Annotated in this window: 102 protein-coding genes, 5 tRNA genes and 1 pseudogene; 62 read left to right on the forward strand and 46 right to left on the reverse strand. The window is 62.0% G+C overall.

The window, feature by feature from the left end:
• Positions 1-532 precede the first annotated feature (532 nt).
• The 3 genes from V7787_RS15005 to V7787_RS15015 form a co-directional block, all read right to left on the reverse strand.
• Positions 533-886 (reverse strand): hypothetical protein, encoded by a 354-nt coding sequence (locus V7787_RS15005; protein WP_064491737.1) that lies wholly within the window; start codon positions 884-886, stop codon positions 533-535.
• A 512-nt stretch (positions 887-1398) separates the two neighbouring features.
• Entirely contained in the window at positions 1399-2649 is a 1251-nt protein-coding gene (locus V7787_RS15010) for a ribonucleotide-diphosphate reductase subunit beta (protein ID WP_003254823.1), read from the reverse strand.
• A 711-nt stretch (positions 2650-3360) separates the two neighbouring features.
• Positions 3361-6240 carry a ribonucleoside-diphosphate reductase subunit alpha gene (locus V7787_RS15015; RefSeq protein ID WP_104886579.1) on the reverse strand — a complete coding sequence of 960 codons (2880 nt, stop codon included), beginning with the start codon at positions 6238-6240 and terminating at the stop codon, positions 3361-3363.
• A gap of 1073 nt (positions 6241-7313) precedes the next feature.
• Here V7787_RS15015 and V7787_RS15020 point away from each other — a divergent pair.
• Entirely contained in the window at positions 7314-8012 is a 699-nt protein-coding gene (locus tag V7787_RS15020; protein ID WP_019438844.1) for a response regulator transcription factor, read from the forward strand.
• Positions 8009-9616: an ATP-binding protein gene (locus V7787_RS15025; RefSeq protein WP_064491550.1), complete on the forward strand. Its 1608-nt coding sequence runs from the start codon at positions 8009-8011 to the stop codon at positions 9614-9616. The genes V7787_RS15020 and V7787_RS15025 overlap by 4 nt, the downstream gene beginning before the upstream one ends.
• Before the next feature lie 3 nt (positions 9617-9619).
• Here the strand turns inward: V7787_RS15025 and V7787_RS15030 are convergent, their stop codons facing one another.
• On the reverse strand, positions 9620-10321 hold the full coding sequence (locus V7787_RS15030; protein WP_064491549.1) for a 4'-phosphopantetheinyl transferase family protein: 702 nt from the start codon (positions 10319-10321) through the stop codon (positions 9620-9622).
• Between the two features lie 247 nt (positions 10322-10568).
• Positions 10569-11360, reverse strand: coding sequence for a dienelactone hydrolase family protein (locus V7787_RS15035; RefSeq protein ID WP_060538947.1), 792 nt, complete (start codon positions 11358-11360; stop codon positions 10569-10571).
• 129 nt (positions 11361-11489) lie between these two features.
• On the opposite strand from V7787_RS15035, the gene V7787_RS15040 reads away from it, so the two are divergent.
• From V7787_RS15040 to V7787_RS15055, 4 genes are all read left to right on the forward strand, one after another.
• Complete coding sequence (locus tag V7787_RS15040; protein ID WP_010952338.1) at positions 11490-12095, forward strand: outer membrane beta-barrel protein; 606 nt, start codon at positions 11490-11492, stop codon at positions 12093-12095.
• A 196-nt stretch (positions 12096-12291) separates the two neighbouring features.
• The gene (locus V7787_RS15045; protein WP_020189835.1) at positions 12292-12969 is read left to right on the forward strand and encodes a response regulator; all 678 of its coding nucleotides are present in this window, start codon (positions 12292-12294) and stop codon (positions 12967-12969) included.
• Entirely contained in the window at positions 12966-14312 is a 1347-nt protein-coding gene (locus V7787_RS15050; RefSeq protein WP_064491548.1) for an ATP-binding protein, read from the forward strand. The genes V7787_RS15045 and V7787_RS15050 overlap by 4 nt, the downstream gene beginning before the upstream one ends.
• A gap of 351 nt (positions 14313-14663) precedes the next feature.
• Complete coding sequence (locus tag V7787_RS15055; protein WP_336088575.1) at positions 14664-15986, forward strand: dicarboxylate/amino acid:cation symporter; 1323 nt, start codon at positions 14664-14666, stop codon at positions 15984-15986.
• A 152-nt stretch (positions 15987-16138) separates the two neighbouring features.
• On the opposite strand, the gene tsaA is transcribed toward V7787_RS15055, so the two are convergent.
• From tsaA to V7787_RS15075, 4 genes are all read right to left on the reverse strand, one after another.
• On the reverse strand, positions 16139-16831 hold the full coding sequence (tsaA, locus tag V7787_RS15060) for a tRNA (N6-threonylcarbamoyladenosine(37)-N6)-methyltransferase TrmO (protein ID WP_129933766.1): 693 nt from the start codon (positions 16829-16831) through the stop codon (positions 16139-16141).
• A 6-nt stretch (positions 16832-16837) separates the two neighbouring features.
• Positions 16838-17299, reverse strand: a complete 462-nt coding sequence (locus V7787_RS15065) for a DUF1456 family protein (RefSeq protein WP_010952343.1) — start codon at positions 17297-17299, stop codon at positions 16838-16840.
• Between the two features lie 49 nt (positions 17300-17348).
• On the reverse strand, positions 17349-18059 hold the full coding sequence (locus V7787_RS15070) for an rRNA pseudouridine synthase (protein WP_010952344.1): 711 nt from the start codon (positions 18057-18059) through the stop codon (positions 17349-17351).
• A gap of 119 nt (positions 18060-18178) precedes the next feature.
• Positions 18179-18634 (reverse strand): GNAT family N-acetyltransferase, encoded by a 456-nt coding sequence (locus V7787_RS15075; protein WP_336088576.1) that lies wholly within the window; start codon positions 18632-18634, stop codon positions 18179-18181.
• Positions 18635-18928: 294 nt separating this feature from the next.
• Here V7787_RS15075 and V7787_RS15080 point away from each other — a divergent pair, with 294 nt between their 5' ends.
• The 4 genes from V7787_RS15080 to V7787_RS15095 all read left to right on the forward strand — a co-directional run bounded on the left by V7787_RS15080 (position 18929) and on the right by V7787_RS15095 (position 23084).
• Entirely contained in the window at positions 18929-19483 is a 555-nt protein-coding gene (locus V7787_RS15080; protein WP_336088577.1) for a hypothetical protein, read from the forward strand.
• Between the two features lie 191 nt (positions 19484-19674).
• Complete coding sequence (locus tag V7787_RS15085) at positions 19675-20520, forward strand: DUF6502 family protein (RefSeq protein WP_104886575.1); 846 nt, start codon at positions 19675-19677, stop codon at positions 20518-20520.
• A complete protein-coding gene (locus V7787_RS15090) occupies positions 20517-22280 on the forward strand; it encodes a DUF5666 domain-containing protein (protein ID WP_336088578.1) in 1764 nt (587 codons plus the stop codon). The genes V7787_RS15085 and V7787_RS15090 overlap by 4 nt, the downstream gene beginning before the upstream one ends.
• Before the next feature lie 54 nt (positions 22281-22334).
• A complete protein-coding gene (locus V7787_RS15095) occupies positions 22335-23084 on the forward strand; it encodes a hypothetical protein (protein ID WP_336088579.1) in 750 nt (249 codons plus the stop codon).
• Positions 23085-23155: 71 nt separating this feature from the next.
• Here the strand turns inward: V7787_RS15095 and rimO are convergent, their stop codons facing one another.
• The 3 genes from rimO to V7787_RS15110 all read right to left on the reverse strand — a co-directional run bounded on the left by rimO (position 23156) and on the right by V7787_RS15110 (position 25289).
• A complete protein-coding gene (gene rimO / locus V7787_RS15100) occupies positions 23156-24487 on the reverse strand; it encodes a 30S ribosomal protein S12 methylthiotransferase RimO (protein ID WP_129933765.1) in 1332 nt (443 codons plus the stop codon).
• Positions 24488-24687: 200 nt separating this feature from the next.
• Entirely contained in the window at positions 24688-24975 is a 288-nt protein-coding gene (locus tag V7787_RS15105; RefSeq protein WP_049587986.1) for a helix-turn-helix domain-containing protein, read from the reverse strand.
• Positions 24975-25289, reverse strand: coding sequence for a hypothetical protein (locus V7787_RS15110; protein ID WP_049587984.1), 315 nt, complete (start codon positions 25287-25289; stop codon positions 24975-24977). The genes V7787_RS15105 and V7787_RS15110 overlap by 1 nt, the downstream gene beginning before the upstream one ends.
• 448 nt (positions 25290-25737) lie before the next feature.
• Here V7787_RS15110 and V7787_RS15115 point away from each other — a divergent pair, with 448 nt between their 5' ends.
• Entirely contained in the window at positions 25738-27648 is a 1911-nt protein-coding gene (locus tag V7787_RS15115) for a potassium transporter Kup (RefSeq protein WP_064492881.1), read from the forward strand.
• Positions 27649-27696: 48 nt separating this feature from the next.
• Here the strand turns inward: V7787_RS15115 and V7787_RS15120 are convergent, their stop codons facing one another.
• The 5 genes from V7787_RS15120 to V7787_RS15140 form a co-directional block, all read right to left on the reverse strand.
• The gene (locus tag V7787_RS15120; RefSeq protein ID WP_064492882.1) at positions 27697-28989 is read right to left on the reverse strand and encodes a virulence factor family protein; all 1293 of its coding nucleotides are present in this window, start codon (positions 28987-28989) and stop codon (positions 27697-27699) included.
• Positions 28989-31631, reverse strand: a complete 2643-nt coding sequence (gene mprF / locus V7787_RS15125) for a bifunctional lysylphosphatidylglycerol flippase/synthetase MprF (RefSeq protein ID WP_064492883.1) — start codon at positions 31629-31631, stop codon at positions 28989-28991. Before mprF ends, V7787_RS15120 begins: the two co-directional genes overlap by 1 nt.
• A 261-nt stretch (positions 31632-31892) precedes the next feature.
• Positions 31893-31969: transfer RNA gene (locus tag V7787_RS15130), tRNA-Met, on the reverse strand.
• A gap of 134 nt (positions 31970-32103) precedes the next feature.
• Positions 32104-32180, reverse strand: a tRNA-Met gene (locus V7787_RS15135).
• Between the two features lie 134 nt (positions 32181-32314).
• Positions 32315-32391: transfer RNA gene (locus V7787_RS15140), tRNA-Met, on the reverse strand.
• Between the two features lie 221 nt (positions 32392-32612).
• On the opposite strand from V7787_RS15140, the gene dinB reads away from it, so the two are divergent.
• Positions 32613-33671: a DNA polymerase IV gene (dinB, locus tag V7787_RS15145; protein ID WP_165366994.1), complete on the forward strand. Its 1059-nt coding sequence runs from the start codon at positions 32613-32615 to the stop codon at positions 33669-33671.
• A 26-nt stretch (positions 33672-33697) separates the two neighbouring features.
• On the opposite strand, the gene V7787_RS15150 is transcribed toward dinB, so the two are convergent.
• The 3 genes from V7787_RS15150 to V7787_RS15160 all read right to left on the reverse strand — a co-directional run bounded on the left by V7787_RS15150 (position 33698) and on the right by V7787_RS15160 (position 37813).
• Positions 33698-34651, reverse strand: coding sequence for a hypothetical protein (locus V7787_RS15150; RefSeq protein WP_014589989.1), 954 nt, complete (start codon positions 34649-34651; stop codon positions 33698-33700).
• Between the two features lie 20 nt (positions 34652-34671).
• Positions 34672-36387, reverse strand: a complete 1716-nt coding sequence (locus V7787_RS15155; protein ID WP_014589990.1) for a proline--tRNA ligase — start codon at positions 36385-36387, stop codon at positions 34672-34674.
• A 160-nt stretch (positions 36388-36547) separates the two neighbouring features.
• Positions 36548-37813, reverse strand: a complete 1266-nt coding sequence (locus V7787_RS15160; protein WP_104886571.1) for an OprD family porin — start codon at positions 37811-37813, stop codon at positions 36548-36550.
• A 692-nt stretch (positions 37814-38505) separates the two neighbouring features.
• Between V7787_RS15160 and V7787_RS15165 the strand changes: the two genes are divergently transcribed.
• Both V7787_RS15165 and V7787_RS15170 read left to right on the forward strand, forming a co-directional pair.
• Entirely contained in the window at positions 38506-38925 is a 420-nt protein-coding gene (locus V7787_RS15165) for an HIT family protein (protein WP_014589992.1), read from the forward strand.
• A gap of 1 nt (position 38926) precedes the next feature.
• Positions 38927-39133 (forward strand): SlyX family protein, encoded by a 207-nt coding sequence (locus V7787_RS15170; protein WP_010952361.1) that lies wholly within the window; start codon positions 38927-38929, stop codon positions 39131-39133.
• A gap of 121 nt (positions 39134-39254) precedes the next feature.
• Here the strand turns inward: V7787_RS15170 and V7787_RS15175 are convergent, their stop codons facing one another.
• Complete coding sequence (locus V7787_RS15175; protein ID WP_336088580.1) at positions 39255-39848, reverse strand: cold-shock protein; 594 nt, start codon at positions 39846-39848, stop codon at positions 39255-39257.
• 281 nt (positions 39849-40129) lie between these two features.
• On the opposite strand from V7787_RS15175, the gene V7787_RS15180 reads away from it, so the two are divergent.
• From V7787_RS15180 to V7787_RS15265, 18 genes are all read left to right on the forward strand, one after another.
• Positions 40130-40603 (forward strand): Dps family protein, encoded by a 474-nt coding sequence (locus V7787_RS15180; protein WP_010952363.1) that lies wholly within the window; start codon positions 40130-40132, stop codon positions 40601-40603.
• Between the two features lie 211 nt (positions 40604-40814).
• The gene (locus tag V7787_RS15185; protein ID WP_064492886.1) at positions 40815-41144 is read left to right on the forward strand and encodes a ribbon-helix-helix domain-containing protein; all 330 of its coding nucleotides are present in this window, start codon (positions 40815-40817) and stop codon (positions 41142-41144) included.
• 94 nt (positions 41145-41238) lie between these two features.
• Entirely contained in the window at positions 41239-41460 is a 222-nt protein-coding gene (locus V7787_RS15190) for an FmdB family zinc ribbon protein (protein WP_010952365.1), read from the forward strand.
• A gap of 93 nt (positions 41461-41553) precedes the next feature.
• Positions 41554-43329: an aspartate--tRNA ligase gene (gene aspS / locus V7787_RS15195; protein ID WP_004575741.1), complete on the forward strand. Its 1776-nt coding sequence runs from the start codon at positions 41554-41556 to the stop codon at positions 43327-43329.
• Positions 43330-43443: 114 nt separating this feature from the next.
• Entirely contained in the window at positions 43444-44190 is a 747-nt protein-coding gene (locus V7787_RS15200) for a YebC/PmpR family DNA-binding transcriptional regulator (RefSeq protein WP_003254770.1), read from the forward strand.
• Between the two features lie 185 nt (positions 44191-44375).
• A complete protein-coding gene (ruvC, locus tag V7787_RS15205; RefSeq protein WP_003254769.1) occupies positions 44376-44900 on the forward strand; it encodes a crossover junction endodeoxyribonuclease RuvC in 525 nt (174 codons plus the stop codon).
• A 109-nt stretch (positions 44901-45009) separates the two neighbouring features.
• Positions 45010-45627 carry a Holliday junction branch migration protein RuvA gene (gene ruvA, locus V7787_RS15210; protein WP_003254768.1) on the forward strand — a complete coding sequence of 206 codons (618 nt, stop codon included), beginning with the start codon at positions 45010-45012 and terminating at the stop codon, positions 45625-45627.
• The gene (gene ruvB, locus V7787_RS15215; protein WP_003254766.1) at positions 45624-46670 is read left to right on the forward strand and encodes a Holliday junction branch migration DNA helicase RuvB; all 1047 of its coding nucleotides are present in this window, start codon (positions 45624-45626) and stop codon (positions 46668-46670) included. Before ruvA ends, ruvB begins: the two co-directional genes overlap by 4 nt.
• A 125-nt stretch (positions 46671-46795) precedes the next feature.
• On the forward strand, positions 46796-47248 hold the full coding sequence (ybgC, locus tag V7787_RS15220) for a tol-pal system-associated acyl-CoA thioesterase (protein ID WP_003254764.1): 453 nt from the start codon (positions 46796-46798) through the stop codon (positions 47246-47248).
• A gap of 2 nt (positions 47249-47250) precedes the next feature.
• Positions 47251-47946 (forward strand): protein TolQ, encoded by a 696-nt coding sequence (gene tolQ / locus V7787_RS15225; protein ID WP_010952367.1) that lies wholly within the window; start codon positions 47251-47253, stop codon positions 47944-47946.
• Positions 47947-47960: 14 nt separating this feature from the next.
• Positions 47961-48413 carry a protein TolR gene (gene tolR / locus V7787_RS15230; protein WP_003254760.1) on the forward strand — a complete coding sequence of 151 codons (453 nt, stop codon included), beginning with the start codon at positions 47961-47963 and terminating at the stop codon, positions 48411-48413.
• A complete protein-coding gene (gene tolA, locus V7787_RS15235; protein ID WP_010952368.1) occupies positions 48413-49531 on the forward strand; it encodes a cell envelope integrity protein TolA in 1119 nt (372 codons plus the stop codon). Before tolR ends, tolA begins: the two co-directional genes overlap by 1 nt.
• A gap of 26 nt (positions 49532-49557) precedes the next feature.
• The gene (tolB, locus tag V7787_RS15240; RefSeq protein WP_012051477.1) at positions 49558-50829 is read left to right on the forward strand and encodes a Tol-Pal system beta propeller repeat protein TolB; all 1272 of its coding nucleotides are present in this window, start codon (positions 49558-49560) and stop codon (positions 50827-50829) included.
• 54 nt (positions 50830-50883) lie between these two features.
• On the forward strand, positions 50884-51384 hold the full coding sequence (pal, locus tag V7787_RS15245; RefSeq protein WP_003254755.1) for a peptidoglycan-associated lipoprotein Pal: 501 nt from the start codon (positions 50884-50886) through the stop codon (positions 51382-51384).
• A gap of 6 nt (positions 51385-51390) precedes the next feature.
• A complete protein-coding gene (ybgF, locus tag V7787_RS15250) occupies positions 51391-52197 on the forward strand; it encodes a tol-pal system protein YbgF (protein ID WP_003254754.1) in 807 nt (268 codons plus the stop codon).
• Positions 52198-52365: 168 nt separating this feature from the next.
• Positions 52366-53013, forward strand: coding sequence for a 7-carboxy-7-deazaguanine synthase QueE (gene queE, locus V7787_RS15255; RefSeq protein ID WP_003254753.1), 648 nt, complete (start codon positions 52366-52368; stop codon positions 53011-53013).
• Positions 53013-53705 carry a 7-cyano-7-deazaguanine synthase QueC gene (queC, locus tag V7787_RS15260; protein ID WP_076403786.1) on the forward strand — a complete coding sequence of 231 codons (693 nt, stop codon included), beginning with the start codon at positions 53013-53015 and terminating at the stop codon, positions 53703-53705. Before queE ends, queC begins: the two co-directional genes overlap by 1 nt.
• A gap of 60 nt (positions 53706-53765) precedes the next feature.
• Positions 53766-53841, forward strand: a tRNA-Lys gene (locus V7787_RS15265).
• A gap of 92 nt (positions 53842-53933) precedes the next feature.
• Here the strand turns inward: V7787_RS15265 and V7787_RS15270 are convergent.
• The 4 genes and pseudogenes from V7787_RS15270 to V7787_RS15280 all read right to left on the reverse strand — a co-directional run bounded on the left by V7787_RS15270 (position 53934) and on the right by V7787_RS15280 (position 58520).
• Entirely contained in the window at positions 53934-54893 is a 960-nt protein-coding gene (locus V7787_RS15270) for a cation diffusion facilitator family transporter (RefSeq protein ID WP_010952370.1), read from the reverse strand.
• A 141-nt stretch (positions 54894-55034) separates the two neighbouring features.
• Complete coding sequence (locus V7787_RS53095) at positions 55035-55790, reverse strand: methyl-accepting chemotaxis protein (protein WP_371920531.1); 756 nt, start codon at positions 55788-55790, stop codon at positions 55035-55037.
• A 102-nt stretch (positions 55791-55892) separates the two neighbouring features.
• Positions 55893-57101 (reverse strand): annotated as a pseudogene (gene mcpU / locus V7787_RS53100) (methyl-accepting chemotaxis protein McpU); the annotation flags it as partial.
• Positions 57102-57167: 66 nt separating this feature from the next.
• Entirely contained in the window at positions 57168-58520 is a 1353-nt protein-coding gene (locus V7787_RS15280; protein WP_010952372.1) for an APC family permease, read from the reverse strand.
• A gap of 446 nt (positions 58521-58966) precedes the next feature.
• Between V7787_RS15280 and V7787_RS15285 the strand changes: the two genes are divergently transcribed.
• Positions 58967-60475, forward strand: coding sequence for a YdgA family protein (locus V7787_RS15285; RefSeq protein WP_064492891.1), 1509 nt, complete (start codon positions 58967-58969; stop codon positions 60473-60475).
• A gap of 274 nt (positions 60476-60749) precedes the next feature.
• On the forward strand, positions 60750-61808 hold the full coding sequence (gene nadA / locus V7787_RS15290) for a quinolinate synthase NadA (protein WP_003254747.1): 1059 nt from the start codon (positions 60750-60752) through the stop codon (positions 61806-61808).
• A gap of 46 nt (positions 61809-61854) precedes the next feature.
• Here nadA and V7787_RS15295 read toward each other — a convergent pair whose 3' ends face one another.
• The gene (locus V7787_RS15295; RefSeq protein ID WP_064492888.1) at positions 61855-63291 is read right to left on the reverse strand and encodes a M48 family metalloprotease; all 1437 of its coding nucleotides are present in this window, start codon (positions 63289-63291) and stop codon (positions 61855-61857) included.
• Between the two features lie 122 nt (positions 63292-63413).
• Here V7787_RS15295 and V7787_RS15300 point away from each other — a divergent pair, with 122 nt between their 5' ends.
• Both V7787_RS15300 and V7787_RS15305 read left to right on the forward strand, forming a co-directional pair.
• Positions 63414-63653 (forward strand): sulfurtransferase TusA family protein, encoded by a 240-nt coding sequence (locus tag V7787_RS15300; protein WP_003254745.1) that lies wholly within the window; start codon positions 63414-63416, stop codon positions 63651-63653.
• A gap of 20 nt (positions 63654-63673) precedes the next feature.
• On the forward strand, positions 63674-64744 hold the full coding sequence (locus V7787_RS15305) for an AI-2E family transporter (protein ID WP_336088581.1): 1071 nt from the start codon (positions 63674-63676) through the stop codon (positions 64742-64744).
• A gap of 117 nt (positions 64745-64861) precedes the next feature.
• Here the strand turns inward: V7787_RS15305 and V7787_RS15310 are convergent, their stop codons facing one another.
• Positions 64862-65335, reverse strand: coding sequence for a peroxiredoxin (locus V7787_RS15310; protein WP_003254742.1), 474 nt, complete (start codon positions 65333-65335; stop codon positions 64862-64864).
• 11 nt (positions 65336-65346) lie between these two features.
• Complete coding sequence (locus V7787_RS15315) at positions 65347-65907, reverse strand: glycine cleavage system protein R (protein ID WP_003254741.1); 561 nt, start codon at positions 65905-65907, stop codon at positions 65347-65349.
• A 259-nt stretch (positions 65908-66166) separates the two neighbouring features.
• Between V7787_RS15315 and dapA the strand changes: the two genes are divergently transcribed.
• The 5 genes from dapA (at position 66167) to V7787_RS15340 (ending at position 69871) form a co-directional block, all read left to right on the forward strand.
• Entirely contained in the window at positions 66167-67054 is an 888-nt protein-coding gene (gene dapA / locus V7787_RS15320) for a 4-hydroxy-tetrahydrodipicolinate synthase (protein ID WP_003254739.1), read from the forward strand.
• 15 nt (positions 67055-67069) lie between these two features.
• Positions 67070-68191, forward strand: coding sequence for an outer membrane protein assembly factor BamC (gene bamC, locus V7787_RS15325; RefSeq protein ID WP_064492889.1), 1122 nt, complete (start codon positions 67070-67072; stop codon positions 68189-68191).
• Positions 68192-68950 carry an MBL fold metallo-hydrolase gene (locus V7787_RS15330; protein ID WP_014590006.1) on the forward strand — a complete coding sequence of 253 codons (759 nt, stop codon included), beginning with the start codon at positions 68192-68194 and terminating at the stop codon, positions 68948-68950.
• Between the two features lie 30 nt (positions 68951-68980).
• Entirely contained in the window at positions 68981-69691 is a 711-nt protein-coding gene (gene purC, locus V7787_RS15335) for a phosphoribosylaminoimidazolesuccinocarboxamide synthase (RefSeq protein ID WP_003254733.1), read from the forward strand.
• A 90-nt stretch (positions 69692-69781) separates the two neighbouring features.
• Positions 69782-69871 (forward strand) — tRNA-Ser (locus V7787_RS15340).
• 53 nt (positions 69872-69924) lie between these two features.
• On the opposite strand, the gene V7787_RS15345 is transcribed toward V7787_RS15340, so the two are convergent.
• On the reverse strand, positions 69925-70197 hold the full coding sequence (locus V7787_RS15345; protein WP_012051485.1) for a DUF3077 domain-containing protein: 273 nt from the start codon (positions 70195-70197) through the stop codon (positions 69925-69927).
• A 136-nt stretch (positions 70198-70333) separates the two neighbouring features.
• Positions 70334-70597, reverse strand: a complete 264-nt coding sequence (locus tag V7787_RS15350; RefSeq protein WP_108190684.1) for a hypothetical protein — start codon at positions 70595-70597, stop codon at positions 70334-70336.
• A gap of 640 nt (positions 70598-71237) precedes the next feature.
• On the opposite strand from V7787_RS15350, the gene V7787_RS15355 reads away from it, so the two are divergent.
• The 3 genes from V7787_RS15355 to V7787_RS15365 are packed head-to-tail and all read left to right on the forward strand — an operon-like array spanning position 71238 to position 75230.
• Entirely contained in the window at positions 71238-72098 is an 861-nt protein-coding gene (locus V7787_RS15355; RefSeq protein ID WP_336088582.1) for an SH3 domain-containing protein, read from the forward strand.
• 8 nt (positions 72099-72106) lie between these two features.
• Entirely contained in the window at positions 72107-74011 is a 1905-nt protein-coding gene (locus tag V7787_RS15360) for a hypothetical protein (RefSeq protein WP_336088583.1), read from the forward strand.
• A 10-nt stretch (positions 74012-74021) separates the two neighbouring features.
• Entirely contained in the window at positions 74022-75230 is a 1209-nt protein-coding gene (locus V7787_RS15365; protein WP_104886566.1) for a hypothetical protein, read from the forward strand.
• Positions 75231-75330: 100 nt separating this feature from the next.
• Here the strand turns inward: V7787_RS15365 and V7787_RS15370 are convergent, their stop codons facing one another.
• Positions 75331-75948, reverse strand: a complete 618-nt coding sequence (locus V7787_RS15370; protein WP_049587971.1) for a LysE family transporter — start codon at positions 75946-75948, stop codon at positions 75331-75333.
• 190 nt (positions 75949-76138) lie between these two features.
• Here V7787_RS15370 and V7787_RS15375 point away from each other — a divergent pair, with 190 nt between their 5' ends.
• A complete protein-coding gene (locus tag V7787_RS15375) occupies positions 76139-76330 on the forward strand; it encodes a YhfL family protein (RefSeq protein ID WP_003254720.1) in 192 nt (63 codons plus the stop codon).
• A 327-nt stretch (positions 76331-76657) separates the two neighbouring features.
• Positions 76658-78295: a malate dehydrogenase (quinone) gene (gene mqo / locus V7787_RS15380; protein ID WP_064491365.1), complete on the forward strand. Its 1638-nt coding sequence runs from the start codon at positions 76658-76660 to the stop codon at positions 78293-78295.
• A 132-nt stretch (positions 78296-78427) separates the two neighbouring features.
• Here mqo and V7787_RS15385 read toward each other — a convergent pair whose 3' ends face one another.
• Entirely contained in the window at positions 78428-78763 is a 336-nt protein-coding gene (locus V7787_RS15385) for an ArsR/SmtB family transcription factor (protein WP_020193084.1), read from the reverse strand.
• Between the two features lie 49 nt (positions 78764-78812).
• On the opposite strand from V7787_RS15385, the gene xenA reads away from it, so the two are divergent.
• Complete coding sequence (xenA, locus tag V7787_RS15390) at positions 78813-79904, forward strand: xenobiotic reductase XenA (protein WP_014755670.1); 1092 nt, start codon at positions 78813-78815, stop codon at positions 79902-79904.
• 123 nt (positions 79905-80027) lie between these two features.
• Here xenA and V7787_RS15395 read toward each other — a convergent pair whose 3' ends face one another.
• The 5 genes from V7787_RS15395 to V7787_RS15415 form a co-directional block, all read right to left on the reverse strand.
• Positions 80028-81275 (reverse strand): NAD(P)/FAD-dependent oxidoreductase, encoded by a 1248-nt coding sequence (locus V7787_RS15395; protein ID WP_064491364.1) that lies wholly within the window; start codon positions 81273-81275, stop codon positions 80028-80030.
• Between the two features lie 2 nt (positions 81276-81277).
• Positions 81278-82855, reverse strand: coding sequence for an aldehyde dehydrogenase (NADP(+)) (locus V7787_RS15400; protein WP_064491363.1), 1578 nt, complete (start codon positions 82853-82855; stop codon positions 81278-81280).
• A gap of 152 nt (positions 82856-83007) precedes the next feature.
• Positions 83008-83955, reverse strand: a complete 948-nt coding sequence (locus tag V7787_RS15405) for a dihydrodipicolinate synthase family protein (RefSeq protein ID WP_064491362.1) — start codon at positions 83953-83955, stop codon at positions 83008-83010.
• A gap of 42 nt (positions 83956-83997) precedes the next feature.
• The gene (locus tag V7787_RS15410) at positions 83998-84924 is read right to left on the reverse strand and encodes a 4-hydroxyproline epimerase (protein ID WP_064491361.1); all 927 of its coding nucleotides are present in this window, start codon (positions 84922-84924) and stop codon (positions 83998-84000) included.
• A gap of 23 nt (positions 84925-84947) precedes the next feature.
• Positions 84948-86561, reverse strand: coding sequence for an APC family permease (locus tag V7787_RS15415; RefSeq protein ID WP_064491360.1), 1614 nt, complete (start codon positions 86559-86561; stop codon positions 84948-84950).
• 378 nt (positions 86562-86939) lie between these two features.
• Between V7787_RS15415 and V7787_RS15420 the strand changes: the two genes are divergently transcribed.
• Complete coding sequence (locus V7787_RS15420) at positions 86940-87722, forward strand: AraC family transcriptional regulator (RefSeq protein WP_064491359.1); 783 nt, start codon at positions 86940-86942, stop codon at positions 87720-87722.
• Here the strand turns inward: V7787_RS15420 and V7787_RS15425 are convergent.
• On the reverse strand, positions 87710-88597 hold the full coding sequence (locus V7787_RS15425; RefSeq protein WP_003254701.1) for a LysR family transcriptional regulator: 888 nt from the start codon (positions 88595-88597) through the stop codon (positions 87710-87712). The two genes, V7787_RS15420 and V7787_RS15425, sit on opposite strands and share 13 nt — an antisense overlap.
• Positions 88598-88738: 141 nt before the next feature.
• On the opposite strand from V7787_RS15425, the gene moaB reads away from it, so the two are divergent.
• Positions 88739-89257: a molybdenum cofactor biosynthesis protein B gene (moaB, locus tag V7787_RS15430; protein WP_003254698.1), complete on the forward strand. Its 519-nt coding sequence runs from the start codon at positions 88739-88741 to the stop codon at positions 89255-89257.
• A 46-nt stretch (positions 89258-89303) separates the two neighbouring features.
• Here the strand turns inward: moaB and V7787_RS15435 are convergent, their stop codons facing one another.
• Both V7787_RS15435 and moaA read right to left on the reverse strand, forming a co-directional pair.
• Complete coding sequence (locus V7787_RS15435; protein WP_064491358.1) at positions 89304-90203, reverse strand: bestrophin family protein; 900 nt, start codon at positions 90201-90203, stop codon at positions 89304-89306.
• A gap of 20 nt (positions 90204-90223) precedes the next feature.
• Complete coding sequence (moaA, locus tag V7787_RS15440; protein WP_081273166.1) at positions 90224-91228, reverse strand: GTP 3',8-cyclase MoaA; 1005 nt, start codon at positions 91226-91228, stop codon at positions 90224-90226.
• A gap of 222 nt (positions 91229-91450) precedes the next feature.
• Between moaA and V7787_RS15445 the strand changes: the two genes are divergently transcribed.
• Complete coding sequence (locus tag V7787_RS15445) at positions 91451-93781, forward strand: FdhF/YdeP family oxidoreductase (RefSeq protein WP_064491357.1); 2331 nt, start codon at positions 91451-91453, stop codon at positions 93779-93781.
• Positions 93782-93890: 109 nt separating this feature from the next.
• Here the strand turns inward: V7787_RS15445 and V7787_RS15450 are convergent, their stop codons facing one another.
• Positions 93891-94352 (reverse strand): Lrp/AsnC family transcriptional regulator, encoded by a 462-nt coding sequence (locus V7787_RS15450; protein ID WP_336088584.1) that lies wholly within the window; start codon positions 94350-94352, stop codon positions 93891-93893.
• A gap of 92 nt (positions 94353-94444) precedes the next feature.
• Between V7787_RS15450 and V7787_RS15455 the strand changes: the two genes are divergently transcribed.
• On the forward strand, positions 94445-95626 hold the full coding sequence (locus V7787_RS15455; RefSeq protein WP_064491356.1) for a trans-sulfuration enzyme family protein: 1182 nt from the start codon (positions 94445-94447) through the stop codon (positions 95624-95626).
• A gap of 566 nt (positions 95627-96192) precedes the next feature.
• On the opposite strand, the gene V7787_RS15460 is transcribed toward V7787_RS15455, so the two are convergent.
• The gene (locus V7787_RS15460) at positions 96193-96429 is read right to left on the reverse strand and encodes a YdcH family protein (protein WP_064491842.1); all 237 of its coding nucleotides are present in this window, start codon (positions 96427-96429) and stop codon (positions 96193-96195) included.
• A gap of 250 nt (positions 96430-96679) precedes the next feature.
• Here V7787_RS15460 and V7787_RS15465 point away from each other — a divergent pair, with 250 nt between their 5' ends.
• From V7787_RS15465 to V7787_RS15480, 4 genes are all read left to right on the forward strand, one after another.
• Positions 96680-98317 (forward strand): phosphoethanolamine transferase, encoded by a 1638-nt coding sequence (locus V7787_RS15465; protein ID WP_064491841.1) that lies wholly within the window; start codon positions 96680-96682, stop codon positions 98315-98317.
• Between the two features lie 178 nt (positions 98318-98495).
• A complete protein-coding gene (rnd, locus tag V7787_RS15470) occupies positions 98496-99629 on the forward strand; it encodes a ribonuclease D (protein ID WP_064491840.1) in 1134 nt (377 codons plus the stop codon).
• The gene (locus V7787_RS15475) at positions 99626-99919 is read left to right on the forward strand and encodes a YcgL domain-containing protein (RefSeq protein ID WP_010955258.1); all 294 of its coding nucleotides are present in this window, start codon (positions 99626-99628) and stop codon (positions 99917-99919) included. The genes rnd and V7787_RS15475 overlap by 4 nt, the downstream gene beginning before the upstream one ends.
• 2 nt (positions 99920-99921) lie before the next feature.
• Positions 99922-100854, forward strand: a complete 933-nt coding sequence (locus V7787_RS15480) for a D-2-hydroxyacid dehydrogenase (protein WP_064491839.1) — start codon at positions 99922-99924, stop codon at positions 100852-100854.
• Positions 100855-100968: 114 nt separating this feature from the next.
• Here the strand turns inward: V7787_RS15480 and V7787_RS15485 are convergent, their stop codons facing one another.
• A complete protein-coding gene (locus V7787_RS15485) occupies positions 100969-101562 on the reverse strand; it encodes a nitroreductase family protein (protein ID WP_064491838.1) in 594 nt (197 codons plus the stop codon).
• Between the two features lie 145 nt (positions 101563-101707).
• Here V7787_RS15485 and V7787_RS15490 point away from each other — a divergent pair, with 145 nt between their 5' ends.
• From V7787_RS15490 to V7787_RS15500, 3 genes are read left to right on the forward strand one after another with little or no spacing between them, the layout of a single operon-like run.
• Entirely contained in the window at positions 101708-102157 is a 450-nt protein-coding gene (locus tag V7787_RS15490) for a YcgN family cysteine cluster protein (protein WP_014590031.1), read from the forward strand.
• Positions 102158-102198: 41 nt separating this feature from the next.
• Entirely contained in the window at positions 102199-103407 is a 1209-nt protein-coding gene (locus V7787_RS15495; protein WP_064491837.1) for a hypothetical protein, read from the forward strand.
• Between the two features lie 2 nt (positions 103408-103409).
• Positions 103410-103628, forward strand: coding sequence for an aldehyde dehydrogenase family protein (locus V7787_RS15500; RefSeq protein WP_121161120.1), 219 nt, complete (start codon positions 103410-103412; stop codon positions 103626-103628).
• Between the two features lie 64 nt (positions 103629-103692).
• On the opposite strand, the gene V7787_RS15505 is transcribed toward V7787_RS15500, so the two are convergent.
• Positions 103693-104163: an RNA methyltransferase gene (locus V7787_RS15505; RefSeq protein WP_010955253.1), complete on the reverse strand. Its 471-nt coding sequence runs from the start codon at positions 104161-104163 to the stop codon at positions 103693-103695.
• A 71-nt stretch (positions 104164-104234) separates the two neighbouring features.
• Positions 104235-104606 carry a YajD family HNH nuclease gene (locus V7787_RS15510; protein WP_003254676.1) on the reverse strand — a complete coding sequence of 124 codons (372 nt, stop codon included), beginning with the start codon at positions 104604-104606 and terminating at the stop codon, positions 104235-104237.
• 132 nt (positions 104607-104738) lie between these two features.
• Between V7787_RS15510 and V7787_RS15515 the strand changes: the two genes are divergently transcribed.
• Entirely contained in the window at positions 104739-105017 is a 279-nt protein-coding gene (locus V7787_RS15515) for a hypothetical protein (protein ID WP_064491836.1), read from the forward strand.
• A gap of 179 nt (positions 105018-105196) precedes the next feature.
• On the opposite strand, the gene V7787_RS15520 is transcribed toward V7787_RS15515, so the two are convergent.
• A complete protein-coding gene (locus V7787_RS15520) occupies positions 105197-107239 on the reverse strand; it encodes a S9 family peptidase (protein WP_064491835.1) in 2043 nt (680 codons plus the stop codon).
• Positions 107240-107418: 179 nt separating this feature from the next.
• Here V7787_RS15520 and V7787_RS15525 point away from each other — a divergent pair, with 179 nt between their 5' ends.
• The 3 genes from V7787_RS15525 to V7787_RS15535 are packed head-to-tail and all read left to right on the forward strand — an operon-like array spanning position 107419 to position 109235.
• A complete protein-coding gene (locus tag V7787_RS15525) occupies positions 107419-107916 on the forward strand; it encodes a hypothetical protein (protein ID WP_064491834.1) in 498 nt (165 codons plus the stop codon).
• A gap of 14 nt (positions 107917-107930) precedes the next feature.
• The gene (locus V7787_RS15530; protein WP_003254671.1) at positions 107931-108704 is read left to right on the forward strand and encodes a class II glutamine amidotransferase; all 774 of its coding nucleotides are present in this window, start codon (positions 107931-107933) and stop codon (positions 108702-108704) included.
• A 9-nt stretch (positions 108705-108713) separates the two neighbouring features.
• Positions 108714-109235 carry a DUF2937 family protein gene (locus V7787_RS15535; protein ID WP_003254669.1) on the forward strand — a complete coding sequence of 174 codons (522 nt, stop codon included), beginning with the start codon at positions 108714-108716 and terminating at the stop codon, positions 109233-109235.
• The last annotated feature ends 28 nt before the right edge of the window (positions 109236-109263 follow it).

Here is a 109263-nt window from a genome sequence, read left to right on the forward strand (position 1 = left end):
GCTCAGCCTGCCGAGTTCGTGGGCGCAGAACCAGGCTTGGGATTCGAGCCAGAGGGTGTGGAGAGGGCGGTTGTGGCGGATGAAGAGAGAGGGTTTTTGAAGGTCAGTCATGGCTGGCCTCCGTGGTCCTTTGAGCATGGCACAGGCGAGACGCATGTGCGAAAAGCCTGTAACTATCGGATTTGACGGGCATTTCCATTACCTCTACGTGATTACAGCTTTCTTAGGGCTGGGTGTCGGGAGCTAAGAAATCCCACGTAGCGGACCGGACGTATTCCCCTTGCGGGTCTTGTATTAGTCCGCTCCCGACATAACACGTTTTCTGCGCGCAGGATTAAACCACAGGCAAAAAAAAGCCGCATCTGTCGGGGCGGATTGACCGCTACGTGAGGCGTTTCTTAGGCGCCGATAAAAAAGGTAATTCCATCAGGCGAAGCCGTCAAACAAAAAAGCTGTAGTCCATGTCTGAAATTGTCTCATCGATACCTATTTTTCGGTTTGGTTTTGATCGCTTCGATAGCAGTGGATAAGCTTAGGACTCAGTTTCTAAATTTGAACTGGATGAGCGCTCAATCAACGTCCCTGATTTTCCATAGGTGACAAATTCAAAGTTTGCGGTTCCAATCGCCTTGATTTCTGTTTTTGCTCGCTTGTCAAGATCTTGCTTGACTAGGGAGTTTACTTTTTCAATCTCGGCTTCAGTCTCGTCTATCGTTTTTCTTAAGGCTTCAAAAGCACTGCCTAAAACAGGAATTTTCCCCAGTTCTACCCATAGATAGTTGTTCAAGAAACTGGTTAAGAACGCCCAGGCACCGTTGACTGAAAAGTAGGAGCCGCTGCTGCATTTCTTAATTGTAGATATGACCTTTGCGAGAGCCTCAATCATACTGAGGCTGTCAACATCCCCGCTATCCTTTATGCTTTCCAGTATTTTTACTATTTCTGAGAATAGCTCGGGCAGTCTGCTTTATTTTCTGTAAAGTTCGAAGACACCGTCGAAGTCTATAGCTGAGCTTTTGTTGTCGTTAATGTTCCAAGTGTGTTCATTGAGAGAAGGAAGTTTCGGGATTAAGCTTTGTAGTAGTACAGAGCTTCTCCAATTCGGTCCTAACTGGCCACTGATATAGTGTATTATGCTATGTAACCAGTTTGGTACATCAGTAGAGGGAATTACGAGCTTCAGGTTTTCGGCCGCGGAAAGTGCTTCTTGAGCGGCTTTCTTTTTGGTGCCTAAATCCTCGCTTGCCAATGCTTTAAGGAGGTGGGCTACCTTGCTTTTAAGTTCATTGTGCCTTTCATTGAGTAGCTTTAAAAATAGATCGATCATGCTGTTCGACAATTTTGGCCTCGATTTATTTTCTCAACAAAAAAGGCTGCCTTTCGGCAGCCCTTTGGAGATCAGTCCCAGCTCAACGCCCCACCCGTCTGATACTCAATCACCCGCGTCTCAAAGAAGTTCTTCTCCTTCTTCAAGTCCATGATCTCGCTCATCCAAGGGAACGGGTTGGTAGTCCCCGGATATTCTTCTTTCAGACCAATCTGGGTCAAACGACGGTTGGCGATGAACTTGAGGTAATCCTCCATCATCGCTGCGTTCATGCCCAATACGCCGCGTGGCATGGTGTCTCGGGCGTATTCGATCTCCAGCTGGGTCCCTTGCAGGATCATCTGGGTCGCTTCTTCCTTCATCGCCGCATCCCACAGGTGCGGGTTTTCGATCTTGATCTGGTTGATCACGTCGATACCGAAGTTCAGGTGCATCGACTCGTCACGCAGGATGTACTGGAACTGCTCGGCAACGCCAGTCATCTTGTTGCGGCGGCCCATGGACAGGATCTGGGTGAAGCCGCAGTAGAAGAAGATGCCTTCCAGGACGCAGTAGTAGGCGATCAGGTTGCGCAGCAGCTCTTTGTCGGTTTCGACGGTGCCGGTGTTGAATTCCGGGTCGGAGATGGCGCGGGTGTACTTCAGGCCCCAGGCGGCTTTCTTGGCGACCGACGGGATCTCGTGGTACATGTTGAAGATCTCGCCTTCATCCATGCCCAGCGACTCGATGCAGTACTGGTAGGCGTGGGTGTGGATCGCCTCTTCGAAGGCCTGGCGCAGGATGTACTGGCGGCATTCCGGGTTGGTGATCAGGCGGTACACGGCCAGGGCCAGGTTGTTGGCAACCAGCGAGTCGGCAGTGGAGAAGAAGCCGAGGTTGCGCATGACGATGCGGCGCTCGTCTTCGGTCAGGCCGTCCTGGCTCTTCCACAGGGCGATGTCGGCGGTCATGTTGACCTCTTGCGGCATCCAGTGGTTGGCGCAGCCGTCCAGGTACTTCTGCCAGGCCCAGTCGTACTTGAACGGTACCAGCTGGTTGAGGTCGGCGCGGCAGTTGATCATGCGCTTTTCATCTACTGCAACGCGGGCCGAGGAGCCTTCCAGCTCGGCCAGGCCTTCGGCAACGTCAAGGGCGTCGAGGGCAGCCTTGGCACGTTTGACGGCTTCGGAGTCAGAAGCGGTGGCCGCACGGGCCTCCAAGGCGGCGGCACCACCGGCGCTGTCGAGCTTGTCGAGAGTGGCGGCGGCAGCGGCCTGCGCAGGGGTGTTGCCTTTGGCGGCTACTTCGCCGTCTTCTTTGTCGAATTCGTCCCAGCTCAGCATGGTTTGGCTCCTGCTTGAGGGTCGCCCAGAGGCAACCGGTTGGATTTTAAGAATGTGATGCCTGACGCAAGGCCGTAATGGCGAATGGGCAGCTCGAGAGGCTGACTCTCGTTTACATCTGAATGTGTTCTGGCTTGTACCTGGCCAGGCCTCTGGGAGGGGCCAGGACAATTGAATAGGTGCTCTTTTCAGAGGGCGCAAAGTATACCGGAATTCACCTTCGATCGGGGCGCGTGTCTTGCCGGCGAGGGTAACTTTTTTGACCGGTTTGGCGTGCGTCCGTTCACGAAACGGGTGGCTTCTTCTACGGGGGGAGAGTGTAGCGCCAACCTATATGTTGTGCCAGTTTAAATTTGAAGGCACATCATATGGTGTTTCTGAGGGCTGTATTGGCGGAATCGGCCTCACCGCGGGCTTGCCGGCGATGAGGCCAGCCACCACTAGCTACGGTGGGTGTACAGCGTTTCGACAATGTGTGTCTTGGGGTGCTTGCGTGCCTGTTCCACTGAGGTGAAACGGCCGGTTTCTGCGTTGCGACCAATCTTGCGAGATGCCAGTTTTTTCCGCGCCATGGGCTTACATCCTTTTTTGAGAGGTCCTGTTCTTTTACCGAGCTGCGTGAACAGTGGGCAAAGGGCAAGGTTTCTCTGAGGCGCGGATACAAAAATGCCGCGCGGGGCACCCGTAGGCACCCCGCACGGCATTCAGGCCTTACTGGCAGGCTTCGCAGTCAGGCTCGTCGATCGCGCAGGCCTTCGGCACTGGCGCTGGGCCGGCTGCCTGGACCGGGGCGCTGTCGCCACCGCTGGAAACGGCGTTGAGCTTGCCGGTGTTGATGGTCGACTTCTCGGTGCTGGTGGCGGCCAGGGCACGGAGGTAGTAGGTGGTTTTCAGGCCACGGTACCAGGCCATGCGGTAGGTCACGTCCAGCTTCTTGCCCGAGGCGCCGGCGATGTACAGGTTCAGAGACTGCGCCTGGTCGATCCACTTCTGGCGACGGGAAGCAGCGTCGACAATCCACTTGGTCTCGACTTCGAACGCAGTGGCGTACAGGTCTTTCAGCTCTTGCGGGATACGCTCGATCTGCTGTACCGAACCGTCGTAGTACTTCAGGTCGTTGATCATGACCGAGTCCCACAGGTCGCGGGCCTTGAGGTCGCGAACCAGGTACGGGTTGATCACGGTGAATTCGCCCGACAGGTTCGATTTCACGTACAGGTTCTGGTAGGTAGGCTCGATCGACTGCGACACGCCGGTGATGTTGGCGATGGTCGCGGTTGGCGCGATGGCCATGATGTTCGAGTTACGAATACCTTTCTGCACGCGGGCACGTACCGGCGCCCAGTCCAGGGTTTCTTCCAGGTTGACGTCGATGTACTTCTGGCCACGGGCCTCGATCAGGATCTGTTGCGAATCCAGCGGCAGGATGCCCTTGGACCACAGCGAACCCTGGAAGGTCTCGTAGGCGCCGCGTTCATCGGCCAGGTCGCAAGAAGCCTGGATGGCGTAGTAGCTGACCGCTTCCATCGACTTGTCGGCAAACTCGACGGCAGCATCGGAGCCGTAAGGAATGTGCTGCAGGTACAGCGCATCCTGGAAGCCCATGATGCCCAGGCCGACCGGACGGTGCTTGAAGTTCGAGTTACGCGCTTGCGGCACCGAGTAGTAGTTGATGTCGATCACGTTGTCGAGCATGCGCACAGCGGTGTTCACGGTGCGTTGCAGCTTGGTGGTGTCCAGCTTGCCATCGACGATGTGGTTCGGCAGGTTGATCGAGCCCAGGTTGCAGACTGCGATCTCGTCCTTGTTGGTGTTCAGGGTGATCTCGGTGCACAGGTTCGAGCTGTGGACCACGCCCACGTGCTGCTGCGGCGAACGCAGGTTGCACGGGTCCTTGAAGGTCAGCCATGGGTGGCCGGTCTCGAACAGCATCGACAGCATCTTGCGCCACAGGTCTTTGGCCTGGATGGTCTTGAACACCTTGATCTTGTTGTACTCGGTCAGGGCTTCGTAGTACTCGTAGCGCTCTTCGAAGGCCTTGCCGGTCAGGTCGTGCAGGTCTGGCACTTCCGAAGGCGAGAACAGGGTCCACTTGCCGTCATCGAAGACACGCTTCATGAACAGGTCAGGAATCCAGTTGGCGGTGTTCATGTCGTGGGTACGACGGCGGTCATCACCGGTGTTCTTGCGCAGCTCGATGAACTCTTCGATGTCCAGGTGCCAGGTTTCCAGGTAGGCACATACAGCGCCTTTGCGCTTGCCACCCTGGTTCACGGCAACGGCGGTGTCGTTGACCACTTTCAGGAACGGGACGACGCCCTGGGATTTACCGTTGGTGCCCTTGATGTACGAGCCCAGTGCACGGACCGGGGTCCAGTCGTTGCCCAGGCCGCCAGCGAATTTCGACAGCATGGCGTTGTCGTGGATCGCGTGGTAGATGCCCGACAGGTCGTCCGGCACGGTGGTCAGGTAGCAGCTGGACAGCTGCGGGCGCAGGGTGCCGGCGTTGAACAGGGTCGGGGTCGAGGCCATGTAGTCGAACGACGACAACAGGTTGTAGAACTCGATCGCACGGGCTTCCTTGTCTTTTTCTTCCAGCGCCAGGCCCATGGCCACACGCATGAAGAACACCTGCGGCAGCTCGAAGCGCACGCCATCCTTGTGGATGAAGTAGCGGTCGTACAGGGTCTGCAGGCCCAGGTAGGTGAACTGCTGGTCGCGCTCGTGGTTGATCGCCTTGCCCAGTTTTTCCAGGTCGAAGTCGGCCAGGGCCGGGTTCAGCAGCTCGAACTCGATACCTTTGGCGACGTAGGCCGGCAGGGCCTTGGCGTAAAGGTCAGCCATCTCGTGGTGGGTGGCGCTGTCGGCTACATTCAGGAAGCCCAGGCCTTCGGCGCGCAGGGTGTCCATCAGCAGGCGGGCGGTAACGAACGAGTAGTTCGGCTCGCGCTCCACTAGGGTACGGGCGGTCATCACCAGGGCGGTGTTGACGTCCTTGATGGCCACGCCGTCGTACAGGTTCTTCAGGGTTTCGCGCTGGATCAGGTCGCCATCGACTTCGGCCAGGCCTTCGCAGGCTTCGCTGATGATGGTGTTCAGGCGGGCCATGTCGAGCGGCGCTAGGCTGCCGTCAGCCAGGGTGATGCGGATGCTCGGGTGCGGCTCGACCACGGCGTCGGTGTTGGCGCGGGTGGCACGCTCCTTGGCGCGCTGGTCACGGTAGATCACGTAGTCGCGGGCGACTTTCTGCTCGCCGGCGCGCATCAGGGCCAGTTCGACCTGGTCCTGGATTTCTTCGATGTGGATGGTGCCACCCGATGGCATGCGACGCTTGAACGTGGCGGTAACCTGCTCGGTCAGGCGCGCAACGGTGTCGTGGATGCGCGACGAAGCGGCGGCAGTGCCGCCTTCAACTGCGAGGAACGCCTTGGTGATGGCCACGGTGATCTTGTCGTCGGTGTAAGGGACGACAGTGCCGTTGCGCTTGATCACACGCAGTTGGCCAGGGGCGGTGGCGGCCAGATCCGGGTTGGAATCGGCGGCCTGCGGCACCTTGGCCTGCGGGTTCTCGCGAGTTGTGTCGGTTTGCATGGGTGGGTGTCTCCACAATTTCTATATTGTTCAGGCGCCCTGGGGCGCCCACCGTTCCGTCCACTTGCTCGATGGCCTCGCGGGGATGCGTAATGCATGCGCATCCGCCCGCACGGGCGTACCGACTTCGGGACAGACTCAGGAATAAGGGGCAATGGCTTGCCGCTCCCTGGCCGAAGTCAAAGGTTCTGGGCGATGCCCAAAATCTGTTGCTGATGGATGCCAGGCCTGGCCTGCAACACCCATGCCCGAACAAGGCCCTGGAAGGGCTTGCCTCGGTCGCCTCCGCAGGAGCGGTTTGGCTGCTGAAATCACTTCAAGTTCCGCCCGGAAAATCGCTTGATCTTGCGGGTTGACTTTTGTGTGTGATTTTGCACGAACCCCTATATCTAGTGGTTCGCTGCGATCGGGATACAAGATAATGCGGTATTGGGGGCTTTGCAAGGCAATCGCCTGTGGATAACGTGTGCGTACTTTGTGAGTGAATGGTGGGTATTCGCTGTAGGCCTTGTGCCAAGTGGTTTGCAGTATTTTTCTGCTTCGTGACGCCCTTGGGCAGTTTTTTTCGGGCGCGAACCCTATCACAAGAAACGGTTCAGTCGAGGGGGCGGTAGGGGCATGCCTGAAGATCCTGGTTCCCCCGCGCGCGGTCGCCTGTAGGAGCGGGTTTACCCGCGAGAGGGCCGAGCCTGCTGGCCAATTTCCACCCGCCGTTCACCGTTGCCGCCGCTACCGTATTCGCGGGTAAACCCGCTCCTACGCCTGATCGAGGGTGGACACATGTCGGTGGTTGGGCACAGGCCGCCGTGTAGGAGCGGGTTCACCCGCGAAAGGGCCGGCCCTGCTGGCCAATCTTCACCCGCCGTTCACCGTTGCCGCCGCCACCGTATTCGCGGGTAAACCCGCTCCTACCACGGTGGTGGGCACACATCGGGGGTTGGACACAGGTCGTTGTAGCGAGCTTCGCTCGCGATGCGCCGTGCGGGCGGCGCTCGATCTCGCAGGCCCCACCCATCTACAGTCATACTCTCAGCTGCCCTGACACGATCCCAAGAACAAACAAGGCCAAAGTCATGGACCAAACCCTACCCCGCATCCTCATTGTCGAAGACGACCAGCGCCTGGCCGAGCTGACCGCCGAGTACCTGCAGGCCAACGGCTTCGAGGTCAGCGTGGAGGGTGATGGTGCCCGCGCCGCCCGGCGCATCATCGACAGCCAGCCCGACCTGGTCATCCTCGACCTGATGCTGCCCGGCGAGGACGGCCTGAGCATCTGCCGCCGGGTGCGCAGCCAGTACCAGGGGCCGATCCTCATGCTCACCGCGCGCAGCGATGAACTCGACCAGGTCCAGGGCCTGGACCTGGGCGCCGATGACTACGTCTGCAAACCCGTGCGCCCACGCTTGCTGCTGGCGCGTATCCAGGCCCTGCTGCGCCGCAGCGAAACCGTGGACAGCAAGCGCCAGGACCTGGCCTTCGGTGCGCTGCGTATCGACAACCGCCTGCGTGAGGCGCACCTGGGCGAGCAGTTGATCGAGCTGACCGGCGCCGAATTCGACCTGCTCTGGCTGTTGGCCAGCAACGCTGGCCGGGTGCTGACCCGTGAACAGATCTTCACCGCACTGCGTGGCGTGGGCTACGACGGCCAGGACCGCTCCATCGATATCCGCATCTCGAAAATCCGCCCCAAGATCGGCGATGACCCGCTTCAGCCGCGGTTGATCAAGACCCTGCGCAGCAAAGGCTACCTGTTCGTGGGCGAGGCGCCATGAACAATTCGATCTTCCTGCGCATCTACGGCGGCATGCTGGCCGTGCTGGTGCTGGTGGCCCTGCTTGGCGTGCTCAGCCTGCACCTGGTCAACGAAGTGCGCGCTGCCCAGCACCGCGAGGGCCTGGCCCAGGGCACTTTCAGCCTGATGGCCGACAACCTGGCAATGCAGAATGAAACCCAACGCAAGCGTTCGCTGCTGATCTGGGAACGCCTGCTTGGCGTGCCGTTGGCGCTGCAGCCGATGAGCGCACGCAGCCTTGACGGTGGCCAGCGGGCGCGCCTGTACCGTGGCCTGGTGGTGGTCGAGAAGATTGGCCCGCATGCGGCGCAAGTGCTACGCAAGGTGGGCCAGGAAGACCTGATGCTGGTCGCGCAGATCAAACAGATCAGCGAGCAGTTGGCGCGGGCCACCCTCTATCTATTGGCCGACGAATTGGTGCGCTACCCGGTAGCCGAACAGCAGCAGCGTCTGGCACAGATCAAGCAGGAAAAAGGCTTCGGCTTTGGCGTTGCCTTGCAACGTATCGAGCGGGTCAGCCTGGACGATGACCAGCGGCGCCGGGTGGAGGAGGGCGACACGGTGATGGCGCTGGGCAAGGATGGTGACTCGATCCGGGTGTTCGCCGGGCTGACGGGCTCGCCATGGGTACTGGAAATCGGCCCGCTGTACCAGCTCAACCCTTACCCGCCGCAGTTGCTGATCCTGATTGCCTTCCTGGGGCTGTGCCTGATCGGCCTGGTGGTCTACCTGCTGGTGCGTCAGCTGGAACGTCGTGTGTCGGGCCTGGAGATTGCTGCCACGCGCATCGCCCAGGGCAGCCTGGATACCCGCGTGCCGGCCGGCGACGCCGACTCGGTAGGGCGCCTGGCGGCTGCCTTCAATGGCATGGCCGAGCACCTGCAGCGCTCGCTGACCATGCAGCGTGAGCTGGTGCGAGCGGTGTCCCACGAGCTGCGCACGCCGGTGGCGCGCCTGCGCTTTGGCCTGGAGATGATCGAAAGCGCCACGACTGAACAGGTGCGGGCTAAGCATCTGGCGGGCATGGACGGGGATATTCAGGACCTCGACAAGCTGGTCGATGAGATGCTGACCTACGCCCGCCTGGAGCAGGGCGCACCGGCCTTGAAGTTCCAGCGGGTCGATCTGGATGCCTTGCTCGATCGGGTGATCGAAGAGCTGGCACCTTTGCGTGCCGAGGTGCGGGTGGTGCGCGGCGACTGCCAGGGCGCGGATGCCGAAGGCGCCTGGGTCGAGGCCGAGCCGCGCTACTTGCACCGGGCCCTGCAGAACCTTGTCGGCAATGCCATGCGCCATGCCGAGAGCGAAGTGCGCCTGAGCTATCAGCTGGGCCAGCAACGTTGCCGCATCGATGTGGAGGATGACGGCCCGGGGATCCCCGAGGGCTTCTGGGACCGCATTTTCACGCCCTTCACCCGCCTCGATGACAGCCGCACCCGTGCCTCGGGCGGGCATGGCCTGGGCCTGTCGATCGTACGGCGGATCATCTACTGGCACGCGGGCCGGGCCACGGTGGGCCGCAGCGAGGCGTTGGGCGGTGCCTGCTTCAGCCTGAACTGGCCAAGGCAGCAGGCACCGCTGTAAAGGTCAGACGCTGACCAGGCTCAGCAGGTGGCCGTCCTGCAGGCAGAACTGGCCTTGCAGCTCTGCGCCTTGCTGCCACTGCGGTGACAGGTCGGTGAGCAGGCGCAAGCGCGCCAGCCCTTCCGCGGACCAGTCGAGCACTTCTGCGTGTTCGAAGTAGAAGCGTTGGCGAGTCAGTGGGTACAGGGTCTTGAACAAGCTTTCCTTCAGCGAGAACGTCAGGGTGACCGTAAGCCCAAGCTGGCGGCGGTCAAGGCGTTCGAGCTCTGCCGGGAGAAGGATTTCACCCATCAGCCGCTCGGCGCGCTCGTCATCCAGCAAGGCTTCCTGATCCAGGCCCAGACCTTGGCAGCTGTTTTCGCCGGCGACCACCGCAGCGGCCCAGCCCTTGCCGTGTGTGATCGAGCCATGAATACCGGCGGGCCAGATGGGCGAGCGGTCTTCGTGGGTGCCGGGCACGTAGTCGCGACCGTCCAGGTGCTGGAGCGCGGCGCGGGCACATACGCGACCGGCCAGGTACTCGGCCTGGCGCTTGGCGACCGAGCGCTGCAGGCTGGCGCTGGGCACGATACCGGCGCGCTGGAAGTCGTCGGTTGCCAGGTGGGCAGGGTCGAAGGCGCAACTGACCAGCACCGCGCCGGGGAGTGGGCGGGGCAGGGGCCAGTGGTGCCGGAGCGGGGCGCAGCAGGCGGGAAGTGTGTTCATGGCGGCTATTGTGCCAGCTGTGCAGGCGCTAAGGGAGGTGGCGTGGCAGGATGACTTACCGCAGCCATGACAACATGGCGCAGATCAAAGCGTGATTGGTGTGGGAGCGGGTTTACCCGCGAAGAATACACCGCGGTGGATGGCACGGGCTTCGCCCGTGTTCGCGGGCAAGCCCGCTCCCACACAGATCGCGCCAGCTTTTAGAAATTGAGCAAGACAGTTGCTCCTCCAACGATTGCACAATCTTTTATTTGAACACCTTCTTGAAGAACGCCTGCATATCCGCCCAGGAACGCTCGTCCGCTGCCTTGTTATAGCCAATGTCCGGCCCACCATGTTCACCATGGCTCAGCCGATCGGCATCGGGGTTGGTGAACCCGTGCTTGGCCCCTTCAATACTGACGAACTGGTAGTTGACCTTGGCCGCATCCATCTCGGCCTTGAACGCCTCTACCTGTTGTGGGCTGACCATGCTGTCCGCTGCACCATGCTCGACCAGGATATCGGCCCGCACTACGCCAGGTTTTGCCGGGGTCTGGGTGGCCAGTGCGCCATGGAAACTCACCACGCCATCGAGCTTTTCTCCCCGGCGTGCGGCATCGAGCACCACCTTGCCGCCAAAACAGTAGCCGACAGCGCCCAGTTGATGCTTGTTCACATTCGGCTGCTTTTTCAACAACTCCAGGCCCGCGTCGAAGCGCGCTGCTGCCGCAGCCGGGTCCTTCATCGCTGCGGCCATGAATGCCTGGGCATCCTGCGGATGTTCGGTGTGTTTGCCATCGCCGTACATGTCGATGGCCAGTGCCTTGTAGCCCAGGGCGGCGAGATCTCTCGCACGACGCTTGGCATAGTCGTTCAGGCCCCACCATTCATGCACCACAACGATGCCTGGGCGTTTGCCGTCCAGCGCGTCATCGTAGGCGTAGTAGCCGACGAGGCGGTTGCCATCGTCGTCCTGATACGGAATTTCACGGGTCACTACCGCCGCTTGGGCGAGGGCGGCGCTGCACATCAGGGTCAGGGCCAGCAGGGCTCGCATGTTCACAACTCCTTGTTTTGCTATCGGTTCGTTCAGCCGGGGTTCAGCCAGGGTTCAGTCGCGGTTCAGGGTGCCCTGATTACTCTAGCTTCCAGACCGAAACAGCGCACCCAACTGGAGTACCCAGCCATGAAAACCTTCAATACCCTGCTTGCCGCCATGGCCGTCTGTGCCGCTGGCATCACCACCGCCCAGGCCGCGGACGACAACTTCGCCAGCCTCACCTACGGCCAGACCAGCGACAAAGTCCGCAAGTCCGGCCTGCTGCAACGCAACACCGACCACCTCAACGCCGATGGTATCATCGGCAAGGACGATACCTGGGGTGTGCGTCTGGGCAAGATCAACGACCAGGGCCGCTACTACATGACCTATGACAACGTCTCTGGCGACCACAGTGGCCTGAAGTTGCGCCAGGAGAACCTGCTTGGCAGCTACGACTTGTTCCTGCCGGTGGGCGATACCACCAAGCTGTTCGGTGGTGGCAGCCTGGGTGTGACCAAGCTGACCCAGGACTCGCCAGGCGCCAGCCGGGACACTGACTACGGTTATGCCTACGGCTTGCAGGCCGGTGTGATCCAGGACATCACCGACAAGGCCTCGGTCGAACTGGGCTACCGTTACCTGCGCACCAATGCCGCGACCGAGGTGGGCGCACATGGCGGGCCGAAGGACGGCACCCTGCGTCTGACCAGCAGCGCCCAGACCTACCTGGCGGCTTCATACAAGTTCTGACGGACGAGCCGCGTTATCCTGTACTGGCCTCTTCGCGGGCACGCCCGCTCCCACAGGTGCTGCACAAACCTCAGAACCTGTGCAGTGCCTTTGGTTTCTGCAGGTGCTACACAGCTTTCAGAGACTGTGCGATTACTGTGGGAGCGGGCGTGCCCGCGAAAGGGCCGGTACAGGCAATACACATAAGGAGCTGCACATGAAACTGCTGGTGGTCGAGGACGAAGCCCTGCTTCGCCATCACCTCTACACCCGCTTGGGCGAAAGCGGCCATGTGGTCGAGGCGGTCGCTGATGCCGAAGAGGCGCTGTACCAGGCCGAGCAGTACCATTTCGACCTTGCCATCATCGATCTGGGCCTGCCCGGTATCAGCGGCCTGGAGCTGATCACGCGGCTGCGCAGCCAGGACAAGACCTTCCCCATTCTCATCCTCACAGCCCGTGGCAACTGGCAAGACAAGGTCGAGGGCCTGGCCGCCGGTGCCGACGACTACCTGGTCAAGCCGTTCCAGTTCGAGGAGCTTGAAGCACGGCTCAATGCCCTGTTGCGCCGCTCCAGTGGTTTCACCCAGTCGACCATCGCCGCTGGCCCCTTGGTGCTTGACCTCAACCGCAAGCAGGCCACCCTCGACGAACAAGCTTTGCCCCTGACCGCCTACGAATACCGCATCCTCGAATACCTCATGCGCCATCACCAGCAGGTGGTGGCCAAGGATCGCCTGATGGAGCAGTTGTACCCAGGAGACGAAGAGCGCGACCCCAATGTCATCGAAGTGCTGGTTGGCCGCCTGCGCCGCAAGCTTGAAGGCGAGCGCGGCTTCAAACCCATCGACACGGTGCGCGGCCTGGGCTACCTGTTCACCGAGCGCTGCCGATGATCCGCTCGCTGCGGGTGCGCCTGATGCTGGCCGCCGCAGTGTTGGCGCTGCTGTTCATGCTGGCGCTGCTGCCGGCCTTGCAGAAGGCCTTCAGCCTGGCTCTGCAGGAATCGATCGAGCAGCGTCTGGCCTCGGATGTGACCACGCTGATTTCCGCTGCGCGTATCGAGCATGGCCAGCTGCAGATGCCGACGCTGCTGCCGGACGAGCGCTACAACCTGCCCTACACAGGCCTGCTCGGTTATATCTTTGACCGCGACGGCAAACTGGTCTGGCAGTCGCGTGCCACCGCCGACCGGCACATCAACTACCAGCCGCGCTATGACGGGCGCGGCAACGAGTTCGACCGCATTCACCAGTCCGATGGCGAAGAGTTCTTCGTGTACGACGTCGAGATAAAGCTGCTGGGCGGGCAGAGCGCCGCCTACAGCATTGTCGCTCTGCAGCCCGTGAGCGAGTACAAGGCCACCCTCAATGGCCTGCGCGAAAAGCTCTACCTGGGGTTCGGCGCTGCATTGCTGGCGCTCATGGTGTTGTTGTGGGCAGGCCTGACCTGGGGGCTGCGCTCGTTGCGACGCCTCAGCCACGAACTGGATGAAGTGGAATCCGGTGCACGTGACGGCCTGAGCGGCGAGCACCCACGCGAGTTGCTGCGCCTGACCCGCTCGCTCAACCGTCTGTTGCGCAGTGAGCGTGAGCAGCGCACGCGCTACCGTGATTCGCTGGACGACCTGGCGCACAGCCTGAAGACGCCGCTGGCGGTGTTGCAGGGTGTGGGTGAAAGCTTGCAGCAACGCAGCGGCGAGCGCGAGCAGGCGCGGGTGCTGCAAAGCCAGATCGAGCGCATGAGCCAGCAGATCGACTACCAGCTGCAACGCGCCAGCCTGCGCAAGAGTGGCCTGGTCCGCCACAGCGTATTGCTGCGGCCGATGCTCGACAGCCTGTGCAGCACCTTGGCCAAGGTTTACCGGGAAAAACGTGTGGACGTGGTGCTGGAGTTGCCGGACGCGGCGCAGGTACCGATGGAGCAGGGCGCATTGTTGGAAATGCTCGGCAACCTGCTGGAGAACGCCTACCGGCTGAGCCTGGGCCAAGTGCGGGTGAGCCTGGTGAAGGCGCCGGGGTATCTGACCTTGTGCATCGAGGACGACGGGCCGGGCGTGCCCGTCGACCAGCGTGAACGCATTCTGGAGCGTGGGGAGCGGCTGGACAGCCAGCACCCGGGGCAGGGCATCGGCTTGGCAGTGGTCAAGGATATCGTCGACAGCTATGACGCCGAGCTGAGCCTTGGCGATTCGCCGCTGGGGGGCGCTGCGTTCAGGATCACCTTCCACCTGGATTGATTCGTAGCCTGTACCAGCCCGTTCGCAGGTCAATCCGCGAATGGGCCGGCACAGGCAATCCACAAAGGGCGGATTTCCGCCATTCCTCCTTGTACAAATTCCGCCATCGGGCGGAAATCCGCCAATCCGTCCCGGGAGTATCGCCCTGTCGTTGGGCATTTATCCCCAGCAAATACGGACCTTGCACCCTTCATGGGCATTTTGGCACCACCCTTGCTATTGATCCTCGCAGAGGCCTGCCCAGGCAACTCGAACACAACGACAAATCCCTCCAAGTGCAGGAGGGTTAGCGATTCAGGTGCCCCCATCACCCTGGGAAGGGTGAACCGGCACACTTGAGGAAAATTAGCCATGACGACACGTCAGCCGCTGTACAAATCCCTGTATGTCCAGGTGTTGGTCGCCATCACCATCGGTACCCTGCTCGGCCACTACTACCCGGAAACGGGCGTTGCCCTCAAACCCCTGGGTGACGGCTTCGTCAAACTGATCAAGATGGTCATCGCCCCGATCATCTTCTGTACCGTGGTCAGCGGCATTGCCGGCATGCAGAGCATGAAGTCGGTCGGCAAAACCGGCGGCTACGCGTTGCTGTACTTTGAAATCGTCTCCACCATCGCCCTGATCATCGGCCTCGTCGTCGTCAACGTGGTCAAGCCAGGCGCTGGCATGCACATCGACGTCAGCACCCTGAACGCCAGCAGCGTGGCTGCCTACGCCGCCGCCGGCGCGCAGCAGACGACCGTCGGCTTCCTGCTTAACGTCATTCCCAATACGGTCGTCGGCGCCTTCGCCAACGGCGACATCCTGCAAGTGCTGATGTTCTCGGTACTGTTCGGCTTCGCCCTGCACCGCCTGGGCAGCTACGGCAAGCCGGTACTGGACATGATCGACCGCTTCGCCCACGTCATGTTCAACATCATCAACATGATCATGAAGCTGGCCCCGATCGGCGCTTTCGGCGCCATGGCCTTCACCATTGGCCAGTACGGTGTCGGCTCGCTGGTGCAGTTGGGCTACCTGATGGCCTGCTTCTACATCACCTGCCTGCTGTTCGTGCTGGTGGTGCTGGGCGGTATCTGCCGTGCCCACGGCTTCAGCGTGATCAAGCTGATCCGCTACATTCGTGAAGAACTGCTGATCGTGCTGGGTACTTCGTCCTCGGAGTCGGCCCTGCCACGCATGCTGGCCAAGATGGAGCGCCTGGGTGCCAAGAAATCGGTAGTGGGCCTGGTTATCCCGACTGGCTACTCGTTCAACCTGGACGGTACCTCGATCTACCTGACCATGGCTGCGGTGTTCATCGCTCAGGCCACTGACACCACCATGGACATCACTCACCAGATCACCCTGCTGCTGGTGCTGCTGGTGGCTTCCAAGGGTGCTGCCGGCGTTACCGGTTCGGGCTTCATCGTGCTGGCCGCGACCCTGTCGGCTGTTGGCCACCTGCCGGTTGCCGGCCTGGCGCTGATCCTTGGCATCGACCGCTTCATGTCCGAAGCCCGCGCCCTGACCAACCTGGTGGGCAACGCCGTTGCCACCGTGGTAGTGGCCAAGTGGGTCAAGGAAATGGACAACGACAAGCTGGCTTCGGAACTGGACTCCGGTGGTGCTCCGCTGATCGATACCCGCCCGACGGACGACCTGGGCGTGGCTGAAGGCCCGGCTCGTTGATAGCTGATTGAAATGAGAAAGGCGACCCAAGGTCGCCTTTTTCGTGTCTGCGCGGTCCCTTGTGGGAGCAACTGTCTTGCTCAATTTCTAAAAGCTGGCGCGATCCCTGGGGGAGCGGGCTTGCCCGCGAACACGGGCGAAGCCCGTGGCCCTCAGCCCAGTACCACTTCCAACACCCGGATGACGTCCGGCTGCGGGTAATGCCACCTTACTTGCACATCCCAGAACTTCACCCCGTACACCCGCTCGGCCGGTGGTATCTGGTAGGCCGGCCGTGGGTCCTGCGCCAGGCATTGCTCGATCAGCTCCACCAGCGGCTCGCTCAGACGCTGCGCATGCTCGCGGGCCTGGAGCAGGGCGTTGTCGGCCCACTGCACGGCAATTGCCACCGGCGCTGCGTTGGCCATCTGGTTGCTGGCGCCAGCGATGCTGTCGGCATAGGGCACATACGGCTTGATGTCCAGCACCGGCGTGCCGTCGAGCAGGTCGATCCCGGACAGCAGCAGGCGCCCGGGCTCCACGCCCTCCAGGCGTACCACCGACTGGCCGATGCCGTTGGGCCGGTGGGTGGCGCGGGTGGCGAACACCCCCATGCTCTTGTTGCCGCCCAGACGCGGAGGCCGCACTTTCAGACGCGGCTTTTCTTCCAGGGCCTGGTGGAACAGGAACAGCAGCCAGACATGGCTGACCTGTTCCAGGCCCTCGACCGCGTCACCTTGATCGAACGGCGGCAACAGTTCGAGTACGCCACGGGCGGCAGGCGCCAGCTGCGGCTGGCGCGGAATGGCGAACTTTTCCTTGAAACAGGAGTGGACGATGCCGACCGGGACAACCGTATGCTGCATGGCCACTCAGCCGCGCACGCGCAGGGTCAGGCCCTTGAGGAAGTTGCGCATCAACTGGTCGCCACACGGGCGGTAGTTGTCGTGGCCAGCCTTGCGGAACAGCGCGCTGAGCTCCGGTTTGCTGACCGGGAAGTTGACCGACTTGAGAATCGCGTGCAGGTCGTCCTCCTTGAGCTCAAAGGCCACACGCAGCTTCTTGAGGATCAGGTTGTTGGTTACCGGCAGCTCGATCGGCTGCTGCGGGCGGCTCTCGTCTTTGCCACGGCGGTAGATCACCAGGCCGTCAAGGAAGTGCGCCATCACCCGTTCCGGGCAGCGCACGAAGCCTTCCTCTTCTTCTTTTTTCAGGTAGGTGGCCAGCACCAGAGGATGCACTTCGAGGCCAGAGAGCCCGATGATTTCGGCCATCTTGGCGTCGTTCACCTTGAGCATGTAGCGCAGGCTGCGCAGGACGTCGTTGTGGTTCATTGCAGCAGAATCCTGTTCAGGTGCCGCGCATTCCAGCGCGGCGTATTGCTTAGAAACGTTCGGAGGTAGCCAGGTAACGCCATTGGCCCAAGGGCAGCTTGCCCATCGACACACCACCCAGGCGAATGCGTCGCATGCCTAAAAGCTCCAGGCGCAGGTAGGCGCATAGCTCGGAAATCTGCCCTGGTTGTGGGTTTTTCAACACCATGCGCAGGTGTGTCTCGTTCTGCCAGCTGGCCTTGGCCTTGGGCAACTCGCGGTCATTGCGCATGGCCCCACGCGCCAGGCGTTCCAGCGCCTGGGGGGTGGTTTCGCCGCGCACTTCAATGATGAACTCCTGCTCCAGGCGACGCAGGTCGGCCTCGATCTTGCGGGATACCCGCCAGTCCTGGGTAAACACCTGCAGGCCGCTGGCGCCACGCTCCAGCGGTGCCACGCAGGCCTGCCGGGCAAAATGCCCGTGCAGGGCGCGCACGCCTTCGCGGTGGGCTTCGCTGAGGCTGCCCATGTTCATGCTGGCGCGGGCATCTTCACTGTCCATGCCGGCTGGCTGGTTCAGCAGCAGGGTCACTGGCTCCAGGGTTTCGGCACGGGCACCTGGCAGCAGCTCGACGCGCTGCTGCTCGACCTTGAACTGCGGCTGCTCGACCACCACGCCATCGACCGTTACCCAGCCTCCTTCAATGTACTGCTCGGCCTCGCGGCGGGAGCAGCCGAGCTGCTCGATGAGGCGTTTGGACAGGCGGACGGGTTCGGACATGGGGCAATTCGCAAGGCAGGGAAAGGCCTCCATTGTACCTGCCTGCAAGCGGTAGATGATGGGAATCTGTGTCAGATGCGCCATTTTGGACACATAGCGCGGCACATTCAGGCGCCGCCTCAAGGCACTGTGCGCATCAGCCTCATGTGCAGCAGAGGATAGGGCTGGCCCAGGCCGTCGGTTTCCGAACGGCCGATGACCTCGAAACCTTCATGCAGGTAGAAGCCCAGCGCTTTCGGGTTCTGCTCGTTGACGTCAAGGTACTCGGCATTCAGCTCACTGATGGCATAGCGCAGCAGGCGCTTGCCTACCCCTTGGCCGCGGTAGCCAGGTGCGACGAACAGCATGTCCACCCGCCCGTTGGCGACACCGGCGAAGCCACAGATGCGCTGGCGTTCCTTGCAGCAGATCAGCATCACTGCGTCGAGATACCGGCGCAGCACATGTTCGCGCAGTAGCAGGATATAGCCCTCTGGCAGAAAGTCATGGGTGGCGCGTACTGAATCCTCCCACACCTGTACCAGCTCGCTGTAGTCGCACAAGCGCGGGGTTTGCAGCGTCAGTAGCGCAGCCATGCCGGTGTTCCTCTGGGGCGATAGGGAAAACATAGCAGGCCAACCACCGGTCGGCTGGTTCGCTTGGCGCTTGAGACTTGGGGAGTGACGGTCTATTAATTAAGCGTGGGAAAAAATCCCACGTAAGTATAAGTTCAATCTGAAGCAAGATTACTGACTGATTTGGCGTTCTCGTGGCGAAGACCTGGAGACGGACTATGCAAATCCACCTGCTTTTCAAGAAGGCTTTACTCGCGGCTGCTGTAGCTGGCGTGTTGTCGATGTCCATTGCCTTGATCCCTGACTCGATTTCTCATGGCTCCAGTGCCTACGCTAAAGATGGCGGTGGCGGTGGCGGTGGCGGCGGTGGCCACGGTGGAAGTGGCGGCGGCGGTGGCCACGGTGGCGGTGGAAGTGGCGGCGGCGGTGGCCACGGTGGCGGTGGAAGTGGTGGCGGCGGTGGCCACGGTGGCGGTGGAAGTGGCGGCGGCGGTGGCCACGGTGGCGGTGGAAGTGGTGGCGGCGGTGGCCATGGTGGCGGAAGCGGAAGTGGTGGCCACGGCAGCGGCGGTGACGGTGGTGGCCATGCCGGCAACAGCGGCAGTGGCCACGACGGTAATTCGAACGCTGGGCGCAGCAGTAACCATGCTGAAGCGGGTGACGATCATGGCAATCACGCGGGTGGGGAACCCGGGGATGATCATGGTAATCATGTCGGCGGTGAGCCTGGCGATGATCACGGCAATCATGTTGGTGGTGAACCTGGTGACGATCACGGCAACCATGTGGGTGGCGAACCGGGTGATGACCACGGTGTTCATGCCGGCGGCGAGGCCGGGGATGACAACAGCAGAAGCTGATTGGCGCTGACCCGAGGTGGCCCATACAAAACCCAGCGGACGGGTTTTGTATGAGCAGGTTCTGGCCTGTCTTGCCTTTATCACGTCATTTCCAATGAGTGCTGACAGCTTTTTCCTCGTCCATGCCGGGATATGATTGCGGTTTGCGTGGGATTAATTCCCGCGTCTTATACTGGGTGCCTCTGTCAAGGAATGCCCTCGATGCAATCGCCTGTCTTACCCCCGTCGATGCTGAGTGCGCTGCGGCGTGTGATGCGCCCGCTGGTGCGCCTGATGCTGCGCAAAGGGGTTACCTACACGATGTTCACCGACCTGCTCAAGGAGGTGTTCGTCGATGTGGCCCATCGCGAGTTTCGCCTGAACGACACCGCGCCAACCGATAGCCGCATCAGCCTGCTTACCGGCGTACATCGTAAAGATGTCCGGCGGCTGCGTAATGAGGGTGACACTGCAATTGCGGCCCTGCCGGATAACATCACGCTAGGTGCACAGTTGGTCAATGTATGGACCAACACCCCACCATTCTGCTCGGCACCCGGCCAGGCGAGGGCGCTTGCGCGGCTAGCCAGTGTGGGTGGCGATTGCTCATTCGACGCCCTGGTCGCCAAGGTCAGCACCGATATTCGCGGCCGGGTGGTGCTGGACGAATGGTTGCGCCTGGGCGTCGTGCGGCTCGATGAGCAGGATTGCGTGCACCTGGAAGCCCATGCATTCGTGCCACAGAAGGGTTTTGATGAAAAGGCTGCGTACTTCGGCCACAACCTGCATGACCATGCCTGTGCGGCGGTGCACAACGTCAGCGGCGAAGGCCCGCCATTTTTTGAGCGTAGCGTGCACTACGATGCCTTGAGCCCGGCCAGCGTCGAGCATTTGCGAGATGTGGTGGCCAAAGATGGCATGCAGACACTACTTGCCTTCAGCCGGCTTGCAGCAGCGTTGGAGAGTGCTGATGAGCCCGGTATCGAACAACGTCAGCGCATCACTGTCGGGCTTTATTTCTACACTGAAGCTACCGATTCCGATCCGTCGAAGACACCCGGCCCATGACACTTCTTGTGCGCTACCTCAGTGCTGTCATGTTTGCCCTGGTTTTCGGGGGGAACCTGATGGCCCCGGCCGAGGTGGCCGCAGCGCCGGTGTGTGTCAGCCGTGACGAGATGGGTATGGCCGGTGCCGCAGGCCTGCAGTTTCCCGGCGGTATGGGCGGCACCGGTGTGCGCAATGAAAATGGCGGCGTCGGTGGCACCGGTGCCCCAGTCCAGCAACGCCCGGGTGGTACAGGCGGCACGGGCGCGGTGGCGGAGGGTGTGGACGGCACCTACTTTGATCAGCGCCACGGGGGGGGAGGTGGTACCGGTACGCCGATCCTGCGCCCGGGTGGTACTGGGGGTACAGGCATCGTCGGTACCATCACCGGCTTCGCCTCGATCTGCGTCAATGGCATGGAAGTGCACTATGGCAAGGACGTACCGGTGAGTGAGAACGGTGCGCCTGCCAGCAGTGGTCACCTGGCGATCGGGCAGGTGGTGGCGGTGGAGGCATTCGCCACCCAGCGCGGCCTGCAAGCGGGGCGCATTTCGATCCTCAACGTCTTCGAAGGGCCGTTGACGGCGCTGCCCAATGCCTCGGCCCCGCTGCGGGTCATGGGGCAACCCGTGCGGCTGGCCGCTGGCGCGCGGGTGGCTGAAGGGCTGCGCCCGGGTGAGCCCGTGAGGGTCAGCGGCCTGCGCGATGCCCGGGGAGAAGTCGTGGCGACCCGTATCGAACGGGCACCGGGGTTGAGGGAGGCCAGCGCCATCGGCGCGGTTGATCGCACTGGCAGCCTTCAGGGGTTGAAGTTGGGTACCCGTGTGGCGCCTGCTCGTGAGGTGCTGGTGCGCGGCCAGTGGACCGGGCGCCAGCTTGAAGTGGCGCAAACCCGTCCAGACCCGAGCCTGCCTTTTGCTGGTCGTGTCCAGCAGGCGGTGGTTGAAGGGCTGGTACAGCGCACACAAGCTCGGCAGTTGGTGGTTGCAGGTCTCAATGTGACATTGGGGCAGGGCACTGTAATTGTCGGCCGGCAGCCAGCGGCGTTGGCGCTTGATCAACGTGTGCGGGTGAGCGGGGTGCTCAATGGTACTCATGAGCTGCGGGCAACCCGCGTGGAATTCCAGGACGACCGTGTCGACAATCCTGACAGAAGCCAGTCGGGGCACGGTAGTGAGCATGACAAAAGCAGCTCCGGCAGCTCCAGCAGCGGTCATGGCGCAAGCGATGCGATCAACGATCGCGATGAAAACAGTGATGATCACAGGGGGCGCAGTGCCGTTGACGGCTCCAGTGACCATGGCAGCGGTGACAAGTCGGGAAAGTCGGTACACCTCGACGCATTGGAGCAATCGACGCGCAGCAACAGTGGAAGCTCCGATCGGGTTGAGAAGGTCGAAGTCGAAAACACCGGAAAGGTCGAAAAAGTAGACAAGGTCGAGAAGCCCGAGAAAGTCGAGAAAGTCGAGAAAGTCGAGAAAGTCGAGAAAGTCGAGAAAGTCGAGAAAGTCGAGAAAGTCGAGAAAGTCGAGAAAGTCGAGAAAGTCGAGAAAGTCGAGAAAGTCGAGAAAGTCGAGAAAGTCGAAAAAGTCGAAAAAGTCGAAAAAGTCGAAAAAGTCGAAAAAGTCGAAAAAGTCGAAAAAGTCGAAAAAGTCGAAAAAGTCGAAAAGCCTGAACGGGTCGAAAAGGTCGAAAAGGTCGAGAGAGTCGAAAAGGTGGAGAGGCCGGAAAAGGCAGAGACGGTGGAAAAAGTCGAGCATCCAGAGCGATCCGGGCGTTAGCCAACTAGGCTGGGTAAGTCTGGCCATGCTTCCCGAAAGAGTACTGAGTTGCAAATGAGACCCACGCTCCCTCTTTTCGCCTGTTTGCTCTCGTGCACCTGCGTGTCGGCGCTGGCCGATACCTTCAGTGCCGCCATTGGCATGGATTATTCAAGTGGCGACTATGGTACCGGCACCACTTCGGAAATCTGGTATGTGCCGGTAGTCGGCAAGTATGAGAGCGGCCCCATGACCTACAAGGTTACCGTGCCTTGGTTGCGTATCACCAACCCCGAAGTCGGCCCCAATGGTGACCCCTTGCCCGGTGGTTGCCGAGACGTGGAAAGCGGGTTGGGTGACACGGTTGCCAGCGTCGCCTATGCACTGCTCGATGGTAGTGACGGCGGCCTGATGCTGGACCTGATCGGCAAGGTCAAATTCCCTACCGCTGATGAAGACCAGTGCCTGGGCACCGGCCAGTACGACTACACCACCCAGGTCGACATAGCCAAGGGCTTTGGCCCGGTCACCGGTTTCGCAACACTGGGTTGGAAGAAGTTCGGTGACCCGCCCGATAGCGACTTCGATGACCCGGTATTTGCCAGTCTCGGCTTTGCCCTGCCGGTGGCGGTCGGTACTTCGGCCGGCGCCTCCTACGATTGGCGGCAGAAAGTGGTCTCGACCGGGGCGCAGATCAAGGAGCTTACCCTGTTCCTCACCCACAAGCTCAGCCAGCAGTGGAAAGTCCAACTCTATGCAGTCAAAGGCTTCTCGGATGCCAGCCCGGATGCCGAGGGCGGCCTGATGCTGTTCCACACGTTCTGACAAAAAAGCCCCTGCGCCGGTCATTCCCTATGGAGAACGCCGGGGCAGGGGCTTTGCAGGCTTCAGCCGGTTTAGACGGGTTCAGCCCACATGTCGTACTCGTCGGCATCCACCACACGGCAACGCACTTTGTCGCCAGGCTTGAAACCATGGTCGCCATCGATGAACACGCTGCCGTCGATTTCCGGTGCATCGAAGAAGCTGCGGCCAACCGAACCTTGTTCTTCGACTTCGTCGATCAGCACGTCGATTTCCTTGCCGATGCGCAATTGCAGGCGGGCAGCACTGATGGCCTGCTGGTGGGCCATGAAGCGGTCCCAGCGCTCTTGCTTGACGTCGTCCGGTACTTCTTCCAGGCCCAGGTCGTTGGCCGGGGCGCCTTCTACCGGCGAGTACTGGAAGCAGCCCACGCGGTCGAGCTGGGCTTCGGTCAGCCAGTCCAGCAGGTACTGGAAGTCTTCCTCGGTCTCGCCCGGGAAGCCGACGATGAAGGTGGAGCGGATCACCAGCTCAGGGCACTGCTCGCGCCAGTTCTTGATGCGTGCCAGGGTGCGGTCTTCGAAGGCCGGGCGCTTCATCGACTTGAGCACTTTCGGGCTGGCGTGCTGGAACGGGATGTCCAGGTACGGCAGGATCTTGCCGGCAGCCATCAGCGGGATCACGTCGTCAACGTTCGGGTAAGGGTACACATAGTGCAGGCGTACCCAGGCGCCCAGGCTGCTCAGTGCTTCGCACAGCTCGAGCATGCGGGTCTTGACCGGGCGGCCGTTCCAGAAGTCGGTCTTGTACTTGACGTCGACGCCGTAGGCGCTGGTGTCCTGGGAAATCACCAGGATTTCCTTGACCCCGGCCTTGACCAGGCGCTCGGCCTCGCTCAGCACTTCACCCACCGGGCGGCTGACCAGCTTGCCGCGCATCGACGGGATGATGCAGAAGCTGCAGCTGTGGTTGCAGCCTTCGGAGATCTTCAGGTAGGCATAGTGGCGCGGGGTCAGCTTGACGCCCTGTGGCGGCACCAGGTCGATCAGCGGGTTGTGGTCCTGACGCGGCGGCACCACTTCGTGAACGGCGTTGACTACCTGCTCGTACTGCTGCGGGCCAGTGACCGACAGCACGCTTGGGTGCACGTCACGGATGCTGCCTTCTTCGACGCCCATGCAGCCGGTGACGATCACCTTGCCGTTTTCCTTGATGGCTTCGCCGATCACTTCCAGCGATTCGGCCTTGGCGCTGTCGATGAAGCCGCAGGTGTTGACCACCACCACGTCGGCGTCCTCGTAGGTGGGTACGACTTCATAGCCTTCCATGCGCAGCTGGGTCAGGATGCGCTCGGAGTCGACCAGGGCTTTTGGGCAACCCAGGCTTACGAAACCTACCTTGGGGGTGGCGGGCGTGGTGGACATGACTAACCTCGGTATTGAATGCAGGTCGCCCGGCCGGAATCGGGGGCGAACTTGACGGGCGCTTTTGGCGCCTCTGATCAAAAAGTGCGCAATTCTAGCGAGCGCAAGGGCGCTTGACCAGCAGAAATACGACGAACGCTGCGCTATGCTTCGCGCCGTTGTGCCGGGGTACCTTCTAGGGCCTGGTGGCTTTCGTGTACTTAGCTCAAGGCCGCAAGTACATGTTCGGGATCGTTATGAATCGCTCGAAGCAAGGCACGAGCTGGTCCTTCAGGTTCGCGACGGCCCTGTTCCCAATTTCGTAGAGTTCCTACTGCGACATCGATACGTTTGGCAAACGCAGCCTGGGAAAGGCCAGTGGCTTGACGAATCTTTTTGACTTGAAGTGCGTCTACGTGGAACTCACGCGAGGGCTGACGCTCACCGCGATCGATCTCATCCATCTGAGTCATGCTTTCCACAAGACGATCGAAGAGATGCTTTTCCATTATTTCCACCCTTTGTTTAGTGCGCGAAGCTGCGCTTTCTGACTGCTTGTCAAGGTATCCACGATGCCCTTGCGATAGATCAGAATCATACGGATCTGGTGGGCTGCAGTGACGTGGTAGTAGATCACTCGTACACCCCCACTCTTGCCCTTGCCCTTGGCTGCCCAGCGGATCTTTCTGAGGCCGCCGGTTTCCTCCAGGAGAGAACCGGCTTCGGGATGCTCGGCCAGATAGGCCTGCAAAGCCCGGTATTCTTCATCATCCAGGTGCTCCTTGAGATCGGAGGTGAATACTGGGGTCTCGATGAAGATCATGCAGTCCCTGCTATGCGTCAATGGCGTAGCTGGATGATAGGGCGCTCATCTACGTTGTACAAGGTGACGCTTGTGTCAGCGTGTGATTCTTCTTGATCAGGGGATGAGCGGTATAGGGTGAGATCAACGTTCAAGTATGGATTGAGAGTCATCAGGGCAATCCAGGCCTTCCAAACCGAAACCTGCCTTGGGGGTGGCGGGTGTGGTGGGCATGACTAACCTCGGTATTGAATGCAGGTCGCCCGGCCGGAATCGGGGGCGAACTTGACGGGCGCTTTTGGCGCCTCTGATCAAAAAGTGCGCAATTCTAGCGAGCGCAAGGGCGCTTGACCAGCAGAAATACGACGAACGCTGCGCTATGCTTCGCGCCGTTGTGCCGGGGTACCTTCCAGGGCCTGGTGGCAGAGTGATTACCAAGGGCCGTGAAGGCCGTTTGCGGGAGTGGTCGATGGTTCAGGCAAGCAGTCACGCTGAGGGCGGGCACGAGGGGAAGCAGGGTGCGTCACGGTCGGTGGGCCTGCTGGTGGCGGCGGTCGGGGTGGTTTATGGCGATATCGGCACCAGCCCGTTGTATACCCTCAAGGAAGTCTTTACCGGCGGCTACGGTGTGTCGGTCAACCATGATGGCGTGCTGGGGATCCTCTCGCTGATCCTGTGGTCGCTGCTGTGGGTGGTGTCGTTCAAGTACGTGATGTTCATCTTGCGCGCCGATAACCAGGGGGAGGGCGGCACCATGGCGCTGACCGCACTGGCGCGGCGGGCCACGGCGGCGTACCCGCGGCTGCGCACACTGATGGTGATCTGTGGCTTGATCGGCGCTTCGCTGTTCTATGGCGACAGTATGATCACCCCGGCGGTGTCGGTGCTGTCGGCGGTGGAGGGCGTGGGCCTGGCCTTCGACGGTATCGACCACTGGGTGGTGCCAATTTCGCTGGTGGTGCTGGTGGCACTGTTCCTGGTACAGCGGCACGGCACCGAGAAGATCGGCAAGCTGTTTGGTCCTATCATGGTTACCTGGTTCCTGGCGCTGGGCGCGCTGGGTGTGCATGGCATCTCGCAGAGCCCGGAAGTACTCAAGGCGTTCAACCCGGCCTGGGCAGTCAATTTCTTCGTGGTGCACCCCGGTATCGGCGTGGCCATTCTCGGCGCGGTCGTGCTGGCGCTGACGGGGGCCGAGGCGCTGTACGCCGACATGGGGCACTTTGGCCGCAAGCCGATTGCCCGGGCCTGGTTCATCCTGGTGCTCCCGGCGCTGGTGCTCAATTACTTTGGCCAGGGTGCATTGCTGCTGCAAAACCCGGAGGCCGCGCGCAATCCCTTCTATCTGCTGGCGCCGGGCTGGGCGCTGCTGCCGTTGGTCGGGCTGGCCACCATGGCCACGGTTATCGCCTCGCAGGCGGTGATTTCCGGGGCCTTCTCCCTGACCCGCCAGGCCATCCAGCTGGGCTATATTCCGCGCATGCAGATTCAGCACACCTCAAGCGATGAGCAGGGGCAGATCTACATTGGTGCGGTGAACTGGACCCTGATGGTGGGCGTGGTGTTGCTGGTTATCGGTTTCGAGTCGTCAGGCGCACTGGCGGCTGCCTACGGGGTTGCGGTGACCGGTACCATGCTGATCACCACCGTCCTGGTGTCAGCGGTGATGCTGCTGCTGTGGAAGTGGCCGCCGCTGCTCGCAGTGCCGATTCTGGTCGGCTTCCTGCTGGTCGACGGGCTGTTCTTCGCCGCCAACGTGCCGAAAATCGCTCAGGGCGGTGCGTTCCCGGTGTTGGCCGGTGGTGTGCTGTACTTGCTGATGAGCACCTGGAAGCGCGGCAAGCAGATTCTGGTCGAGCGCATCGATGAAGGGGCGCTGCCATTGCCATTGTTCATCAGCAGCATCCGCATTCAGCCACCGCACCGGGTCGAGGGTACGGCGGTGTTTCTGACTGCACGCTCCGATGCCGTGCCGCATGCGCTGTTGCACAACATGTTGCACAACCAGGTGCTGCACAGCCAAGTGGTGCTGCTGACTGTGGTCAGCGAGGACCGGCCCCGTGTGCCGGAACATGAGCGTTTCGAGGTGGAAGCCTATGGCGACGGATTCTTCCGGGTGTTGCTGCACTTTGGGTTCATGGATGAGCCGGACGTGCCTGCCGCGTTGAAGCTGTGTCATCTGGATGGCCTGGACTTCACGCCCATGCGCACCACTTACTTCCTCAGCCGCGAGACGGTGATCGCGTCACGGCTGGAGGGGATGTCGCGCTGGCGGGGCAATCTGTTCGCGTTCTTGCTGAAGAATGCCAACGGCAACTTGCGCTTCTTCAACCTGCCGTTGAACCGGGTGATCGAGCTGGGGACCCAGGTCGAGATCTGAATGGGTTTATACAGCAGGCTCAGGGCCGCAGAGCGGCCCTGAGCCTTGTCAGTTCTGCTCAGCTACGCTGGACTTGCCTTGGCGCGTCTCGATCTCGCCAATCAACCGCTTGGCGAGTGCCGGGTAGTTCTCGTCGAAGTGGTGCCCGCCAGGCAGTTTCAGGCGCTCACCTACTGCCGTCTTTTCCGTGCAACCGCTCTCGTCGGTTTCCTCGACGCCATATACGCACACGACCTTGGACGCCGGCAGCTTGGCCATTTCCGGCCCGGTTGGCGCTTCCTGGCCTTCCTTGCCCAGCCAGCCCTCGACCTCGATCTCGAAGCTGCCACTGCGCGCAAAGGCTAGCAGCATCACCGCATCGATACGCTGCTGGTCCTCGACGGGCAGGCGGTTGTAGATCGCCGGCAGCACGTCGGCGCCGAACGAATACCCGGTCAACACGAAGCGCTTGGTACCCCACTTCTGCCGGTAGTGATGCATCAGCTCGGAAAGGTCGGCGGCGCTTTGTTCCGGGGTCTTGTGCTGCCAGTAGTAGCGCAGCGTGTCGATGCCCACCACCGGGTAACCCAGCTTGGCCATTTCCCCGGCCACGTCGCGGTCCAGATCGCGCCAGCCGCCATCACCAGAGAGGAACAAGGTAACCGTGTCTGTGGTTTGCCCGGCCGGCACTTCGACCACCGGGATGGCCAGTGCGTTACCGTCGCGGCCGACCAGGGCTTGGGTCAGTTGCGCCTTGAGCACTTGGGGCAAGTGGATGTCGTAGTCGCTGATGCTGGTTTCGGCGTTGGCCTGGTCGCGCACGAAGGCGGCGCTGGCGTCATCCGGGTTGTCGTTCCAGGCGACGTTCCAGTGGCCATGGGCAGCCGATTTGGGCAGCGGTGCCTGGCAGTCAGGCTGTTCGAGGGTGAAGCCCACGGAAATGGCCCGGGCCTTGTCATCGTTCTGGCTGGCCAGCCAGCGCCAGGCTTGGGCGGCACCGGGACCGATACCGGCGACCAAGGTCGGTTTTTCCTGCAGTTGGTTCAGCGCCTGGTCCATGGCCTGTTGCTGCTTGCTGCAGTCGCCAGGCGGCAGAATCACCTGCACCAGCTGGGCTTCACCGGCCTGGCTCAGGTCGAGCAGTTGCTTGCCCGTCAGTGCCTGGTCTTGTGGCACGCCGATGGCCACCCGGGCCTTGGGGTGCACGCCAGGGGTAACACGGGTGATGCTGGTGTCATTGATGCTCAACTGTTCCAGGCGCGCCTCGGGCGCCGGGCGCGTCCACAGCCAGAAGGCCAGCGCACCACCCAGGGCGGCCAGCAGCAGGGGAACCAGCAGGTACAACCAAAAGCGTCGGGTCATCAGCGTTTCACCAATCCAGTCAGGCCGCCTGCAATCAGGGCGGCGGTGTCGGCCAGTGCCACCAGCGGGTCGAGCCCGGCTGGCACGGCCATGTAGCGGGGTTCCCAGTCCGGCTGGAACTTGTCCTTGAAGCGTCGAAGCCCCTGGAAGTTGTAAAGCTGTTCACCACGGCGGAACACCAGCGAACCCAAGCGTTGGGTCAAGGGGGCGCCGCGCCTTGGTTGCAGGCCGGACAGCGGTACCATGCCCAGGCTGAAACGCCCGTAGTCATGGCTTTTGTAGTGCAGGATCAAGCCGATCATCATGAATTCCATGGTCAGCTTTGGCGCTTCGGGGTGCGCACGCATCAGGTCGAGGCTGGCCAGCTCGTTTCCATGGGTTTCCAGCAGGTTGGCGAAGGCTACCGGGCGGCCCTGGAAGCGAATCAGGGCTATGCGGAAGTGCTGCAGGTAGTCTGGGCTGAAGCGCCCCAGCGAGAAGCCTTTCTCGCGCACGTTCTTGCCGCCGAGCCAGGCGTCGGAAATTTCCTTCAGCTCAGCCATCGGGGCGCGGCCGGGCTCATGGATCTCCAGGCTCAGGCCATCGCGTCCGCCGCGGTTCCAGGTGTAGCGCAGGTCTTTCATCTCCTTGCCTTTGGCTTCAAGGTCGAAGCGGCGCAAGTCGACCCGGGCTTCTTCACCGAGCTTCAATGCGGTCAGGCCGATGTCCATGTAGAACGGCAGGTTCTCTGCGCGCACCTGATAGAACACGGGGCGTGCGTGGTGCAGGTCGCACAGGTCGCGGAACTGCCAGATCATCTCGGCGCGTTCCTGGGCCGGGCCTATCGGGTCGTACAACGCCACCAGGCTGCGGCCGCGCCGGGCATACATGAGGAACGCGTTATCACGCGGGTGGAACAGCAACGCCTTGTCGCCAGTCAGCGCCAGGCCACCGTCGGGCTGGTCGGAGGCCTGCAGGATACGGTTGGCGCGTTGCAACTCTTCTTCGTCAGGCAGGTGGATCACGGGCGGCGCTGTACGCAGCAGCCACGTCAGTGCCACGGCAGCCAGCAGCAAGGCACTGCCCATGGCGGCGCGCAGGCCCCGTGGTGCATCGGCATCGAGGGTGAACTGCCACCACAGCTGATGGCTGTAAGGCACATCCTGATAGGCGAACAGCAGAAGCCACACTGATGCGCCTACCGTACAGGCGCTGGCCACCAGGAACACCGGCGAGAAGGGCAGCTCCAGCAGTCGGCTGGGGCGATAGAACGAGCGGCGGAACAGCGCGAGCAGGGCGGCGGTAAAGGTCAGCAGGCAAGCCTCTTCCCAGTCAAAGCCCTTCAACAGCGACAGCAGGGCGCCGACCAGCAACAGCACGGTGGTCAGTAGCCAGGCGGCGGACAGGCGCCGGCGCAGGCCTTGGGCCAGCAGCAGGCAGAGCACACCGATCAGGCTGGCGCCGAAATGAGAGGCATCGATCAGCCGGTGTGGCACCAGGAAGCCCATATGCTCCAGGCGCGTATCTATCTCGGGCGTGGCACCGGAAAACAGCAGCACCACGCCGGACAGGAACACCAGGATCGACAGGATCGGTGCGGCCAGACCCGAAGCGGCCTTGATGGCCTGTTGCGCAAACAGCAGGCGTCGGGCTTCATTGGCCAGCAGCAACACGCAGGCCAGCAGCAGTGGCAGTACCACATAGATCAGCCGGTACAGCAGCAAGGCTGCCGCCAGCGGTGCGGCACCGAGCTGGTCGGCAAAGGCCGCCAGCAGGATCGCTTCGAACACCCCGACGCCGCCCGGTACGTGGCTGAGCACGCCCGCAGCCAAGGCCAGCAGGTACACCAGCACGAACGCGCCGAAAGGAGGGGCTTCGGGCAGCAACAGGTAGAGCACGGTGGCAGCCGCCGCCACATCCAGCGCGGTAATCAGCAATTGCAGGGCCGCCAGGCGTGCATCCGGCAGGCGAAGTGTGCGCCGCCCCAGTTGAACGAGCAGGTTATTGGCCGCCGGTTGCTCGGCCAGGCGTCGGCGGTACAAGCCAATTACCAGTAAGGCAGACACCACCAGCACGGCGCTGGCAACAGCTGCCAGCAGGCCGGGCGCCAACCCGAGCGCTGTCGAGGCCGCGGGCAGGTTGCTCAATGTCGCCAAGGCGGCCAGGGGCGGCAGCGCGCAGCCCAGTGACAGGCTGGCAAACACGGTCATGCGTGCGACTTCGCCAGCACCAAGCCCTTGCCGTGCATACAGGCGATAGCGAACCGAGCCGCCAGAGAGCATCGACAGGCCGATGGCGTTGCCGATGGCAAAGGCGCTGAAGCCGCCCAGTGCCAAGCTGCGTGCTGGCAGTTTCACGCCTGCATAGCGGCTGGCCGACCACTCGTAGCCCAGCAGGATCACAAAGCCGATCACCGTTGCCAGCAAGGCGCCCAGCAATGACTGGGTCGGCACGCTGAGCATGGCATCGTGCAAGGCATAGATGTCCAGCTCGCTCAGCAGGTGGCGGCAGGCAATTAAGGCCATCGTGAACAGTAGCAGGGTCACCATCAGGCCTATGGGCTGGCGGTAGCGACTCAGGCGTTCGAGTAGGGGCAGGCGCTGCACAGCACCGGGTAGCGCCGTAGCGAGTGGCACCGGAGGTTCGGGATTGTGCGAAGTCATGAGTTGCCCCGGGCATGCAGCGCGAGGTGAAGGAAAGGTGCGGCCAAGTGAAAGTCCCTTAGGAAAACGTATCCAATGTTACTCCGGCCTCAGGCGTTTGCAGCGGCTTGGCAGGGTTAAAGATAGTTCATCCTGGGCACGACATCTCAAGCCTGCGGGTTGGCATGAGGGGAGGGAAAATCGAGGCGACGAAAGTCAGGGAGGTATAAAGCAACAAACCCCGCGCTGCTTTTACACAGGCGGGGTTTGTTCTGACGAATATGGTTGCGGGAGCCGGATTTGAACCGACGACCTTCGGGTTATGAGCCCGACGAGCTACCAGGCTGCTCCATCCCGCGTCAGTGGGGCGGATTCTACAGTGTGTGGTTTCTATGTCAAGCGCTAGGCTTTGATTTGTCGAAGTTTTTTCGAAAATGCTTATCTGCAGACAAAGAAAAAGGCCACTGTGTTAACAGTGGCCTTTTCTTGAATCTGGTTGCGGGAGCCGGATTTGAACCGACGACCTTCGGGTTATGAGCCCGACGAGCTACCAGGCTGCTCCATCCCGCGTCAGTGGGGCGGATTCTACAGCGTGTAGTTAATATGTCAAGCGCTAGGCTTTGATTTTTCGAGGTTTTTTCGAAAAGGCTTTTTTACGGGCAAAGAAAAAGGCCACTGCGTTAACAATGGCCTTTTCTCGAATCTGGTTGCGGGAGCCGGATTTGAACCGACGACCTTCGGGTTATGAGCCCGACGAGCTACCAGGCTGCTCCATCCCGCGCCTGTGAGATCGAATTCTACGGATTTACGCACTGATGTCAAGCAATTGTTTTGGAAAAACCTTTTTTGTTCAAACCCTTAGCGCTTCATAACAGTGTACAGCTCAGTCACGGCGGGGCTTTCAGGCCGATTATCGTGTAGCAAAGCAGGTGAGCTGTTTCAGAGGAGGGCGCATGCGATACTATCTGTATGAATTTACAGTGCTGACGGTCGTCCATGTCCTTGCGCAAGATCATCCACGTCGACTGCGATTGTTTCTACGCTGCGATCGAGATGCGTGACGACCCGCGCCTGGCCGGTCGCCCCATGGCGGTGGGGGGCTCGCCCGACCATCGCGGGGTAATCGCCACCTGCAACTATGAAGCGCGTGCCTATGGTGTGCGCTCGGCCATGTCATCGCGGCATGCGCTGAAGCTTTGCCCCGACCTGTTGATCGTCAAGCCGCGCTTCGAGGCCTACCGTGAGGCCTCGCGGGAAATCCACACGATCTTTCGCGACTACACAGAGCTCATCGAGCCTTTGTCCCTGGACGAAGCCTATCTGGATGTCAGCGACAGCCAGTGGTATTCGGGCAGCGCCACGCGCATTGCCGAGGATATTCGCCGGCGTGTTGCCCGTACCCTGCATATCACCGTGTCGGCAGGGGTGGCGCCTAACAAGTTTCTGGCCAAGATCGCCAGTGACTGGCGCAAACCCAATGGGCTGTTCGTGATTACCCCAAATGAAGTGGAAGCGTTCGTTGCAGCCTTGCCGGTGGCCAGGTTGCATGGGGTGGGTAAGGTGACGGCCGACAAACTGACGCGGCTGGGCATCGAAACCTGCCTGCATTTGCGTGAGTGGTCACGGCTGGCATTGGTGCGCGAGTTCGGCAGTTTTGGCGAGCGGTTGTGGGGGCTGGCACGGGGGATCGATGAGCGTGCGGTGCATAACGACAGCCGACGCCAGTCGGTGAGTGTGGAAAACACCTACGACACCGACCTGCCAGACCTGGCCAGTTGCCTGGCGCGGCTGCCAGAGCTGCTGGCTAGCCTGAACGAACGCATCGCCCGAATGGACAGCAGTTACCGGCCAGACAAGCCGTTCGTCAAGGTCAAGTTCCATGACTTCAGCCAGACCACCATGGAGCAGGCCGGGGCCGGCCGGGACCTGGAGAGTTATCGGCAATTGCTAGGGCAGGCGTTCGCCCGTGGCGGCAAGCCGGTTCGCTTGCTAGGGGTAGGGGTGAGGTTGCGAGACTTGCGGGGCGCGCATGAACAGTTGGAGCTGTTCCCGCCTAAATGAAAGGGGCTGCAATGCAGCCCCTTCTATTAATGCACGCCTGGATCCGCCACCAACCGGCCAGTGGCCTTGGTCAGCGACTGCAGGAACTCCTGTTGCAGCTCCGGATCGTTGCGGGTCAGCTCGATCAGGCTCTGTTCCATTTCACTGGCTTCCTCTTCAAGGCCCAGTTCGGACAGGCGCTTGACCCGGTGCACCCACTGGCCGACATCATCATCTTCGAGGTCATCGAAGATCAGCTCATGGGCTTCGAGCAGCTTATTGCGCAGGGTGGCGCTGACCAACAGGCTGGCATCGCCTCGTACCGCATTGTCCTCGTCAAGTACTTGCAGGTGCAGGGTGCCGACGTGGTTGAGGTTCTGCTCGGAGAACGGGCTGTCGAGCAGGTTCAGGCGCAGCACGCCGTTGCGGTCGGTGGTCAGCTCGTGGGTCATCTTGCCGGCCTTGACCTCGACCAGGCGCTCGCTCCAGGGCAGGCTGATGGATTCCTCGCGCTTGCCTTTCTGCACTTCGCTGATCCCGGCCAGGTTCTGCTGGGCGCGGCCGTTGGATGGCACGTTCATGAACGGGTTGAGCCCATCCACGCCATAACTGAGCCAGTCGTGGGTGATACTTTGCGGCAGGTTGCCCAAGGCAAAGACGTTGACCACATTGGCGCCGACACCCGCCACCACGGCCACTGCACCCAGCGGGATCTCGTAGATCTCCCGCCAGGGTTGGTAAGGCGTATAGCGGTCATAACGACGGGTCACTTCGAATTCGGTGACTTCGAAGCGCTTTTGCTCATGCACGCGCACACGTCGCTGCGGAAGCTCCATCACCTTCGGCTCGCCGACATCGATCTGCAGGGTATGCTCGAGCAGTTTGCGCTCGACGCGCTCCTCATGGTCGCTGCGCTGGGACATCTGGTTGGCGCAGCCGCTGACGAGCAGGGCGCCGCACAGTGCGGCGCCCCCAAGGGTAAAGGTACTTCGCTTGTACATGATCACTCGTGCATTGGTTATCAGCGGCGAACGCGGGCCTGCAGGAAGGTCAGCACTTCATTGAGCGGCAACGCCTGGGCGTCCTGCTCGGTGCGGTGCTTGTACTCCAGGTTGCCTTCGGCCAGGCCGCGATCGCTGACGACGATGCGGTGTGGGATGCCGATCAGCTCCATGTCGGCAAACTTGATGCCTGGGCTGGTTTTCTTGTCGCGGTCGTCCAGCAGCACTTCATAGCCGGCGGCAGTCAGTTCGGCATACAGCTTGTCGGTTGCTTCGCGGACCACGTCGGTTTCGTAGCGCAGTGGGACCAGGGCAATCTGGAACGGAGCCAGGGCGTCGTTCCAGATGATGCCCTTGTCGTCATAGCTCTGCTCGATGGCAGCTGCAACCACACGGGACACGCCAATGCCGTAGCAACCCATCGACAGCACGACCGGCTTGCCGTTCTCGCCCAGCACCTGGCACTTCAGCGCCTCGCTGTACTTGGTGCCCAGTTGGAAGATGTGGCCCACTTCGATGCCGCGCTTGATAACCAGGGTGCCCTGGCCGTCCGGGCTTGGGTCGCCTTCGACCACGTTACGCAGGTCGGCAACCTGTGGCACCGGCAGATCGCGCTCCCAGTTCACACCGAAGTAGTGCTTGTCGTCGATGTTGGCGCCGATGCCGAAGTCGCTCATCAGGGCAACCGAGCGGTCGATGATGATCTCCAGTGGCAGGTTGAGCGGGCCGAGCGAGCCGGCACCGGCGCCAATGGCGTCGCGCAGTTCGGCTTCGGTGGCCATGACCAGTGGGTCGGCAACCTGTTCCAGCTTGGTGGCCTTGATTTCGTTCAGTTCGTGGTCGCCACGGACGATCAGGGCAATCAGCTTGCCCTCTTCGGCACCGCGTACGATCAGGGTCTTGACGGTCTTTTCGATCGGCAGGCCGTGGTTTTCCACCAACTGGGCGATGGTCTTGGCATTCGGGGTGTCGACCAGGCGCAGCTCCTCGGTAGGGGCAGGGCGCACGGTTTCACGCGGGATGGCTTCGGCCTTCTCGATGTTGGCGGCGTAGTCGGAGCTGTCGCTGAAGATCACGTCATCTTCGCCAGACTCGGCCAGCACGTGGAACTCGTGCGAGTAGCTGCCACCGATCGAGCCGGTGTCGGCCTGCACAGGACGGAAGTCCAGGCCCAGGCGGGTGAACACATTGGTGTACGCCTGGTGCATGCGATCATAGGTTTCCTGCAGGGAAGCCTGGTCGGCATGGAACGAGTAGGCGTCCTTCATGATGAACTCGCGGCCACGCATCAGGCCGAAGCGTGGGCGGATCTCGTCACGGAACTTGGTCTGGATCTGGTACAGGTTGAGCGGCAGCTGTTTATAGCTGGACAGCTCGTTACGGGCTAGGTCGGTGATCACTTCTTCGTGGGTAGGGCCGACGCAGAAGTCACGCTGGTGGCGGTCTTTCAGGCGCAGCAGCTCAGGGCCGTATTGCTCCCAGCGACCGGATTCCTGCCACAGCTCGGCGGGCTGGATGCTCGGCATCAGCACTTCCAGGGCGCCGGCGGCGTTCATTTCCTCACGCACCACGGCTTCGACCTTGCGCATTACCCGCAAGCCCATCGGCAGCCAGGTGTACAGGCCGGAGGCCAGTTTGCGGATCATGCCGGCACGCAGCATGAGCTGATGGCTGATGACCACTGCGTCGGCAGGGGTTTCTTTCTGGGTGGCGAGCAAATATTGACTGGTGCGCATGGTTAGCCGTGTCGATTGCCTAAGACGTTGAAATAGCCCCGCATTGTACGGGGGGGAAACGAAGGCGTACAGGATGCCCCAGGGCGTGACACTTGTCAGCCAAGAAAAAGCCCGGCGTGATTGCCGGGCTTTTTCAGGTGCGGGGCACTGCAAGCCAGGCTTACAGGATGCTCAGCGGGTACTCCACGATCAGGCGCAGTTCGTCGATCGATGGGGAATCGTAGTAGACACCATCGGAAGAACGGTAGGTTGCTTGACGCACGCGGAAGCTCAGGTCTTTCGCCGGGCCTTCCTGCAGCACGTACTTGATGTCGACGTCGCGTTCCCATTCTTTGCCGTTGGTGGTGCCGGCGACGTTGGCGTCGGAACCGCGTACATAACGGGTCATGAAGGTCAGGCCTGGAATGCCGTATTCGGCAAAGTTCAGGTCGTAGCGAGCCTGCCAGGATTTCTCGTCTTCGGCGTTGAAGTCGGAGCGGGCCACGGAGTTGGCCAGGAAGATGGTGCCGCCACCGTCGATACCATAACCATAGTCGCCGTCGCCGGTGACTTTCTGGTAGGCCAGGGTGAAGGTGTGAGCGCCGATGTTGTAGGCGCCCGACAGGCTGAACGCGCGGTTGTCCAGCTTGTCGCCATCGAATGCGCGGTACTCGGCAGAGCCTTCGCTCTTGGTGTCATAGATGTTGAAGTCGAACACCAGGCCTTGATTGTCGGAGATCGGCAGCGCCCAGTTGACGTTGGCGTAGTATTTGCGCCAGTAGTCTTCAACCTTCGAGTAGTACAGGCTGGTGCTGAGGTTGTCGGTGAAGGCGTAGGTGCCGCCGACCACGTTGGCTTCCTTCAGGCCGAAGCTGTCGCGGTTGGTTTGTTCTTGGGCAGTCAGGCTGGTGAAGTGACCAGCGTGCAGGGTCAGCCCTTCGATCTCGTTGCTGGTGATCAGGGTGCCCTGGGCGATTTCTGGCAGCAGGCGGCTGTCATCGGTGGCGAAGACCGGCAGCGCGGTGAACTGGTCACCCACTTTCAGCACGGTGTCGGAGATGCGGAATTTGACCGCGCCGCCGCCCTTGGAGTAGTCATCCTGCGAACGGCCGTCGGAACCGGTCGGGAACAGGCCGGTACCGGCACGGCCCTTGCCGCTGTCCAGTTTCAGGCCGAGCATGCCGATGGCGTCGACACCCACACCCACGGTGCCTTGGGTGAAGCCGGATTCGAAGGTGCCGACGAAGCCCAGGCCGGTTTCTTCGCGACGGCTCTGGCCGCCTTCGTTGTTACGGAAGTCACGGCTGAAATACAGCATGCGGGTCTTGACGCTCAGCTTGCTGTCTTCGATGAAACCTTTGGACTCGTCCTGTGCCGAGGCCATTGCCAACTGCGAGGTCCCTGCCGAAACGGCCAGGGCGATCATGCTCCACTTCATCACGCGCATCGTGATTTGCTCCTTTGGTTTTTTAGGAAGAGTACCGCTGCGTCCAAGTCTTTTAGTTATATGGGGCAGCTCTTTCTTGTTATGTCGGCGAAAATGTATAGCACGCAGACTGTTGTTGGCGATATGGCTATAAGCACTCTTTGCGGAACTTTTTCACTATGTCGCTTTTAAGTATTTCCATGTCGCAAATCACGCCCCGATCGAGGGGCCGTATAACCTCAGCGCTATTCCTGTCACCGTAACGAATCTGTAACTACCGATTCCGGTTGAGGAAACTCCCTGGTAACCCATGTCGCTGTTGTTATTTGTCGCGTACACCTGCCACTGCAGATGTCGTGCCGACTTGGCGTGAAGGGAATGCAACAAGCGTGCTCAAAATTCGCAACAGTTCATGAAATTTTCACAAAACCTGCTACCGAGGGTCGGAAAGTCCCGTAAATGCGGGACGAAGGCTGCTTGTGTGATTTGTGCGATCGATAATCATTAGAAATTAAAAACTTGCCTTTAGAGTCAAAGTGTTACCGCAACTTGTTCATCCAGCATCGTTTGTGGGGTGGTCAGTGTGGGGAGGGCGGGCAGGTGGCCTCATTTTGGTGCGAAAAGTAGCGCTGTGTTACCGGGAGTGTGCAAGGTATCCTTGCTGCCCTGTTTTCCGCCTGAAGCGGGATGGTATTGCCTGAAGGAGATATGCCGTGTTCGTCCTCGATTCGCGTTTGCAGCAGGATTCGCTGGTGTTGGGAGAGTTTCCGCTGTGCCAGTTGCTGCTGAGCAAGGATGCCAATTACCCATGGTTCATTCTGGTGCCCAAGCGCGCTGGTATCAGTGAGCTGTTCGAGCTGGATGTGGCAGAGCAACAGCAGTTGTGGCAGGAGACCACCTTGTTGGCAGAGGCGTTGAAAGCCAGCTATGGGGCCGACAAGATGAACGTGGCTACCTTGGGCAACGTGGTCAGCCAGTTGCACATGCATGTGATTGTGCGCCAGCGCGACGACGCCGCATGGCCGGCACCGGTATGGGGCAAGTGTGCGCCTGTGGGCTACACCGATGATCAACTGCAAGCTGTTCGCCAGCGTCTGCGCGGGCTACAACTTGCTGGATACCAAGAGGCCTGAGATGACACTGGAAATGCGGATGGTCGAACTGGAAACCCGTCAGGCGTTTCAGGATGACACTATCCAGGCGCTGAATGACGTGGTGGTGGAGCAAGCGCGGGTGATCGAGCGGCTGCAATTGCAGATGGCCGAGCTGATCAAGCGTCATGAAGAGATGGTTGGCCAGTATGGCAGCGAAGGGGAAGAGGCCCCGCCTCCTCATTATTGAGTTGTTCCAGGCTGCTATCGCCGGCAAGCCAGCCCCCACAGGTATGATGCTGCCTTCAGGTGCAGCACGGCCCTTGTGGGCGCTGGTTTGCCGCTGATAGCGTCGGCCGGTCAGCCGTTGGTCAACGGCGGTTTACTGCAACCACGTCTTCGGCCTGCAGGCCCTTGTCGCGATGCATCACCGAAAACTCCACGCGCTGGCCTTCGACCAGAATGCGGTGGCCCTCACCGCGGATGGCCCGAAAGTGCACGAAGATGTCATCGCCCGAGTCTCGGGAGATGAAACCAAAGCCTTTCGACGTGTTGAACCATTTGACGGTGCCGGTATCACGGTTGCCGGCATCTTGTGCCACGTGTTGAGTGCTGCGTGCCTTGCGCGGGCTGCGGGCAAAGCCCACGGCCAGATGCACGGCCACGGCCAGCGCCGCACACACCAGGGCTGCCAGGTTGCCCATTTCGGGGCGGGCCAGTAGCGTCAGGGTCTGCAGCACGACGGCGACTACCAGCAGGGCGCAGGCCAGGTGCTGCAGTTGTTGCCGCGCGCCGCGATGATACAGCGGCACGACCGGGGCCAGCAAAAGGTTGAGCAGGCCGAGCAGGGCCAGGTAGACCGCGTCGGGTTGTTGCAGGAAGGGTGTCGCATCGGTTTTCAGGCTGGGTATGAGCGATAGCAGCAAAGCTGCCACGCCCGTCACCAGATGGACGATCTTGAACATGGGGTTGGCTCACTGTTGATAAGGCCGATCACAGGAAGAGCTGGCAGCACGGTGCGCATGAGATATAGAGCGCGAACACGTGGCAGGCCAGCCTATGCACCCGGCAATGACAGTCCGCACGGGTGGCACACTGCCTATTTAACAGTAAAGCCGCAGCCTACTCAAACCGCAGGCCGCCCAGTGGGCAATGTATTGCGCCATGTCACATGCGGCATGCGGCAAGTGTTGCTACAGTGGTCGGCACCCGCTTGAGTCTCAAGCCTTGTGGAAAGGGGAGCTTCATGGCAATCGATATCGGTATCAGTGAAGAAGATCGCAAGTCCATCGTCGATGGGCTGTCCCGCCTGTTGTCGGATACCTACGTGCTGTATCTGAAAACCCATAACTTTCACTGGAACGTCACCGGCCCGTCGTTCCGCACCTTGCACCTGATGTTCGAAGAGCAGTACAACGAACTGGCGCTGGCAGTCGATTCGATCGCCGAGCGCATCCGTGCCTTGGGCTTCCCGGCACCGGGTTCGTATGCATTCTATGCACGGCACTCGTCGATCAAGGAGGAGGAAGGCGTCCCCCCGGCAGACGAGATGATCCGCCAGCTTGTTCAGGGGCAGGAGGCCGTGGTACGCACTGCGCGCAGCATTTTCCCTGTGGTGGACAAGGTCAGTGACGAGCCGACCGCCGACCTGCTGACGCAGCGCATGCAGGTTCACGAGAAAACCGCCTGGATGCTGCGGGTACTGCTCGACGACAAGTAACCGTTGCTCAAGGCGGAAAGCTTGCGCAACCCCTGTGGGAGCGGGCGTGCCCGCGAACACCGGCGCAGCCGGTGCCATCCACCGCATTGCCTGCTCCCACAGGCTCCGCCTGGCAATCTGGTATTTGCGAAGGAACATTTTGCCGCTGCTTTAAGCTCGCCCGTCAGCGCTTCATAGGTCACCTGGTACCTGTGACGAGGAAGTGTGGCGCATGATGCAAGCGAACAAGCGTATGGCCGGCCAGGGCAGCTGGCCAGGAAAACAGTGCATCGACCCGTTCAAGGCGGACTTCGACATGTTGCAGACGCAGCCGGTGTCACGTTCCGTGCGGCTCAACGGCTTTTCTACCTGTCTGCGCCTGGAGGCTGTCTACTGGGGTATCCTTGAGCGCATCGCCGCCGCCAACCGTTGTTCGGTCAGTGCCGTGTTGTCCTACGTGGACCGTGAGGTGCACCTGCGCCAGGGCGGAGTGCGCAATTTCAGCGGGCTGATCCGGGTAATCTGCGTGGCGTGGCTGCAGGACCCGCCAAGTGCGCGCTGATCGCCAGGCGGGCTGCGCAGTGCTTGCTAACCATATATAATCCCGCTTTTTGCTGCCCCCCGGCAGCCAGCGTTATGGTTGACGAGAGACACCCATGCCCCTTTATGACTATCAATGTGCGTCCTGCGAGCACCGCATGGAAGTGCTGCAGAAGATCAGCGCCGCGCCGCTGATCGATTGCCCGGCCTGTCAGGCGCCGGCACTGAAAAAGCTGCTGTCGGTGCCAGGCTTTCGCCTGAGCGGTAACGGTTGGTACGAAACCGACTTCAAGACCGGGGCGAAAAAGAATCTGGCAGGCGGCGACAAGGCCGACTGAGTTGAATGCTGTGACCGGGTCTTGCAGTATTAGCCCTCCGGGCGGCCAAGGCCTCCACCGAATACACGAATCACGAGAAGCGAAACCACCATCATGATGCGCAGCCATTATTGCGGCCAACTGAACGAGAGCCTGGACGGCCAGGAAGTCACCCTTTGCGGCTGGGTCCATCGTCGCCGCGACCACGGCGGGGTGATCTTCCTCGACATCCGTGACCGCGAAGGCATGGCCCAGGTCGTGTTCGACCCGGATCGCGCCGAAACCTTCGCTGCCGCCGACCGTGTGCGCAGCGAATACGTCGTGCAGATCACCGGCAAGGTCCGCAAGCGTCCTGAAGGTGCAGTGAATGCCAACATGGCTTCCGGTGCCATCGAGATCCTCGGCTACCAGCTGAACGTGCTCAACGAAGCGGAAACCCCGCCGTTCCCCCTGAACGAATACTCCGACGTCGGCGAGGAGACCCGCCTGCGTTACCGCTTCATCGATCTGCGTCGCCCGGAAATGGCCGACAAGCTGCGCCTGCGCTCGCGCATCACCAGCAGCATCCGTCGCTTCCTCGACGAAAACGGCTTCCTCGACGTCGAAACCCCGATTCTCACCCGTGCCACCCCGGAAGGCGCGCGCGACTACCTGGTGCCAAGCCGTACCCACGCCGGTAGCTTCTTCGCCCTGCCGCAATCGCCACAGCTGTTCAAGCAGCTGCTGATGGTCGCTGGCTTCGACCGTTACTACCAGATCGCCAAGTGCTTCCGTGACGAAGACCTGCGTGCCGACCGTCAGCCGGAATTCACCCAGATCGACATCGAGACCAGTTTCCTCGATGAAAGCGAGATCATGGGCCTGACCGAAAGCATGATCCGCAAGCTGTTCAAGGAAGTGCTCGACCTGGAATTCGGCGAATTCCCGCACATGACCTTCGAAGAGGCCATGCGCCGCTACGGCTCCGACAAGCCAGACCTGCGTATTCCGCTGGAACTGGTCGACGTTGCCGACCAGTTGAAGGATGTCGACTTCAAGGTGTTCGCCGGCCCGGCCAACGATCCGAAGTGCCGTGTTACCGCCCTGCGTCTGCCAGGTGGTGCCAGCATGCCGCGCAGCAAAATCGACGAGTACACCAAGTTCGTCGGTATCTACGGTGCCAAGGGGCTGGCCTACATCAAGGTCAACGAGCGCGCCAAGGGCGTCGAAGGCCTGCAGTCGCCGATCGTCAAGAACATCCCTGAGGCCAACCTCAACAACATCCTCGACCGCGTTGGCGCCGTAGACGGTGACATCGTGTTCTTCGGTGCCGACAAGTTCAAGGTGGTCAGCGAAGCCCTGGGTGCGCTGCGTATTCGTCTGGGTCACGACTTCGAGCTGCTGACCTGCGAGTGGGCGCCGATGTGGGTCGTCGACTTCCCGATGTTCGAAGAGAACGAAGACGGCAGCTTCACTGCACTGCACCACCCGTTCACCGCGCCGAAGTGCACCCCGGAAGAGCTCGAGGCCAACCCGGCCACCGCCCTGTCCCGTGCCTACGACATGGTTCTGAATGGTACCGAGCTGGGTGGCGGTTCGATCCGTATCCACCGCAAAGAGATGCAACAGGCGGTATTCCGTCTGCTGGGTATCGAGGCGGAAGAACAGGAAGAGAAGTTCGGCTTCCTGCTCGACGCTCTGAAGTTCGGGGCACCGCCTCACGGTGGCCTGGCATTCGGTCTGGACCGTCTGGTCATGCTGATGACCGGGGCCCAGTCGATCCGTGAAGTGATCGCGTTCCCGAAAACCCAGAGCGCTGCATGCGTCATGACCCAGGCCCCTGGCATGGTCGACGCCAAGGCCCTGCGCGAACTGCACATCCGACTGCGCGAACAGACCAAGGTCGAGTAAGCAGTCCCCGGGCGCATCCACATGGATGCGCCTTTGCGTTTCGACGCAGGTTTTTTCCCGTCCCGCCCCGTCATGGGGCGGGGCCGTTTGTGATTCAAAGGATTCGGAGTCGTTATGGCTGGTCATTCCAAGTGGGCGAACATCAAGCACCGCAAAGAGCGCCAGGATGCCAAGAGAGGCAAGGTCTTCACCAAGTGGATCCGTGAACTGACGGTCGCTGCCAAGCAGGGTGGCCCTGATCCGGCATCCAACCCGCGTCTTCGCCTGGCCCTGGACAAGGCGTTGGGCGCCAACATGAGCCGCGACATCATCGATCGCGCCGTGGCCCGTGGTGCTGGCACCAATGAAAGCGACAATGTCGAAGAGCTGAGCTACGAAGGTTACGGCCCGGGTGGCGTGGCGATCATGGTCGAAGCCATGACCGACAACCGCAACCGTACCGCCGCGGCCGTGCGTCATGCGTTCACCAAGTGTGGCGGCAACCTGGGTACTGACGGTTCGGTGGCCTACCTGTTCGAGCGAAAAGGCCAGATCAGCTTTGCCCCGGGCGTGGAAGAGGACGCGTTGATGGAAGCGGCAATGGAGGCCGATGCCGACGACGTGGTCGCCAATGACGACGGCTCGTTCGACGTGTTCACCTCGTTCAACAGCTTCTATGCCGTGCGTAATGCCCTGGAAGAGGCAGGCTTCAAGGCCGCTGACGCGGAAATCGTCATGCAGCCGACCACCAGTGCCGAGCTCGACCAGGACGGTGCCGAGAAGGTGCTCAAGCTGATCGACATGCTCGAAGACCTGGACGACGTGCAGAACGTCTATTCCAATGCCCAGATTTCCGACGAGATCATGGAAAACCTTGGCTAAGGTGATTTGGCATTTTGTGCCAACTCTGAGCGTTTGATAGCGCCTGTGCCGGCCCTTTCGCGGGTAAACCCGCTCCTACAGGTATTACGCCCATTTCAAGTGTGGTGCAGTACCTGTAGGAGCGGGTTTACCCGCGAAAGGGCCGGCGCAGTTTGTAGAGATGCATCATTTTTTCGACGGGCTTTATGACTCTGATTCTAGGTATCGACCCCGGCTCGCGCATCACCGGCTATGGCGTGGTACGCCAGACCGCCCGTGGTTGCGAGTACGTGGCGTCGGGCTGCATCCGCACCGGCAGCGGTGAGCTGCACGAGCGGCTGCAGATTGTTTTTCGTGGTGTCAGTGAAATCATTGCCCAGCACGGCCCGGTGACCATGGGCATCGAACGGGTGTTCATGGCCCGCAACGCCGATTCGGCGCTCAAGCTTGGCCAGGCACGTGGCGCGGCTATCGTCGCCGCCGCCGAGGCCGGCCTGGAGATCGCCGAGTACAGCGCCACCCAGGTCAAGCAGGCCGTGGCCGGCACGGGTGGGGCCAACAAGGAGCAGGTGATGATGATGGTCATGCACCTGCTGAAATTGACGCAGAAACCGCAGATCGACGCTTCCGATGCCCTGGCCATCGCTCTGTGCCACGCCCACACCCGCTCCAGCCTGGTGCCGCATGGCTTGAGCACAGCGCGGCGACGCGGCGGGCGCTTGCGTCTGTAAGCGCTTCATGCGCTGATACACATTTTGTTCGGGTGATACATTCACCCGCTGCATTTGCTGATAGGGTTGAGCGGTCTTTGACCGGCTCCCCGAGAGGAAGGATCGGAACGTGATTGGACGTTTGCGCGGCACCCTGGCGGAAAAACAACCGCCTCACCTGATTATCGACGTCAACGGCGTGGGTTACGAGCTGGAAGTTCCCATGACCACGCTGTACCGTCTGCCCAAAGTGGGTGAAACCGTCACGGTGCATACCCACCTGGTCGTGCGCGAAGATGCCCACTTGCTCTACGGCTTTGCCGAAAAGCGCGAGCGCGAGCTGTTTCGCGAGCTGATCCGCCTGAACGGCGTAGGGCCGAAGCTGGCCCTGGCGCTGATGTCCGGGCTGGAAGTGGATGAACTGGTGCGCTGCGTGCAGGCCCAGGACACCTCAGCCCTGGTGCGCGTACCGGGCGTCGGCAAGAAAACCGCCGAGCGCTTGCTGGTCGAGCTCAAGGACCGTTTCAAGGCCTGGGAAACCTCGCCGGCCATGTTCACCCTGGTGTCCGATGGGCCTTTACCGGTCGCCAGCGAGTCCAGTGCCGAGGCCGATGCAGTCAGTGCCCTGGTCTCGCTGGGCTACAAGCCGCAGGAAGCCAGCAAGGCAATCGCCGCGATCAAGGACAAGGCCGGCCTGAGCAGTGAAGAGCTGATCCGCCGCAGCCTGAAAGGGATGATTTCCAAGTGATCGAAGCCGACCGCCTGATCGCCGCCAGTGGCCGCGACCGCGAAGAAGTCCAGGACCGTGCGATTCGCCCGCTGAGCCTGGACGAGTACATCGGCCAGCCGGTGGTGCGCGAGCAGATGGCGCTGTTCATCCAGGCCGCCCGCGGCCGCGGCGAGTCGCTTGACCACACGCTGATCTTCGGCCCGCCCGGCCTGGGCAAGACCACCCTGGCCAACATCATCGCCCATGAAATGGGCGTGTCGGTGAAGAGCACTTCGGGGCCGATTCTCGAGCGCCCCGGTGACCTGGCAGCCATGCTGACCAACCTCGAGCCGCACGACGTGCTGTTCATCGACGAAATCCACCGCCTGTCGCCTGTTGTCGAGGAGGTGCTGTACCCGGCCATGGAGGACTTCCAGCTCGACATCATGATCGGCGAAGGCCCGGCAGCCCGTTCTATCAAACTCGATCTGCCACCCTTCACCCTGGTGGGGGCTACTACCCGTGCCGGCATGCTGACCAACCCGCTGCGTGATCGCTTCGGTATCGTCCAGCGCCTGGAGTTCTACAACGACAAGGATCTGAGCACCATCGTCAGCCGCTCGGCCAACATCCTTGGCCTGGCCATCGAAGACCAGGGTGCCTACGAGATCGCCCGCCGTGCCCGTGGCACGCCGCGCATCGCCAACCGCCTGCTGCGCCGCGTGCGTGACTATGCCGAGGTACGCGGCAAGGGCCAGATCACCAAGGCCGTGGCTGACATGGCGCTGAACCTGCTGGATGTCGACGAGCGGGGTTTCGACCATTCCGACCGTCGCCTGCTGCTGACCATGATCGAGAAGTTCGATGGCGGCCCGGTGGGCGTGGACAACCTGGCTGCAGCCATCAGCGAAGAGCGTCATACCATCGAAGATGTGCTTGAGCCGTACCTGATTCAGCAGGGCTACATCATGCGCACGCCACGCGGCCGCGTGGTCACCCGGCATGCCTACCTGCACTTTGGGCTGAATATTCCCGGGCGCTTGGGGGAGGGGGGCGATTTTTCCGAGCCAGGCGATGAATGACAGATCGAAAGCGACTTTTTGTGGTCCTACCGCTGGCATGCCCCTGGTGCGCTGGCAATAAGACATTAATGAAGAAAAAACAGTTGCCACAGCGGATTGGCAAGCTGAGGAGTAAGCACTAGAGTATGCGCGCGCAAAATCAGCTCGAACCGTTCGCACATCGGTGTCGCGTCTATTACGAAGATACCGATGCGGGCGGCGTGGTGTATTACGTCAACTACCTGAAATTCATGGAGCGCGCGCGCACCGAACGCCTGCGGCACCTGGGCTTTTCCCAGTCGCAACTGGCTGAAGACAACCTGCTGTTCGTGGTCCATTCCAGCGAAGCGCGCTATCACGCGCCGGCGCGGCTGGATGACGAATTGCGGGTGACCGCGCAGGTCCTTGAACTCAATCGCGCCAGCTTGCGTTTCGTACAGCAGGTCTGGCGGGAAAAGGATGAAACGCTGCTTTGCGAAGGGCAGTTCCTGGTGGCTGCCGTGCGCGCCGACACTTTCAAACCCCGAGCCCTACCCCCCCAGCTGCGCGACGCCTTTGCGGCGGACGGCTCGGGTAATCAATCGAATGCAGGAGAATAAGCGTGGAAGCTAACGTCGTCGACCATACCTCCATGTGGAGTCTGGTCAGCAATGCCAGCGTGGTGGTACAGCTGGTAATGCTGACCCTGGTGGCCGCCTCGGTCACCTCATGGATCATGATCTTCCAGCGCAGCACCATGCTGCGCGCCGGTCGTCGTGCGCTGGATGCCTTCGAAGAGCGCTTCTGGTCGGGCATCGACCTGTCCAAGCTGTACCGCCAGGCAGGCAGCAACCCAGACCCGGACTCCGGCGTGGAGCAGGTGTTCCGTGCCGGTTTCAAGGAGTTCTCGCGCCTGCGCCAGCAGCCGGGTGTTGACCCGGACGCCGTCATGGAAGGTGTTGGCCGTGCCATGCGTGTGGCCATCTCGCGCGAGGAAGAAAAACTCGAGCAGAGCTTGCCGTTCCTGGCCACCGTTGGTTCGACCAGCCCGTACATCGGCCTGTTCGGCACCGTGTGGGGCATCATGAACTCCTTCCGCGGCCTGGCCAGCGCCCAGCAGGCCACCCTGGCTACCGTTGCTCCGGGCATCGCCGAAGCACTGATCGCTACCGCCATCGGCCTGTTCGCGGCAATCCCGGCTGTTATTGCCTACAACCGTTTCGCCGCGCGCAGTGAAGTACTGATCGGCCGTTACTACACCTTCGCCGACGAGTTCCAGGCGATCCTGCACCGCAAAGTGCACACCAGCGAAGAGTAATCAGGTAGAAGCCCATGGCCCGAGTTCGCCACAAACGCAAGCCCGTCGCCGAGATGAACGTGGTGCCCTACATCGACGTGATGCTGGTACTGCTGGTCATCTTCATGGTGACGGCGCCCATGCTCAACCAGGGCGTGAAGGTCGACCTGCCCAAGGTTTCCAGCGAAGCCTTGCCGCAGGACAACAACGTCCAGATCCTCACCATCTCCATCAAGGCCGATAAAACCTATTACTGGAACCTCGGCAGCGAAGTCGATACCGACAAGCAGATGGACAAAGCCATGACCTTGCCGGCCATGACCGACGCCGTGACCAAGATCATTGCTGCCGGCCGTGACCAGGGCAAGCAGACCCAGGTGTTCATTCGTGGCGACAAGGCTGTCGACTATGGCGCGGTCATGGGTGCCATGGGCGGGTTGCAGAAGGCCGGTGTCGGTAACGTTGGCCTGATTACCGAGGCGCCCTGATGCAACAGCGAGAGCCATCCGCCTCGGAAAGCTACTTCTGGCCCAGTGTCTGGGCCATCGGCCTGCATGTGCTGGTGTTCGCCCTGCTGTTCGTCAGTTTTGCCATGACGCCGGAGCTGCCGCCTTCCAAGCCGATCGTTCAGGCGACCCTGTACCAGCTCAAGTCCAAGAGCCAGGCAACCACCCAGACCAATCAGAAGATTGCCGGGGAGGCGAAGAAAACCGCTTCGCGCCAGACCGAAGTCGAGCAGCTGGAACAGAAGAAGGTCGAGCAGGAGGCCGTGAAGGCCGCGGAACAAAAGAAAGCTGACGCCGCTCAAAAGGCCGAAGAGGCCCGCGAAGCCGCCGAGGCGAAAAAAGCCGAGGATGCTGCCAAGGCCGCTGAAGCCGCCAAGGCTGCCGAGGCCAAGAAAGCTGCCGAAGCCAAGAAGGCCGACGAGGCGAAGAAAGCTGCCGAGAAACAGCAGGCCGACATCGCCAAGAAGAAGGCCGAGGACGAAGCCAAGAAAAAAGCCGAAGAAGAGGCCAAGAAAGCGGCCGCTGAAGAGGCGAAGAAGAAAGCCGCCGAGGACGCCAAGAAAAAGGCAGCCGAAGAGGCCAAGAAGAAAGCAGCCGAGGACGCCAAGAAGAAAGCGGCGGCCGAGGACGCGAAGAAGAAGGCAGCTGAAGAGGCCAAGAAAAAGGCCGCTGCAGATGCCCAGAAGAAGAAGGCACAGGAAGCGGCCCGCAAGGCGGCAGAAGACAAGAAAGCTCAGGCACTGGCCGAGCTGTTGTCCGATACCACCGAGCGGCAGCAGGCGCTGGCCGACGAGCAGGGTGACCAGGTGGCCGGCGACTTCGACGACCTGATCCGCATGCGCGCGGCCGAGGGCTGGGCACGTCCGCCTTCCGCGCGCAAGGGCATGACGGTGGTCCTGCAGATCAACATGTTGCCGGACGGTACCATCACCAATGTCAGCGTGGCCCGGTCCAGTGGTGACGGCCCGTATGACAGTTCGGCGGTGGCTGCGGTGAAGAACATTGGTCGTTTGACCGAGATGCAGGGTATGAAGCCGAGCGATTTCAACCAATATCGTTCGTTCAAGATGACATTTACACCTGAGGATCTAGCGTTGTGATTAAACGTCTGAGAGGACTGCTGGTCATGCTCTGCTGCGTGGCAGGCATGGCGGTGGCAGAAGAAAAGAACATCCTGGTTACCAGCGGCAGCGACCGGGCCACGCCCATCGCGGTAGTACCGTTCGGTCTGCAGGGCGGTAGCGTGTTGCCTGAAGACATCGCCGACATCATCGGCAACGACCTGCGCAACTCTGGCTACTACTCGCCAATTCCGCGGCAGAACATGATCAGCCAGCCGTCGCAGGCCAGCGAAGTGATCTTCCGTGACTGGAAAGCGCTGGGTGCACAGTACGTGATGGTCGGCAGCATCGTGCCGTCGGGCGGTCGCCTGCAGGTGCAGTACGCGCTGTTCAACGTCGCCACCGAGCAGCAAGTGCTGACCGGCAGCGTGGCGGGCAGCACCGACCAGCTGCGCGACATGGCGCACTACATTGCCGACCAGTCGTTCGAGAAGCTCACCGGCATCAAGGGCGCGTTCTCTACGCGCATGCTGTACGTGACGGCCGAGCGTTTCTCCACCAACAACACCCGCTACACCCTCCAGCGTTCGGACTACGACGGTGCGCGTGCGGTGACCCTGCTGCAATCGCGTGAGCCGATCCTGTCGCCGCGCTTTGCGCCAGATGGCAAACGTATCGCCTACGTTTCGTTCGAGCAGAAGCGCCCACGTATCTTCGTGCAGAACATCGATACTGGCCGCCGCGAGCAGGTGACCAACTTCGAAGGCCTGAACGGTGCGCCAGCCTGGTCGCCGGACGGTTCGCGCCTGGCGTTCGTGCTGTCCAAGGACGGCAACCCGGACATCTACGTGATGAACGTGGCCTCGCGCCAGATCAGCCGTGTTACCGCAGGCCCGGGTATCAATACCGAGCCGTTCTGGGGCAAAGATGGCAACACCCTCTACTTCACTTCCGACCGTGGCGGCAAACCGCAGATCTATAAACAGTCGGTCAGTGGTGGTGGCGCCGAGCGCGTAACGTTCGTAGGTAACTACAACGCCAACCCGAAACTTTCGGCGGACGAAAAGACCCTGGTAATGATTCATCGCCAACAGGGCTTTACCAACTTCAAAGTGGCGGCACAGGACTTGCAACGCGGAAGTGTAAAGATTCTGTCTGAAACAAGTCTTGATGAGTCTCCCACTGTTGCGCCAAACGGCACCATGCTAATCTACGCCACCCGCCAGCAGGGCCGGGGAGTCTTGATGCTCGTGTCGCTGAACGGCCGCGTGAGGCTCCCACTTCCTACCGCTCAAGGCGAAGTCAGAGAACCGTCCTGGTCCCCTTACCTGAACTGATTGCGGCGTAATACATTTTGCTTAACACACTGGGGTTTCATTAGGAGTTTCACGATGGAAATGCTGAAGTTTGGTAAATTTGCTGCGCTGGCTCTGGCCATGGCCGTAGCTGTAGGTTGCTCCTCGAAGGGCGGTGATAACGCAGGCGAAGGCGCTGCTGTAGACCCTAACGCTGGCTACGGTGCCAACACTGGCGCTGTTGACGGCTCCCTGAGCGAAGAAGCCGCCCTGCGCGCAATCACCACCTTCTACTTCGAATACGACAGCTCGGACCTGAAGCCAGAAGCCATGCGCGCTCTGGACGTTCACGCCAAGGACCTGAAAGCCAACGGCAACCGTGTTGTTCTGGAAGGTAACACCGACGAGCGCGGCACCCGCGAGTACAACATGGCTCTGGGTGAGCGTCGTGCGAAAGCCGTTCAGCGCTACCTGGTTCTGCAGGGCGTTTCCCCTGCTCAGCTGGAACTGGTTTCCTACGGCGAAGAGCGTCCAGTTGCTACCGGCAACGACGAGCAGTCCTGGGCTCAGAACCGTCGCGTAGAACTGCGTAAGTAAGTTCTTATGCGTATGTGCCGCCGTGTAGTAACCGTCCTCGCACTCAGCCTGCCGCTTGCGGCCTGGGCTGAGGTCCCTGTAGTAGATGACAACGCAGGCAGCTATCCGCCTGCGGGTTATGGCACGAGCGGCGCCTATGCCGGGTCAGGGGCTTCGGCCCCTGCCTCTGCACAGGGCCAGCTGTTCATGCAGCTGCAACAGATGCAGGATCAGCTTTCCCGCCAGCAAGGCATCATCGAAGAGCTGCAAAACGATGTGTCCCGCATGAAGCAGGAAAACCTGGAGCGTTACCAGGACCTGGACCGTCGCATCAACAGTGGCGCTGCGCCTGCCGCAACCCCTGACAATTCCTCCGGTGGTGGTGCGTCCAATGCCGCCCCCGATGCCGCAGCAGGTGCTGCTGCGCAACAACCGGCCGGCAGTAGCCAGCCCGGTGATCCGGCGAAAGAGAAGCTCTATTACGACGCAGCTTTCGACCTGATCAAACAGAAAGACTTCGACAAGGCCAGCCAGGCGTTCAACGCCTTCCTGCGCAAGTACCCCAACAGCCAGTACGCCGGTAATGCCCAGTACTGGTTGGGTGAAGTGAACCTGGCCAAGGGTGACTTGCAAGGCGCCAGCCAGGCCTTTGCCCAAGTCAGCCAAAAGTACCCGAAGCACAGCAAGGTGCCAGATTCGCTGTACAAACTGGCTGATGTCGAGCGCCGTATGGGCCATACCGACAAGGTAAAAGGCATCCTTCAGCAGGTCGTCACCCAGTACCCCGGCACCTCTGCCGCTCAACTGGCCCAGCGTGACCTGCAGAAGCTCTAGGCGTTGTCGCTGTACCGCTCGAAAGAAACCCGCGCCAGTCGCGGGTTTTTTCGTTAGAATCACTGCCCTTTTTTCGTAAACACGCTGCTGCGGATAACGCTATGTCGAGTCCGCGACAGTGCCTGACGGAGGCGGACAGCCTGTTTAGCTGTCACGCCCGTGGCGATCATGCAAGACACATTACGCATCACCGAAGTCTTTTACTCTTTGCAGGGTGAGACGCGAACGGCCGGGCTGCCCACGGTATTTGTGCGCCTCACCGGTTGCCCCCTGCGTTGCCAGTACTGCGACAGTGCCTATGCCTTCAGTGGCGGTACCGTACGCACCCTTGATTCGATCCTCGAACAAGTGGCCGGCTTCAAACCGCGCTACGTCTGTGTCACCGGTGGCGAACCACTGGCTCAGCCCAACGCCTTGCCGTTGCTGCAGCGGCTGTGTGATGCCGGTTACGAGGTGTCGCTGGAGACCAGCGGCGCGCTGGATATTGCTGGCACCGACACCCGCGTCAGCCGTGTGGTCGACCTGAAAACCCCAGGCTCCGAAGAGTCGCACCGTAACCGCTACGAGAACATCGAGCAGCTGACACGCAACGATCAGGTCAAGTTCGTCATCTGTTCCCGCGAGGATTATGACTGGGCGGTATCCAAGCTGATCCAGTACAACCTGGCCGAGCGTGCCGGTGAGGTGTTGTTCTCACCCAGCCATCATCAGGTGAACGCCAGTGACCTGGCTGACTGGATCGTTGCTGACAACCTGCCTGTACGCTTCCAGTTGCAGCTGCACAAGCTGCTGTGGAACGACGAGCCCGGACGTTGATTGAGGAGCACGTACACATGACAGAAAAACGCGCAGTAATCCTGTTGTCCGGCGGCCTGGATTCGGCCACCGTGGTTGCCATGGCCAAGGCCGAAGGCTACAGCTGCTACACCATGAGCTTTGATTACGGCCAGCGTCATCGCGCCGAGCTGAACGCCGCTGCCCGCGTGGCCCGCGACCTGGGTGTGGTCGAGCATAAGGTGATTGGGCTGAACCTCGACGGCATCGGCGGTTCTGCATTGACCGACAGCAGCATCGACGTGCCGGAAGCCCCGGGTGAAGGCATTCCGGTCACTTATGTGCCGGCGCGCAACACCGTGTTCCTTTCGCTGGCGCTGGGTTGGGCCGAAGTACTGGAAGCGCGCGACATCTTCATTGGCGTCAACGCCGTGGATTACTCCGGCTACCCGGATTGCCGACCCGAGTTCGTCGAGGCCTTCGAGCGCATGGCCAACCTGGCGACCAAGGCTGGCGTAGAAGGGCAGGGCTTCCGCATCCAGGCGCCGCTGCAGAACATGAGCAAGGCGCAGATCGTGCAGGCCGGTATGGCCCGTGGTGTGGACTACAGCCTGACCGTTTCCTGCTACCAGGCCGACGATGACGGCCGCGCCTGTGGCAAATGCGACAGCTGCCGCCTGCGGGCCGATGGTTTCAAGGCCGCCGGTATCGAAGACCCGACTCGGTATTTTTGAAAAAATCGTGATGGGGTGTTGAATTCTCGTTAGAAATCAGTATTATACGCGCCATCAAATGGGTCGTTAGCTCAGTTGGTAGAGCAGTTGGCTTTTAACCAATTGGTCGTAGGTTCGAATCCTACACGACCCACCATACGCAGTACGTTAGAGCCCGCTACCAGAAATGGTCGCGGGCTTTTTCGTTTGCGCTACGGGTTTCGGAAAAGGGCGCAGAGCGCCCACACATTACTCGGCCCATTCCGGGTCGCCAGTGAACACCACTGTCAGCCAGCGGTCCGGCCCTTCGCCGCCTACCGCGTCGCCAATCTCGTTGCGCCAGGCATCCCATTCATCGATGGTCTTCGCCGCCATGGTTTTGGGCACGATGAAATACAGCTCAATCTCCCGCGAACGCCCGACCTTGGCGACATAGGCGCGGTAAGACTGCAGGCCGTGGCGGGCGACGAAGGCCTTGGCCACCTCATCTACGTGCAGCTTGAGGTCGCCGGGGGTGACCAGGAAGATTTCAGACAGGGCCTGACGCACCACCGACATCGGCAACGGCACGATCACCAGGCACACCAGCGCCAGCACCGCCGGGTCAATATAGGGTGATACCCATTCCAGCGCAGTGCCCTGCACGGCATAACCAAAACAGAAGGCGATCAGCAGTGCGGCAGTGATGCTGGCCGACATCACCCAGCCCTTGACGTCCATGCGCACGAAGTCTGATTTCAGTTTACGGTTGGCGCGGGCCTCGATGACGGCGATTGTCACACAGGTGATCACCGTCAGCGCCGCGTAGACCATGGCAATGCCGAACTCCAGGTGGCGCCCGCCTTGCAGCAGGCTGCTGACGGCGTTGATCAGCGCGTAGATGGCCACGCCGCCGAGCAGAATGCCGTTGAGTGCCAGTACCATGGGCTCCAGGTGCCAGAAACCCATGGTGAAGCGCTCGCGCAGCTTGCGCGACATCTGCACGCTGGTGGTGTGCGAAGTGATCAGCTTGACCACCACCAGCGACAGCCCGCTCATGCTGGCGTCGACCAGCGAGTACACACCGTCGAAGACGATGGAGAACGAGCCGGAGGCAAGGCCGAAGGCGATGCCGATGGTGGCGATGAACAGGGTCGCGGCGATCGAGGTGCGTAAAAGCCCTTGTTCGCTGGTGATGTCGAAGAAGGTGGATCGGGTTGGATTAGGCATAAGTTGTGCTCAAAAATAACAATGGTGCGGTGCCTGTCAGGGCCTCTTCGCGGGCACTCCCGCTCCCACAGGAACTGCACAGCCCCTTAGGGCACGCCGAACCTGTGGGAGCGGGCGTGCCCGCGAAGAGGCCCTGACAGGCTAAACGCGAAACTGCTCCATCAGCGCCTGCTGCTGGTTGGCCAGCCGGTTCAGGGCCTGACTGATGCGTGCCGATTCATCGGCCTGCCCAGCCAGTGATTCTGTCACGTCTCGAATGCCGGCCACGTTACGGTTCACTTCCTCGGCCACCGCACTCTGCTCTTCCGCCGCCGAGGCAATCTGCAGGTTCATGTCGCTGATCACCGCCACGGCCTCGCCAATACGCTGCAGTGCCGGTAATGCCTGCTCCATGCGTGCGGCGCTGTCCAGGGCCTGGCGTTGGCCTGCATGCATGGCCCCGACCACGTCCTGGGTGCCTTGCTGAAGGCCTTCGATGACCTGGCGAATTTCCTCCACCGAAACCTGCGTGCGCTGGGCCAGGCCGCGCACCTCATCGGCAACCACGGCGAAGCCACGCCCGGCTTCGCCTGCGCGGGCCGCTTCGATGGCGGCATTCAGTGCCAGCAGGTTGGTTTGCTCGGCAATGGTGCGGATCACTTCAAGCACCGAGCCGATTTGCCCGCTGCGGTCTTCCAGTGCACGAGCCTCGTCCATGGCAGTGTTCATGCCTGCGGCCAGGCGGTCGATGCCCTGGCGCGTGCTGTCCACCAGTTGCAAGCCTTCCTGGCTGGCCTGATCCGCGGCGCGTGCGGCCTGGGCCGCCTGCGAGGCATTGTGGGCGACATCCAGGGCGGTGGCGCTCATTTCGTTGGCCGCTGTGGCCACCTGTTCGATTTCGCGATGCTGTTGCTGCATGCCGTCGCTGGTCTGGCTGGCAATGGCGGCCGATTGGTCGGCGGTATTGCGGGCCTCCTGCAGCGAGCCTTTGACCTGGGCAATGACCGGTTGCAACTTGTCGAGGAAACGGTTGAACCAGCCGGTGAGCTGGCCCAGTTCATCCTGGTGGGCGTAGTCCAGGCGACGGGTAAGGTCGCCTTCGCCACTGGCAATGTCTTCCAGGCGTGCAGCCACGGCCAGGATTGGCCGGGTAACGCCGCGCGCGGTCAGCCACACCAGCAGCAAACCCACGATTGCCGTGCCAAGGCCTATCAGCAGGCTGGTGAGGTTGGCGTTCTGGTTATGGGCATCAAGGCGCTGGTTGAGGGCGACGGCAGGGGCCTGCAGCACGCTTTCCGGCAGTTCCAGCACTACCTGCCACGGGGCTGTGTCAGGGATTGGCGTGAAGGGGTGGGCCACGCGCAGCAGGCCGTCGGCTACCGCCTTGTCCATAGACTTGCCGAGCACGCTGTCGTCGCGACTGTTGCCGGCCAGCAGGCCGGCGGCGGTGGCGATGCTCACCTGGCCCTGGCCGTCGAACAGATCGCGGCGGCCGTCCACGCTCAGTTGCTGCAGGTTGGCCAGGCCGATGTCCACGCCGACCACGCCGACTACCTTGCCGTGTTCCAGCAATGGCAGAGCGATGCTGGTCATCAGCACCTGACGGCCGTTGACCTCGTCGAGGTACGGTTCGAGCATGCAGGTCCTGGCGGTGTCCTGCGGGCAGGTCAGCCAGCGGTTCTTCGCCGCGCCGTTGCTGCCGATGCTGGTGTTGCCGAGCATCGTTTCCGGCATGGCTTCAAGTTCCAGGGTGCCGGGGCTTGGTTGGGACCAGTACAGCGAGAAACGCCCGCTCTCATTGCTGCCCATGGCGTCCTGGCCGAGGTAGTGGCTGTCCTGCTGGTCCAGGGCATTGGGTTGGAACACCAGGTACAGGCCGATCACATCCGGGTTGCCGGCCAGGCTGGCACGCGCCTGGCGGGTCAGTTCGGCGCGCAGGTCGCTACCACCACGATCCTTCAGCACCTGTACCAGGCGGGCAAAGCCATTGCCGTACTGGTAGGCGTCCATGAAGTAGCGCTGGATACGCAAGGCCTGGGTTTCGGCGTGGGCCTGCAGGCGCTGGCGGGCGCTGTCTTCGAGCATGGCAGTGTTGGCCTGGTTGACCAGGGCGGCGCTGCGATGGGCCTGGGTCAGCGAGGTGGCTACCAGCAAGGCGACAATGGCCAGCAGGCACAGGCCGGCGAGGAGTGTGATCTTCCACTGGATGGAGAGGCGACGCAGCGGCATGAGGGCTTTCCTTTTCGAACAAATGCAACGCCCGCGATCAGGCGCGGGCGTTGTTGGCAGCGTGGGTCATTCGGCGACGTAGTTGGGCGGTGCCGCGCGGAAGGCTTTGGTCAGCCAGCCCAGGTAGACCAGCCCGAGCGCAGCCCAGATACCGCCAAACATCAGCGAATGTGCGTTCAGGTCCAGCCACAGCGAGACGATGATGCAGAAGCCGATGGTCGGCAGCACCAGGTACTTCAGCTGATTGGCCAGGCCTTTACGGTTGCCTTCGCGCAGGTAGCAGTGGTTGATCACCGACAGGTTGACGAAGCTGAACGCGACCAGGGCGCCGAAGTTGATGATGGAAGTGGCGGTGACCAGGTCGAAGAAGATTGCCGACAGCGAAATCAGCCCTACCACGGCAATGTTCAGCACTGGCGTCTTGTAGCGCGAATGCAGGCGGGCGAAGACGCTGGCCGGGATCACGTTGTCGCGGCCCATTACATACAGCAGGCGTGACACGCTGGTTTGCGAGGCCAGGCCCGAGGCGATGGTGTTGATCACGGTGCAGGCGATGAAGATCGACTGGAAGAGCTTGCCGCCAACGTACAGGGCAATTTCCGGCAGGGCTGCTTCCTGGTCGTGGAAGCGGGCCATGGTCGGGAAGTAGGCCTGGATGAAGTACGACACGGTGATGAACACCACACCGCCAATCAGTGCGGTGAGGAAGATCGCCCGGGGAATGGTCTTGGCCGGATCGCGGGTTTCCTCGGACAGGCAGGTGACCGCGTCAAAGCCCAGGAACGAGAAGCACAGGATGGTCGCACCGGCGGCCAGGGCGCTGAACTGGGTCTGGCTGTCGGCGAACGGTATCAGGCTCCAGGTGGTACCCAGCCCTTCACCCTGGTCCAGGCCGCGTACGCACAGGTAGATGAACACGGCGATGATCGCCACCTGCACACCCACGAACAGCAGGTTGAAGTGCGCCACCAGGTTCACGCTGCGCATGTTGATCAGGCTGATCAGGGTGACGAAGCCGGCCACCCACATCCACTCAGGCACTTCCGGGAACATGGCCGAAAGGTACAGCTTGGCCAGTAGTGCGTTGACCATCGGCAGCAGCAGGTAGTCCAGTAACGAAGACCAGCCCACCAGGAAGCCCACGTGCGGGTTGATCGCGCGCTGGGTGTAGGTGTAGGCCGAGCCCGACTGCGGGAAGCGTTTTACCAGGGTGCCATAGCTCACCGCGGTGAACAGGATGCCAGCCAATGCCAGGATGTAGGCGCTGGGTACATGGCCGGCAGTAATCCCGCTGACGATGCCGAAGGTGTCGAACACGGTCATCGGGGTCAGGTAGGCCAGGCCGATGATGATCACGTGCCAGAGGCGCAGGGTTTTGCGGAGTTGGCCGTTGCCGGAAGCGCTGTGGTCAGGCTGCATGCTGGCATGGCTCCTGCTGCTGGGCGTAAACGACGGGCACGGTGTATTGCGCATGCGGCAAGGGCGAGCGGGTGGGCTCCATGTTGTTCACCTTTTATGTTGGAGCGGCGGAAGGCGCGGTGGGGCGCGCAAAGTGGTGAAAATAAAAAACGATGGGTAGGTGGGTGTCAAGTTAAACATGACAAGATGTTGCCGGATTGAAATATCTATCGATGAAATACGGGGTTTGTTCGGTTTTTGCGCGTTTTTTTGCGATTATGATCAATTTGTGTGTTCGTAAAAATTAACGAGCCCTTTGCTTGCCGCAGCGTGATGTCGGATGTGTCCGAAAAATGGCATTTCTCGACCTGGGCCAGCACTCGGCCCAATCGGGGGTGGTACTCTTCGAATTCTGCGTGGCCTCTGGCCGCCTTCGAAGCCCTTACGGACAGCAATCGGTTCTATTCATGAAGAAATCAGTTGGCATCCTTTCCGGCCTGGCTATCGCCATTGCCGTCGCAACTACCGCAGGCGCCTGGTACACCGGCAAGCAGCTGCCGGCAGAGCTGGACAACGCCCTTGCACGCAGCAACGCCGAACTCAAAAAGGCCCTGGTCAGTACCGGTGGTAGCATGAGCATCGAGCGTGTGTCGCTGGAGCAGCATCTCTTCAGCAGCACTGCCCAGTACCGGCTCAAGGCTCGCGACGTCAACGTGGGTCAGGGCGAGGTGATCAATTTTGACGTGGGCGTGACCGACCAGATCGAGCACGGCCCGTTTCCGTGGTCGAGGGTCAGGTCACTGAAGCTGATGCCGGTAATGGCGGTCAGCAACAGCACGCTGCAGAAGGATGACGCCGTTGCGCCATGGTTCGCCGCTGCGGGTGAAAAGGCCCCGATCAGCGCGCAGACCAGCCTGGGTTACGGCGGCAATGTGGTCAGCCAGGTTCAGCTGGCGCCGCTCAAGTTTGACGAAGCGGATGGCAACAGCCTTGACTTCTCGGGCATGCAGTTCGAAGTCAGTGGAGACAAGGAGGGCAAGGCCTCGAAGTTCCAGGGCCAGGCCGACAGACTGGTGATGAAATGGGTGCATGACGACCAGCCGCCGGCCACCTTCGAGCTCAAAGGGCTGACGTTTGGCGGTAACCTCGCCGCCACCGCGCACGATGCCATCTATGTCGGCAACGTCGATCTGACGTTGGCCGAAACCAAGGTCACCCTTGGGCCGAAACAGCAGGTGCTGCTGATCAAGGGCCTGGAACAGAACGCCTTGCAAACCCTCGACGGCACGGACACCGTAGGTGGCCGCGCGGAGTACAAGGTCGGTGACATCAGCTGGGATGGCCGCGCGGTAGGCAAGGCGCAGATGGCGGTGAGCGTGACCTCGGTCAACGCCCCGGCGCTGCAGGCCTTGTCGAAGTGGTACCAGTCGCACTTGCCGGAGTTCGAGGCCGCCAGTGCGGCTGGCCAGCCGGTACCGCAGATCCAGATGGACGACGCCGAAAAGGCCCGCTTCCAGGGTGACTTGCAGAAATTGCTGGCCGCCAAGCCCAAGCTGGCGGTGGAAAACCTGTCGTTCAAGACCGCCAATGGCGAGAGCCGCTTCAACCTGTCGATGGACCTCGCCGCGCCGGCAAGCTTCGACCTGCCGCCGGACCAGCTGAGCAAGCAGATTATCACCGAGGTGAAAGGCAAACTGTCGCTGTCCAAGCCGATGATCGGTGACCTGGCGACCTTGCAGGCGTTGCTGGATGGCCAGACCGACGCCCAAGCGATTGCCATGCAGTCGAGCCAGGCGGGGGAGATGGTCGGCATGATGGCGCTGCAGAGCGGCATGGCCACCGTGCAGGGCGATGATGTGGTCAGCAGCCTGCACTATGCCGATGGCATGGTCGATTTCAATGGCAGAAAAATGACCGTGGAAGAATTTGCCATGTTCATGGCGGCGCATCTGGGGGCCCTGTCGCCGCAGGGGTGATGGTTTCTACTGTTGCGGCCTCTTCGCGGGTGAACCCGCTCCTACGAGGATTTCACAGTGTAGGGGCGGGTTCACCCGCGAAGGGGCCCGCACAAGCACTACAAAAACCCCTTTAGTAATCGCTGGATTGTCTGTAGCCTTCGGCCTCCGATAATAATCCGCGCCCGCAGAGGGCCGTGACGGTCAGCATGCCGTCCGGCACCCTTAGCCGATCTGCCAGGGCCGGGTGATACACTCGATTTGACGCGCAAGCGCGCCTGCAGGTCCAGCGATCATGACCCAGATTTCCGAACGCCTTTTGGTTCAGGCCCACCTCGACGCCAAACAGCCCAACCCGCTGACAGCCGAGCAGGAGGCCGAATACCGTGCGGCCATCGCTGCCGAGCTCAAAGCCCAGAATGCCGTGCTGGTTGCCCATTATTACTGCGACCCGGTCATCCAGGCGCTGGCTGAAGAAACCGGCGGCTGTGTATCCGACTCGTTGGAAATGGCCCGTTTCGGCAAGAACCACCCGGCCGAAACGGTCATCGTGGCCGGTGTACGCTTCATGGGCGAGACGGCAAAAATCCTCACCCCGGAAAAGCGCGTGCTAATGCCGACACTGGAGGCCACCTGCTCGCTCGACCTGGGTTGCCCGGTGGAAGAGTTCTCGGCCTTCTGCGACCAGCACCCTGAGCGCACCGTGGTGGTCTACGCCAACACGTCCGCAGCGGTGAAGGCACGCGCCGACTGGGTAGTGACTTCGAGCTGCGCGCTGGAAATTGTCGAAAGCCTGATGGACAACGGCGAAACCATCATCTGGGGCCCGGACCAGCACCTGGGCCGTTACATCCAGAAGCAAACCGGTGCCGACATGCTGCTGTGGGACGGTGCCTGCATCGTTCACGAAGAGTTCAAGTCGCGCCAGTTGGCCGACATGAAGGCGCTGTACCCGGATGCTGCGATCTTGGTGCACCCCGAGTCGCCGGAAGCGGTAATCGAGCTGGCCGACGCGGTGGGCTCCACCAGCCAGCTGATCAAGGCTGCCCAGACCCTGCCGAACAAAACCTTCATCGTCGCCACCGACCGCGGCATCTTCTACAAGATGCAGCAGCTGTGCCCGGACAAGGAATTCGTCGAAGCCCCCACCGCCGGCAACGGCGCGGCCTGCCGCAGCTGTGCGCATTGCCCGTGGATGGCGATGAACACCCTGGAGCGGGTGCTGGATTGCCTGCGTAATGGCACCAACGAGATTTTCGTTGACCCGGCGCTGGTGCCCAAGGCGATCAAGCCGCTTAATCGCATGCTGGACTTTACCCAGGCGGCGCGGCTGAAGCTGTCTGGTAATGCCTGACGCCAGACCGCGTCGTACTCTTCGCGGGCTCGCCCACGAATCGCCTTCAGCGCCCCATCATTTCCTGAACCATGCGCCGCTGCTCCATGATCTCGCGCTGGCGCTGGTCAATCTGTGAGGCCAGCGGGAAGTTACCGCCCGCCCGACGCTTGGCGTAATCCAGCTGCTGGATTGCCTGATCAAAGTCGCCGACCAGCGTGAAGTACTCGGCACGCGCCCGGTGCAAGCCAATGGTATTGCCCGACAAGCCACGCACCTCGGCCATGTCGTACCACACATCCGGGTCATCCGGCCGACTCTTCACCAGCTCGTTCAACACCTTCTCGGCCTCAGTCGGCTTGTTCTGTTTCACCAGCAGGTCGGCACGCACCTGTTTCAACGGGTAGTTGCCCGGGTACAGCCCCTGCATCCGTTCGGCGCGCTGCTGGGCGTCGGCAAGACGGTTGTTGGTGATGTCCAGGTCGATCTGTGCCAGGTTGTAGGTGATGTCGTTAGGCGCCTTGGCCAGCAGCGGCTTGAGCATTTCACGGGCCTCGTTCAATTGCCCGCCCTTGATCTGTGCCAAGGCCAGGCCATAACGTGCGGCGTCCAGCTTTGGGTCTTCGTCCAGTTGGGCGCGGAAGCGCTTGGCGGCAAGCCCCGGTGTGCCCTCGTAGATCAGTGCCACCCGGGCGCGGATCAGTTGGTAGCGCATGCTGTCTTCAATGCCACCCTTGGGCGCTTGGTCGGCGCGGTTACGGGTGTCGGCAATACGTGATTCGGTCACCGGGTGGGTCAGCAGGAATTCCGGCGGTTTGGCGTCATAGCGATACTGGCGTGCCAGGCGCTCGAACATGGTCGGCATGTTGCGTGGATCGTAGCCGGCTTTTTCCAGGTTCTGGATACCGATGCGGTCGGCTTCCTGTTCATTCTGGCGCGAGAAGCGCCGTTGCTCCTGAATGGCCGCTGCCTGGGTGCCGGCAATCATGCCGATGCCCGCATCGCCGGCACCACCTGCGGCCAGCACGATGCCGGCCAGCAGCGCCGCCATCATCGGCAGCTGCATGCGCTGCTGGGCCTCGACACCCCGCGCGAAGTGGCGTTGCGACAAGTGCGCCAGTTCGTGGGCCAGTACCGAGGCATATTCGCCCTCGGTCTGGGCGTTGAGGAACAGCCCACCGTTGACCCCGACAATGCCACCCGGGGCGGCAAAGGCGTTCAGCTCGCGGCTGTCGATCAGGATGAACTCCAGGCGCCGGTCCTGCAGCTGGCTGGTTTCGGCCAGCTTGTACACGCTGGTTTCGACATAGTCCTTGAGCTGTGGGTCATTGAGCTGATTGACCTGGCCGCGCAGCAGGCTGAGCCAGGCACGGCCCAGTTGGTGCTCCTGTTGCGGCGAGACGATCGCAGAACTGGCATCACCCAGTGATGGCAGGTCGTCAGCATGGCCGGGAAGGGCCATCAGGCAGGCCAGCGTCAGCAGGGTAGGGCGCAGTAGATTCATGCATGAAGCTCGCGTCGGATCAAAGATACCTACTGTAGCGGGCTCACACGTTGACGACCAGTGGCGCTATCCTAGCCAGCCATGCCAAGAAGCAGCCTGGCGATGCCTTTGGAGACCCTGCGATGAGTAACACCCTGACCTGCGACGCCGAACTGGACGCCAGCGGGCTGAATTGCCCTTTGCCACTGCTCAAGGCCAAGATGGAACTCAATCGCCTGGCCAGTGGCGCGGTGCTCAAGGTAATCGCCACGGACGCAGGCTCCCAGCGCGACTTCCGCACTTTCGCCCAATTGGCCGGTCATACCCTGCTGCAAGAAACGGCCGAGGCCGGTACCTACACTTACTGGCTGCGCAAGGCCTGAGTCTTTTCCAAGGATCGTCAATGTTCAAAGTGCTTCGCGACTGGGTGCAGCGCTACTTCTCCGATGAGGAAGCGGTGGTGCTGGCGGTCCTGTTGTTCCTGGCTTTTACCGCCGTGCTCACCCTGGGCGGCATGCTCGCGCCGGTGCTGGCGGGCATGGTGCTGGCGTTTCTGATGCAGGGGCTGGTCAACGCCCTGGAGCGCGTGCGCGTACCTACACGGCTGGCGGTGATGCTGGTGTTCGCCTTGTTCATGGGCGCACTGGCGGTGTTCATGCTGGTGCTGGTACCGCTGCTGTGGCACCAGCTGATCACGCTGTTCAACGAACTGCCGGGCATGCTCGGCAAGTGGCAGTCGTTGTTGCTGCTGCTGCCGGAGCGTTATCCGCACCTGGTGTCGGATGAGCAGGTATTGCACGCCATCGAGTCGGTGCGCGGTGAAATTGGCAAGTTTGGTCAATGGGCGCTGACCTTCTCGCTGTCCAGCCTGCCACTGCTGGTCAATGCCATGATCTATCTGGTGCTGGTGCCGATTCTGGTGTTCTTCTTCCTGAAGGATCGCGAACTCATTGGCCGCTGGGTCAGCGGTTACCTGCCGCGCCAGCGCACCTTGCTGAACCGGGTGGGCAGCGAGATGAACCGGCAGATCGCCAACTACATCCGTGGCAAGGGTATCGAGATTCTGATCTGCGGCATTGCCACTTACATCGCCTTCATCAGCCTGGAGCTCAATTACGCAGCGCTATTGGCGTTGCTGGTGGGGCTGTCGGTGGTGGTGCCTTACGTGGGCGCGGTGGTCGTGACCGTGCCGGTCACCCTGATTGCGCTGTTCCAGTGGGGCTGGGGCGACCAGTTCATCTACCTGATGACGGTGTACGCGATCATCCAGGCGCTGGATGGCAATGTGCTGGTACCGCTGCTGTTCTCCGAAGCGGTGAGCCTGCACCCGGTGGCGATTATCTGCGCGGTGCTGCTGTTTGGCGGTCTGTGGGGGTTCTGGGGGATATTCTTCGCCATCCCGCTGGCGACGCTGATCAAGGCCGTGCTGGATGCGTGGCCCAAGCAGGAGCCTAGCGTTTCACCGATGCTTTGAATGTAATTGGGGCCGCTCTGCGGCCCTTCGCGGGCATGCCCGCTCCCACTGGGCCCTGCACAATTCCAGTGGGAGCGGGCGTGCCCGCGAAGGGCTGCAAGGCAGCCCCATTCAATTTCAAGCCTTGTTCAAGGCTTGGGCGGCCGCCAATACGGCATCCACATGCCCGGGCACCTTCACGCCACGCCATTCCTGGCGCAGCACCCCGTCCTTGTCGATCAGGAAAGTGCTGCGGTCAACGCCCATGTATTCCTTGCCATACAGCTTCTTCAGCTTGATCACGTCGAACAGCTGGCACAGGGCCTCGTCCTTGTCGCTGATCAGCTCGAACGGGAAGCCTTGCTTGGCCTTGAAGTTCTCGTGCGACTTGATGCCATCACGCGACACACCGAATACCACGGTGTTGGCCGCGGCGAAGGCGTCGTGCTGGTCGCGGAAGCCCTGGCCCTCGGTGGTGCAGCCTGGGGTGCTGTCCTTGGGGTAGAAGTACACCACCACCTGCTGGCCCTTGAGTTCGGCAAGGCTGACGGTTTGCCCGCTGGTGGCCTGGGCCTGGAAGTCGGCGACAGGTTGGTCGAGTGCTACAGCCATGATCGGTTTCCTTACATAGGGTTCTGGGGACGCCATGGCTCGATCAGTGCGTCGAGGTTCAGGGCATCGGCAAAGTCCAGGAACTGGTCGCGTAGCCAGCTGATCTGCGTGCCGGCCGGCAGAATCACGGTGAACTGGGCGTTGAGCATGCTGCTACCGGTTTGCGGCGCCAGGTAGGTGTCGCAGGTCATGGCTTCCAGCTCGACGCGGTGGTCAAGGAAGAACTGGCACAGCTCGTTGATGATGTCCGGGCGGTAGGCAGCGCTGACGTAGGCCACATACGGAAGGGCCTGCGGGCGCACTTCCTGGTCCGCGCTGCGGACCACGTCGAGGGTCAGGCCGTGCTTCTTGCCCAGGCCTGGCAGGGTGGATTCGAGACGTGCCAGTGCATCCCAGCTGCCGCCCACCTGCAGCACCAGGGCGCTGGTCTCGCCGTGGCGGCTCAGGCGCGAGGTGACCACCGCGCAGCGGTTTTCGAAGGCAGCGCGGCTGAGGACGTTGGCCAGCTCCATGGGGTTAGGGCCCAGGGCACTGATGACAAGGAATTGTTCGCGGACGGTGGGGGTGGACATGCAGCATTCCTAAAGCGATGAGCGGTCGGCACAGGACGGGCAAAAGCCTCCTGTCGGCAGGGCCCGGGGCTCGCATGCGAGGTCTTGGACGCTGGCGGGGAGCAAGGTCGACGGCCCGGCGGGCCGCGCTGCACCGATCAAAGGGCCAAGGGTAGCGAAATAAGCCGCCGAGGGGAATGCTCCACCCGCCTGCTTCGCTTGTGCAAGGTCGATGCCCCCAGTACCATTACCGCTCTCTTTTTCCGGCAGGAGCAGTTACATGATTGCGGGCAGTATGGTGGCATTGGTCACACCCATGGATGCACAAGGGCGTGTTGACTGGGGCAGCCTCGACAAACTTGTAGACTTCCACCTGGAAAACGGCACCCATGCGATCGTCGCTGTCGGCACCACCGGTGAGTCGGCCACGCTGGATGTCGAAGAACACATCCTGGTCATCAAGCACGTGGTCGAGCGCGTCAAACGCAGCGCCAAACCAATTCCGGTCATCGCCGGCACCGGTGCCAACTCCACCGCCGAAGCCGTGCACCTGACCCAGAACGCCAAGAATGCTGGCGCCGACGCCTGCCTGCTGGTTGTGCCGTACTACAACAAGCCGACGCAAGAAGGCCTGTACCAGCACTTCAAGCACATTGCCGAAGCCGTCGACATCCCGCAGATCCTCTACAACGTTCCCGGCCGTACCTCCTGCGACATGCAGGCCGAGACCGTGATCCGCCTGTCGACCGTGCCGAACATCATCGGCATCAAGGAAGCCACGGGCGACCTGGCCCGCGCCAAGGCCATTCTCGATGGCGTCAGCAAGGACTTCATCGTCATGTCCGGCGACGACCCGACTGCCGTCGAGCTGATCCTGATGGGCGGCAAGGGCAACATCTCCGTCACCGCCAACGTCGCTCCGCGCGAAATGGCGGACCTGTGCGAGGCCGCCCTTGAGGGCAATGCCGAGAAGGCCCGCGCAATCAACGAAAAACTCATGCCGCTGCACAAAGACCTGTTCTGCGAGTCCAACCCGATCCCGGTGAAATGGGCGCTCGTCGAAATGGGCCTGATGCAAAAAGGTATTCGCCTGCCACTGACCTGGCTGAGCGAAGGCTGCCACGAAAAAGTCCGTACTGCCTTGCGCCAGTCCGGCGTACTGGTTTAAGAGGAAGTACACCGCATGAAGCGACTGGCTGGTCTTTCCGCCCTTGCCCTGATTATCTCCAACACCAGTGGGTGTGGCTGGCTGTGGGGCGAGGATGGCTATTTCCGCGACCGCGGCAGTGACTACCTGCAGGCGCACCCGACCGCGCCGATGCAGCTGCCGCCGGACGCCAGCAACGTCAAACGCCTTGACCCGCTGCTGCCGATTCCGCGTAACGTCGCTGACGATACCGTCAAGGGTGAGTTTGAAGTGCCTCGCCCGCAACCGTTGACGGGCGGTGCCGCCCAGGTCACCGACTACAGCCTGCAGCGCAGCGGCAGCAGCCGTTGGGTGCTGGCCCAGCATTCGCCAGCCGAAGTGTGGCCGGTAGCCCGGCAGTTCTTCGAGGATAACGGCTTCCGCATTGCTGAAGAGCGCCCGCAGACGGGTGAGTTCAACACCGCCTGGCAGCGTTTCGATGAGCTGTCGGCATCGCTTGGCCAGCGTCTGGCCAGCACTGCCAGCAGCGGCGACAGCGAGGTGCGCGTACGTGTGCGCATGGAGCCTGGCGTGCAGCGCAACACCTCCGAAGTCTATGTGGTCAGCGTCGAGCGCCCGGCGGGCAGCACTGCCGAGCCTGCGTTCCCGTCCACCTCCATCAATACCGGCACCGATGCCCTGCTGGCCGACGAAATGCTTGCCAGCATGAACCGCAGCGCCGAGAAGGGCGGTTCGGTGTCGCTGCTGGCCGCGCGCGATTTCGACGCACCAAGCCGCGTCAGCCTGAGCGAAGACGGCAGCGGCAACCCGGTGCTGTACCTGGGCTCCGACCTGGACCGCGCCTGGTCTGGCGTGGGCCGTGCCCTGGAGCAGGGTGGCGAATGGCGTGTTGAGGACATCAACCGCAGCCTGGGCCTGTACTACATCAACCTGTCCGAAAAACCTGACGACAAGCAGAACCAGCCTGGCTTCTTCAGCCGCCTGTTCGGCAGCGAGCCGACCAAGGAAGAGCGTGAAGCCCGTGCCGAGCGTTACCAGGTTCGCCTGAGCAAGGTGGGTGAGAGCGTGCAGGTCACGGTCGAGAAAAACATCAACACCGTGGCTCCGGCCGATGTCGCCCGCCGCGTGCTGAGCGCCATTCAGGACCACCTGGGCTAAGTGCGCTTCGCGGTACTCGGAAGCGGCAGCCAAGGGAACGGCACGCTGATCGCCAGTGGTGACACGTTCATCCTGGTCGATTGCGGCTTTTCCCTGCGTGAAACCGAGCGGCGCCTGGCGCTGCTCGGGGTTTCTGCAGCTCAGCTCAGTGCAGTGCTGGTCACCCACGAACATGCCGACCACGTGCATGGGGTCGGCTTGCTGTCACGGCGCTACAATGTACCGGTCTACCTCAGCCAAGGGACTTTGCGCGGCATGCGCAAGCCGGTGGAGGTGGCCGGTTTTCTCGCGTGTGGCCAAAGCCTGCGTATCGGCAGCCTGGAAGTAACCGCAGCGCGGGTCGAGCACGACGCCTACGAGCCGTTGCAGTACGTGGTCAGCGATGGTCGGCGGCGTTTTGGCATGCTCACTGACCTGGGCTCGTACGACGCGCTGCTGTTGGAGCGTTACCAGGGCCTGGATGCACTGCTGATCGAGGCCAACCACTGCCGCGACCTGCTGGCACGCGGTCACTATCCGGCCTTCTTGAAGCAGCGGGTGGGTGGCATGCAAGGGCATTTGAACAACCACCAGGCCGCGCGCCTGGTGCACGAGTTGGGCTGGAGCAACCTGCAACATCTGGTGCTGGCCCATCTCAGCAGCAAGAACAACCTGCCACACTTGGCCCGCCAGTGCTTCGTCGACACCCTTGGGTGCGACCCGGACTGGCTCCAGGTGGCGAATCAGGAACACGGGCTCGACTGGCGCGAAATCGCCTAGCCCAACACCTCAAGCAAGCGGAGCCCAATCATGGAAAAACGCGAAGAACTTTACCGCGGCAAGGCCAAATCGGTTTACAAGACCGACGACGCCGACCGCTTGATCCTGCTGTTCCGTAACGACACTTCGGCGTTCGACGGCAAGCGTATCGAACAACTCGACCGCAAAGGCATGGTGAACAACAAGTTCAACGCCTTCATCATGCAGAAACTGGAAGAAGCCGGCGTGCCGACCCAGTTCGACAAGCTGCTGGGCGACAACGAGTGCCTGGTGAAGAAGCTGGACATGATTCCGGTCGAGTGCGTGGTGCGCAACTACGCTGCCGGCAGCCTGGTCAAGCGCCTGGGCGTGGAGGAGGGCATCAAGCTGGAGCCGTCCACCTTCGAGCTGTTCCTGAAGAACGACGAGAAGGGCGACCCCTTCATCAACGAATCCCACGTTGTCGCTTTCGGCTGGGGCACCGCCGAGCAACTGGTTGAAATGAAGAAGCTGTCGTTGAAGGTCAACGAAGTGCTGAGCAAGCTGTTCGATGACGCCGGCCTGCTGCTGGTCGACTTCAAGCTGGAGTTCGGCGTATTCCACGGCCAGATCGTGTTGGGCGACGAGTTCAGCCCGGACGGCTGCCGCCTGTGGGACAAGGAAACCCGCAAGAAGATGGACAAGGACCGCTTCCGTCAGGGCCTGGGCGACGTGATCGAAGCCTACGAAGAAGTTGCCAAGCGCCTGGGCGTGCCGCTGTAAGCGGCACGTTCACGCAAGCGCCTGATACCACGCGGTTTTTTTGAAAAAAGATTTGCGTTTTAAAAGAACGCTGGTATGATGCGCGGCATTGGAGAGATGCCGGAGTGGTCGAACGGGACGGATTCGAAATCCGTTGTACTGGCAACAGTACCTAGGGTTCAAATCCCTATCTCTCCGCCATACAAGATTAAGCCCCTGAAAGCGAAAGCTTCCAGGGGCTTTTTCGTTGCGCCTTACTTTTTCATCATCCCCAACTCAGCATCATCCAGCAGCGCCTTGGCCATCGCGCTCAGGTAATGCGAGGCCCAGATCAGTTTCTGGTCGCCGTCCATCAGGCCGGTGATGATCAGGTCGCGCACGTAACCCATCAGTTCGGATGCCTGTTCGCGGGCGTCCTGGCAGGGGATGCCGGGTTCGATGCGGAACAGCGGGTGGGTGTTGTTTTCGCCTTGGTAGAAGCAGGTCTTGCCGACTGTGGTGGGTTCTGTCGTGTTGTCGGTGGGCATTGTTTTGTTTCCCTGGATTTTGGGTTGCCTGGGCTGGCCTCCTCGCGGGCTCGCCCGCTCCCACAGGTACTGTGCAGTGCGTGACGGCTGTGATGACCCTGTGGGAGCGGGCGTGCCCGCGAAGAGGCCTGACCTGCTAATGCAAGGTGTAAGGCTCTGTGGGTAAATGCGGCCGCATCTGCAACTGCATCAACGCCGACTCGACCAGCCCCTGTACCGCTTCCATTTCATGGATCACGGCCTGCATCACGATCGAGCTGTGGGCGGTGGGTTTGAGTTGCACGGATTGGCGGGCCACGGACAGAGCGCAGAGTACGTACTCTGAGGACTGGACCAGGGTGTCTTGCAGGATCTGGGTGGAATGGGGGGAGTAGGGTGGATCGGGGACTGTCTTGCGCATGTAAGCTCCTTGGGTAGTGGAGCCGCCTGGCAACGCTGTCAAACGAATGGAGGCAGCTATACATGGGTTGACAGACCGGTACCCAAGGACCCGGCGCACACGAATGTGCCCCATGCACAGCTGCCATTAAGCGCTGCAACGGAAACTTGAGTAGTCGGCCTGTCAAAGCCGGTCGCTGATTTCACAACGACGAGCCGAGACTAGAGCGCGACCGAATCCGTCGCAACCGTTTGAGCGGGTTGGCAGTATGTTTGGGAAACGCCCTACAAGGAAGGGGATAATTCTGAGTTCAAGTTGTAGGACGGATTTCTACTAATCAATCAGACAGGCTTCCTGCAACATTTTGTCTTGAACTGCCAATGGCACCTTGGGCTACAATGCGGCCCTCTGATACGCCACTCACGCCCAGGCCACACGCCGTAATGATTACGCGCGCTGGGCGATGAACTCTTCCTGACATGGATTCGTTGGATGCTTTGCGCCGTACTGGTCTCCCCCTGCGCCCCTCGCTGGACGGCTGAATTGTCGTCTGCGGCCAGTGCTGCACACTTTCTGAAAACCCCGCACAAACTCGAATGCTGCCGCCAACCATTGGCTGCGGTACGCGGCTGTGCGCCCCACCGAAAATGGAGTGCTCCACTTGCGTAAGAAATTCGTCGCGTCCCTTCTGGCGGTCGCCATCGCCTCTACCACGGCCTGTGCACAGCTCGGGATCAGCAAAGAGCAAGCGGGCACCGTGATCGGTGGCCTGGCCGGTGTGGCCATCGGCTCGACCATGGGCAGTGGCAACGGCAAGATCGCCGCCGCGCTGATCGCAGGTGGCATTGGCGCCTACGTGGGCAACCGCATCGGCCACATGCTCGATGAAAAGGACCAGCAAGCCCTGGCGCTGCGCACCCAGGAAGTGCTGAGCCAGCAACAGACCACCGCCAGCGCCCAGCCTGTGACCTGGAAGTCCGACCACTCTGGCGCCACCGCGCAGATCGTGCCGGGCAAGGAATACACCAAGACCAAGCAGGTCGAGGTCAAGCGCGCGCCGAAGATCCAGGCGGTGCCGTCGATGAAGCTGATCAACGAGCCGTATGTGACCATCAGCGACAACCTCAACGTGCGCGCCGCGCCTAACCAGGCTGGCGAGAAAGTCGGCAGCCTGAGGAACCACACCGAATTCACCGCCGTGGGCTCCACCGGTGACTGGATTCTGGTCGGCCGCAAGGGTGTGACCGTGGGCTATGTGCACAAGAACTACGTCGAGCCCAAGGCGCAAGCGGTTGCCAAGCGTGTAACGCCAGCCGTCAACCTGGACGAGCTGGACGTTGCCGCCAGCAAGGAAACCCAAGGTTTCGACCTGGACTCGGTGCAGTCGCTGCCGACCCAGACAGTTGCCGCCGAAGCGGCCTGCCGCCCGGTCACCGTCAGCCTGAAATCGCAAAGCGGCCAGACCGAACAAGAGCAGAACACCTTCTGCAAACAAGCCAACGGCACCTGGGAACTGATCTGAGGAACTCCATGAAAAAGCACGCGCTCGCGCTGGCTGTGATCGGCGCTTGTGGTCTGGTACCGCAGGCGTTCGCCCACGAGCTGGCCTTTTCCAAGAAAGACAACATCAAGGTCGAAGTGCCCGGGGATGCCACCACCTGGTGCAAACCCCAGGTCGACCTGACCATTACCCGCCCGGCCTGGGATAACCAGGAACTGCTGGCGGGCCTGCTGACCAAGCTGCCGTTCGTGTTCGCCAAGGACTGCTCGACCGCCAAGGTGAGCTGGAAGGCGGTCGATGCCAAGGGCAACCTGTACGCCAGCGGCTCGGGCAATGCCAGCAACCTGGGGCTGGTGACCCTGGCTGCTGCGCCTGCCACTGCCGCCCCGGCGCCGGCTGCAGCAGTTGCCCCCGCTCCTGCACCTGCGCAGCCAGAAGCACCGGCTGCTGCTGCACCGACACCGGCACCTGCTCCGGCCCCAGCCCCAGCCCCAGCCCCTGCTGCTGCAGCGGCGCCGGCAGTGGTCGAAGCCGCACCTGCGCAGGCAAAACCCGCTCCGGCCCCCGCGCCCGCGCCAGCCGTAGCCGCAGAGCCAGCCCCGGCCCCCGAAGCTCCGGCAGCAGCCCCTGTTGTGCCGCCCGCTCCGGCACCTGCCACAGCAGTCGCCGCAGCCCCCACTTCGGACTTCGGTCGCTCGGTGGTCCTGGAAAACCGCAACCTGATGCAGGTAACGGACGGCACCGGCTGCAAATGGGTGCTCAGTACCTCGATCATCGGCGATGGCGACACCCTGTCGTTCGGCACCACCCCGGCCATGCCGTGCCCGGCGTCCGGCTTTGGTGAAGGCAGCTTCGACAAGATCAGCTGGAAGGCTGTGGGTACCTACCGGGGTGATAACTGGACCCGCGTTTATGCTCACCCGAGTGGTTTGATCTTCAACAAGAACCTTGAGCCTGCGGTAAAGGACAAGGCCGTTTCTTATCTCACGCCGCAAGCTGACCAGGCCGCGTTCCTGGTCGGTGAGATCCCCGGCCGGCAGATGAAGGTGTACCTGACGTTCACCCGCTCCAGCTACGGCGTGCTCCGCCCGTTCAGCAGCGACCCTTACTACGTCGCGGTCACCCCGGACGAGTCGTTTGCCCTGGACGCGACCAAGTACAAGGAAGCTGCGCTGGAAATCTTCGACCTGATCAAGACCACCTCGCCGACCACCACCGATGTGGCCAACCTGTTCATCGTCAAAGACTTGTCGGCGATCTCGAACAACATCTGGGGCAACGACGCGCAGAAAATCACCCGCAACCGCATCGGCATCAACCGCCAAGGCCTGTTCTTCGATGTGCGCGACGGTGCCAACTGGGCGGTACAGCGTGAGCAGCAGCGTGTGCGTGAGCAGCGTCAGCGCCAACAGGAACTGGCCCGCGTGCACACCCGTGTGCTGGAGCGTTACCAGCAGTTGCAGGACGGCATGAGCGAATTCAAGGGGCGCGAAACCGAGGCGTTGGCGCAGATGGCCGGTATCAAGGTGCGCTTTGCTTCGCCACTGGAGCAGCAAAACCCTGCGACTTCGGCCAGCGTGATGCCGATGATGGTGCACGTCACCGGCAAGAAAGGTGACTTCTACAGCATCGACTTCCCGAGCAACGGCCGCCTGGTTGCGGACGAGGAATACAGCGAAGGCTGGTACGTGACCCAGGTGGCCAACGCCACGCCGTACTACCCGCTGGACGACGGCCGCGCCGTGCCTACCTACCGTGCCTACAGCGCCGGTGAACCCGAGGCCTGCAAACAGGACCACTGTGCCGACCGCGTGTCGTTCGGCGCCGTGCTGGCCAAGGAATTCCCCAACGCCGGTATCGATTTCAGCTGGACCCCCGAGGTCTCCCAAAAGTACGTGAACGACTGGAACAACGCTTCCGCCATGGTCCAGTGAGGCAAACACCATGATCAAACAGATGAACAAGAAGCAGCTGCTGATTGGCGGTGTGGCCGCAGCGGTGCTGGTGCTCGGTGGTGGCTATGCGATGGTCGCCAGCTCGGGCAAGAAGGCTGCGCTGGCCTACTACGACGACTTCAAGGAGCGCTATTTCCTTGAGGATGTCCTGTCTGAGGGGGACATTTCCTACTCGGCGTTTTCCGGCAACCTGACGGTAGCCGACCCGGAGATCCGCGTGGCGGCGGCGCAGACCAATGGCGCCCAGCAGTTCCTGCGCGGCCTGTCGGGCTTGATGGAGTCCGTACAGGGTAGTTCGGCTGAGGAAGGCCTGGCGGGCTGGGCCAAGTACCAGCTCAATGTCAGCCGCAATGTGGCCGGGGTGTACCTGAAGGCTGATGCGCTGAAGCTGGCCCATGACGGAGACAGCAAGGATGGCAGCATTCATATCCAGTTGCTGGGCATGCAGATGAGCAACCCTTACGTTGCCAGCAAGGGTGCCGAAGTCGTGCTGGTGGCTGATGTCAGCGACGAAGTCCAGCCACGTGCCGAGCTGGCCGCCAATGGTCGGGCCGCCCCGTCGAACTTCACCTGGGGCGCCAACATGGCGGTGCGCCAGCCAGTAACTGGCGCGTTTCTGGTCAGCAGCACGGGTGACTTTGGTACCACGGTCGACCTGGACTTCACCATCAAGCGCTCCAGCGATGGCGAAGGCTCGATGGCGTTCGTGGTCACCCACCGCAACGACGGCTCCAAGGTGGGGGAAATCGTGCGCAAGGCCGACTTCCAGTCGCTGCCGGAGCTGGACGATGTCGAAACCCAGCTCAAGAGTGCCCTGAGCGCGATGCTGATCGGGGCATACAGCCCGTACTCCGGCCAGGCGGTGTTGGCTGAAGCGGTGAGCGGCTTTGCCCGCAAGGCCAAGGTCGAGAACTACTCGGTAAGTTACAGCGGCTTCAAATCGCTGAAAGAGGCTTTCAGCGAATACCAGCAGCAAGTCCCCAAGGCAAAGTTCGCAGCCTTCTGCCAGGAGGTTGGGCTGTCGTCGTGGAGCAGTGACTTTGGCGCCAAAGCCAAGAACCACAGCGATTCGGAATGCGCCATCGGGCAGAAGCTGGTCGAAGACGGCAGTTTCGAAGAGCAGTACATCTTCAAGGAAGGCAAGAGCCTGTTTGCGGCGTTGTTCGTGAGCAAGGCCTATCAGCTGGAAACCAATTGACTGGGTAATGGCTGAGTGAACAAGCCCCCGGGAACCATGAGTTGCCGGGGGCTTTTTTAGGGTTGCTGTCAGGCGCGCCCGGACCCTGGCGGGCTTGGGATCAGCGCATCGCCGCCAGTTTGATGCCGAATCCCACCAGGCAAGCCCCCGCCAGCCGCTCGAACATATTGGCAATCCGCGGGCTGGCGCGCATGCGCTCGGCCAGTTGATGGGTCAGCACCACGGCAATCAGCCCATACAGGAAGGTCACCACCGCCACTGTCGCCGCCATGAAACCGAACGTCACCAGCCCTTGGTGCTTCACCGGGTCGACGAACAGCGGGAAAAACGCCATGTAGAACATGATCGCCTTGGGGTTGAGCAGAGTGATCATCATGGTCTGGCGCAGGTACTGGCCGTTGTCCATGCGGCAGGTGTGTGCTGCACCACCGGGTTTGCTCAGCAGCATGCGCAGGCCCAGGTAGGCCAGGTATGCAGCCCCCGCCCACTGCACCATATGAAAGGCGGCAGGGTAGGTGGCCAGCAGGGTGGCGACGCCGGCTACCGCCAGCCACAGCAGCACCTGGTCACCCACGATAACGCCGCAGGTCGCGGCCAGGCCTGCCTTGATACCGCCCTTGCCGGTGGCGGTGATCAGGGCGAAATTGCCCGGGCCGGGGATGGCCAGAAGAATGAGGAAGGCGATGACGAATGCGCCGTAGTCGGTGACGCCAAGCATGGTGAGTTCCTGTTGGGTATTGCGAAGGCAGTGCTCTGAACTATCGTCGCCAAAGGCGCGCTTTTCAACCTGTTGTTGCACAGTTGCAAAGAACCTGTGCCAAGCGCGGCTTGGATCCAATGCCTGGAGTCTGTATGATTCCGCGGCCATCAGACGATGGTCGAAGATGATTCATTTAAAGGATTGAGTAATGAAAAAGCTGTTCAAGGCCACCGTAGCCGTTGCCGTCGTTTCGGGTGTCGCCCTGCTGTCGGGTTGCACTGGCCAGGTTTACAACCAACCGAAAAACTGCACCTACGACTACCTGTTCCACCCTTCGGTTTCCATCTCCAAGATCATCGGTGGCTGCGGCCCGATCGATAAACTGCCTCAGCAGCAGTAATCTTGGCGGTACCCTGATCGCGACGCTTGCGGCGTGATCCAAGGCCCCCGGTCATGCATATGGCCGGGGGTTTTTGTTTGTGACGTGACAAACTGCCGCTGGGGCAACCGGTCGCCTTGACGCTCCGGCCTGCAATTTGTTTGTGCTGGCATTTCAGATACAATCGGAAAAACGATTCAGCCTTGTCGGTCAATTCGACCAAAGGCCGAGCCGTTTTCTGGTTCTCTGGCTGCTGAACAATGATCAACAAAAAGCCTGCGCTGAAGAACACGCTTTACCGGGGCCAGCCACAGGCCCTCACTCTGTTCTCCTGACTGGAATTGATCAATGTTCAAGAAAGCTGGCAAGACCTTGCTGGGTCTGGCGGTCGCTGCAAGCGTCATGCAAGCGCATGCTGCAGAAACCAAGAAAGTAGACGTGCTGCTGGTCGGCGGCGGCATCATGAGCTCCACTCTGGCCGTGTGGCTGCACGAGCTGGAGCCAAGCTGGTCGATGGAAATGGTCGAGCGCCTGGATGGCGTGGCCGAAGAAAGCTCCAACGGCTGGAACAACGCCGGTACCGGCCACTCCGCGCTGGCCGAGCTGAACTACACCCCGGAAGACAAAGACGGCAACGTCAACATCTCCAAGGCCATCGAAATCAACGAAGCCTTCCAGATTTCCCGCCAGTTCTGGTCGTGGCAAGTACGCCAGGGCGTATTGAAGAACCCGCACTCGTTCATCAACACCACCCCGCACATGAGCTTCGTGTGGGGCGATGACAACATCAAGTTCCTCAAGAAGCGCTACGACGCACTGCAGGCCAGCCCGCTGTTCCGTCCGATGCAGTACTCCGAGGACCACGCGCAGATCGCCAAGTGGGTCCCGCTGATGATGGAGGGCCGCGACCCGAACCAGAAGCTGGCCGTGACCTGGACGCCGATCGGTACCGACGTCAACTTTGGTGAGATCACCCGCCAGTTCGTTGGCCACCTGCAGACCCAGAAAGGCTTCGACCTGAAGCTGTCCAGCGAAGTGCAGGACATCACCCGCAACAAGGACGGCTCCTGGCACGTCGAGTACAAGAACCTGAAGGACGGTACCGAGTCGGCCACCGACGCCAAGTTCCTGTTCATCGGTGCCGGCGGCGGCGCGCTGAAGCTGCTGCAGAAGTCGGGTATTCCGGAAGCCAAGGAATACGCAGGCTTCCCGGTGGGCGGTTCGTTCCTGGTGACCGAGAACCCGACCGTGGCCATGCAGCACATGGCCAAGGCCTACGGTATCGCCTCGACCGGTGCGCCACCCATGTCGGTCCCGCACCTGGACACCCGTGTGCTGGACGGCAAGCGCGTCATCCTGTTTGGCCCGTTCGCTACCTTCTCGACCAAGTTCCTGAAGAACGGCTCGTACCTGGACCTGCTGAGCAGCACCACCACCCACAACGTGTGGCCGATGACCAAAGTCGGTATCGACCAGTACCCACTGGTCGAGTACCTCGCTGGCCAGCTGATGCTGTCTGACGATGACCGCTTCGAAGCCCTGCGCACCTACTTCCCGAACGCCAAGAAAGAAGAATGGCGCCTGTGGCAGGCCGGCCAGCGTGTGCAAATCATCAAACGTGATGCCGAGAAGGGCGGCGTGCTGAAGCTGGGCACTGAAGTGGTGGCGTCCGAAGACCGCACCATCGCGGGCCTGCTGGGTGCATCGCCGGGTGCTTCGACCGCTGCGCCGATCATGCTGCACGTGCTGGAAACGGTGTTCAAGGAGAAGGTCGCTACCCCAGAGTGGCAGGCCAAGATCAAGGAAATCGTGCCGAGCTACGGCACCAAGCTGAACGATTCGGCAGCGGCCACCCAGAAAGAGTGGAACTACACCGCTGAAGTGCTGCAACTGGGTAAACCGCCGGTGATCGACGCCAGCGTTGAATTCGGTGGCGCGGCAAGCAAGCCGGTCGAGAGCAAGCCTGAGAACGACATGGCGCTGTAATCGGCCATTGTTGTGAAAGAAAGCCACGGGGGAGACCTCGTGGCTTTTTTGTTGCCAAGCCCAGCGCAACCCTCAGGCTTATCGCCATCCCTGGTAGGAGCGGGTTCACCCGCGAAGAGGCCTGCACAGGTATCACTGCTGGCGCAGTATGCACTCCAGCAGCCCGGGAAACCGCTCGCCCAGCATCTCGCTACGCAGCGAATTCATATGGGTAGTCCCCACATTGCGGGTTTGCACCAGCCCTGCATCACGCAACACACGGAAGTGGTGGGACATGCTCGACTTCGGCCGGCCTCCGTCCAGCTCGCCACAGCTGGCCTCGGCCACACCGGCCAGGTGGCGGACGATTTCCAGGCGAACGGGGTCGCTGAGCGCATAGAGCAGGCGTTCAAGGATGAGGTCTTCGGGGTTGGGATGTTTATAGGCTCGCATGGTTGACATGATAACGGGGGTTTCATTAATTGCCATAGTTCGATTATGATCGAACAACAGTATTCAACTGAACCCGGAGTTTCCCATGTCCGCACTGTTCGAACCCTACACCCTCAAAGACGTCACCCTGCGTAACCGTATCGCCATTCCGCCGATGTGCCAGTACATGGCCGAAGACGGCATGATCAACGACTGGCACCACGTACACCTGGCCGGCCTGGCCCGTGGTGGTGCCGGCTTGCTGGTGGTCGAAGCCACTGCTGTGGCGCCGGAAGGGCGTATCACCCCCGGTTGCGCCGGTATCTGGAGCGATGCCCACGCTCAGGCGTTCGTACCGGTGGTGCAGGCCATCAAGGCTGCCGGTTCGGTGCCGGGTATCCAGATCGCCCACGCCGGGCGCAAGGCCAGCGCCAACCGCCCGTGGGAGGGTGACGACCACATTGCCGCCGACGACGCGCGCGGCTGGGAGACCATTGCCCCGTCTGCGATTGCCTTTGGCGCGCATCTGCCGAAAGTGCCACGCGAAATGACGCTGGACGATATCGCCCGGGTCAAGCAGGACTTCGTCGATGCCGCCCGCCGTGCGCGTGATGCCGGCTTCGAGTGGATAGAACTGCATTTCGCCCATGGCTACCTGGGCCAGAGCTTCTTCTCCGAGCACTCCAACAAGCGCACCGATGCCTACGGTGGCAGCTTCGACAACCGCAGCCGCTTCCTGCTGGAAACACTGGCCGCCGTGCGCGAAGTGTGGCCGGAGAACCTGCCGCTGACCGCGCGCTTTGGTGTGTTGGAATACGATGGCCGCGATGAGCAGACCCTGGAAGAGTCGATCGAACTGGCCCGCCGCTTCAAGGCCGGTGGGCTCGACCTGCTGAGCGTGAGTGTCGGCTTCACCATTCCCGACACCCACATCCCCTGGGGGCCAGCGTTCATGGGGCCGATTGCCGAGCGCGTGCGCCGCGAAGCGAAGCTGCCCGTGACGTCGGCGTGGGGCTTTGGTACGCCGCAGTTGGCGGAGGCCGCATTGCAGGCCAACCAGCTGGATCTGGTTTCGGTAGGGCGCGCGCACCTGGCCGACCCGCACTGGGCTTACTTTGCGGCCAAGGAGCTGGGGGTGGAAAAAGCCTCCTGGACCTTGCCGGCGCCTTATGCGCACTGGCTCGAGCGTTACCGCTGAGGCTTGGAGGGGCTGCTTTGCAGCCCATTCGCGGGCAAGCCCGACCCCACAGAGACACCACAGGTGACAGATACTGCACCCTCTCTGTGGGAGCGGGCTTGCCCGCGAAGAGGCCGGTAAAGGCTAAAACCGATCCAGTCGGTATGCACTCATCTCAGGCCCACCAGCCTGCTCAGCCAACCGCCCCACCCATTCCGCCGTCACCGCCGCCTGGGTCAACCCCAGGTGCTGATGCCCAAACGCCAACAGCACCCGCCCATCGCACACCCTGTCGATCACGGGCAATGAGTCTGGCAACGAAGGCCTGAAACCCATCCACGGCGTTGCCCCTTCGACGCTCAAGTCGTGCCGGAACAACCCCTTGCTCAACCGGTGCAACTGCCAAGCCCGTTGCATGCTCGGCGGTGCCTTTAGCCCGGCAAACTCCACTGTGCCAGCCAGGCGCAAGCCTTCGGCCATGGGCGTCATGATGAACTTGCGCTCAAGCGAGGTGACTGCAAACGGCAGGCGCTGGTGCTCACCCGGCAACATCAGGTGGTAGCCGCGTTCGGTGTCCAGCGGCACCCGCTTGCCTGTCAGCGCGGCGGTCAGTTTCGCAGAATGGGCGCCACAGCTGACAAGCACCTGGCGGGCTTTGAGCGTGCCCCGGTCGCTGGCAAGGCTCACGCCGGCACTGTGCAAATGCCCGCCATCGACCTGCGCCTGGACAAAGCGCACCCCGCAGGCCTTGGCCGCCTCGAACAATTCGCACACCACCCGATAAGGGTCGATGAAGTGCCCCGTGCGCGGGAAAAACAGCCCGCCCAACAGTGACGGGCTGAGTTGCGGCGCTGCTTCGCGCACGGTTTCGGCCGACCAGAAGTCCACCGGCACCGCCTGCTGTTGCATGCGTGTGCGCAACGCCTCCAACGCCTGGCGTGACTCAGGCTTCTCGAACACCAGCAACGAACCATCCTCTTGAAACAACTCGCTGCGCCCGATCGAGCCCAACAGCCGTTGCCAGGCGCCCAGGCTGCCTTCGTTCAGCGTGCGGATGCCCGCCACGCTGCGCTGGAACGGCGCCGGGCGCAGGTTGAGCAGCAGCCGGGTGAACCACGGCATGGCCTTGGGCAGGTACTTCCAGTCCAGGCGCAGCGGGCCCATCGGATCGAGCAGCATGCGAGGCAGGCGCTTGAGGATCGACAGGTCGGCAATCGGGAACACTTGCTCGGTTGCCAGGTGCCCGGCATTGCCGAAGGACGCGCCCAGGCCGGGCGCCTGGCGGTCGACCAGGGTTACCCGATGGCCCTGGCGGGCCAGTTGCAGGGCACAGGCGACGCCGACAATGCCGGCGCCCACCACGGCGATATCGGTTTCAGCGGTTTCGACCATGCTCAGTCTTCCCGTTTACCATCAAGCAGGCGCCGCAGTTGCAGCGGGTTGCCGTGTTTCAATGCCTGCGGCAGCAGCGCATCGGGGACGTCCTGATAGCAAACCGGGCGCAGGAATCGCAGGATCGCCGCCGTGCCCACCGAGGTGGTACGGGCATCGGAAGTGGCCGGGAACGGCCCGCCGTGGACCATGGCATCGCACACCTCGACGCCCGTTGGCCAGCCATTGACCAGAATGCGCCCGGCCTTGCGCTCAAGGGTGGGGAGCAGGGCGCGAGCGCTGTCGATGTCGGCCTCGTCCAGTTGCAGGGTGGCGGTCAGCTGACCTTCCAGATGTTCGGCTACCTGGCGGACCTGCTCATCGTCGCTGCAGGCAACCACCAGCGATGCTGCACCGAACACTTCAGCCTGCAACGCCGGGTCGGCGAGAAACGTTTCGGCCTGGGTCACGAACAGCTGTGCCTGGCACTGGTTGGGGCCCTGATCGGTTTGGCCACTGGCGATGGTTTGGGCACAGGAGTTGTCTGCCAGGGCTGCGATACCGGCCTGGTAGGCACTGAAAATGCCTGGGGTGAGCATGGTTTGGGCGGGGGCCTGCTGCACGTAACCGGCGGCTGCAGTGATGAACCGCTGCAGTGCCGCCCCCTGCCGGGCGATTACCAGGCCAGGGTTGGTGCAGAACTGGCCGGCGCCCTGGGTCAGCGAGGCGACGAAACCTTGTGCCAGTGCTTCGGCACGGGCTTGCAGGGCGGCGTCGAACAGGAACACCGGGTTGATCGAACTCATTTCGGCATACACCGGGATGGGCTCCGGGCGCGCCTGGGCGGCTTGGCACAACGCCATGCCACCGCTGCGCGAGCCGGTGAAACCAACGGCCTTGATACGTGGGTCGCTGACCAGGGCAATGCCCACTTCACGGCCCGAGCCATAAAGCAGCGAGAACACACCCTCCGGTAAGCCGCACTGCTTCACCGCTTGCGCCACTGCCTGGCCGACCAGCTCACTGGTGCCGGGGTGGGCACTGTGGGCCTTGACCACCACGGGGCAGCCAGCGGCCAGTGCCGACGCGGTGTCACCACCGGCCACCGAGAAGGCCAGCGGGAAATTGCTGGCGCCGAACACGGCGACTGGCCCCAGGGCCACCTGGCGCTGGCGCAAATCAGCGCGGGGGAGGGGCTGGCGCTCAGGCAGGGCGCTGTCGACCCGCACGTCCAGCCATTCGCCGGCCCGCACTGTGCGGGCAAAGATGCGTAGTTGGGTGCAGGTACGGCCACGCTCGCCCTGAATGCGCGCCTTGGGCAGGCCGGTTTCGGCCACGGCGCGGTCGATCAGGGCATCGCCGAGGGCCTCGATCTGTGTGGCGATGGTTTCAAGGAACTCTGCTCGTTGTTCGAGCGAGGTTTCGCGGTAGGCATCGAATGCCGCCCAGGCCAGCGCGCAGGCCTGGGCCACGTGTTCGCCTGTGCCGCCGAGGTAGGCCGGTTCCAGCGCCTGGCCGGTGGCCGGGTCGATCGCGCGGATGGCCTCGCGGCTGCCGGTTACCGGCCTCTGGCCGATCAGCAGGTTGCCTGTGAGGGTCATGGAGCCTCCTTGGAAATCTAATGCAGATGCACGGGGGGGATTACGACCCCTGTAGGAGCGGGTTCACCCGCGAACACCGGCAAAGCCGGTGCCATGCACCGGGTCGCCTGATTCGCGGGCACGCCCGCTCCCACAGGGAGAGCAGTGGCTGCTCAGGCGATGTTCTGCTCAGCCGACCAGCTGGCGTACCAGCTGCGGAACAGCGCGTACTGCTGTTCGGCATAGTTGCGCTGAGCGTCGGTCAGGACGTCGGTCTCGTTGAAGTGCAGGCTGTACTCGGTGTCGCCGTTGAGCACCATCAAGTGCTTGTAATACAAAACCAGGTCGCAGCCTTCATCGAACGACGACAGTACCGCCAACGCCGCTTCCAGCTCGCGCGCCAGGCGGCGGGCACGGGCGTCGCCTTTGGCGGCCTGTTTGCTCAGGCTCACCAGTTGCAGCACTTCGCGCGGCAGCGCATTGCCGATGCCGGTGATGGCGCCGGTGGCGTTGCAGTTGACGAAGCCATGCACCACCTGGGTGTCGACACCGACCATCAGGGTGACATCGTCATCCTTGGAGGTGATGTGCTCGGCGGCGTAGCGCAGGTCGGCGCCACCGCCGAACTCCTTGAAGCCGATCAGGTTGGGGAACTGGCTGCGCAGTTCGAAGAACAGGTCGGCGCGGGTGGCAAAGCCGTAGTAAGGGCTGTTGTAGATCACCGCCGGCAGTTTCGGTGCGGCAGCGAGGATCGCCGAGAAATGGTGCTTCTGGGCGATCAGCGAGGCGCCGCGGCTGAGCACGCGAGGGATGACCATCAGGCCGGCGGCACCGACCTTGGCGGCGTGGGCGGCATGCGACACTGCCTCACGGGTGTTGACTGCGCCCGTGCCGACGATGGTCGGGATACCGGCCGCCACCAGGCGCGCCACGCCTTCCTGGCGCTCGGCCTCGGTCAGCAGCGGCCAGTCACCCATCGAGCCGCAGTACACCACCGCGCTCATGCCGGCTTCGATCAGTTGGCGGCCCTTGCGCACCAAGGCGTCGAAGTCCGGTTTGCGCTCGGCGGTGCACGGGGTCATCAGGGCGGGCATGGTGCCGGTGAAGATGTTGTCATTCATTGTTGTCACTCCTGGCAAAGTTCAGTCGGGAAAAGACCGGGGTCAGATGCCCCAGGCGAACGGGTCCTGTTCGTCGATCAGCAGGGTGCTGTCGGCGGTCATGTGGGCACGGCCGGTGATGAACGGTCGAATACGCTCGCCGTCGCGCTCGTAACGGCCGTGAAACTGGCTGCCGGTGATGCTGGCCTGCACCCAGGTCTGGCCTTCGGCAAGCTTGCCGTCGGCGGCCAGGCAGGCCAGCTTGGCGCTGGTGCCTGTGCCGCACGGCGAGCGGTCGTAGGCCTTGCCGGGGCACATCACGAAGTTGCGGCTGTCGGCGTTGGGGTCGTCGGCGAACAGTTCGATGTGGTCGATGGGCGCGCCGTTTTCGCCGGTGATGCCCTGGGCTTCCAGGGCCTTGAGCATGGCCCAGGTGTACTCGGTCAACACCTCGCGGTTATCCAGCTCGATGCGCTGGCCGTGTTCGGCAACGAGGAAGAACCAGTTGCCGCCCCAGGCGATGTCGCCGTGCACCACGCCATGGCCGGGCACGTCCACCGCAACCTGTTGGCGGTAGCGGTAGGAGGGCACGTTGCCGATGGTGATGGCGCCGTCGTCATGCAAGGTGGCGCTGACCTGGCCGACTGGCGTGTCGATCTTGTGCACACCCGGTGTGATCAGGCCCAGGTGCTGTAGCGAGGCGACCAGGCCGATGGTGCCGTGACCGCACATGTTCAGGTAGCCGGCGTTGTTGAAGAAGATCACCCCGCAGGTAGCGTCGGCCGATACCGGCGGGCAGTACAGCGCGCCGACCAGCACATCGTTGCCGCGTGGCTCCAGCAGGCAGGCACGGCGCCATGGGTCGTGCAGCTCGCGCAGTTCGTCGCGCTGTTCGGCCATGCTGCGGCCGTGCAGTTGCGGAAAGCCCTTCATCACCAGGCGGGTCGGTTCGCCACCCGTGTGGGAATCTATGACGTGAATCTGTTTCATGGGCTTGTCCCTTGCGTAAAAGATCAGGAAGCGACGGCAGCAGGGCGGCCGGTATAGGTTTCAGCGCAGGCTTCGCTTTCGTCGTCGCCTTCCAGGCGCACCAGGTGGGCAGGCACACCCGTGGCGGCGCCCCAGTAGTAGATGCCCAGTGCGCAGGCCGCCACGACCACGGTGTCGAATGGGTGGCCGATGACGCCCAGGCCACCGAAGCTACCCAGCCACGACAGCAGGATGGTCAGCGCGTAGAAGCCGATCAGCCACGCCGACGAGCGAACTTGCTGGGCCAGCGACAGGTGCTGGGTGGGTACGAAACGGCTGCACAGCAGGTACAGCACGAACATCACGATCTGCAGGGCCAGCAGCCACGACACGGTGTTCCAGCCCGACCAGTACACGATCAGCGCAGCGATGATGAACGACAGCGGGCCGAGCACAGCCATGCCCTTGACCCGGAACGGGCGCGGCATGTGTGGTGCATTGCGGCGCAGGGCGGCAACACTGACCGGGGCCACGGCGTAGCTCAGTACCAGAGCGGCGGATACCACGTTGATCAGCGCTTCCCACGACGGGAACGGCAGGGTCCAGAACACCGACAGGCCGAACGTCAGCCACAGGGCCGGGCGCGGGATGCCGGACTCTGCATCGATGCGGGTGAAGTACTTGAAGAAGGTGCCGGTCTGCGCCCAGCCATAGATCACGCGCGGGGTGGCGTTCATGTAGATGTTGCCGCAGCCGCTTGGCGAGATCACTGCGTCGGCCACCACCAGGTAGGCGAGCCAGCCCACACCCAGGGCCAGGGCGATGTCACGGTAGGGCAGGGCCAGTTCCTTGGTCACACTGGCCCAGCCGTTGGCCAACATTTCGGTCGGCACGCTGCCGAGGAAGGCCAGTTGCAGCAAGGCGTAGATCGCGGTGGACAGCAACACCGAAAGAATCAGCGCAATCGGGATGGTGCGCTGCGGGTTCTTCACCTCGCTGGCCACCGATATGATCGGCGTCAGGCCCAGGTAGGCGAAGATGATGCCACCGGCGGATACCGCCATTTCCACCCCGGACAGGCCGAACGGGGCAAAGCCCTGGACCTCGAAGTTTTCCGGTTTGAAGAAGGTGAACAGCACGCCGATCACCAGCAGCGGCACGATGAACTTGAACACGCTGACCAGGTTGTTGGCCTTGGCGAAGGTTTTCACGCTGCGGTAGTTGAGGAAGAAGAACAGCCCCAGCAAGGCGAACTGCACCAGCCAGCCGAGCACGGTCGGGTCGCTGGAGCCGGCCTTGGTCAGCCCGGGAAACCAGGCGGCGGCGTATTGGCGTGAGGCAACCACTTCGATGGCGATCAGGCTGGAAAAGGCGATCAGGGTGATGAAGCCCATCAGGTAGCCCAACAATGGGCCGTGCGAGTACACCGGGTAGCGAACCACGCCACCGGCGCGGGGCAAGGCGGCGCCCAGCTCGCAGTAGACGATGCCTAGCAGCAGTACGGCGAACCCGCCGAGAAACCAGGAGAGGATGCCGGCCGGGCCGGCGATGGCCGAGACGTGGCTGGCGGCAAACAGCCAGCCGGAGCCGAAGATGGCGCCTAGGCCGATGAAGGTGAGGTCCAGCAGTGATAACTGTTTTTTGAATTTGCCTGACATGGGTTCGCCTTTTTGTTGGTTATTGGATAGGCAGGTCTGATGTCACGAGATGCGGCTTTTTGGGCCGCGCTCTTGTAGGACTTGGGCGGCTTGCGTGGGGCATAGAGTGAACCGGTCGGGGCGGCGGTTCTTGATGGTTTTCTGCAGAGGGAATGACGAAATCGGCACAGTTGTGAAAAATGCTGGCGGTCAGGGTGGGCTGATGGATAGGCTGTAGGCCACACCGCACAAGGCCTGTAGGGGGGTGTTGATAGTGCCGGCCTCTTCGCGGGCATGCCCGCTCCCACAGGTACGGCGCAGACATTCGAAATGTGTGGAGGACCTGTGGGAGCGGGCGAGCCCGCGAAAGGGCCAGCACAGCCAGCAGAGAACCGACAGATGACCGACACCCCCCTGGCAACCCTCTACCAGTCCCTGGACCAGCACCGCCCCGCCACCCTCGAGGCCCTGCTCGCCGGTGTATCGCTGTTGCTGCCGATGCTCGACGCCATCCCCAACGCCGCGATCTTCATCAAGGATTCTGCCGCCCGCTATGCGTTGGCCAACAACACACTGGTCCAGCGCTGTGGCCTCAAGCGCCTGCAACCGCTGCTGGGCAAGACCAGTGCCGAGGTGTTTCCGGCACAGTTTGGCCCCGGCTATACCGAGCAGGATCGACGTGTTCTCAAGGAGGGCCTGGTGCTGGAGGACCAGTTGGAGCTGCACCTCTACGGCAGCCGTGAGCCCGGCTGGTGCCTGACCCACAAGCGCCCGCTGTACAACCCTGCCGGCGAAATCATCGGCCTGGTCGGCATCTCGGTCGACTTGCAGTCAGCCGCTGACAGCCACCCCGCCTACCAGCGCCTGGCCGCAGTGGACGAGCACATCCGCCAGCATTTTCACCAGCCGATCAGCATGGGCGAGCTGACCCGCATCGCCGGTATTTCCGTGGCCCAGCTGGAGCGCTATTGCAAGCGGGTGTTCCACCTCACGCCCCGGCAGATGATCCACAAGGCGCGCCTGGAGCACGCCCATCGCCTGCTGCATTCGGAGCTGCCGATCACTGAAGTGGCGATGCGCTGCGGCTACACCGACCACAGCGCCTTCAGCCGCCAGTTCAAGCAACTGACCGGCTTTACGCCGCGCCAGTACCGCCAGGCTACCGCCGATCAGGTGGCCTGAAACAGCCCCCGCGCCTCGGCAAAGCATTGCTCGGCAATCGCCGAGCGTGGCTCGCTGCGGCGCAGCAGCAGCCCGACCGGGCTGTGGATGGCGGCGTCGGCCACCGGTACGATGCGCAGGTGCTCGCTGAGGTCTTCCAGGCCGCAGTCCAGTGGCATGATCGCGCAGCATATGCCGGTGTTGATGGCCTGGATAAGCTGGAAGCTCGAGTCGCTCTCAAGCACCGCATTGGGCTCCAGACCACGGCTGCGGAAGCTCAGGTCCAGCGACTGGCGGTAGTGCATGCCTTTGCTCAGCAGCCCCAGCGGAATATCGCCGAGCTCGTCCCAGCGCAGCCGGTCGCTGGCGAACTGGAAGTGCCGTGTATCGTGCAGCAGGCCCATGGTGGTGGTGCCCAGTTCGATCACTTCGAAGAAGCTGGTGTTGACCTGGTCCAGGTAGCAGATACCCAGGTCGAGCTGGTTGCGGCTGAGGCCGTCGATGACCTGTTCCGAGCTCAGCGAGCTGAGCTGAAAGTGCAGTTCGGGGTATTTTTCGCGCAGGGGCAGCAGCAGGTGCATGGGGTTGAAACTGGCCAGCGGCACCGTGCCCAGGCGCAGGCTGCCGACCACCTGGCCACGGCAACTGGCAGCCTCGGCCTGCAGGCCGTCGTGGGCAGCGAGCAGGGTGCGGGCCCAGGCCAGGATACGCTCGCCGGCCTCGGTGAAACCTTCGAAGCGCTGGCCCCGCTTGACCAGCACCAGGTCCAGTTCGTCTTCCAGGTTGCGCAGGCGCATGGACAGCGTCGGCTGGGTGATATGGCACAGCGCCGCCGCCTGGCCGAAGTGGCGGGTCTGGTCGAGGGCGATGAGGAACTTGAGCTGCTTGATGTCCATGGAAGTGCCTGGCGTCTGGTTATGCAGACCTTAACCCACGTCTGCGATAGATGTCATTGATCGGCCGGTACGTCATATCGATTGGACGCCTCTGGGGGTATGCCTCTAGCGTGGTGAAAATGCCCTTCAAGGAGCTTCACCGTGCGCGTCCAACTTGATGCGGTCTTCGTACCGCTGAACATCGCCGTGCTGACTGTCAGCGACACCCGTACCTACGATAACGATACTTCCGGCGCGCTGCTGGCCAACCGCTCGGTCGAGGTCGGTCACCGGCTGGTGGCGCGAGCGCTGCTCAAGGACGACCTGTACAAGATCCGCGCTCAGGTGGCCAGCTGGATTGCCGATGAACAGGTGCAGGTGGTGCTGATCACCGGCGGTACCGGCTTTACCGGGCGCGACAGCACACCCGAAGCGGTCGAGTGCCTGCTGGACAAGCGTATCGATGGGTTTGGCGAGTTGTTCCGGGCATTGTCGATTCTCGATATTGGCAGCTCGACCGTGCAGAGCCGGGCGTTGGCCGGGTTGTCCAACCGCACGTTGGTATGTTGCCTGCCGGGCTCGACCGGAGCCTGCCGCACCGCCTGGGAAGGTATTCTGGCCGAGCAGCTGGATGCACGGCACCGGCCATGCAACTTCGTCAAACACCTGTTGCCGATGTAGGAGCGGGTTTACCCGCGAAGAGGCCAGAACAGGCAACCACCCACCGTCAGCTCAACACATACCCCACTGGCAACAAGGCAGGAGGCAGCTGCTGTTCCCCCAATCCGGCCAGCACATCGCGCTCCACAGTCCGCACCATGGCATCGGTCGGCAGGTCGTTCTCATCGCGCCCGAACGGGTCTTCCAGCTCGTTGCCGATCGCATCCAGCCCGAAGAACGTGTACCCCACGATGGTGGTGAACAGCGGTGCCAGCCAGCCCAGCGGCTCGGCCAGGGCAAACGGCAGCAGCAGGCAGAAAATGTAGATGGTACGGTGCAGCAGCAGGGTGTAGGGAAACGGCAAGGGTGTGCCCTTGATCCGCTCGCAGGTGGCTTGCACTTCGGTCAGGCCCGCCAGGCGTTGTTCCAGCAGGTTGTAGCGCCATTCGCTGATCTGTTGCTGTGCGGCCAACCGTGAACAGTGGTCGCCGATTTCACGCAGGATGCCGTCGCACACATTGTGCGGGCTGATCGCATCGGCCCGGGCCAGCCACGGCCTGGCAGCTGCCCGTTCGTCCTCGTTACGCAGCCGGGCATTGAGTGCATGGGCGAAACCACACAGGTTGCGCAGCAGTTCGGTGCGCAGTGTTTCGTCGGCAATCGCCACGCTTTCCCGCACGAACGAGCGGGTTTCGATAATCAGTTTGCCCCAGGCCTTGCGCCCCTCCCACCAACGGTCATAGCACGCGTTGTTGCGAAAGCTCATGAAGATCGACAGCGACAGGCCCAGCAAGGTGAACGGCGTGGCGCTGACCGGGTAGAAATACGCCGGATAATGCCGCTCGATCAGCACGATCAGCGCGGCCAGCAGTGTCACCATCAGGCAACGCAGGGCAATGCGTTTGACGATCGACCCCTTGAGGGTGAACAACACGCGCAACACATCGGTGGAGGGGGGGACGATCATGGAAATCCAGAGGCGGGTGCTCAGCCGCCGGTCATGTTCATGAAGCGCAGGATCTGCACATCGCCACCGACTTCGAAATGATGGCGATAGGGCTTGAGGTGCAGCGAGTCGCGAATGGCCTTTTCCAGGCGTTCGGGGTTGCCAGGGTGGGCGCGCAGCACGTGCTTGAGGTCGACCGAGTGTTCGTTGCCCAGGCACAGCAGCAGGCGGCCTTCGACGGTAAGGCGCACGCGGTTGCAGGTGGCGCAGAAGTTGTGGCTGTGCGGGGAAATGAAGCCGACCCGGGTGTTCGCGGCTTCGGCCAGGCGCCAGTAGCGGGCCGGCCCCATGGACGACTCGGTCGATTCGACCAGCGTGAACTGCTCGGCCAGGCGTGTCCGTACTTCATCGCTGGAGCAGAACGATTCGCCACGTTCATGCTCGCTTATCACCCCCAGCGGCATTTCCTCGATGAAGGTGATGTCCAGCTCGCGTTCGATGGCAAAGCGCACCAGATCGACCAGTTCATGGTCGTTGCGGCCTTTGAGTACCACGCAGTTGAGCTTGGTGCGTTTGAAACCGGCCTGGCGTGCGGCGTCGATGCCGGCGATTACCTGGGCAAGGTCGCCGGTGCGGGTCAGCTGCTTGAAACGGTCGGCATCCAGGCTGTCCAGGCTGATGTTCAGGCGTGTCACCCCGGCGTCGAACAGCGGCTGAGCCAGGCGCCCGAGTTGCGAGCCGTTGCTGGTCAGGCACAGCTCGCGCAGGCCGGGCAGGGCGGCGATACGCCCGCACAGGTCGACGATGCCCTGGCGTACCAGTGGCTCGCCACCCGTCAGGCGGATCTTGCGGGTGCCCAGCGCGACGAAGCGCTCGGCCACCTGGAACAGTTCTTCGAGGCTGAGGATTTGCTGGCGCGGCAGAAACTGCATGTCTTCGGCCATGCAGTACACGCAACGGAAGTCACAGCGGTCGGTGACCGACATCCGCAGGTAGTCGATTTTCCGGTTGAAGCCGTCGATCAGGGCCCGGCTGTTCTGTTCCACGTTCGCACTCGAATGGGTTGGGACATGACTCCAAGCTATAACCTGGCCGCAAGGCCGTCAAATTGCTTTGCCTGACCGGTTGATCGATGGCCTCTATCGCTTGGTACAGCACCTGGCAGCCATGATCGAAACCGCTTATCACGCCGTAAGATCTTTCGATTGGACGCCCCTTCCCACGCTCCATAGGCTGGAAAAAAGCATCGAAGCGTGAGGATTCATCGCATGAGCCAGGACGAACACATCAGGGACTACAAGGGCGCCGCTGCCGGCTGGGGGGCGCTCAAAAGCGTGACCAAGAGCTGGCTGGGCAGCGACAACGCCTTCAAGAACCTGCGGGCCATGCTCAAGACCAACCAGAACGGCGGCTTCGACTGCCCCGGCTGTGCCTGGGGCGAGTCGCCGGAAAGCGACATGGTCAAGTTCTGCGAAAACGGCGCCAAGGCGGTCAACTGGGAAGCCACCGGCCGCTCGGTCGACCCGGCTTTCTTCGCCAGATACAGCGTCAGCGCGCTGAAGGAGCAGACCGACTACTGGCTTGAATACCAGGGCCGCCTCACCCACCCGATGCGCTATGACGCCGCCACCGACCATTATGTCGAAACCACCTGGCAGGAGGCCTTCGAGCTGGTCGCCAGGCACCTGCGTGCGCTGCAGTCGCCGGATGAGGCCGAATTCTATACCTCGGGCCGCGCCAGCAACGAGGCGGCGTTCCTCTACCAGCTGTTCGTACGTGCCTACGGCACCAACAACTTCCCGGATTGCTCGAACATGTGCCACGAAGCCAGCGGCGCGGGCATGTCGGAAACCCTCGGGGTGGGCAAGGGCACCGTGGTGTTCCACGACCTGGAGCTGGCCGACGCGATATTCGTCATCGGGCAGAACCCCGGCACCAACCACCCGCGCATGCTCGAACCCCTGCGCGAAGCGGTCAAGCGTGGCGCCCAGGTCGTCTGCTTCAACCCGCTGAAAGAGCGAGGCCTTGAGCGCTTCCAGCACCCGCAGCACCCGTTCGAAATGCTCAGCAACGGCTCCGAGCCGACCTCCAGCGCCTACTTCCGCCCGGCCTTGGGTGGGGACATGGCGGCAATGCGCGGTATTGCCAAGTACTTGTTGCAATGGGAGCGCGAGGCGCAGGCCAAGGGCGAGCCGGCGGTATTCGACCATGCCTTCATCGCCGAGCACACCAGCGGCGTCGACGATTACCTGGCGGCGGTGGATGCCACGTCCTGGGAGCACATCGTCAAACAGTCGGGCTTGACCCTGGCCGAGATCGAGCTGGCCGCACGCATGTATCGCAAGGCCGAGCGGGTCATCATGTGCTGGGCCATGGGCGTCACCCAGCATCGCCATTCGGTGCCGACCGTGCAGGAAATCGTCAACCTGCAGCTGCTGCGTGGCAACGTCGGCAAACCCGGCGCAGGCCTGTCGCCGGTGCGGGGCCACAGCAACGTGCAGGGTGACCGTACCATGGGCATTGACGAGAAGCCGCCGACGGCGCTACTCGATGCCATCGAACAACGCTTCCAGTTCAGTGTGCCGCGTACCCATGGGCACAACGCGGTGTTGGCGATCAAGGCTATGGAAGAGGGGCGGGCCAAGGTGTTCATCGGCCTGGGCGGCAACTTTGCCCAAGCCACCCCGGACACCGCGCGCACCCACGCGGCGCTGCAGAACTGCGCGTTGACCGTGCAGATTTCCACCAAGCTCAACCGCTCGCACCTGGTCACCGGCCGCGATGCGCTGATCCTGCCGTGCCTGGGCCGTACCGAAATCGACCTGCAGGCCGAAGGGCCGCAAGGCGTGACCGTGGAGGACACCTTCAGCATGGTGCACATCTCCCACGGCCAGTTGCGCCCGCGCTCGCCGCATATGCGCTCGGAACCGTGGATCATTGCCGGCATGGCGAAGGCCACGCTGGGCAACCAGCCGATCGACTGGGAGCATGCGGTGGCCGATTACAACCGCATTCGCGACATGATCGCTGACGTGATTCCGGGCTTTACCGGTTTCAATGAACGTTTGAACAGCCCCGGCGGGTTCCACCTTGGCAACAATGCCGCCGATCGCAACTTCCGCACGGCCACGGGCAAGGCCCGCTTCATGCCCCACGCGTTGCCCGAGGAACTGGTCAACGCCAAGGTACTGGCCCGTGGTGACAAGCCCGACCTGATTTTGCAGACCCTGCGTTCGCACGATCAGTACAACACCACTCTTTATGGCCTGGACGACCGCTACCGTGGGGTGTTCGGCCTGCGTGAAGTGGTGTTTGTCAATGAGGCGGACATCCGTCGCCTGGGCTTCGAACCGGGTGAGCAGGTGGACCTTGTGTCGTTGTGGGAGGATGGCGTGGAGCGGCGGGTGTCGGGCTTCCGCCTGGTGGCGTATGACGTGCCCGAGGGGCAGGCGGCGGCGTATTACCCGGAAACCAACCCGCTGGTACCGCTTGAGAGTTATGGCGAGGGGACCTATACCCCGACCTCGAAATTCGTGGCGATCAAGGTCGTGAAAGCCAAGGCGGGGAACCGCATTGCGGCGGTGTTGGCCTCGGATTGATGGGGTGCCTGTGCTGGCCTCTTCGCGGGTGAACCCGCTCCTACGGGACCCCACAGCGCTTGAGGTTGAGGTGATCCTGTGAGGTTGCCCGCGAAGAATCCAGCACCGGTCAGGCGCGATGCACCGGGTAAGCCGTGGTGTACTTCATCTGCTCCATGGCAAAACTGGACGTGATGTTCGACAACCCATCGGTACGGGTAATCAGCTTTTTGTAGAACCGGTCATACGCCGCAATATCACCCACCACCACCCGCAGCATGTAGTCCCAGTCCCCGGACATGCGGTAGCACTCCATCACTTCTTCGAACCCGGTCACGGTCGCAGCAAACTGCTCCAGCCAGGCGCTGTCGTGGCGCTGGGTCTTGAGCTGGACGAACACGGTGAGCCCCAACCCCAGCCGTTCGGGGTCCAGCAGGGCGACGCGGCCGAGGATGTAGCCGTCTTCCTCCAGGCGCTTGACCCGCTTCCAGCACGGTGTGGTGGACAGGTTGACGGCCTCGGCCAGGTCCTTCAGCGAGATCGAGGCATCACGCTGTAGCAGGGTAAGAATGTGCTGGTCAAAACGGTCCATATCGCGCGCTGGCCGTACAGGAAAATATTTCACAGATTACCCCAAGGCCAGACGATTTGGGTTGTGCGATAGTTGCAGCTTTCACTCTGCCAATGGGCCTGACCATGTCTGACAAGCCGCGCAATTTCGCCACCCGTACCATTCACGCCGGCGAGCAGTTCAGCGTTGCCGATAACGCCATTTTTCCGGCCATCGTCACCGCCAGTTCGTTCACCAAGCGCAGCCTGGATGACAGGCCGGAATATTCCTACAGCCGCGTCGGCAACCCCACCCGGCATGCCTACGAAACCTGTGTCGCTGCCCTGGAAGAAGGCGTGGGCGCTGTGGCCTGCGCCTCTGGAGTCAATGCCACCGCAACCGTGCTTGAGCTGCTGCCCAAGGATGCCCACGTGGTGGTGATGAACGGCGTATACGGTGGCACGTTCCGCATCATGGAAGATTACCGCAGCCGCACCTCCGGGCTGACCACCACCTATGTCGATCTCAACGACATTGAAGCCGTAGCGGCTGCGATCAAACCGGAAACCCAGCTGATCTGGATCGAGTCGCCGACCAACCCGTTGCTGCACCTGGTCGACATCAAGGCGGTGTGCGACCTGGCCAAGGCCAAGGGCATCCTCACCTGCATCGACAACACCTTCTGCTCGCCGTGGAACCAGCGCCCGATCACCCTGGGCGTGGACTTGGTGATGCACTCGGCCAGCAAGTACATCGGTGGCCACTCCGACCTCACCGGCGGTGTGGTGGTGGCGGCCAACGATGCGTTGCTGGCACGCCTGCGCCGTATCAGCATGGCGATTGGTGCGGTGCAGGGGCCGTTCGACTGCTACCTGGCCCTGCGCGGTCTGAAGACCCTGGATGTGCGCATGGAGCGCCAGTGCGCCAATGCCCTGCAGGTGGCACGCTTCCTGGAAGGTCACGCGCAGGTCGAGCAGGTGTATTACCCAGGGCTGGAAAGCCACCCGCAGCATGAACTGTGCAAACGCCAGATGCGCAGTGGCGGGGCGGTGGTGGCGATGAAAGTGAAAGGCGACCGCGCCGCGCTCAACCGCCTGGTGGAGGCGCTGCAGATTTTTGTGCTGGCCGACTCGCTGGGCGGGGTGGAGAGCATGATCAACCACTCCTGGAGCATGTCGCACTGCTCACTGAGCCCAGAGCAGAAAGGGGTGATGGGGATCAGCGAGAACCTGTTGCGGTTGTCGGTAGGGATCGAGGATTACCGTGACCTGGTCGAGGACCTGGATGGGGCGTTGAAAGCGCTGGTTGCTGTGTAGGGCTGCAGGCCTCTTCGCGGGCTCGCCCGCTCCTGCAGGTGGTAGGAGCGGGTTTACCCGCGAATACGGTGGCGGCGAGAACGGTGAACGGCCAGGGACATTGGCCAGCAGGCCCGGCCCTTTCGCGGGTGAACCCGCTCCTACGACGGTCTGCGCATTGGCGTAGGTGCGGGTTTACCCGCGAATACGGTGGCGGCGGCAACGGTGAACGGCCAGGTATATTGGCCAGCAGGCCCGGCCCTTTCGCGGTTGAACCTGTTTCTATGACGGTCTGCGCATTGGCGTAGGAGCGGGTTTACCCGCGAATACGGTGGCGGCGGCAACGGTGAACGGCCAGGGACATTGGCCAGCAGGCCCGGCCCTTTCGCGGTTGAACCTGTTTCTATGACGGTCTGCACGTAGGGGCGTACCCGCGAATACCGTAGCGGCGGCAATGGTGACCGGCCAGGGATACTGGCCAGCAGGCCCGGCCCTTTCGCGGGTGAACCCGCTCCTACGACGGGCTGGCGCATCGGTGTAGGAGCGGGTTTACCCGCGAAGAGGCCGGTGGATTCAATAGATGCCTGTCAGGATTTGGGCGGATGAATGATCCGTTCGATCTTGTCCTTGATCAGCAACCTTTCCTTGCGCAGGCGGTTGACCGTCTCGTCGTTGGTGCCGTTGCCTTCGGCGGCGACCACCTCCTTGTCCTTGGCGTTGTACTCCTTGTGCAGTTTGTGCAGGTCCTGATCCTTCTCTATGAGTGCCTGGAATGCATCAGCGGTAACGTGCAGGTCAGCGAGCAGATCGTGCGGAACTGGCATTTCTTCACCTCTGTCAGGGTTGTCGGTAAGGTCCTGACCATTGAGGATAGCTGTCTTTGCGCAGGCTTGTGACGGCGGTCCAGGCTGAATGGCAGCTGAATGGTTTTGAGATAATCGATAAAAGACACACCCTCACGAAATTGTTACCAAGTTTTTCACAAAAAATTGATGACGTGCTTTCTAGAGTTCGCCCAACTTCCCACAGTGCCATCTGGCCTGGGGTGATCATCACTCTTGATAGCGAACGCTGATGCTCAACTTCAAATCCCTGCGGACTGAATGGGTCACGCTGCTGGCCAGTCTTTATCTGCTGATTGGCTTCAACATGTTCCTCTGGGAGCACCTGCAAGCGGTGGTTCCTGCCGGCCTTTCGGGGTTGTGGCTGAGCCTGGCGTTTGCTGTGCTAATGCTCTTCGCGTTCAATCTGATCCTCACGTTAATTGCCTTCCGGTATGTAGTGAAGCCGGTACTTATCGTGTTGTTCATGAGTGGTGCGGGTGTGGCTTACTTCATGAACCAGTACGGCGTACTTATTGACGCCGGCATGTTCCGTAATATGGCCGAGACCAATGTTGCGGAAGTGCGCGACTTGATGTCGTTCAAGTTTGCCGCCTATATCCTGCTGCTGGGTGTGCTGCCATCGGTGCTGCTGTGGAAGGCGCAGATCGCCTACCGCCCCTGGCACCGCGAGCTGCTGGGCAAGTTGGTGGTCAGTGGTGCCTGTGTGGTGACCATCGGCTCGGTCGCGTTGGTCAATTATCAAGGGCTGTCGTCGCTGTTTCGCAATCACCATGAACTGCGTCTGATGCTCACCCCCAGCAATATCGTCGGGGCCTCCATTGGTTATGTCGGCGAGCGTGTCGGTACGGCTTCGCGCCCGTTCCAGCATTATGGTGAAGATGCCAAGCGTGATGCGGCCTGGCAAAAACATGAGCGCAAGTCGCTGACCGTGCTGGTGGTCGGGGAAAGTGCCCGGGCAGACCATTTCGGCGTGCTGGGCTATGACCGCGATACCACGCCGAATCTCGCCAGGGAACAGGGCCTGCTGGCGTTTTCCGACGTGCACTCGTGCGGTACGGAAACGGCGGTTTCGGTGCCTTGCATGTTCTCGGGCATGAAGCGCAAGGACTACGACGCCCGCGTAGCGAAGAACCGCGAAGGGCTGCTGGACATCCTGCAGCGGGCCGGCCTGGCCGTGCAGTGGCGTGACAACCAGTCGGGCTGCAAAGGCACCTGCGATCGCGTGCAGTTCATCGACGTCAGCAACCTCAAGGACCCGCAGCTGTGCGCCGATGGCGAATGCCATGACCAGATCCTGCTGCAAGGCCTGGACGCGTTGATCGACAACCTCGACAAGGACACCGTGCTGGTGCTGCACCAGATGGGCAGCCACGGCCCCGAGTACTTCAAGCGCTACCCCAGTGATGGCGAGCGCTTCACCCCGGTGTGCCAGAGCAACGCGTTGAACCAGTGCAGCGAGGAGGAAATCATCAACGGGTACGACAACACCCTGGCCTATACCGACAAGGTGCTGACCTCGCTGATCGATACCCTGCGCAGCAAGCAAGACAAGGTCGATACCGCGATGATCTACCTGTCCGACCACGGCGAGTCGCTGGGCGAGTACAACCTGTTCCTGCACGGCACGCCCTACGCCATCGCTCCCGAGCAGCAGAAGCACATACCACTGCTGACCTGGTTCTCCGACAACTACAAAGAGGACTTCGGCGTCGATACCGACTGCCTGGCACGGCTCAGCGATGCCCCGCTGTCCCAGGACAACCTGTTCCACTCGATGCTTGGCCTGTTGCAGGTACATACCGAGCTCTACCAGCAGTCGCTGGACATGTTTGCCGGTTGCCGGCCTTGGCTGGCGGCCAAGCGCTGAAGCCCTGTGGGAGCGGGCAAGCCCGCGAACCCGGGCGAAGCCCGGGCCATACACCGTGTTGCCTTCATTCGTGGGCGCGCCCGCTCCCACAGGGTGGACTGCCCCCGAAAAGCGGGACAGTTTCACCCGCAGTGCCCGCGCCGTATATACTGCGCGCCAATGTTAGTGGGAGAGCCTTGTGGCCATCGAAATTCACTGGATCCGTGACGACCAGAGCCTGGCCGAACACTGCCGCGACTGGCACCAACTGCCCTTCGTCGCCGTCGACACCGAATTCATGCGGGTCGACACCTTTTACCCGAAAGCCGGGCTGATCCAGATCGGCGACGGCCAACGCGCCTTCCTGATCGACCCGCTGCTGATCGGCAACTGGCAACCCTTGGCCGACCTGCTGGAAGACAGCGGTGTGGTCAAGGTGCTGCACGCCTGCAGCGAAGACCTCGAAGTGCTGCTGCGCCTGACCGGCAAGCTGCCTCAGCCGCTGTTCGACACTCAGCTGGCCGCCGGTTACCTGAACCTGGGCTTCTCCATGGGCTATTCGCGCCTGGTGCAGGAAGTGCTGGGCATCGAATTGCCCAAAGGCGAAACCCGCTCCGACTGGCTGCAACGCCCGCTCTCGGAAACCCAGGTCAGCTACGCTGCCGAAGATGCCGTGCACCTGGCCGAGCTTTTCACCGTGCTGCGCCCGCGGCTGAGTGACGACAAGTATGCCTGGGTGCTGGAAGACGGCGCCGAGCTGGTGGCTGCGTTGCGCCGTGAAGTCGAGCCCGAAAGCCTGTACCGCGACGTCAAGCTGGCCTGGAAGCTGGCGCCTCAACAACTGGCAGTGCTACGTGAGCTGTGCGCCTGGCGCGAACGCGAAGCGCGCAACCGCGATGTGCCGCGTAATCGTATCCTCAAGGAGCACTCGCTCTGGCCCATGGCCAAAAGCCAGCCGAACAACCTGTCGGCCTTGGCCAAGATCGACGAGATGCACCCGCGCACCATTCGTCAGGACGGTGAGTTCCTCATCCAGCTGATCAAGCGCGCCGCCAGCCTGCCTGCCGAGCAATGGCCTGCGCCCTTGCCCGAGCCGCTGCCGATCGAGGCTGCTGGCCTTCTCAAGCAGCTGCGTGCCATCGGCCAGGCCGAAGGCGAGCGCCTGGGGATTGCACCCGAGCTGATGCTGCGCAAGAAAGCCCTGGAGGCGCTGCTCAAGAGCGGATACCCCAATGGCCCTTATCAACTGCCCGATTCGCTGCGCGGCTGGCGCCGTGAGCGCATGGGCCAGGCCCTGCTGGACAACCTGGCAGGTGCCGGAGAAACCCGATGAAACGCATTTGCTCGATCTACAAGAGCCCACGCAAGAACGAAATGTACCTGTACGTACTCAAGGCTGACGGCCTGGAACGCGTGCCTGAAGGCCTGCTGCCGTTCTTCGGCACCCCCGTGCACGCTTTCGACCTGGTGCTTACCCCTGAGCGCAAACTGGCCCGCGAGGACATCACCAAGGTGCTGGAGAACCTCGAAAGCCAAGGCTACCACCTGCAGATGCCGCCGCTGGAAGATGAGTACATCGAGCACCTGCCCGAAGAGCTGCTGCGCCGCAACGACCCCGTCTGACCATGCGCGTACTGATCGCTGAGCATGACCATGCTCGATACGCCGGGCTTTTGCGCGCAGCCGCGCCTGACGTGGACGTTGTGACCAGCGGCGACTCTGCCGAACTGGCCCGCCAGGCACCGCAGTGCCCGGTGTGGCTGGGCCAGCCGGACTTGCTGGCCAGTCTGCTGCGCCAAGGCCACAAGCCGGGCTGGATACAGTCGACATGGGCCGGTATCACGCCGTTGCTGGCCGACGGCCTGCCGCGTGATTACCGCCTGAGCCGCGCAGTTGGCATATTTGGTCAGGTGATGGCCGAGTACATGCTCACCTATATGCTAGGCCATGAGCGTGAGGTGCTGTCGCGCCTGGTCAGCCAGGTCGAGCGGCGCTGGGATGACCGCCCGGGGCGCAGCCTGGAAGGGCGCAAGGTCCTCATTGTGGGTGCAGGCGACATTGGTCAGCGTGTGGCCGAGTTCCTGCAGCCGTTTGGTGTGGAGCTGTACGGGGTTGCCAGCAGCGCCCGTGAACAGGCCCCGTTCGTCCAGGTGGCGGCGCTGGCCGACCTGCCGCGCATGGTCGGCCAGGTCGACTATGTGCTGAACCTGCTGCCGGATACCCCGGCGACTCATGACCTGTATGACGCCGCGCTGTTCAAGTGCTTCCAGCCCTCGGCCTTGTTCATCAATGCCGGGCGTGGTGTGGCGGTGGTCGATGCCGACCTGGTCGAGGCGTTGAAAGAGGGCCATCTGGCCGGTGCCGTGATCGATGTGTGCCGCCAGGAGCCGTTGCCCAAGCAACACCCGTTCTGGACCGCCTGGGGCTTGCTGCTGACCGGGCACAGCTCGGCGCCCACCTCGCCGACAGCGATGGTGCGCTTGTTTGTCGAGAATGTGCGGGCTTATGAAGCGGGGCAGGGGTTGCGGGGTGAAGTCGATTTCGCCCGGGGCTACTGATCGCTGTGGCCTGTATCGGCCTCTTCGCGGGTAAACCCGCTCCAGCACAGGGTGGTGATACCCCCCGTAGGAGCGGGCTTGCCCGCGAAGAGGCCAGCACTGCCAACACAAACCTTACAGGCTGAAATCGCCTTCAGCAGCCAGCTCGCTCAGCGGCTTGCGCGGGCTCGGCACTTCACGCGCCTGCAGGGCTTCATCCAGGCTGGCCTTGTCCCCCAGCTTGCCGATCGCCACCATGGCATGCAGTACGTAACCCTCGGGAATCTTCAGTTCCTGACGTGCCAGGTCCTGATCGAAGCCGGCCATGCCATGGGTATGCCAGCCGCTGATGCTGGCCTGCAGGGCCAGGTGCCCCCAGGCAGAGCCCGTGTCGAAGGTGTGCCACAGCGCCGGTTTTTCTTCCGTAGCGCCCGGGGCCGCGAACGTGGTCTTGGAAATGACCAGCACCAGCGCCGACGCCTGTTGCGCCCAGCTGCGATTGAAGGGCACCAGCAGGCTCAGGTAACGCTCCCAGTTCGGCGTGTCGCGGCGGGCATACAGGAAGCGCCAAGGCTGCGAGTTATAGGCCGAAGGTGCCCAGCGGGCGGCTTCGAGGAAGCTCAGCAGGGTTTCTTCGCTGATCGGCTCGGCGGTGAAGGCGCGTGGCGACCAGCGGTTGATGAACTGCTCGTTGATGGCGTAATCGGCAATGCGGGTGTTGGCGCTCATGGCGGCTCCTGCAAACGGACGGGAAAAGCGCACGCTACTGCGTGCCGTCGCGACTGACAAGCGGTCTGGCTTTGCCGAAGGCCAGGCTCTAGACTGGCGCCGCCGCGCGCCGTGGCCCCCAAGATGAAGGCAGGAACCCTGTGTGATGATCGCTGAAAACGCGCCGTTCTGGCGGCGCAAGACCCTCGAAGAGCTCAGCCAGCAAGAGTGGGAATCGCTGTGCGATGGCTGCGGCCTGTGCTGCCTGCAAAAGCTCGAGGACGAAGACGACAACAGCGTCTATTACACGCGCATCGCCTGCAAATTGCTGGACCTGAATACCTGCCAGTGCAGCGACTACCCCAACCGCTTCGCCCAAGTGCCAGACTGCATCCAGCTCACCCCGGGCAAGGCCGACCAGTTCAAGTGGCTGCCGAGTACCTGCGGTTACCGCCTGGTCAGTGAGGGCAAGGACTTGCCGGCCTGGCATCACCTGGTCTGTGGCGACCGGCAACAGGTTCATGAACAGCGCATTTCCCAGTCGGGGCGTATGCTCAGTGAACACGATGTGCACGAAGACGACTGGGAAGACCACCTGATCTTTCGCGCCAGCTGACCGGCGCGGCCCGCTGCCTCGGGGAAACAAGGAGTTTCTGTATGCGTTGCCACCTGATGTTGCTGTTGGGCCTGATGGCCAGTTCGCCGGCCTGGGCGAAAAAGGTCGACCTCGACTACCAGGTGCGCTTGCTGCCTGCCAGCGGTCAGGCCGAGGTCCGCGTGACATTGGCCGAAGGCAGCGCCGTGCGCAGCCTGGACTTCGACCTGGGCAAGGCTGGGGCCTACAGCGGCTTCCAGGCTGATGGGCAATGGCAGCTGAAGGGGCAACGTGGTATCTGGCAGCCAGCGGCCGGCAAGACCAGCCTCAGCTACCGTGTGCAGCTGGACCAGAAACTGGCCAGCGGCGCCTATTCATCACGCATCACTCCGCACTGGGCACTGTTCCTCGGCGACCAGCTGATACCCCCTGCGCGCCTCGACCAGCAGGATGGTACCGAGCTGGTGGCGCGCCTGGCTTTCGACCTGCCCGAGGGCTGGAAGAGCATCGAAACGTCCTGGCCGCGCATCGGCAAGGGGAAGTTTCGCATCGACAACGTGTCGCGCCTGTTCGATCGCCCGACCGGCTGGATGCTTGCCGGCGACCTGGGCAGCCGCCGCGCCCGCCTGGGCGAGACCGAAGTGACCGTGGCCGCGCCGGTGGGGCAGGGCATGCGGCGCATGGACAGCCTGACCTTGCTCACATTCGTCTGGCCACAACTACAAGCTGTGTTCCCGCGTAACCCGCCCAAGCTGCTGTTGGTCGGGGCGCGTGACGGCATGTGGCGAGGGGCTATGGCTGCGCAGGGCTCGTTGTACCTGAACAGTGCCCGGCCCATGGTCAGCGAAAACGGCAATAGCCCGTTGCTGCGCGAATTGGTGCAACTGTTCGCGCAGATTCACGGGCGTGACGGCAGTGACTGGCTGGTAGAGAGCCTGACCGATTATTACGCCAACGAGTTGCTACGCCGCTCGGGCGGGATGAGTGATGACCGCTACCAGGTCTGGCAGGCGCGTCTGAGCAAGCAGGGCGCCAAGGTCAACCGGCTCAAGGGTGAACGCGCAAGCCCGGCCCAGGTGGCCCGCGGCGTGATGCTGTTGCAGGCGCTGGACAAGGAAATCCGCATTCACACCCAGGCCAAACGTTCGTTGGATGATGTGGTACGTGGGCTGATGCGCCTGCCCAGCGTCAGTACCGAAGACTTCGTGCAGATCAGCGAGAACGTGCTGGGGCGGCGTTCCGATGTGCTGCAGAGCAAGGTGCTGCACTAGGCATCCCTGCGCCTGACAATCGGCAGGGCGGCATCGTCTGCAAGTCGCATTTCAAGCGTATCAAGTCGTACCTGGAATACACCGCGGAGCAGAAACTCAGCATTGTTCACGGGGCGAAACCGAGGAGGGGGAGCGTGCAGCCAACCATCGTCGGCAACGTAGATTGCGACAACCCATGGTTTGTCGAGGCAATGTTCGGCCCGGTTTCGGTGCTGTTCTGACGGAGCTCAGCACTCGGTCGCCCTGTGTTGGCAGGTCTATCCTGTTGCCGCAGTGGCGGCCTTTCTATTTGAACTTGGGCCCCGAACGGGTATTCAGCCCCTTGGCCATGCGGTCATACAGCACCACATTCACCGTCGCCGCCAGGTTCATGCAGCCCTCGGTCGGGATGTAGATGGTCTCTTCACACCATCCCCGCACGTCTTCGCTCAACGAGCCGTCCTCTGGCCCGAAGATGTAAATGGCCCGGTCCGGATGGGTGTAATCCGGCAATGGCCGCGCACCCTCTACCAGTTCCACCGCCACGGGCGTGCAGCCCAGCGGAATAATGCGCTGCAGGTCGTCGATGCCGATCAGCGGGATGTCGTAGTGCACGCGCTTGGTGTCGGTGACGAAGTCACGCGCGCGTTCATAGCGTTTGCCCGTGTAGAACACCGAATTGACGCCATAGCAGCCCGCGGCGCGCATCACAGAGCCGACGTTTTCTGCCGACTTGGGGTTGAACAGGCCGATGCAGCTGTATCGTTTGTTTGCCACGTACCGGGGCCCTTCGCGAAAAAAGCGCGATTATACGGGCTGCCCGGTAACAGCGGGGGGCGAATCGATGGTCAGTCTTTCTTCAGCATGCCCGCCAGCCCGGCAAACGGGTTGTGCGTAGCCTTGGCAATGCTCGGGGTGCTGGTGGAGCCTTCGCTGAAGTACTGCTGGTCGGTGTAGCGCGAGTGCTCGTTGTCGTGGCAGTACAGGCACAGCAGCTCCCAGTTGGAGCCGTCCTGAGGATTGTTGTCGTGGTTGTGGTCACGGTGATGCACGGTCAGCTCGCTCAGGCGCTTGCCAGCGAACTCGCGGGCGCAGCGGCCGCATACGTGCGGGTACATTCTCAGGGCCTTGTCGCGGTAGCCCATTTCCTTGTCGCGCTTGGCATCGGCCAGGATGCGGTCGAGGCGCGCGGTAGCGGCGGCAGAAGAGGTGGAGCTCATGGTGTTTCCTTTGTTCTGATCAGGCAGGTGACGGTTATGCCATTGAGTCTAGCGCGCTTGCAGGTCAGGCGGACAGGCGAAAGCGTTGATTTAGGCGTAGCCTGTAGAAAGGTTCCCGACAGGAGGTTGCTGATGTTTCACGCGATCCTCGCCGCGCTGTTGATGGCTGGCCTGCCCCTGGCAGAAGCTGCCAGCCCGCCACCCAGGCTCACGCCGCCAGTACCCGGCGCGCCCGGTACGCCTACGCCTACGCCATACCCGCAGATTACCCCGAGCACACCGCCCAAGGCTTATGACAGCCAGCCGGGGGCGCCCTTGTTGCCGCCGATGCCAGTGCCCGGCCCGCCGAAGGACCAGCCATTGCCCGGGTTGCGACAGGACCCGCCGAAGCCGCCGGCCCAGAATGATTGAGCATGAGCGGCCCACGCCGTCATCATGTTGGAGCAACTGTCTTGCTCAATTTCTGAAGCTGGCGCGTGTGGGAGCGGGCTTGCCCGCGAACACGGGCGAAGCCCGTGCCATCCACCACGGTGTTGGCTTCGCGGGCTTGCCCGCTCCCACAGCGATCGCGGGGGTGCTCAAACCTGAGTTTAGGCAATACCCAGCTCGCCAAACACGAACGCATACTCCAGGGCCACATCCTTCAACCCCTGGTACCGCCCGCTCATCCCGCCATGCCCAGCCCCCATCTCGGTCTTGAGCAGCAGCAGGTTGCTGTCGGTCTTGAGTGTGCGCAACTTCGCCACCCATTTGGCTGCCTCCCAATACTGCACGCGGCTGTCGTTGTAGCCCGCCACCACCAGCATCGCCGGGTAGGCCTGCGCTTTCAGGTTCTCGTACGGCGCATAAGCCTTGATCCGTTCATACACCTCCGGCTCCTCAGGGTTGCCCCATTCGTCGTACTCGGTCACGGTCAGCGGCAGCTCCGGGTCGAGCATGGTGTTGAGCACGTCGACGAACGGCACTTCGGCAATGGCGCAGCGGAACAGCTCCGGGCGCAGGTTGAGCACCGCGCCGATCAGCAGGCCGCCAGCGCTGCCACCACTGATGGCCAGGCGGTCGGCGGCCGTCACGCCCTGGCTGATCAGGTGCTCGGCGCAGGCGATGAAGTCGCTGAACGTGTTGTGCTTGTACTCCTGCTTGCCGGCACGGTACCAGGCCTCCCCCAGTTCACCACCACCTCGCACATGGGCGATGGCAAAGGCCACGCCGCGCTCCAGCAGGCTCAGGCGCGCATGTGAGAACCAGGGGTCGAGGCTTTCGCCATAGGCGCCATAGCCGTACAGGTACAGTGGCACGGTCTTGCCCAGGTCCTGGCGGCGGCGTACCAGGCTGATCGGCACCTGGGTGCCATCCGCTGCGGTTGCCCACAGGCGCTCACTGACATAGTCATCGGCATCGAATGCACCGAGCACCGGGGTTTGCTTGAGCACCACCTGGGCGCCCGTGGGCAACGTCAGTTGGCGCACCTGGGCCGGGCGGTTGAGCGCTTCGTAGCGCAAGCGTATGCGAGTGCTGGCAAATTCCAGGCTGTCCTGCACGTACAGGCTGTAGGCGGCGTCTGGCAGTTCGACGCGGTAGGCCGGCAAGCCCTGCGGGCGGACTTCGATGATCGGCAGGCCGCCTTCGCGCAGGCTCAGGGTGAGGGCGCCGGCGTTCAGGCTAAGGCCTTCGAGCATGACCGCGTCGCGGTGCGCCACCAGCACCTGCCACTGTTCGCGGCTTGGCACTGGCGCGGCTGGCGCGTGGTACAGGGCGAAGTTGATGCCATCCTGGTTGGTGCGGATGAACCAGCGCCACTGGCCGTCGAGTTGGCCGTGGTCGGGGAAGTATTCGTGGCCTTCGACGCGCGGCGCCAGGCAGGTGAACGGCGCCTGCGGGGTGTCGGCGTCCAGCACCCAGGCCTCGCTGGTGGTCTTGCTGTTCAGCAGCAGCACCAGCTGACGCTCGGAACTGGTGCGGTAGCAGTGCAGGAAGAAACGCCCGTCTGGCTCTTCGAACACGGTGTGCGCGGCGTCGGTGCCCAAGGTGTGGCGACGCAGGCGCCATGGGCGGTGGGTGTCGTCCAGCTCAGCGAAGAATAGCGTCTGGCTGTCGTTGGCCCAGGTCAGGCTACCGTCGCAGTCGTCGAAAGGCAGGGTAGTGACACGGCCACTGGCCAGGTCTTTGACGTACAGGGTATAGATTTCGTCGCCGCTGGTGTCGAGGCTATAGGCCAGCAGGCGGTGGTCGGGGCTGATGTTGAACGCGCCGAGGGAGAGGAAACCGCCGTTGGCCAGGACGTTGGGGTCGAGCAGCAGTTGCTCCTGGCTTTCATCGACGGTGTTCGAGTCGTCGGCCGGGCGTGGGCAGCGGTAGTGACGCGGGTATTCGTCGCCGGCGGTGGTACGGGTGTAGTACAGGTAGGGGCCCCAGGGCGCCGGCAACGAGAGGTCGGTCTCCAGGATGCGGCCTTTGATCTCTTCGAACAGATGCTCACGCAACGGTGCCTGGTCGGCCAGGCAGGCTTCCTGGTAGGCGTTTTCAGCGTGCAGGTAAGCGAGTACCTCGGGGGTATCGCGCTGTTGCAACCAGGCATACGGGTCGGTGGCCTGGTCGGCTTGGGCAATCGGGGGTTGGGGCTTGGTTGGCATTGAAGGTCTCTTGATTGGCGTTGCCTGTGCCGGCCTCTTCGCGGGTAAACCCGCTCCTACAGGGATCGCACCGAGGTCGGAGCGGGTTTACCCGCGAATAAGCCGGCACAGGCAAACACTGTCTGCGCCCGGAAAAGTGTTTATCATAGGCATCTCTTTGCCTGGCTTGCACGAACACCATGACCGAGAACGACTACACCTTCGCCTGGGGCTTGTACGCAGTAGCCGCCTTAGGGTGCCTGCTGGTGGGCTTCAAGCTCACCGGCTGGATGTGGCGCTGGCTGCGCGAACCGCTACGGGTGGTGCTGGCGGTGCTGCTGCTGACCCCGACCATCGTCGACCCGGTCAAGGACAGCTTCGCCCCTGCAATCGCCATCACTGCGCTGGATGTCGCTTTCAAGGTCGGCAACAACGCCTGGCGCGCTGTGTCCGACTTCGCCATGTACGGCATGATCGCCTTCGGCCTGTACTTCCTCTTCGTGCTGCTGCGCTGGCCGCTGGAAAAGCGCGCGCACGCACGCCGTGAGCAGGCCGAAGCCGCCGCCAGGCGTCAGCAGGCCGAGGATGACCAGCTCGGCACCCAGGCGCCGCTGGCTGCCGAGCGCAGCGACCGTTACCGTGACGACTTGCCGCCAGCCGCTACGCGTGGCGCAGGCCGGGTCGAGCCTCGTCTGTAAACGGAGACACGCCTATGTGCGAACTGCTGGGCATGAGTGCCAACGTCCCTACCGACATCGTTTTCAGCTTCACCGGCCTGATGCAGCGGGGCGGGCGAACCGGCCCGCACCGTGACGGCTGGGGGATAGGCTTTTACGAAGGCCGCGGCCTGCGCCTGTTCCAGGACCCGGCCGCGAGCAGCGAGTCGGAAGTGGCCAACCTCGTGCAGCGCTACCCGATCAAAAGCGAAGTGGTGATCGGTCATATCCGTCAGGCCAACGTCGGCAGGGTGTGCCTGTCCAACACCCACCCGTTCGTACGGGAAATGTGGGGCCGCAACTGGTGCTTCGCGCACAACGGCCAGCTGGGTGACTTCAAGGGCCTGGCCAGTTTCTACCGGCCAGTGGGCGACACCGACAGCGAAGCGGCCTTCTGCGACTTGCTCAACCGCATCCGCAGCGCCTTCCCCGAACCGGTGCCGGTGGAGCAGCTGCTGCCCGTGTTGGTCGAAGCCTGTGCCGGCTATCGTGGTCAGGGCGTGTTCAACTGCATGCTCAGCGACGGCGACTGGCTGTTCTGCTTTTGCTCGACCAAGCTGGTGCACATTACCCGCCGTGCGCCATTCGGTGCCGCACGGTTGAAGGATGTCGACCTGATCGTCGATTTTCATACCGAAACCACCCCCAACGACGTGGTCACGGTGATTGCCACCGAGGCCCTGACCGAGAACGAGACCTGGCACCGCTACGCGCCGGGTCAGTGGGCCCTGTGGCGGCACGGCGAGTGCGTGGCGCACGGCCAGAGCTAAGGACGCTGCATGTTCAGAAGTTACCTGCGATTGCTGTTGTTCACCTTCGGCCTGCTGGCCGGTATCCAGGTCCCGGGGCTGGTCAAGGACTATAGCCAGCGGGTCGAGGCGCACCTGTTCGAATCGCGCGAGGCGCTCGATGGGTTCCGGCAAACGGCCGAGCGCTTTTTCAAGGGCGACTTGCAGGCGCTGTTGCAGCACTACCGCAGCAGCGACGACCCGGTGTTCAACAGTGATGCCAACAGCATCGAAAGCCTGATGATCCGCAACGAACTGCTGGAAAACGAATGGCAGGTGCTGCAAGGGTCATGGGCCGAGCGTACCTGGCATGTGCTGGTACAGGCCGACCCGCAGTTGCGTGAAGAAACCCTCAATGGCTACAGCTACCAGATTCTGCTGGTACCCGAGGCGATTGGCTGGGGTGTGGGTGCCGGGTTTGTGCTGGCCTTTGTGGTCGAAAGCCTGTTGTTGGGGATTGGCTGGCTGATCCTGGGCGGGCGGCGCAGGGTGGTGAAAGAGAGCTGGCGCTAAGTTTTGCTGTACCTGTAGCGGCCCTTTC

Source organism: Pseudomonas sp. CGJS7 (assembly GCF_036961695.1).

What these genes read in the sequence shown, in the direction of transcription:
- V7787_RS15515 (WP_064491836.1), top strand. Translation starts at nt 104,739, where the DNA reads ATGTTTCACGCGATCCTCGCCGCGCTGTTGATGGCTGGCCTGCCCCTG.
- rimO (WP_129933765.1), bottom strand. Translation starts at nt 24,487, where the DNA reads ATGTCCACCACGCCCGCCACCCCCAAGGTAGGTTTCGTAAGCCTGGGT.
- V7787_RS15045 (WP_020189835.1), top strand. Translation starts at nt 12,292, where the DNA reads ATGAAACTGCTGGTGGTCGAGGACGAAGCCCTGCTTCGCCATCACCTC.
- V7787_RS15025 (WP_064491550.1), top strand. Translation starts at nt 8,009, where the DNA reads ATGAACAATTCGATCTTCCTGCGCATCTACGGCGGCATGCTGGCCGTG.
- tolR (WP_003254760.1), top strand. Translation starts at nt 47,961, where the DNA reads ATGGCCCGAGTTCGCCACAAACGCAAGCCCGTCGCCGAGATGAACGTG.
- V7787_RS15495 (WP_064491837.1), top strand. Translation starts at nt 102,199, where the DNA reads ATGCGTTGCCACCTGATGTTGCTGTTGGGCCTGATGGCCAGTTCGCCG.
- V7787_RS15040 (WP_010952338.1), top strand. Translation starts at nt 11,490, where the DNA reads ATGAAAACCTTCAATACCCTGCTTGCCGCCATGGCCGTCTGTGCCGCT.
- V7787_RS15485 (WP_064491838.1), bottom strand. Translation starts at nt 101,562, where the DNA reads ATGAGCGCCAACACCCGCATTGCCGATTACGCCATCAACGAGCAGTTC.
- V7787_RS15110 (WP_049587984.1), bottom strand. Translation starts at nt 25,289, where the DNA reads ATGATCTTCATCGAGACCCCAGTATTCACCTCCGATCTCAAGGAGCAC.
- V7787_RS15400 (WP_064491363.1), bottom strand. Translation starts at nt 82,855, where the DNA reads ATGACCCTCACAGGCAACCTGCTGATCGGCCAGAGGCCGGTAACCGGC.
- V7787_RS15010 (WP_003254823.1), bottom strand. Translation starts at nt 2,649, where the DNA reads ATGCTGAGCTGGGACGAATTCGACAAAGAAGACGGCGAAGTAGCCGCC.
- V7787_RS15065 (WP_010952343.1), bottom strand. Translation starts at nt 17,299, where the DNA reads ATGAACCACAACGACGTCCTGCGCAGCCTGCGCTACATGCTCAAGGTG.
- queE (WP_003254753.1), top strand. Translation starts at nt 52,366, where the DNA reads ATGCAAGACACATTACGCATCACCGAAGTCTTTTACTCTTTGCAGGGT.
- V7787_RS15420 (WP_064491359.1), top strand. Translation starts at nt 86,940, where the DNA reads ATGACCGACACCCCCCTGGCAACCCTCTACCAGTCCCTGGACCAGCAC.
- aspS (WP_004575741.1), top strand. Translation starts at nt 41,554, where the DNA reads ATGATGCGCAGCCATTATTGCGGCCAACTGAACGAGAGCCTGGACGGC.
- V7787_RS15425 (WP_003254701.1), bottom strand. Translation starts at nt 88,597, where the DNA reads ATGGACATCAAGCAGCTCAAGTTCCTCATCGCCCTCGACCAGACCCGC.
- V7787_RS15310 (WP_003254742.1), bottom strand. Translation starts at nt 65,335, where the DNA reads ATGGCTGTAGCACTCGACCAACCTGTCGCCGACTTCCAGGCCCAGGCC.
- V7787_RS15295 (WP_064492888.1), bottom strand. Translation starts at nt 63,291, where the DNA reads ATGAATCTACTGCGCCCTACCCTGCTGACGCTGGCCTGCCTGATGGCC.
- V7787_RS15530 (WP_003254671.1), top strand. Translation starts at nt 107,931, where the DNA reads ATGTGCGAACTGCTGGGCATGAGTGCCAACGTCCCTACCGACATCGTT.
- V7787_RS15280 (WP_010952372.1), bottom strand. Translation starts at nt 58,520, where the DNA reads ATGCAGCCTGACCACAGCGCTTCCGGCAACGGCCAACTCCGCAAAACC.
- V7787_RS15095 (WP_336088579.1), top strand. Translation starts at nt 22,335, where the DNA reads ATGAGACCCACGCTCCCTCTTTTCGCCTGTTTGCTCTCGTGCACCTGC.
- V7787_RS15175 (WP_336088580.1), bottom strand. Translation starts at nt 39,848, where the DNA reads ATGTTCAAGATCGTCCATCTGGTGACGGGCGTGGCAGCTTTGCTGCTA.
- purC (WP_003254733.1), top strand. Translation starts at nt 68,981, where the DNA reads ATGGAAAAACGCGAAGAACTTTACCGCGGCAAGGCCAAATCGGTTTAC.
- ybgC (WP_003254764.1), top strand. Translation starts at nt 46,796, where the DNA reads ATGCGCGCGCAAAATCAGCTCGAACCGTTCGCACATCGGTGTCGCGTC.
- V7787_RS15075 (WP_336088576.1), bottom strand. Translation starts at nt 18,634, where the DNA reads ATGGCTGCGCTACTGACGCTGCAAACCCCGCGCTTGTGCGACTACAGC.
- dapA (WP_003254739.1), top strand. Translation starts at nt 66,167, where the DNA reads ATGATTGCGGGCAGTATGGTGGCATTGGTCACACCCATGGATGCACAA.
- V7787_RS15090 (WP_336088578.1), top strand. Translation starts at nt 20,517, where the DNA reads ATGACACTTCTTGTGCGCTACCTCAGTGCTGTCATGTTTGCCCTGGTT.
- V7787_RS15405 (WP_064491362.1), bottom strand. Translation starts at nt 83,955, where the DNA reads ATGAATGACAACATCTTCACCGGCACCATGCCCGCCCTGATGACCCCG.
- ruvC (WP_003254769.1), top strand. Translation starts at nt 44,376, where the DNA reads ATGACTCTGATTCTAGGTATCGACCCCGGCTCGCGCATCACCGGCTAT.
- V7787_RS15520 (WP_064491835.1), bottom strand. Translation starts at nt 107,239, where the DNA reads ATGCCAACCAAGCCCCAACCCCCGATTGCCCAAGCCGACCAGGCCACC.
- V7787_RS15080 (WP_336088577.1), top strand. Translation starts at nt 18,929, where the DNA reads ATGGCTCCAGTGCCTACGCTAAAGATGGCGGTGGCGGTGGCGGTGGCG.
- V7787_RS15035 (WP_060538947.1), bottom strand. Translation starts at nt 11,360, where the DNA reads ATGCGAGCCCTGCTGGCCCTGACCCTGATGTGCAGCGCCGCCCTCGCC.
- V7787_RS15350 (WP_108190684.1), bottom strand. Translation starts at nt 70,597, where the DNA reads ATGCGCAAGACAGTCCCCGATCCACCCTACTCCCCCCATTCCACCCAG.
- V7787_RS15180 (WP_010952363.1), top strand. Translation starts at nt 40,130, where the DNA reads ATGGCAATCGATATCGGTATCAGTGAAGAAGATCGCAAGTCCATCGTC.
- V7787_RS15535 (WP_003254669.1), top strand. Translation starts at nt 108,714, where the DNA reads ATGTTCAGAAGTTACCTGCGATTGCTGTTGTTCACCTTCGGCCTGCTG.
- V7787_RS15150 (WP_014589989.1), bottom strand. Translation starts at nt 34,651, where the DNA reads ATGTACAAGCGAAGTACCTTTACCCTTGGGGGCGCCGCACTGTGCGGC.
- V7787_RS15155 (WP_014589990.1), bottom strand. Translation starts at nt 36,387, where the DNA reads ATGCGCACCAGTCAATATTTGCTCGCCACCCAGAAAGAAACCCCTGCC.
- V7787_RS15115 (WP_064492881.1), top strand. Translation starts at nt 25,738, where the DNA reads ATGGTTCAGGCAAGCAGTCACGCTGAGGGCGGGCACGAGGGGAAGCAG.
- V7787_RS15480 (WP_064491839.1), top strand. Translation starts at nt 99,922, where the DNA reads ATGCGCGTACTGATCGCTGAGCATGACCATGCTCGATACGCCGGGCTT.
- V7787_RS15525 (WP_064491834.1), top strand. Translation starts at nt 107,419, where the DNA reads ATGACCGAGAACGACTACACCTTCGCCTGGGGCTTGTACGCAGTAGCC.
- V7787_RS15490 (WP_014590031.1), top strand. Translation starts at nt 101,708, where the DNA reads ATGATCGCTGAAAACGCGCCGTTCTGGCGGCGCAAGACCCTCGAAGAG.
- pal (WP_003254755.1), top strand. Translation starts at nt 50,884, where the DNA reads ATGGAAATGCTGAAGTTTGGTAAATTTGCTGCGCTGGCTCTGGCCATG.
- V7787_RS15315 (WP_003254741.1), bottom strand. Translation starts at nt 65,907, where the DNA reads ATGTCCACCCCCACCGTCCGCGAACAATTCCTTGTCATCAGTGCCCTG.
- V7787_RS15395 (WP_064491364.1), bottom strand. Translation starts at nt 81,275, where the DNA reads ATGGTCGAAACCGCTGAAACCGATATCGCCGTGGTGGGCGCCGGCATT.
- V7787_RS15055 (WP_336088575.1), top strand. Translation starts at nt 14,664, where the DNA reads ATGACGACACGTCAGCCGCTGTACAAATCCCTGTATGTCCAGGTGTTG.
- tsaA (WP_129933766.1), bottom strand. Translation starts at nt 16,831, where the DNA reads ATGCAGCATACGGTTGTCCCGGTCGGCATCGTCCACTCCTGTTTCAAG.
- V7787_RS53095 (WP_371920531.1), bottom strand. Translation starts at nt 55,790, where the DNA reads ATGCAGCAACAGCATCGCGAAATCGAACAGGTGGCCACAGCGGCCAAC.
- V7787_RS15030 (WP_064491549.1), bottom strand. Translation starts at nt 10,321, where the DNA reads ATGAACACACTTCCCGCCTGCTGCGCCCCGCTCCGGCACCACTGGCCC.
- V7787_RS15305 (WP_336088581.1), top strand. Translation starts at nt 63,674, where the DNA reads ATGTTCAAAGTGCTTCGCGACTGGGTGCAGCGCTACTTCTCCGATGAG.
- V7787_RS15435 (WP_064491358.1), bottom strand. Translation starts at nt 90,203, where the DNA reads ATGATCGTCCCCCCCTCCACCGATGTGTTGCGCGTGTTGTTCACCCTC.
- V7787_RS15005 (WP_064491737.1), bottom strand. Translation starts at nt 886, where the DNA reads ATGATTGAGGCTCTCGCAAAGGTCATATCTACAATTAAGAAATGCAGC.
- V7787_RS15450 (WP_336088584.1), bottom strand. Translation starts at nt 94,352, where the DNA reads ATGGACCGTTTTGACCAGCACATTCTTACCCTGCTACAGCGTGATGCC.
- nadA (WP_003254747.1), top strand. Translation starts at nt 60,750, where the DNA reads ATGACCCAGATTTCCGAACGCCTTTTGGTTCAGGCCCACCTCGACGCC.
- mqo (WP_064491365.1), top strand. Translation starts at nt 76,658, where the DNA reads ATGTTCAAGAAAGCTGGCAAGACCTTGCTGGGTCTGGCGGTCGCTGCA.
- V7787_RS15070 (WP_010952344.1), bottom strand. Translation starts at nt 18,059, where the DNA reads ATGTCCGAACCCGTCCGCCTGTCCAAACGCCTCATCGAGCAGCTCGGC.
- tolA (WP_010952368.1), top strand. Translation starts at nt 48,413, where the DNA reads ATGCAACAGCGAGAGCCATCCGCCTCGGAAAGCTACTTCTGGCCCAGT.
- mprF (WP_064492883.1), bottom strand. Translation starts at nt 31,631, where the DNA reads ATGACTTCGCACAATCCCGAACCTCCGGTGCCACTCGCTACGGCGCTA.
- V7787_RS15160 (WP_104886571.1), bottom strand. Translation starts at nt 37,813, where the DNA reads ATGCGCGTGATGAAGTGGAGCATGATCGCCCTGGCCGTTTCGGCAGGG.
- V7787_RS15015 (WP_104886579.1), bottom strand. Translation starts at nt 6,240, where the DNA reads ATGCAAACCGACACAACTCGCGAGAACCCGCAGGCCAAGGTGCCGCAG.
- V7787_RS15460 (WP_064491842.1), bottom strand. Translation starts at nt 96,429, where the DNA reads ATGCCAGTTCCGCACGATCTGCTCGCTGACCTGCACGTTACCGCTGAT.
- V7787_RS15085 (WP_104886575.1), top strand. Translation starts at nt 19,675, where the DNA reads ATGCAATCGCCTGTCTTACCCCCGTCGATGCTGAGTGCGCTGCGGCGT.
- V7787_RS15120 (WP_064492882.1), bottom strand. Translation starts at nt 28,989, where the DNA reads ATGACCCGACGCTTTTGGTTGTACCTGCTGGTTCCCCTGCTGCTGGCC.
- V7787_RS15270 (WP_010952370.1), bottom strand. Translation starts at nt 54,893, where the DNA reads ATGCCTAATCCAACCCGATCCACCTTCTTCGACATCACCAGCGAACAA.
- V7787_RS15385 (WP_020193084.1), bottom strand. Translation starts at nt 78,763, where the DNA reads ATGGCAATTAATGAAACCCCCGTTATCATGTCAACCATGCGAGCCTAT.
- V7787_RS15200 (WP_003254770.1), top strand. Translation starts at nt 43,444, where the DNA reads ATGGCTGGTCATTCCAAGTGGGCGAACATCAAGCACCGCAAAGAGCGC.
- bamC (WP_064492889.1), top strand. Translation starts at nt 67,070, where the DNA reads ATGAAGCGACTGGCTGGTCTTTCCGCCCTTGCCCTGATTATCTCCAAC.
- xenA (WP_014755670.1), top strand. Translation starts at nt 78,813, where the DNA reads ATGTCCGCACTGTTCGAACCCTACACCCTCAAAGACGTCACCCTGCGT.
- V7787_RS15465 (WP_064491841.1), top strand. Translation starts at nt 96,680, where the DNA reads ATGCTCAACTTCAAATCCCTGCGGACTGAATGGGTCACGCTGCTGGCC.
- V7787_RS15050 (WP_064491548.1), top strand. Translation starts at nt 12,966, where the DNA reads ATGATCCGCTCGCTGCGGGTGCGCCTGATGCTGGCCGCCGCAGTGTTG.
- V7787_RS15105 (WP_049587986.1), bottom strand. Translation starts at nt 24,975, where the DNA reads ATGGAAAAGCATCTCTTCGATCGTCTTGTGGAAAGCATGACTCAGATG.
- V7787_RS15285 (WP_064492891.1), top strand. Translation starts at nt 58,967, where the DNA reads ATGAAGAAATCAGTTGGCATCCTTTCCGGCCTGGCTATCGCCATTGCC.
- V7787_RS15375 (WP_003254720.1), top strand. Translation starts at nt 76,139, where the DNA reads ATGAAAAAGCTGTTCAAGGCCACCGTAGCCGTTGCCGTCGTTTCGGGT.
- V7787_RS15510 (WP_003254676.1), bottom strand. Translation starts at nt 104,606, where the DNA reads ATGAGCTCCACCTCTTCTGCCGCCGCTACCGCGCGCCTCGACCGCATC.
- V7787_RS15365 (WP_104886566.1), top strand. Translation starts at nt 74,022, where the DNA reads ATGATCAAACAGATGAACAAGAAGCAGCTGCTGATTGGCGGTGTGGCC.
- V7787_RS15345 (WP_012051485.1), bottom strand. Translation starts at nt 70,197, where the DNA reads ATGCCCACCGACAACACGACAGAACCCACCACAGTCGGCAAGACCTGC.
- V7787_RS15410 (WP_064491361.1), bottom strand. Translation starts at nt 84,924, where the DNA reads ATGAAACAGATTCACGTCATAGATTCCCACACGGGTGGCGAACCGACC.
- V7787_RS15370 (WP_049587971.1), bottom strand. Translation starts at nt 75,948, where the DNA reads ATGCTTGGCGTCACCGACTACGGCGCATTCGTCATCGCCTTCCTCATT.
- ybgF (WP_003254754.1), top strand. Translation starts at nt 51,391, where the DNA reads ATGCGTATGTGCCGCCGTGTAGTAACCGTCCTCGCACTCAGCCTGCCG.
- V7787_RS15475 (WP_010955258.1), top strand. Translation starts at nt 99,626, where the DNA reads ATGAAACGCATTTGCTCGATCTACAAGAGCCCACGCAAGAACGAAATG.
- V7787_RS15415 (WP_064491360.1), bottom strand. Translation starts at nt 86,561, where the DNA reads ATGTCAGGCAAATTCAAAAAACAGTTATCACTGCTGGACCTCACCTTC.
- V7787_RS15190 (WP_010952365.1), top strand. Translation starts at nt 41,239, where the DNA reads ATGCCCCTTTATGACTATCAATGTGCGTCCTGCGAGCACCGCATGGAA.
- V7787_RS15020 (WP_019438844.1), top strand. Translation starts at nt 7,314, where the DNA reads ATGGACCAAACCCTACCCCGCATCCTCATTGTCGAAGACGACCAGCGC.
- V7787_RS15455 (WP_064491356.1), top strand. Translation starts at nt 94,445, where the DNA reads ATGGGCCTGACCATGTCTGACAAGCCGCGCAATTTCGCCACCCGTACC.
- V7787_RS15300 (WP_003254745.1), top strand. Translation starts at nt 63,414, where the DNA reads ATGAGTAACACCCTGACCTGCGACGCCGAACTGGACGCCAGCGGGCTG.
- V7787_RS15170 (WP_010952361.1), top strand. Translation starts at nt 38,927, where the DNA reads ATGACACTGGAAATGCGGATGGTCGAACTGGAAACCCGTCAGGCGTTT.
- V7787_RS15360 (WP_336088583.1), top strand. Translation starts at nt 72,107, where the DNA reads ATGAAAAAGCACGCGCTCGCGCTGGCTGTGATCGGCGCTTGTGGTCTG.
- V7787_RS15445 (WP_064491357.1), top strand. Translation starts at nt 91,451, where the DNA reads ATGAGCCAGGACGAACACATCAGGGACTACAAGGGCGCCGCTGCCGGC.
- V7787_RS15185 (WP_064492886.1), top strand. Translation starts at nt 40,815, where the DNA reads ATGATGCAAGCGAACAAGCGTATGGCCGGCCAGGGCAGCTGGCCAGGA.
- tolB (WP_012051477.1), top strand. Translation starts at nt 49,558, where the DNA reads ATGCTCTGCTGCGTGGCAGGCATGGCGGTGGCAGAAGAAAAGAACATC.